This is a genomic window from Bacillus sp. XF8, from assembly GCF_017498755.1.
In the GTDB taxonomy this organism is placed as follows: Bacteria; Bacillota; Bacilli; order Bacillales; family Bacillaceae_G; genus Bacillus_A; species Bacillus_A bingmayongensis.
The window spans coordinates 1-86,066 of sequence record NZ_JAGDQK010000037.1 but is presented as its reverse complement, the minus strand read 5'-3'; the positions used below and the strand labels follow the sequence as shown (position 1 = coordinate 86,066).

71 protein-coding genes, 1 rRNA gene, 2 pseudogenes, 3 riboswitches and 1 other annotated feature are annotated in these 86,066 nt (G+C 36.0%); of the genes and pseudogenes, 56 read left to right on the top strand and 18 right to left on the bottom strand.

Going from position 1 to position 86,066, the window contains the following annotated elements:
- The first annotated feature begins 96 nt into the window (after window positions 1-96).
- Window positions 97-212 (top strand): 5S ribosomal RNA (gene rrf, locus J4P91_RS21595).
- A 43-nt stretch (window positions 213-255) separates the two neighbouring features.
- On the opposite strand, the gene J4P91_RS21590 is transcribed toward rrf, so the two are convergent.
- Window positions 256-534, bottom strand: a complete 279-nt coding sequence (locus tag J4P91_RS21590) for a hypothetical protein (RefSeq protein WP_207995776.1) — start codon at window positions 532-534, stop codon at window positions 256-258.
- 350 nt (window positions 535-884) lie between these two features.
- A riboswitch (purine riboswitch) is annotated at window positions 885-986 on the top strand.
- A 109-nt stretch (window positions 987-1,095) separates the two neighbouring features.
- Between J4P91_RS21590 and purE the strand changes: the two genes are divergently transcribed.
- From purE to purD, 12 genes are all read left to right on the top strand, one after another.
- Window positions 1,096-1,581, top strand: a complete 486-nt coding sequence (purE, locus tag J4P91_RS21585; RefSeq protein ID WP_207995775.1) for a 5-(carboxyamino)imidazole ribonucleotide mutase — start codon at window positions 1,096-1,098, stop codon at window positions 1,579-1,581.
- Window positions 1,578-2,729, top strand: a complete 1,152-nt coding sequence (gene purK / locus J4P91_RS21580) for a 5-(carboxyamino)imidazole ribonucleotide synthase (protein ID WP_207995774.1) — start codon at window positions 1,578-1,580, stop codon at window positions 2,727-2,729. The genes purE and purK overlap by 4 nt, the downstream gene beginning before the upstream one ends.
- Complete coding sequence (purB, locus tag J4P91_RS21575; RefSeq protein WP_017154223.1) at window positions 2,726-4,027, top strand: adenylosuccinate lyase; 1,302 nt, start codon at window positions 2,726-2,728, stop codon at window positions 4,025-4,027. The genes purK and purB overlap by 4 nt, the downstream gene beginning before the upstream one ends.
- Before the next feature lie 94 nt (window positions 4,028-4,121).
- The gene (gene purC / locus J4P91_RS21570) at window positions 4,122-4,841 is read left to right on the top strand and encodes a phosphoribosylaminoimidazolesuccinocarboxamide synthase (protein WP_017154222.1); all 720 of its coding nucleotides are present in this window, start codon (window positions 4,122-4,124) and stop codon (window positions 4,839-4,841) included.
- Entirely contained in the window at window positions 4,834-5,088 is a 255-nt protein-coding gene (purS, locus tag J4P91_RS21565; protein ID WP_000278826.1) for a phosphoribosylformylglycinamidine synthase subunit PurS, read from the top strand. The genes purC and purS overlap by 8 nt, the downstream gene beginning before the upstream one ends.
- Window positions 5,085-5,768: a phosphoribosylformylglycinamidine synthase subunit PurQ gene (gene purQ / locus J4P91_RS21560; protein WP_207995773.1), complete on the top strand. Its 684-nt coding sequence runs from the start codon at window positions 5,085-5,087 to the stop codon at window positions 5,766-5,768. The genes purS and purQ overlap by 4 nt, the downstream gene beginning before the upstream one ends.
- Entirely contained in the window at window positions 5,752-7,971 is a 2,220-nt protein-coding gene (purL, locus tag J4P91_RS21555; protein WP_207995772.1) for a phosphoribosylformylglycinamidine synthase II, read from the top strand. Before purQ ends, purL begins: the two co-directional genes overlap by 17 nt.
- Complete coding sequence (purF, locus tag J4P91_RS21550) at window positions 7,956-9,371, top strand: amidophosphoribosyltransferase (protein ID WP_018766468.1); 1,416 nt, start codon at window positions 7,956-7,958, stop codon at window positions 9,369-9,371. The genes purL and purF overlap by 16 nt, the downstream gene beginning before the upstream one ends.
- A 116-nt stretch (window positions 9,372-9,487) precedes the next feature.
- Window positions 9,488-10,528 carry a phosphoribosylformylglycinamidine cyclo-ligase gene (gene purM / locus J4P91_RS21545; protein WP_207995771.1) on the top strand — a complete coding sequence of 347 codons (1,041 nt, stop codon included), beginning with the start codon at window positions 9,488-9,490 and terminating at the stop codon, window positions 10,526-10,528.
- Window positions 10,525-11,112: a phosphoribosylglycinamide formyltransferase gene (purN, locus tag J4P91_RS21540; protein WP_017154217.1), complete on the top strand. Its 588-nt coding sequence runs from the start codon at window positions 10,525-10,527 to the stop codon at window positions 11,110-11,112. Before purM ends, purN begins: the two co-directional genes overlap by 4 nt.
- A gap of 24 nt (window positions 11,113-11,136) precedes the next feature.
- Window positions 11,137-12,672, top strand: a complete 1,536-nt coding sequence (purH, locus tag J4P91_RS21535) for a bifunctional phosphoribosylaminoimidazolecarboxamide formyltransferase/IMP cyclohydrolase (protein WP_017154216.1) — start codon at window positions 11,137-11,139, stop codon at window positions 12,670-12,672.
- 430 nt (window positions 12,673-13,102) lie between these two features.
- Window positions 13,103-14,368, top strand: coding sequence for a phosphoribosylamine--glycine ligase (gene purD, locus J4P91_RS21530; RefSeq protein WP_207995770.1), 1,266 nt, complete (start codon window positions 13,103-13,105; stop codon window positions 14,366-14,368).
- A 595-nt stretch (window positions 14,369-14,963) separates the two neighbouring features.
- Here purD and J4P91_RS21525 read toward each other — a convergent pair.
- Window positions 14,964-16,172: a YbfB/YjiJ family MFS transporter gene (locus J4P91_RS21525; RefSeq protein ID WP_017154214.1), complete on the bottom strand. Its 1,209-nt coding sequence runs from the start codon at window positions 16,170-16,172 to the stop codon at window positions 14,964-14,966.
- Window positions 16,173-16,294: 122 nt separating this feature from the next.
- Between J4P91_RS21525 and J4P91_RS21520 the strand changes: the two genes are divergently transcribed.
- Window positions 16,295-17,179, top strand: a complete 885-nt coding sequence (locus J4P91_RS21520) for a LysR family transcriptional regulator (protein WP_207995769.1) — start codon at window positions 16,295-16,297, stop codon at window positions 17,177-17,179.
- 43 nt (window positions 17,180-17,222) lie between these two features.
- Here J4P91_RS21520 and J4P91_RS21515 read toward each other — a convergent pair whose 3' ends face one another.
- Together J4P91_RS21515 and J4P91_RS21510 are read right to left on the bottom strand one after the other, a co-directional pair.
- Window positions 17,223-17,387, bottom strand: coding sequence for a type II toxin-antitoxin system antitoxin (locus J4P91_RS21515; protein ID WP_207995768.1), 165 nt, complete (start codon window positions 17,385-17,387; stop codon window positions 17,223-17,225).
- A 14-nt stretch (window positions 17,388-17,401) separates the two neighbouring features.
- Entirely contained in the window at window positions 17,402-18,247 is an 846-nt protein-coding gene (locus J4P91_RS21510) for an SPFH domain-containing protein (RefSeq protein WP_017154211.1), read from the bottom strand.
- Window positions 18,248-18,563: 316 nt separating this feature from the next.
- Here J4P91_RS21510 and J4P91_RS29045 point away from each other — a divergent pair.
- Window positions 18,564-18,707: pseudogene (locus J4P91_RS29045) on the top strand (DUF6241 domain-containing protein); the annotation flags it as partial.
- A gap of 155 nt (window positions 18,708-18,862) precedes the next feature.
- On the opposite strand, the gene J4P91_RS21505 reads toward J4P91_RS29045, so the two are convergent.
- A complete protein-coding gene (locus tag J4P91_RS21505; protein ID WP_207995778.1) occupies window positions 18,863-19,243 on the bottom strand; it encodes a YgaP family membrane protein in 381 nt (126 codons plus the stop codon).
- A gap of 356 nt (window positions 19,244-19,599) precedes the next feature.
- Here J4P91_RS21505 and pcrB point away from each other — a divergent pair, with 356 nt between their 5' ends.
- From pcrB to pruA, 6 genes are all read left to right on the top strand, one after another.
- Window positions 19,600-20,289, top strand: coding sequence for a heptaprenylglyceryl phosphate synthase (gene pcrB, locus J4P91_RS21500; RefSeq protein WP_207995767.1), 690 nt, complete (start codon window positions 19,600-19,602; stop codon window positions 20,287-20,289).
- Between the two features lie 12 nt (window positions 20,290-20,301).
- The gene (pcrA, locus tag J4P91_RS21495) at window positions 20,302-22,536 is read left to right on the top strand and encodes a DNA helicase PcrA (protein WP_081584790.1); all 2,235 of its coding nucleotides are present in this window, start codon (window positions 20,302-20,304) and stop codon (window positions 22,534-22,536) included.
- Between the two features lie 14 nt (window positions 22,537-22,550).
- Window positions 22,551-24,560 carry an NAD-dependent DNA ligase LigA gene (gene ligA, locus J4P91_RS21490; RefSeq protein ID WP_207995766.1) on the top strand — a complete coding sequence of 670 codons (2,010 nt, stop codon included), beginning with the start codon at window positions 22,551-22,553 and terminating at the stop codon, window positions 24,558-24,560.
- Between the two features lie 16 nt (window positions 24,561-24,576).
- Window positions 24,577-25,770 carry a CamS family sex pheromone protein gene (locus J4P91_RS21485; RefSeq protein WP_017154206.1) on the top strand — a complete coding sequence of 398 codons (1,194 nt, stop codon included), beginning with the start codon at window positions 24,577-24,579 and terminating at the stop codon, window positions 25,768-25,770.
- A 96-nt stretch (window positions 25,771-25,866) separates the two neighbouring features.
- Window positions 25,867-26,637: a TSUP family transporter gene (locus tag J4P91_RS21480; RefSeq protein WP_017154205.1), complete on the top strand. Its 771-nt coding sequence runs from the start codon at window positions 25,867-25,869 to the stop codon at window positions 26,635-26,637.
- A gap of 157 nt (window positions 26,638-26,794) precedes the next feature.
- Window positions 26,795-28,342, top strand: a complete 1,548-nt coding sequence (pruA, locus tag J4P91_RS21475; RefSeq protein WP_207995765.1) for an L-glutamate gamma-semialdehyde dehydrogenase — start codon at window positions 26,795-26,797, stop codon at window positions 28,340-28,342.
- A 462-nt stretch (window positions 28,343-28,804) separates the two neighbouring features.
- Here the strand turns inward: pruA and J4P91_RS21470 are convergent, their stop codons facing one another.
- Complete coding sequence (locus J4P91_RS21470) at window positions 28,805-29,362, bottom strand: cysteine hydrolase family protein (RefSeq protein ID WP_207995764.1); 558 nt, start codon at window positions 29,360-29,362, stop codon at window positions 28,805-28,807.
- A gap of 260 nt (window positions 29,363-29,622) precedes the next feature.
- Window positions 29,623-29,728, top strand: a riboswitch (SAM riboswitch).
- A 120-nt stretch (window positions 29,729-29,848) separates the two neighbouring features.
- On the opposite strand from J4P91_RS21470, the gene J4P91_RS21465 reads away from it, so the two are divergent.
- Genes J4P91_RS21465 through J4P91_RS21455 form a run of 3 tightly spaced genes read left to right on the top strand, consistent with a single transcriptional unit; the run spans window position 29,849 to window position 32,383 of the window.
- Entirely contained in the window at window positions 29,849-30,868 is a 1,020-nt protein-coding gene (locus J4P91_RS21465) for a methionine ABC transporter ATP-binding protein (protein ID WP_207995763.1), read from the top strand.
- Window positions 30,858-31,523: a methionine ABC transporter permease gene (locus J4P91_RS21460; protein WP_017154200.1), complete on the top strand. Its 666-nt coding sequence runs from the start codon at window positions 30,858-30,860 to the stop codon at window positions 31,521-31,523. The genes J4P91_RS21465 and J4P91_RS21460 overlap by 11 nt, the downstream gene beginning before the upstream one ends.
- A gap of 20 nt (window positions 31,524-31,543) precedes the next feature.
- Window positions 31,544-32,383, top strand: a complete 840-nt coding sequence (locus J4P91_RS21455) for a MetQ/NlpA family ABC transporter substrate-binding protein (RefSeq protein WP_207995762.1) — start codon at window positions 31,544-31,546, stop codon at window positions 32,381-32,383.
- Between the two features lie 177 nt (window positions 32,384-32,560).
- On the opposite strand, the gene J4P91_RS21450 is transcribed toward J4P91_RS21455, so the two are convergent.
- The 6 genes from J4P91_RS21450 to J4P91_RS21425 all read right to left on the bottom strand — a co-directional run bounded on the left by J4P91_RS21450 (window position 32,561) and on the right by J4P91_RS21425 (window position 37,552).
- Window positions 32,561-33,046, bottom strand: a complete 486-nt coding sequence (locus J4P91_RS21450) for an HXXEE domain-containing protein (RefSeq protein WP_081584786.1) — start codon at window positions 33,044-33,046, stop codon at window positions 32,561-32,563.
- A 57-nt stretch (window positions 33,047-33,103) separates the two neighbouring features.
- Window positions 33,104-33,298 carry a DUF3926 domain-containing protein gene (locus tag J4P91_RS21445; RefSeq protein WP_017154198.1) on the bottom strand — a complete coding sequence of 65 codons (195 nt, stop codon included), beginning with the start codon at window positions 33,296-33,298 and terminating at the stop codon, window positions 33,104-33,106.
- Entirely contained in the window at window positions 33,291-34,469 is a 1,179-nt protein-coding gene (locus tag J4P91_RS21440; protein ID WP_207995761.1) for an ArsA family ATPase, read from the bottom strand. Before J4P91_RS21440 ends, J4P91_RS21445 begins: the two co-directional genes overlap by 8 nt.
- Window positions 34,470-34,547: 78 nt before the next feature.
- The gene (locus J4P91_RS21435; protein ID WP_017154196.1) at window positions 34,548-35,030 is read right to left on the bottom strand and encodes a MarR family winged helix-turn-helix transcriptional regulator; all 483 of its coding nucleotides are present in this window, start codon (window positions 35,028-35,030) and stop codon (window positions 34,548-34,550) included.
- Between the two features lie 336 nt (window positions 35,031-35,366).
- A complete protein-coding gene (locus J4P91_RS21430; RefSeq protein ID WP_207995760.1) occupies window positions 35,367-36,869 on the bottom strand; it encodes a sensor histidine kinase in 1,503 nt (500 codons plus the stop codon).
- Entirely contained in the window at window positions 36,866-37,552 is a 687-nt protein-coding gene (locus J4P91_RS21425; RefSeq protein ID WP_017154194.1) for a response regulator transcription factor, read from the bottom strand. Before J4P91_RS21425 ends, J4P91_RS21430 begins: the two co-directional genes overlap by 4 nt.
- Before the next feature lie 241 nt (window positions 37,553-37,793).
- On the opposite strand from J4P91_RS21425, the gene J4P91_RS21420 reads away from it, so the two are divergent.
- The 13 genes from J4P91_RS21420 (at window position 37,794) to J4P91_RS21360 (ending at window position 53,621) form a co-directional block, all read left to right on the top strand.
- The gene (locus tag J4P91_RS21420; protein ID WP_207995759.1) at window positions 37,794-40,088 is read left to right on the top strand and encodes a glycosyltransferase family 39 protein; all 2,295 of its coding nucleotides are present in this window, start codon (window positions 37,794-37,796) and stop codon (window positions 40,086-40,088) included.
- 15 nt (window positions 40,089-40,103) lie between these two features.
- Window positions 40,104-41,084: a glycosyltransferase family 2 protein gene (locus J4P91_RS21415; protein ID WP_207995758.1), complete on the top strand. Its 981-nt coding sequence runs from the start codon at window positions 40,104-40,106 to the stop codon at window positions 41,082-41,084.
- Window positions 41,077-41,493, top strand: a complete 417-nt coding sequence (locus tag J4P91_RS21410; protein WP_207995757.1) for a GtrA family protein — start codon at window positions 41,077-41,079, stop codon at window positions 41,491-41,493. The genes J4P91_RS21415 and J4P91_RS21410 overlap by 8 nt, the downstream gene beginning before the upstream one ends.
- 213 nt (window positions 41,494-41,706) lie before the next feature.
- A complete protein-coding gene (locus J4P91_RS21405) occupies window positions 41,707-42,564 on the top strand; it encodes a peptidylprolyl isomerase (protein WP_207995756.1) in 858 nt (285 codons plus the stop codon).
- Window positions 42,565-42,980: 416 nt separating this feature from the next.
- A complete protein-coding gene (locus J4P91_RS21400) occupies window positions 42,981-43,217 on the top strand; it encodes a YiaA/YiaB family inner membrane protein (RefSeq protein WP_017154188.1) in 237 nt (78 codons plus the stop codon).
- Window positions 43,218-43,358: 141 nt separating this feature from the next.
- Window positions 43,359-43,649 carry an Asp-tRNA(Asn)/Glu-tRNA(Gln) amidotransferase subunit GatC gene (gene gatC, locus J4P91_RS21395; protein ID WP_017154187.1) on the top strand — a complete coding sequence of 97 codons (291 nt, stop codon included), beginning with the start codon at window positions 43,359-43,361 and terminating at the stop codon, window positions 43,647-43,649.
- Between the two features lie 15 nt (window positions 43,650-43,664).
- The gene (gatA, locus tag J4P91_RS21390; protein ID WP_017154186.1) at window positions 43,665-45,122 is read left to right on the top strand and encodes an Asp-tRNA(Asn)/Glu-tRNA(Gln) amidotransferase subunit GatA; all 1,458 of its coding nucleotides are present in this window, start codon (window positions 43,665-43,667) and stop codon (window positions 45,120-45,122) included.
- A 14-nt stretch (window positions 45,123-45,136) separates the two neighbouring features.
- Window positions 45,137-46,567, top strand: coding sequence for an Asp-tRNA(Asn)/Glu-tRNA(Gln) amidotransferase subunit GatB (gene gatB, locus J4P91_RS21385; RefSeq protein WP_017154185.1), 1,431 nt, complete (start codon window positions 45,137-45,139; stop codon window positions 46,565-46,567).
- Between the two features lie 486 nt (window positions 46,568-47,053).
- Window positions 47,054-47,959, top strand: coding sequence for a diacylglycerol kinase (locus J4P91_RS21380; protein WP_207995755.1), 906 nt, complete (start codon window positions 47,054-47,056; stop codon window positions 47,957-47,959).
- Between the two features lie 127 nt (window positions 47,960-48,086).
- Window positions 48,087-48,833, top strand: a complete 747-nt coding sequence (locus J4P91_RS21375; RefSeq protein WP_207995754.1) for an HAD family hydrolase — start codon at window positions 48,087-48,089, stop codon at window positions 48,831-48,833.
- Between the two features lie 158 nt (window positions 48,834-48,991).
- A complete protein-coding gene (gene gabT / locus J4P91_RS21370; RefSeq protein ID WP_207995753.1) occupies window positions 48,992-50,353 on the top strand; it encodes a 4-aminobutyrate--2-oxoglutarate transaminase in 1,362 nt (453 codons plus the stop codon).
- A 332-nt stretch (window positions 50,354-50,685) separates the two neighbouring features.
- Window positions 50,686-52,059, top strand: a complete 1,374-nt coding sequence (locus J4P91_RS21365; RefSeq protein WP_017154181.1) for a sigma-54 interaction domain-containing protein — start codon at window positions 50,686-50,688, stop codon at window positions 52,057-52,059.
- 110 nt (window positions 52,060-52,169) lie between these two features.
- Window positions 52,170-53,621, top strand: a complete 1,452-nt coding sequence (locus J4P91_RS21360) for an NAD-dependent succinate-semialdehyde dehydrogenase (protein ID WP_207995752.1) — start codon at window positions 52,170-52,172, stop codon at window positions 53,619-53,621.
- A gap of 334 nt (window positions 53,622-53,955) precedes the next feature.
- Here the strand turns inward: J4P91_RS21360 and J4P91_RS21355 are convergent, their stop codons facing one another.
- The 3 genes and pseudogenes from J4P91_RS21355 to J4P91_RS21345 all read right to left on the bottom strand — a co-directional run bounded on the left by J4P91_RS21355 (window position 53,956) and on the right by J4P91_RS21345 (window position 57,744).
- Complete coding sequence (locus J4P91_RS21355) at window positions 53,956-55,185, bottom strand: aminopeptidase (protein ID WP_207995751.1); 1,230 nt, start codon at window positions 55,183-55,185, stop codon at window positions 53,956-53,958.
- Window positions 55,186-55,419: 234 nt separating this feature from the next.
- Window positions 55,420-56,232 (bottom strand): annotated as a pseudogene (locus J4P91_RS21350) (polysaccharide deacetylase family protein); the annotation flags it as partial.
- Window positions 56,233-56,547: 315 nt separating this feature from the next.
- Window positions 56,548-57,744: a NupC/NupG family nucleoside CNT transporter gene (locus J4P91_RS21345; protein WP_207995750.1), complete on the bottom strand. Its 1,197-nt coding sequence runs from the start codon at window positions 57,742-57,744 to the stop codon at window positions 56,548-56,550.
- A gap of 206 nt (window positions 57,745-57,950) precedes the next feature.
- Window positions 57,951-58,052: riboswitch (purine riboswitch) on the bottom strand.
- Between the two features lie 100 nt (window positions 58,053-58,152).
- Between J4P91_RS21345 and rlmD the strand changes: the two genes are divergently transcribed.
- The 5 genes from rlmD (at window position 58,153) to J4P91_RS21320 (ending at window position 63,793) form a co-directional block, all read left to right on the top strand.
- A complete protein-coding gene (gene rlmD, locus J4P91_RS21340) occupies window positions 58,153-59,550 on the top strand; it encodes a 23S rRNA (uracil(1939)-C(5))-methyltransferase RlmD (protein WP_374192062.1) in 1,398 nt (465 codons plus the stop codon).
- A 253-nt stretch (window positions 59,551-59,803) separates the two neighbouring features.
- Window positions 59,804-60,793, top strand: coding sequence for a tRNA dihydrouridine synthase (locus J4P91_RS21335; protein ID WP_207995748.1), 990 nt, complete (start codon window positions 59,804-59,806; stop codon window positions 60,791-60,793).
- 496 nt (window positions 60,794-61,289) lie between these two features.
- Window positions 61,290-62,138 (top strand): pyridoxamine kinase, encoded by an 849-nt coding sequence (locus J4P91_RS21330; protein WP_207995747.1) that lies wholly within the window; start codon window positions 61,290-61,292, stop codon window positions 62,136-62,138.
- A 210-nt stretch (window positions 62,139-62,348) separates the two neighbouring features.
- Complete coding sequence (locus tag J4P91_RS21325) at window positions 62,349-62,882, top strand: YehS family protein (protein ID WP_207995746.1); 534 nt, start codon at window positions 62,349-62,351, stop codon at window positions 62,880-62,882.
- Between the two features lie 203 nt (window positions 62,883-63,085).
- A complete protein-coding gene (locus J4P91_RS21320) occupies window positions 63,086-63,793 on the top strand; it encodes a M48 family metallopeptidase (protein ID WP_207995745.1) in 708 nt (235 codons plus the stop codon).
- A gap of 89 nt (window positions 63,794-63,882) precedes the next feature.
- On the opposite strand, the gene J4P91_RS21315 is transcribed toward J4P91_RS21320, so the two are convergent.
- Together J4P91_RS21315 and J4P91_RS21310 are read right to left on the bottom strand one after the other, a co-directional pair.
- On the bottom strand, window positions 63,883-64,578 hold the full coding sequence (locus J4P91_RS21315; protein ID WP_207995744.1) for a GNAT family N-acetyltransferase: 696 nt from the start codon (window positions 64,576-64,578) through the stop codon (window positions 63,883-63,885).
- A 14-nt stretch (window positions 64,579-64,592) separates the two neighbouring features.
- A complete protein-coding gene (locus J4P91_RS21310; protein ID WP_207995743.1) occupies window positions 64,593-65,702 on the bottom strand; it encodes a mandelate racemase/muconate lactonizing enzyme family protein in 1,110 nt (369 codons plus the stop codon).
- A 241-nt stretch (window positions 65,703-65,943) separates the two neighbouring features.
- On the opposite strand from J4P91_RS21310, the gene J4P91_RS21305 reads away from it, so the two are divergent.
- The 7 genes from J4P91_RS21305 to colA all read left to right on the top strand — a co-directional run bounded on the left by J4P91_RS21305 (window position 65,944) and on the right by colA (window position 77,346).
- Complete coding sequence (locus J4P91_RS21305) at window positions 65,944-67,050, top strand: M20 peptidase aminoacylase family protein (RefSeq protein ID WP_207995742.1); 1,107 nt, start codon at window positions 65,944-65,946, stop codon at window positions 67,048-67,050.
- A gap of 99 nt (window positions 67,051-67,149) precedes the next feature.
- Window positions 67,150-67,758: a class I SAM-dependent methyltransferase gene (locus tag J4P91_RS21300; RefSeq protein ID WP_207995741.1), complete on the top strand. Its 609-nt coding sequence runs from the start codon at window positions 67,150-67,152 to the stop codon at window positions 67,756-67,758.
- Between the two features lie 882 nt (window positions 67,759-68,640).
- On the top strand, window positions 68,641-69,960 hold the full coding sequence (gene hblC / locus J4P91_RS21295; RefSeq protein ID WP_207995740.1) for a hemolysin BL lytic component L2: 1,320 nt from the start codon (window positions 68,641-68,643) through the stop codon (window positions 69,958-69,960).
- A gap of 62 nt (window positions 69,961-70,022) precedes the next feature.
- The gene (hblD, locus tag J4P91_RS21290) at window positions 70,023-71,243 is read left to right on the top strand and encodes a hemolysin BL lytic component L1 (protein WP_207995739.1); all 1,221 of its coding nucleotides are present in this window, start codon (window positions 70,023-70,025) and stop codon (window positions 71,241-71,243) included.
- A 36-nt stretch (window positions 71,244-71,279) separates the two neighbouring features.
- Window positions 71,280-72,407 carry a hemolysin BL binding component B gene (hblA, locus tag J4P91_RS21285; RefSeq protein ID WP_207995738.1) on the top strand — a complete coding sequence of 376 codons (1,128 nt, stop codon included), beginning with the start codon at window positions 71,280-71,282 and terminating at the stop codon, window positions 72,405-72,407.
- 375 nt (window positions 72,408-72,782) lie between these two features.
- The gene (locus J4P91_RS21280) at window positions 72,783-73,910 is read left to right on the top strand and encodes a ClyA family alpha-helical pore-forming toxin (RefSeq protein WP_207995737.1); all 1,128 of its coding nucleotides are present in this window, start codon (window positions 72,783-72,785) and stop codon (window positions 73,908-73,910) included.
- A gap of 799 nt (window positions 73,911-74,709) precedes the next feature.
- Window positions 74,710-77,346 (top strand): collagenase ColA, encoded by a 2,637-nt coding sequence (gene colA, locus J4P91_RS21275; RefSeq protein ID WP_207995736.1) that lies wholly within the window; start codon window positions 74,710-74,712, stop codon window positions 77,344-77,346.
- A gap of 549 nt (window positions 77,347-77,895) precedes the next feature.
- Here the strand turns inward: colA and J4P91_RS21270 are convergent.
- Window positions 77,896-78,432, bottom strand: a complete 537-nt coding sequence (locus J4P91_RS21270) for a CGNR zinc finger domain-containing protein (protein WP_207995735.1) — start codon at window positions 78,430-78,432, stop codon at window positions 77,896-77,898.
- Window positions 78,433-78,782: 350 nt separating this feature from the next.
- Here J4P91_RS21270 and J4P91_RS21265 point away from each other — a divergent pair, with 350 nt between their 5' ends.
- The 7 genes from J4P91_RS21265 (at window position 78,783) to J4P91_RS21235 (ending at window position 85,825) form a co-directional block, all read left to right on the top strand.
- Complete coding sequence (locus J4P91_RS21265; protein WP_207995734.1) at window positions 78,783-80,168, top strand: preATP grasp domain-containing protein; 1,386 nt, start codon at window positions 78,783-78,785, stop codon at window positions 80,166-80,168.
- Window positions 80,169-80,213: 45 nt separating this feature from the next.
- Window positions 80,214-80,519 (top strand): hypothetical protein, encoded by a 306-nt coding sequence (locus tag J4P91_RS21260; RefSeq protein ID WP_207995733.1) that lies wholly within the window; start codon window positions 80,214-80,216, stop codon window positions 80,517-80,519.
- Between the two features lie 21 nt (window positions 80,520-80,540).
- Window positions 80,541-81,917, top strand: coding sequence for an aspartate aminotransferase family protein (locus tag J4P91_RS21255; RefSeq protein WP_207995732.1), 1,377 nt, complete (start codon window positions 80,541-80,543; stop codon window positions 81,915-81,917).
- Window positions 81,898-83,070 carry an acyl-CoA dehydrogenase family protein gene (locus J4P91_RS21250; RefSeq protein ID WP_207995729.1) on the top strand — a complete coding sequence of 391 codons (1,173 nt, stop codon included), beginning with the start codon at window positions 81,898-81,900 and terminating at the stop codon, window positions 83,068-83,070. Before J4P91_RS21255 ends, J4P91_RS21250 begins: the two co-directional genes overlap by 20 nt.
- Window positions 83,054-83,452, top strand: coding sequence for a thioesterase family protein (locus J4P91_RS21245; RefSeq protein ID WP_207995727.1), 399 nt, complete (start codon window positions 83,054-83,056; stop codon window positions 83,450-83,452). Before J4P91_RS21250 ends, J4P91_RS21245 begins: the two co-directional genes overlap by 17 nt.
- Window positions 83,453-84,649 carry an MFS transporter gene (locus J4P91_RS21240; protein WP_207995726.1) on the top strand — a complete coding sequence of 399 codons (1,197 nt, stop codon included), beginning with the start codon at window positions 83,453-83,455 and terminating at the stop codon, window positions 84,647-84,649.
- A 145-nt stretch (window positions 84,650-84,794) separates the two neighbouring features.
- Window positions 84,795-85,030, top strand: a binding site (T-box leader).
- Window positions 85,031-85,555: 525 nt separating this feature from the next.
- The gene (locus tag J4P91_RS21235) at window positions 85,556-85,825 is read left to right on the top strand and encodes a hypothetical protein (protein ID WP_207995777.1); all 270 of its coding nucleotides are present in this window, start codon (window positions 85,556-85,558) and stop codon (window positions 85,823-85,825) included.
- The last annotated feature ends 241 nt before the right edge of the window (window positions 85,826-86,066 follow it).

The window sequence follows — 86,066 nt, the reverse complement described above, 5'->3', positions numbered from 1 at the left end:
TGACATGTGGAGCTGACGAATACTAATAGATCGAGGACTTAACCATATAATATGTAGCAAATGTTATCTAGTTTTGAAGGAATATACCTTCATCAGTTTGGTGATGATGGCAGAGAGGTCACACCCGTTCCCATACCGAACACGGAAGTTAAGCTCTCTAGCGCCGATGGTAGTTGGGACCTTGTCCCTGTGAGAGTAGGACGTCGCCAAGCAAAAACCTAAGTCGTTTCGACTTAGGTTTTTTTGTGTGCATTTTTATTTTCCAAATGTAATAATCCATAAATTTAGAGATGCTAAAAGTGAGAAACAAATAAAGAAGAGACTATGTAAAACAATAGCAATTTGTTTTGGCTTTCCAGCTTTTCCGAACAAACCTAAAATAATTCCAATAATCGGACTGATTATTTCTACAAGAAGTATAGATTTGAAGTAATGAACATAGAAAAAGTGAGAAGTTATAAAGGAAGACTGAATAATTACAGCTGTTACTGCAATCAAAAAGAATAAATATGACAATATAATAAGTTTCTGCATAATCAATCCACCTATAAAATTATAGTAATAGTATTATGATTTTTACTTGAATATGCAAAAAATGGAATTGTTTTAACCTTAATTTGATTACTACTTCTTCTAATAAGGTTATAAATAATATAAATCTGAAGATGAAATTCGATTGGTGATGGAAGTTTCACTGTAGATTACACGACTAGATCTTCATATGATTGTATCTTATACTCCTACCCTAATTCCCTTTCCTACTTGCATATATTTTCACTTCTTCTTTTGAATATAACTAAAACACGAACGTTATCAATAACTAATAAAAAAACATTCGATTATTTGTTGACATGACTTATGAAATGTTGTTAATATAGCCATAGAAACAATATTATATCGCACCTCATATAATCGCGGGGATATGGCCTGCAAGTCTCTACCTAACGACCGTTATTCGTTAGACTATGAGGGAAAGTCACTCGGTATTTTCTATTCACAAGGGATACGTATGCCTGAGTAGAGCGCTTTCTCTCATAGTAAAAGAGAAAATGTTCTATTTCAGGCTTTTTTTATTTGAATCGGGGGGATTCTAATATGAAATCACTAGTTGGAATCATAATGGGAAGCACGTCAGACTGGGAAACAATGAAATATGCTTGTGACATTTTAGATGAATTACACATTCCGTATGAGAAGAAAGTTGTATCCGCTCATCGGACTCCAGATTATATGTTTGAATATGCAGAAACAGCTCGTGAACGTGGATTAAAAGTTATTATTGCTGGAGCCGGAGGAGCCGCTCATTTACCAGGGATGGTTGCAGCGAAGACGAATCTTCCTGTAATCGGTGTTCCTGTTCAATCAAAAGCGTTAAATGGGTTAGATTCGTTACTGTCTATCGTTCAAATGCCCGGAGGAGTTCCAGTTGCAACTGTTGCAATTGGTAAGGCCGGTTCAACAAACGCAGGACTACTTGCAGCACAAATACTTGGATCATTTCATGATGACATACATGATGCATTAGAACTGAGACGAGAAGCAATTGAGAAAAATGTGCGTGAAGGTAGTGAGTTGATATGACAAGAATCATTTTACCAGGAAAAACAATTGGAATTATTGGTGGTGGGCAGCTTGGAAGAATGATGGCGCTAGCAGCGAAAGAAATGGGTTATAAAATTGCTGTTTTAGATCCTGTAAAACATTCACCATGTGCACAAGTTGCTGATATTGAAATTGTTGCATCTTATGATGATTTGAAAGCAATTCAGCATTTAGCCGAAATAAGCGATGTTATCACATATGAATTTGAAAATATTGATTATAGATGTTTACAATGGCTTGAAAAACATGCGTATTTACCACAAGGCAGCCAGTTGTTAAATAAAACGCAAAATCGTTTTACAGAAAAGAATGCAATCGTAAAGGCTGGATTACCAGTAGCGCCATATAGACTTATACAGAAGCAAGAAGAGCTTTTAGAAGCAATTACGGAACTTTCCTTTCCTTGTGTGTTAAAAACAACAACAGGAGGATATGACGGTAAAGGGCAAGTTGTTTTAAAAAGTGAAGCGGATGTTGCAAGAGCAATGGAACTTGTAAATCAAGCTGAATGTATTCTTGAAAAATGGGTGCCATTTGAAAAAGAAATATCAGTTATTGTAACTCGTAGCGTAAGTGGTGAAACGAAGGTATTTCCAGTAGCTGAAAATATTCACGTTAATAACATCTTACATGAATCTATCGTACCAGCTCGCATCACAGAAGCACTTTCACAAAAAGGAATTGAATATGCACAGGTGCTGGCGGATGAACTTCAGCTTGTGGGAACACTAGCGGTAGAGATGTTTGCTACGGCAGATGGTGGGATTTATATTAATGAATTGGCACCAAGACCTCACAATTCAGGGCATTATACAATTGATGCATGTGAAACGAGTCAATTTGGGCAACATATTCGAGCAATCTGTAATTTACCTCTAGGAGAAACAAATTTGTTAAAACCAGTTGTCATGGTTAACATTTTAGGCGAACATATAGAAGGGGTCCTAGGACAAGTGAATAGATTAACCGGGTGCTATTTACACTTGTATGGAAAAGAAGAAGCAAAAGCGCAGCGTAAAATGGGGCATGTAAATATTTTGAACGAAAGTATTGAAGTTGCTTTAAAGAAAGCGCAAAGCTTGCATATTTGGGACCATCAAGAACAACTTTTGGAGGGAAAAAGATGATTAGTCGTTATACACGCCCTGAGATGGGTGCGATTTGGACGGAAGAGAACAAATTTAAAGCATGGTTAGAAGTTGAGATTTTAGCTTGTGAGGCATGGGCTGAACTTGGTGATATTCCAAAAGAAGATGTAAAAAAACTTCGTGAGAATGCATCATTCGATATTGATCGTATTTATGAGATTGAAAAAGAAACACGCCATGATGTAGTTGCTTTCACTCGTGCAGTATCAGAAACACCAGCGTTAGGTGAAGAACGTAAATGGGTTCACTACGGTTTAACATCTACAGACGTAGTCGATACAGCGTTATCTTACATCTTAAAACAAGCAAATGAAATTCTATTAAAAGACTTAGAAAACTTCATTACTATTTTAGCTAACAAAGCAAAAGAACATAAATACACAGTTATGATGGGAAGAACACACGGTGTTCATGCAGAACCAACTACATTTGGTTTAAAACTGGGTCTTTGGTATGAAGAAATGAAACGTAACTTAGAGCGTTTCAAACAAGCAGCTGATACAGTTCGCGTTGGTAAATTGTCTGGTGCAGTTGGTACATACGCGAACATTAATCCATTCGTAGAAAAATATGTTTGTGAAAACTTAGGATTAGAAGCAGCACCAATTTCAACACAAACGTTGCAACGCGATCGTCATGCACATTACATGTCAACACTTGCATTAATCGCAACATCTGTCGAGAAGATGGCAGTTGAAATTCGTGGTTTACAAAAGAGTGAAACTCGTGAAGTAGAAGAGTTCTTTGCGAAAGGTCAAAAAGGTTCTTCTGCAATGCCACATAAGCGTAATCCAATTGGATCTGAAAATATGACTGGTATGGCACGCTTAATTCGTGGTTACATGCTAACTGCTTACGAAAACGTTCCATTATGGCATGAACGTGATATTTCTCACTCTTCTGCAGAACGCGTTATCTTACCAGATGCAACAATCGCATTAAACTACATGTTAAATCGTTTTGGTAATATCGTGAAAAACTTAACGGTATTCCCAGAGAACATGAAACGCAATATGCAAAGAACATACGGCTTAATTTATTCTCAACGCGTAATGCTTACGCTAATCGACAAAGGTATGGTACGTGAAGAAGCTTATGATATCGTACAGCCTAAGGCGATGGAAGCTTGGGAGACACAAGTACAATTTAAAGAGCTTGTAGAAGCAGATGAGCGTATTACAAGCAAATTAACACAAGAAGAAATCAACGAATGCTTCAACTATGAGCATCACTTACAACACGTTGATACAATCTTTGAACGTCTTGGATTAAACTAAGCTGAAAATTTTATATGGCACAGAATAGAGTCATTCTGTGCCATTCTTTATAAATATACTATTCATATTTTTCAAACTACAGGGGGCTTGCGAAATGCAAAAGCTAGAATTGCTGTATGAAGGTAAGGCAAAAAGAATTTATCGTACAGAAGCAGCAGATATGGTTTGGGTAGAGTACAAAGATAGTGCTACTGCTTTCAATGGGGAGAAAAAAGCGACAATTACAGGAAAAGGTCGTCTGAACAATGAGATTACAACTCTTTTATTCAGAAAGTTACAAGAAGTGGGAATCAAAACACATTTTGTTGAAAAGTTGTCAGACACAGAACAACTTGTGAAAAAGGTAAGCATTATTCCATTAGAGGTTGTCACAAGAAACGTAATTGCAGGAAGTCTTTCAAAACGATTAGGAATGGAAGAAGGAACTGCACTTGCATCACCAATCGTAGAACTTTACTACAAAGATGATGATTTAGGAGATCCGCTTGTAACAGAAGATCATATTCGTGTGTTAAACGTTGCAACGCCAGAGCAAGTAAGTACATTACGAGAAAAAGCTCTACAAATCAATCAAGTATTGATTGAGCACTTCGCAAGCTGTCGTGTAAGATTAGTAGATTTTAAATTAGAGTTTGGGCTAACAGAAGAAGGCGAAATCGTATTAGCGGATGAGATTTCACCAGATACTTGCCGTTTATGGGATGAAGAGAGCAATGAGAAATTTGATAAAGATGTATTCCGCCGTGATCTTGGTAATTTAACAGAGGCATATGAAGAAATTTTAAAACGTTTAGGGGGAGCTTCACATGTATAAAGTTAAGGTATATGTAACATTAAGAGAGAGCGTATTAGATCCACAAGGAACAGCAGTGAAAGGTGCTCTGCATAGTCTTTCCTTTACAGAAGTACAGGATGTTCGTATCGGTAAATATATGGAGTTAACAATTGATAAATCAGTAACTGATCTGGATAGCAAGGTAAAAGAAATGTGTGAAAAACTATTAGCAAACGTTGTAATGGAAGATTTCCGTTATGAAGTTGAGGAGGTTGTCGCACAGTGAAATTTGCCGTAATCGTTTTTCCAGGTTCGAACTGTGATGTTGATATGTTTCATGCAATTAAAGATGAGCTTGGCGAAGAGGTAGACTACGTTTGGCATGATGCAGAGAATTTAGATGAATATGATGCGATTCTTTTACCAGGAGGATTCTCTTACGGCGATTATCTTCGCTGCGGTGCCATTTCTCGCTTCGCAAATGCAATGAAGGCTGTGCAAAAAGCAGCTGAGCAAGGAAAACCAATTTTAGGCGTATGTAATGGATTCCAAATTTTAGTTGAATCAGGATTGTTACCAGGTGCATTAATGCGAAATAAAAACTTAAAGTTTATGTGCCGTACTGTTCAGTTACGTGTTGAAAATAACGAAACGATGTTTACATCGCAATATGAAAAAGATGCAGTAATAAATATTCCAATCGCACATGGTGAAGGGAATTACTACTGCGATGAAGCAACTCTTAAAGAATTAGAAGAAAACAATCAAATTGCCTTCCGCTACGTAGAAAATCCAAACGGAAGTGTTTCAGATATTGCTGGTATTGTAAATGAAAAAGGAAATGTACTTGGCATGATGCCACATCCAGAGCGTGCTGTGAGTGAACTTCTTGGCGGCGCTGAAGGTTTAAAAGTCTTTCAATCTATTTTGAAACATTGGAGGGAAACATATGTCGTTAATGCTTGAACCAAATCCAACACAAATTAAAGAAGAACGTATATATGCGGAAATGGGGCTAACAGACGAAGAGTTTGCCATGGTTGAAAAGATTTTAGGACGTTTGCCGAACTACACAGAAACAGGACTATTTTCTGTTATGTGGTCAGAGCATTGTAGTTATAAAAACTCAAAACCAGTTCTTCGTAAGTTCCCAACAACAGGAGAACGCGTACTACAAGGACCTGGTGAAGGTGCAGGAATTGTAGATATTGGTGATAATCAAGCTGTTGTATTTAAAATGGAAAGTCATAACCACCCTTCAGCAATTGAGCCATATCAAGGTGCGGCAACGGGTGTTGGCGGTATTATTCGCGATGTATTCTCTATGGGAGCACGTCCAGTTGCTCTATTAAACTCTCTTCGCTTCGGTGAATTACAATCACCACGCGTGAAATACTTATTTGAAGAAGTAGTTGCAGGGATTGCAGGATACGGTAACTGCATCGGTATTCCAACTGTGGGCGGAGAAGTACAATTTGATCCATGTTATGAAGGAAACCCACTTGTAAATGCAATGTGCGTTGGTCTAATTAATCACGAAGATATTAAAAAAGGGCAAGCGCACGGTGCTGGTAATACAGTAATGTATGTAGGGGCTTCAACAGGACGCGATGGTATTCACGGTGCAACTTTCGCATCGGAAGAACTATCTGAGAGTTCGGAAGCAAAACGTCCAGCAGTACAAGTAGGCGATCCATTTATGGAGAAGCTTCTTATCGAAGCATGCTTAGAGCTTATTCAATCTGATGCTCTTGTTGGAATTCAAGATATGGGAGCTGCGGGCTTAACATCATCTTCTGCGGAAATGGCAAGTAAAGCAGGAATGGGTATTGAAATGTATTTAGATGATGTACCACAGCGTGAAACAGGTATGACACCATATGAAATGATGCTATCTGAATCACAAGAACGTATGTTAATTGTTGTGAAAAAAGGTAGAGAGCAAGAAATTGTAGATTTATTTGAAAAGTACGGCTTAGCAGCAGTTACGATGGGGAAAGTAACTGAAGATAAAATGCTTCGATTATTCCATAAAGGTGAAATGGTAGCAGAAGTGCCAGCGGATGCATTAGCAGAAGAAGCACCAATTTATCATAAGCCTTCAAAAGAGGCAGCTTATTTTAAAGAGTTCCAAGAAATGAAGATGGAAACACCGAAAGTAGATAATTATAAAGAAACGTTACTAGCTCTATTACAACAACCAACGATTGCAAGTAAAGAGTGGGTATATGATCAATATGATTATCAAGTACGTACAAGTACAGTTGTTACACCAGGATCAGACGCGGCAGTTGTACGTGTGCGTGGCACAGAAAAAGCATTAGCAATGACAACAGATTGTAACTCTCGCTACATTTACTTAGATCCTGAAATGGGCGGTAAAATTGCAGTAGCAGAAGCAGCTCGTAACATTGTATGCTCTGGTGGAGAGCCACTTGCAATCACAGATTGCTTGAACTTCGGTAACCCGGAAAAACCAGAGATTTTCTGGCAAATTGAGAAATCAGTAGATGGTATGAGTGAAGCTTGTCGTACACTACAGACTCCAGTTATTGGTGGAAACGTATCGATGTACAACGAACGTAGTGGTGAAGCTGTATATCCAACACCAACTGTTGGTATGGTCGGTCTTGTTCATGACTTAAAACATGTAACAACACAAGAGTTTAAACAAGCCGGAGATCTAGTTTATGTAATTGGCGAAACAAAAGCTGAATTTGGTGGAAGTGAACTGCAGAAGATGGTATACGGCAAAATCTTCGGTCAATCACCAAGTATCGATTTAGAAGTAGAATCAAAACGTCAAAAACAATTACTAGAAGCAATTCAAGCGGGACTTGTTCAATCTGCACATGACGTTGCAGAAGGTGGTTTAGCGGTTGCTATTGCTGAAAGTGCAATTGGAGCTAAAGGCCTAGGTGCTACTGTGAAATTAGATGGAGAAGCAACGGCGGCATTATTCGCAGAATCACAATCTCGTTTTGTTGTAACGGTAAAACGTGAACAGCAAGAAGCGTTTGAGAAAGTAGTAGGAGCAATTCAAGTTGGGGAAGTCACAAATACAAATGAAGTAACAATTTATAATGAAGAAAATGAAGTATTACTTACAGCAAATGTTGACGAAATGAGAAGGGTTTGGAAAGGGGCAATCCCATGCTTGCTGAAATAAAGGGGTTAAATGAAGAATGTGGCGTTTTCGGAATTTGGGGGCATGAAAATGCAGCACAAGTTACGTACTACGGATTGCATAGTTTACAGCATCGTGGGCAAGAAGGCGCAGGCATTGTCGTAAATAACGGGGAGAAAATTGTTGGCCATAAGGGGTTAGGTTTAGTATCAGAAGTGTTTTCAAGAGGTGAGCTAGAAGGCTTAAACGGAAAATCAGCAATTGGTCACGTACGCTATGCAACAGCTGGCGGAAGTGAAGTGGCAAATGTTCAACCACTACTATTCCGTTTTTCTGATCATAGTATGGCATTAGCTCATAACGGGAATTTAATTAACGCAAAAATGCTTCGCCGTGAATTAGAAGCGGAAGGAAGTATTTTCCAAACGAGTTCGGATACAGAAGTACTACTTCATTTAATTAAACGTAATACAAAAGGTTCACTAATTGAGAGTGTGAAAGATGCATTAAACAAAGTAAAAGGTGCATTTGCTTACCTATTATTAACAGGTAACGAAATGATTGTTGCGCTAGATCCGAATGGATTCCGCCCACTTTCAATCGGGAAAATGGGAGATGCATACGTTGTCGCATCTGAAACATGTGCTTTTGATGTAGTTGGTGCAACATACATTCGTGATGTAGAACCTGGAGAACTTCTTATCATTAATGATGAAGGGATTCAAGTAGATCGTTTTACAAACGAAGTAGATCATGCAATTTGCAGTATGGAATACATTTACTTTGCACGTCCAGATTCCAATATTGCTGGCATCAATGTTCATGCAGCACGTAAAAACATGGGGAAACGTTTAGCGATGGAAGCTCCTATTGAAGCAGATGTTGTAACAGGTGTTCCAGACTCTAGTATTTCCGCAGCAATTGGTTATGCAGAAGCAACTGGAATTCCATATGAATTAGGATTAATTAAAAATCGTTATGTCGGACGTACTTTTATTCAACCTTCTCAAGAATTGCGTGAGCAAGGGGTAAAAATGAAGCTTTCAGCAGTACGAGGAGTAGTCGAAGGAAAACGTGTTGTTATGATTGATGATTCAATTGTACGAGGAACAACAAGTAAACGAATTGTTCGTATGCTCCGTGAAGCAGGGGCGACAGAAGTGCATGTGAGAATTGCTTCTCCACCACTTAAGTATCCTTGTTTCTATGGAATTGATATTCAAACAAGAAAAGAATTAATCGCAGCAAACAACTCTGTAGAAGAAATACGTCAAATCATCGGTGCAGATTCTTTAACATTTTTAAGTGAAGATGGCCTAGTAGATGCAATTGGACGCCCATATGAAGGGAAATACGGCGGCTTATGTATGGCTTACTTTAATGGAGATTATCCAACAGCTCTTTATGATTATGAGCAAGAGCTTTTAGAAAGTATGAAGTAAAAAAGCGAGAAGCTTCTACTTCATTTTAAGTAGAAGCTAGCTTTTTCCTAAAACATACTCTATAGAGAGAGTGCCCGCTCGGGTGGGAGAAATTAAAAGACGAGGTGTAAAAAACGATGGCGAATGCATATAAGCAAGCAGGAGTAGATATTGAAGCTGGATATGAAGCGGTATCTCGTATGAAAAAACACGTACAAACAACAATGAGAAAAGAAGTGCTAGGCGGTCTAGGCGGTTTTGGGGGCATGTTCGATCTATCAAAATTTGCATTAGAAGAACCCGTATTAGTATCTGGAACAGACGGCGTGGGTACAAAATTGATGCTCGCTTTCATGATGGATAAACATGACACGATTGGTATTGATGCAGTGGCAATGTGTGTAAATGATATTGTTGTCCAAGGGGCAGAACCGCTTTTCTTCCTTGATTACATTGCTTGTGGTAAAGCAGAACCTAGTAAAATTGAAAACATCGTCAAAGGTATATCAGAAGGTTGTCGCCAAGCGGGGTGTGCACTAATTGGCGGAGAGACAGCTGAGATGCCAGGTATGTATTCCACTGAAGAGTATGACTTAGCTGGTTTTACTGTTGGAATTGTTGATAAAAAGAAAATTGTAACAGGTCAGTCTATTGAAGCTGGTCATGTATTAATTGGTTTAGCATCTAGTGGTATTCATAGTAACGGATATTCTTTAGTACGAAAAGTGTTGTTAGAAGACGGACAGCTATCTTTAGATCGTATACATGGTCGCTTAGAACTACCTCTTGGTGAAGAACTATTAAAACCAACAAAAATTTATGTCAAACCTATTTTAGAACTATTGAAAAAGTATGAAGTGTATGGCATGGCACATATTACAGGTGGCGGCTTTATTGAAAATATTCCACGTATGTTGCCGGAAGGAATTGGTGCAGAAATTGAACTAGGTTCTTGGCAAATTCAACCGATTTTTAGCTTACTTCAAGAGGTTGGAAAACTAGAAGAAAAAGAAATGTTCAATATTTTTAACATGGGTATTGGTATGGTAGTTGCAGTAAAAGAAGAAGATGCAAAAGCTGTTATCGAGCTTCTTTCAGAACAAGGAGAAAAAGCGCATATTATTGGACGTACTGTAAAAGGAGCAGGTGTTACTTTTAATGGAGGCACAGAACTATGAGCAGATTGGCAGTCTTTGCCTCTGGAAGCGGGTCTAACTTCCAAGCACTAATTAATGCAGTGGAAGAAAAAAGATTACATGCTGAAATTAGTTTGCTAGTAAGCGATCAACCTGAAGCACGTGTGCTCGGACGGGCGCATTATCATCATGTTCCATGCTTTGCTTTTTCAGCGAAAGAATATGAATCAAAAGAAGCATTTGAAAATGAGATATTAAAAAAACTGCGAGAATACGAGATTGATTGTGTTATTTTAGCAGGATATATGCGTTTGATTGGTCCTACATTACTGGAAGCATATGGCGGTAAAATCATAAATATTCATCCGTCATTATTACCGAGTTTTCCAGGGAAAGACGCTGTCGGTCAAGCATTAGAAGCGGGTGTGAAAGTAACTGGTGTGACCATTCATTATGTGGATGCAGGGATGGATACAGGACCAATTATCGCACAAGAAGCAGTAACAGTTTCTGAAACGGATACGAGAGAAAGTTTACAAAAGAAAATTCAGCAAGTTGAACATAGATTGTACGTAGATACGGTGAACAAAGTTGTTCAAGCTAAGAAAGAGCCAACTGTTAAATAACATTCAACTAGGGGTGAAGGATAAATGAAAAAGCGTGCATTAGTAAGTGTTTCAAATAAAACAGGCGTTGTAGAATTTGTCAAAGGATTACTTGATCAAGGGATTGAAGTTATTTCAACAGGTGGAACGAAGAAATTATTAGAGGAAAATGGTTTACAAGTAATCGGTATTTCTGAAGTAACAGGTTTCCCAGAAATTATGGATGGTCGTGTGAAAACATTACATCCAAATATTCATGGTGGTTTACTTGCAGTACGTGATAATGAAACGCATGTAGCGCAGATGAATGAATTAGGTATTCAGCCAATCGATTTTGTTGTTGTAAATCTATATCCATTTAAAGAAACAATTGCTAAGCCTGATGTAACGTTTGCTGATGCAATTGAAAATATTGATATCGGTGGTCCAACAATGATTCGTTCAGCTGCGAAAAATCATAAATTTGTATCAGTTATCGTAGATCCAACAGATTATGATGTTGTATTAGCTGAGCTAAAAGAAAACGGTGAAGTTACAGACGAAACAAAACGTAAATTAGCAGCAAAAGTATTCCGTCATACAGCGGCGTATGATGCATTAATTTCAAACTATTTAACAGAACAAATGGGAGAAGAAAGCCCAGAAACATTAACAGTAACATTTGAGAAAAAACAAGACTTACGTTACGGCGAAAACCCACATCAAAAAGCAACATTCTATAAAGCGCCATTTGCAGCAACTTCTTCTGTTGCATATGCAGAGCAGTTACACGGAAAAGAGTTATCTTATAACAACATCAATGACGCAGATGCGGCGCTTAGCATCGTGAAAGAATTTACAGAGCCAGCAGTGGTAGCAGTAAAACATATGAATCCATGCGGAGTTGGTGTTGGTACGGATATTCATGAAGCATATACACGTGCTTATGAAGCGGATCCAGTATCAATCTTTGGCGGCATTATTGCAGCCAATCGTGAAATTGATAAAGCTACAGCAGAAAAATTGCATGAGATTTTCTTAGAAATTATTATTGCTCCTTCTTTCTCACAGGAAGCTTTAGAAGTGTTGCAAAGTAAGAAAAACTTACGTCTGTTAACTGTTGATATTGCTAAAGTTGCAACAGCTAGTAAGAAATTAACTTCTATTCAAGGTGGTTTACTTGTACAAGAAGAGGATACATTAGCGTTAGAAGACGCAACAATCACAATTCCAACGAAACGCGAACCAACAGAGCAAGAATGGAATGATTTAAAATTAGCTTGGAAAGTTGTAAAACACGTAAAATCAAATGCAATTGTTTTAGCCAAAGATAACATGACAATCGGCGTTGGCGCTGGACAAATGAACCGTGTTGGCTCTGCGAAAATTGCAATTACACAAGCTGGTGAGAAAGCACAAGGCAGTGCACTTGCATCTGATGCATATTTCCCAATGCCAGATACAGTAGAAGAAGCTGCTAAAGCAGGTATTACAGCAATCATTCAACCAGGCGGATCTATCCGTGATGAAGATTCTATTAAAAAAGCAGATGAGTATGGCATTGCTATGGTGTTCACTGGCGTACGTCATTTCAAACATTAATAGAGGAGGTTTAAAAAGTCCGGTCAAGATAACCTTCGCATTTCTTCGTTGCTTTGCCAGTCCGGTACTCATGTAGTACAAGCTACACTCCGTATCCTCCTGGCTACAGCGCCTTGAACTGCTCGGTTCTCTTGATCCTCCTTTTTAAACTCTTATTGTTGAGGTTTAAAAAGTCCAGTCAAGATAACCTTCGCATTTCTTCGTTGCTTTGCCAGTCCGGTACTCATGTAGTACAAGCTACACTCCGTATCCTCCTGGCTACAGCGCCTTGAACTGCTCGGTTCTCTTGGTCCTCCTTTTTAAACTTATATTGTTAGAGGAAGTTCAAAAAGTCCGGTCAAGATAATCTTCTTTTTGAACATGAACGAATAGAAACAAACTAGGGGCATTGCTCCTAGTTTGTACTTATTTGAATAATGGAGGATGAGATATGAATGTTTTAGTAATCGGCCGCGGTGGGCGCGAGCATGCTTTAGCTTGGAAGTTTGCACAGTCTGAGCAAGTGGAAAAGGTATATGTAGCACCGGGAAATGAAGGTATGAGAGATGTGGCAACACCAGTTGCTATTGACGAAAATGATTTTGACGCACTTGTTTTGTTTGCGAAAGAGAACGATATAGGTTTAACATTCGTTGGTCCAGAAATTCCGCTTATGAATGGAATTGTTGATCGTTTTGAAGCAGAGGGACTTCGCGTTTTTGGTCCGAATAAAGCAGCTGCTGTGATTGAAGGAAGTAAAGCTTTTACAAAAGAATTGATGGAAAAGTACGACATTCCAACGGCAGCATATGAAACGTTCACGAACTATGAGGAAGCAGTAGCGTATATTCAAAAAGTTGGTGCACCAATTGTTATTAAAGCGGACGGTTTAGCGGCTGGAAAAGGTGTAACAGTAGCAATGACGTTAGAAGAGGCATTGCAAGCTGTAAAGGAAATGCTACAAGATGTAAAGTTTGGGGAAGCAAGTAAAAAGGTTGTTATTGAAGAGTTTTTAGATGGACAAGAATTTTCTTTAATGGCATTTGTAAATGGAACAACTGTATATCCAATGGTAATTGCACAAGATCATAAACGTGCTTTTGATGGTGATAAAGGACCGAATACAGGAGGAATGGGGGCATATTCTCCAGTACCACAAATTCCAGAATCAGCGGTTGAAGTAGCGATTGAAACTGTTTTACATCCAACCGCTCAGGCGATGATCAAAGAAGGACGTTCATTTACAGGCATTTTATATGCAGGTCTTATTTTAACAAGTGAAGGACCGAAAGTAATTGAATTTAATGCGCGTTTTGGTGATCCAGAAACAGAAGTTGTATTACCTCGTTTAGAGAGTGATTTAGTCGACGTATGTAATGATGTATTAGATGGGAAAGAGCTAACTCTTAAATGGTCCGAAGAAGCGGTTATTGGTGTAGTACTTGCTTCAAAAGGATATCCAGAAGCATATGAAAAAGGTGCTGTGATTCGTGGATTAGATACATTAGAAGGTGTAATTGTCTTTCACGCAGGTACAGCCATGAAACATGGAGATTTTGTAACGAACGGTGGTCGCGTACTATTTGTTGCTTGTAAAGCAAAAGACTTACAAGAAGCGAAGGATAAAGTATATAAAGAGATAGAAAAAATTGAGAGCGATGGTTTATTTTATCGAAGTGATATAGGATACCGCGCAATTGAAAAAGTAGATTGCTAGAAGCTAACATGTTTTATGTTAGCTTTTTTTGTCTTATTTCGTTTTTTTATAACATATATCCATTTTGATTTTTCGACATATAAGTTGCTACTATACCATGAGCGGATGCTCTCTCCCTTCTAAAAAGAAAAGGTTTATGCTGCTTTTTGATTTGGATTTATATAGTTCTGTTTAACAATAACGTTGATAATCTAGTAAGTTTCTTACTACGAACTAATTAAGCCGACGAAATACGGATCTAAAGCGAAAGTAAACTTTACTTTAGATTCGTATTTTATATAATTCTGCAAAATTAGTAAGCAACCCCATTCATATACTTAATCGATTTGAATATTACTTTTACTTGTCCGGTGTTTATTAAAGGAAGCATTATTTGCAAATTCAAAATCAATAGAGAAAATGTCTAGCAATAAATAATTGCGATGCATAAAATAGCAAAATATATTAAGATTAGTAGCACAGACCAAAGATACAGTCTGTGCTACTATTTTTTATAGTAGAATTGAAGAAAAGGTTAATCTATTTCAGAAATTATATAAGACAAGAATAATAGCATTTTTATTTAGATGGAGTTAAATCAGAAGTTTCTAGTTCCTCAAAGTTTTTCTTTCACTTTTTTGTTAGCAGTGAATGGATGAACATTTTCCTTCTTTATGGTTAGTTCACCAATTAATAACAATAAAATTGAAATAATTAATGTAAGCGCAGCACCAATGAGTGGAAAAGAAAAGCTTTGAGTTTGTTTTGCGATAATGCCTGTAAAGATTGGGCCAATAATTTGGCCGATACCATAAATACCGGTGGTGTAACCGATAATTTTATTGCTTTCATTTGGTTTGATTCTTTTTGCCTCTGTAGTCGTTAAAATAGTGATTCCTACAAAGGTAGCTCCGAGAAGAAAGGCGCTTAAAAATGCTCCAATAACGTTTGGGATTAGGAGTGGAGAAAGTACGCTTATAATTTGCAAAAGGTAGGCAGAAATGAGGGCGCGTGTTGTCCCGTACCTTTGAGCAATGTTTGACCAAATATAGCTAGACGGAATAACGGCGATACCAACAATAATCCAGCTACAAGAGGCATAAAAGGATGAGAGGGTAATCCTCTCTACAATGGTGACAAGAAAGGTTCCGGTAATGATATATCCAAATCCTTCAAACCCATAAGCTAAAATGAGCCAAAATAAATAGTTTTTTCTATGAGTGGTATCTATTGCAGTAACTTTTGATTTTTGCGCAATATGTCTAGTATCCTCTCTTAACCATTTCCATACAAAAATAGTTAAACTAAAGCTAATAAGACCTAATCCAATCCAAGCCCCCTTCCAATACCAAAGTGAGTTGAATAGAGGGGCAAATAATCCAGCAAAAATAATTCCAATTCCAACACCACTATAAATCATCCCGCTTAGTACAAGCTTATTCCGATGAAATAAATAATCTAAAACAATACTGGAAGCAAGAACGAATACGATAGCACTTGTAAAACCTCCAATAAACCGAAGAGGAAACCAAAAGAAAACTTGAGAGGTAAAGCCCATACAAAGGGTCGAAAGGACATTAAGGAGTAAACAATAATGTAACACTTTTTCACGATTTTTTAACGTAATGAATCCAATAAAGAAGGCGCCAAGTAAATAGCCGAGATAGTTACTAGAGGCTAAATATCCAGCGAGGTCTTCCTCTACATGAGCTTGCTTTTCCATAAAAGAAATAATGGGCGTGTAGGCGAAGCGACTAATTCCCATGACAGCGACTAAAGAAAATATGCCAGATAGAATCATTTTCCATGTTTTTGTTTCGTTCATATAATCCACCCTTCTTGAAACAGCTTCTAATACATATGATAGGAGAATATGTACAGCGCGTAAAATGCTGTTTTTTTATATGTAATATCAAAAATAATGATATGAATGAAAGGACGAGAAAAATGAATTTACAAGATTTTGTAGCTTTTTATATGGTAGCGCAAGAGAAAAGTATTTCAAAAGCAGCAGTTCGTCTTAATTTTGTCCAATCGAATATAACAGCAAAAATAAAAAGATTAGAAGCGGAGTATGAGACACAGTTATTTTATCGGCACCGCAATGGGGTCACACTAACGCCAACAGGGGAAACATTATTGAGATATACTGAAAAAATGATTCAATTATTGAATGAGTCAAAAAGAGAAATTACCTATAAAAATGTACCAGAGGGGATTTTGAAAATTGGAGCGATGGAAACGGCAGCTGCAGTTAGGTTGCCAAGTATTCTTTCTAATTATCATACAAAATATCCAGAAGTTGAGATTGGGCTTCAAACGAACAGAACGGAAGAATTAACGAAAAAAATACTTTTACAGGAGCTAGAGGGAGCATTTGTAGCGAATACCATTGAAGATTCAGCGTTAGAAAAGATAGAAGTATTTCAAGAGGAAATGATGTTACTGTCAAAGAGAAGGCTTTTAATGAATCATAAATATATGGAAGAGCAGTCGTTTATCGTTTTCCAATCTGGTTGTTTTTATAGAAAGGTATTGGAAGAATGGTTATTGTCGGAAGGGATTGTTCCAAGGAAAGTAATGGAGTTAAATTCTTTGGATGGTATTATTGGCTGTGTAAAGGCTGGGCTTGGGGTATCCATGCTTCCATGGGAGGTAGCAGAGCAGTTCGATTCTCATCAAGAGCTCGTTCGTACACCGTTATTAAATGAAAATAGATTTATTCCAACGTACTTTATTTATCGGAAAGATAGTGTGAAAACAGCAGCATTATGTAAGTTTATTGATGAATTAATTTACACGAGGAAAAGTGAGAAACGAAAATATTCATAAGTAATGGAAAAAGACCGCTAAAATCTCAGCGGTCTTTTGAAATTTAGGAATCTTTCTCTTTTTTGAGCCTTCCTTTTTGCTTAGCTATTTCCCGAAGTAAATACTCGATGTGAGCGTTAACGCTACGAAATTCATCATTTGCCCATTTTTCGATGACTGCGTGTAATTCAGGATCAATACGTAATGGAAAACTTTTCTTTTTAGCCATAATACCTACAACCTTTAATATAGACTTCCTGTATTAATAACCGGTTGTGCTCCTTTGTCTGAAACGATGGCAACTAATAAGTTGTTAACCATGTTTGCTTTACGCTCGTCATCTAAATCAAGTATGCCTTCTTCATCTAATTTTTGAATTGAATCTTTAGCCATTTGAACAGCGCCTTCAACAATCTCTTTGCGCGCAGCTAATACTGCTTTTGCTTGTTGACGTTGAAGCATTGCATGAGCAATTTCTGTTGCGTAAGCTAAATGCGTTAGGCGAGTTTCTAATACTTCTACACCAGCAATTTCTAAACGTGCTTCTAATTCGCGTTTTAATTCTTCAGAGATTTCTTCGGAATTTCCGCGTAGTGTTATACAATTTTCATCTTGGAAATTATCATACGGATATTTCGTTGCGACGTGGCGAATTGCTGTTTCGCTTTGAATTTCTACGAATTCATCGTAATGTTCAACGCCGAAAATTGCTTTTGCAGAATCAACGACTTTATAAACAACGACAGCTGCAATTTCAATCGGGTTCCCATCGACATCATTTACCTTTAGTTTTTTACTATTAAAGTTTTCAACGCGAAGGGAAACAGTTTGACGAAATGCGAATGGAATTGTTAAAAATAATCCATTTTGACGGATTGTTCCTAAATAGTTACCAAAAAACGTAATCACTTTTGCTTGATTCGGTTGGACAATTCCAATGCCGGTGGCAAGAATCGCAGCTAAAACTAGACAAAGTGCAGCTACTACAAATATTTCTTGTACGAGGCAAAATACACCGATACCAGCTAAGACTAAAAGACCAATAATACCTAGAAAACCATTTACGTAAAATACTTGTTTTTCTCTCATACTAATCGCCTCCTTCTGATATAAAAATGATATCACTTTTATATCATTAAATGCAAGGGAGGAAAACCTAATTTTCTGAAAAAAAATAAAAGTATTCTTAAGAAGAGTGGGAGGAATTGGTTTTTTAGGTGTGCGGCTAGATACATTTCAAATTAATATATAGCTACAGTTACTTATAAGAATTCATCTTGTTTGAGAAACAACAGGTTTCTTCATTTGAGGGCACCGAATTGCTCTCTCATCTTGAAAATGCGATTTATCCTACTATTTAAGGACAGTAAGCTGCTTAACTCAAGAGTCAGAGAGAAACGAGGAAAATGGATGGGAGAAAGGTGATTTTTCTCAAGCAGTTGAGGATCATAATTTTCTTTGGGAAATACAAGGTGGTAACACTGGTAAAGCCTACAAATTAACAGATCTAGAGCAAGAGAAAGAATTTATTCAAACGCAAGGGAAATAAAGGGTGAAAAATGCACTCTTTTTTTATGCGAATCTTTAAGAAAAAACAAAACAAAAGGGAACGTTAGTTCTGTTTTGTGGTAAAATAAAGAAGACTTAGCCGCCCACTGCAGCAGCTAAGTCCCTTTGAGAGCATCTTGCATCTTGACAAATGATTCAAAGCGGTTTCGTCAGGATTGCTTCTTCAATCGCTGACTCAATCTCTTTGTCAGAAGCATCGTAACTTCCTTTTGACTTTTGGAGGTCAGGACTGGAAGTGTGACTTGCTTCTTCTTGTTTAGCATGTCCTTTTTTATTTAAATCCATGCTAGGTATTTTAAAGGCACTCATGTTTATATATTTTCCAAATTTACATGCTTCAGTAATAGGACAGAAACGCAAGATTCCCTCTGCAATTCTCATTGCACCAAGCCATAGCAAAACCTTTGACCAAGTACACCATGGTTTACGTGTGAGTTTAGCTGTGCTACAACTTAGTACGACCAAACCGAGTGTAATTCGAATTAGAGCATTCATTATGCCGATGTTTTGCTTCATCAAAGAAAACACTCCTTCTTCATCAGCTTAGAAATAGAAGATACTATTTCAATTGTTATTATTCCGCGTAAGTTTGACGATATGTAATCCAACATTTGACGGTGAAAAAGATGTTGGATTGTAAGTGTGTATAGGTGTCTTTTTTTGTTATAATGTAAGAATGCATAAAAGGAAGTTCAAAAAGTCCGGTCAAGATAGCTGTCGCATTTCTTCGTTGCATCGCCAGTCCGGTACTCATGTAGTGTCAGCTACACTCCGTATTCTCCTGGCTGCTGCGCCTCGAACTGCTCGGCTCTCTTGATCCTCCTTTTTGAACAAGCACATAAAGGTGATTAGATAAGAGAAAGGGTGTTTTCATGTACGATATTTCCGGATGGAAACATGTATTTAAGCTTGATCCTAATAAAGAATTAAGTAATGAACATTTAGAAATGATTTGTGAATCTGGAACGGATGCAGTAATTGTAGGCGGAAGTGATGGAGTAACGATAGATAATGTATTACATATGCTAGTAAGCATTCGTAGATATGCAGTTCCTTGTGTATTAGAGGTTTCTGACATTGAAGCACTTACACCAGGATTTGATTTTTATTACATTCCAAGTGTTTTAAATAGCCGAAAAGTAGAATGGGTAACGGGGATTCACCATGAGGCATTGAAAGAATTTGGGGATATTATGAACTGGGATGAAATTTTCATGGAAGGATATTGTGTTTTAAATTCAGAAGCGAAGGTAGCTCAGCTTACAGAAGCGAAATGTGATTTAACAGAAGATGATGTAATTGCATATGCACGTATGGCAGACAAGCTTCTGAACTTGCCAATTTTCTATTTAGAATATAGTGGTACTTACGGAGATATTGAACTTGTTAAAAATGTAAAAGCAGAATTACAACAAGCACAGCTATATTACGGCGGCGGAATTTCAAGTGCGAAAGAGGCAAAAGAAATGGCGCAGTACGCTGATACAGTCGTTGTAGGAAATGTAATTTATGATGATATAAAAGCAGCGTTACAAACAGTAAAAGCTGTAAAAGGAGAGTAGGTGAAGGCACATATGAGTATAACTGATAAATTATTAAATGGTTTAAACCCAGAGCAGCAAAAGGCAGTGCAAACAACAAACGGACCACTTCTATTAATGGCGGGGGCAGGTAGTGGTAAGACGCGTGTGCTAACACATCGCATCGCATATTTACTTGGTGAAAAAGGTGTAGCACCGTGGAATGTATTAGCAATTACTTTTACAAATAAAGCAGCTCGTGAAATGCGTGAGCGTATCGATACGCTTGTTGGTCCGGAAGCAGAGGATATTTGGATTTCTACGTTCCACTCGATGTGTGTACGTATTTTACGACGTGATATCGACCGTATTGGGATTAATCGAAACTTTACGATTTTAGATGCAAGTGATCAACTTACTGTCGTTAAAAAAATCATGAAAGAGCGAAATATTGATCCGAAAAAATTTGATCCACGTTCTATTTTAGGTGGCATCAGTAATGCGAAAAATGAATTGTTATCAGCTGACAAATATGCAAAGCAAATTTCAATTGCTGATCCATTTGAGAAATTAACAAGTGATGTATATACAGAGTATCAAAAGCGTCTTCTGAAAAATAACTCATTAGACTTTGATGATTTAATTATGACCACGATTCAATTATTTGATCGTATTCCAGAAGTATTGGAATTCTATCAGCGTAAATTCCAGTATATTCATGTTGATGAGTATCAAGATACGAACAGAGCGCAATACATTCTTGTGAATAAATTAGCTGCTCGCTTTAAAAACCTTTGCGTTGTTGGTGATTCTGACCAATCAATTTATCGTTGGCGCGGGGCAGATATTTCTAACATTTTGTCATTTGAAAAAGACTATGAGAATGCACAGGTTATCTTGTTAGAACAAAATTACCGTTCATCACAAAATATTTTAAATGCAGCTAACGCTGTAATTGAAAATAATTCAAATCGTAAACCAAAAAAATTATGGACGGATAATCAAATTGGAAGTAAGATTTCGTATTACCGTGCTGCAACGGAGAAGGATGAAGCATATTTTGTTGCGAAAAAAATTCGCGACGAAATTCAAATGGGGAATCGAAAATATACAGACTTTGCGGTTCTGTATCGTACTAACGCGCAGTCTCGTATGGTCGAGGAGATTTTCTTAAAATCCAACATTCCATATAAAATTGTCGGCGGCATTAAGTTCTATGATCGTAAAGAGATTAAAGATATTTTGGCTTACTTACGTTTAATTGCAAATCCAGATGATGAGATTAGCTTCGCACGTATTATTAACATGCCGAAACGAGGGATCGGTGCCACGTCTATCGATAAAATCATTAACTACGGTGTGCAAAATGGTATTTCATTAACAGCTGTAATGGATGAGATTGAGCATGTTGGGGTAAGTGCAAAAATTACAAAAGCAGTAAAAGAATTTGCAAGTCAATTACACAACTGGGTAAACATGCAAGAATACCTATCTGTTACGGAATTGGTAGAAGAAGTTATTGAGAAAACAGGTTATCGCGATATGTTAAAGAATGAACGTTCTTTAGAAGCGGAAGGTCGTCTTGAAAACTTAGATGAGTTCTTATCTGTTACGCAAACATTTGAATCACAAAGTGAAGATAAGAGTCTTGTTGCTTTCTTAACAGATTTAGCGCTTGTTGCGGATATTGATCGTGTGGACGAAGATCCAACTGCGGGTGAGGAAGTTATTTTAATGACGATGCACTCGGCAAAAGGACTGGAATTCCCAGTTGTCTTTATTATTGGTTTAGAGGAAGGTGTCTTCCCGCATACTCGTTCTCTTATGGAAGAGGATGAAATGCAAGAAGAACGTCGCTTAGCCTATGTAGGTATCACTCGTGCGGAAGAAGAGTTATATTTATCGAATGCCCAAATGCGTACTCTATTTGGTAGAACAAATATGAATGCAGCATCTCGATTTATTTCAGAAATTCCGACGGAGTTACTAGAATCATTAAATGAAACAGCGCCAAAGCGTGAAACGTTTAGTGCAAAAGGAAGAACGGCTGGTGCGACGACAATGACAACACGTTCTCGCTCTGCATTTGTACGTCCAACTGTAAAAACGACAGGAGGAGAGCAAATTGGCTGGGCTGTAGGTGATAAAGCATCCCATCAAAAATGGGGAGTTGGTACAGTTGTAAGTGTGAAAGGTGAAGGTGATGCAAAAGAATTAGATATTGCATTCCCAAGCCCGATTGGTATTAAACGTTTATTAGCAAAATTTGCACCTGTAACGAAACAATAGAAAGGAGTAAGGATATGTCAAAAGAAGAGGCGAAGCAGCGTATAGAAGAACTTCGTGATATGTTGAATGCATTTAACTATCAATATCACGTATTAGACAATCCTTCTGTTTCTGATGCGGAATATGATCGCGATATGCAGGAGCTTATAAAATTAGAAGCAGAGAACCCAGAATTTGTAACAGAAGACTCTCCCACCGTTCGAGTTGGGGGAGCAGTGCTTGATATATTTGAAAAAGTAACGCACAAATCACCGATGTTAAGTTTAGGTAATGCCTTTAATGAAGGTGATTTACGTGATTTTGATCGCAGGGTGCGTCAAGGAATTGATGGTTCAAATGTAAGATATATATGTGAACTAAAAATTGACGGTCTTGCGGTTTCCCTTCATTATGAAAAAGGACGCTTCATTCAAGGGGCAACACGTGGTGATGGCGTAACTGGTGAAGATATTACGCAAAATTTAAAAACAATTAAAGCGATTCCTCTTCGTTTGAAAGAAGAAGTAACATTGGAAGCGCGCGGCGAGGCATATATGCCAAAGCGTTCATTTGTAAAATTAAATGAAGAGAAAGAACAAAATGGTGAAGCTGTTTTTGCTAATCCTCGTAATGCAGCAGCAGGATCACTTCGTCAGCTTGATCCAAAAGTTGCCGCAAAGCGTAATTTGTCAATGTTTGTGTATGGCCTTGCTGATGTGCAAGAAAAGATGATTGCATCCCATGGTGAGTCACTAGACTTCTTAGGCGAGCTTGGATTTAAAACGAACCCAAACCGCCGCACTTGTGAAACAATTGAAGACGTAATCGCTTATGTAGAAGAATGGCAGGAAAAGCGTCCAAATCTTGATTATGAAATCGATGGGATTGTAATTAAAGTAGATGATGTAGCCTTGCAAGAAAGTTTAGGAACAACAGCAAAGAGTCCACGCTGGGCAATTGCCTATAAGTTTCCGGCAGAAGAAGTTGTAACGAGATTAACAGGTATTGAACTGAGCGTGGGACGTACAGGTGTTGTGACACCGACTGCAGAACTAGAGCCAGTTCGAGTGGCAGGAACAATTGTCCGCCGTGCATCTCTACATAACGAGGATTTAATTCGTGAAAAAGATATTCGAATTGGCGACTACGTTGTTGTGAAAAAAGCTGGAGACATTATTCCAGAAGTAGTTAACGTTATTATCGATAAACGTACTGGTGAAGAAGAAGAGTATCGTATGCCAACCCATTGTCCGGCTTGTGACAGTGAACTTGTTCGTTTAGAAGAAGAGGTAGCTCTTCGTTGTATTAATCCAGCATGCCCAGCGCAAATTCGTGAAGGGCTGATTCATTTCGTCTCAAGAAATGCAATGAACATTGATGGACTCGGAGAGCGTGTTATTACACAACTCTTTGAAGCGGATTATATTCGGACATTTGCCGATTTATATCCATTAACGAAGGAACAATTGTTACAATTAGAGCGTTTTGGTGAGAAATCAGCCTCTAAATTAGTACAAGCAATTGAAACTTCTAAGGAAAATTCGTTAGAGCGTCTATTATTTGGACTGGGTATTCGTCATGTCGGTGCAAAAGCTGCTCGCACGTTAGCTGAGCATTTTGAAACGATGGACCACCTTGTAAAAGCAACAGAAGAAGAGTTAAAAAAGATTAATGAAATTGGCGAGAAAATGGCCCAATCGATCGTAACGTACTTTGATAATGACGACGTGTTAGAATTATTACAACAATTTAAACAGTACGGCGTTAACATGACTTACAAAGGCATAAAGCGTGCTGATTTACAAAATATTGCGTCTTACTTTGCTGGAAAAACAATCGTCTTAACAGGAAAACTAGAAGTTATGGGGCGTAGCGAAGCGAAGAAAAAGATTGAAGAGCTAGGTGGAAAAGTAACAGGTAGTGTAAGTAAGAGTACTGATTTAGTCGTTGCCGGTGAAGCGGCAGGATCAAAATTAGCACAAGCGAAGAAACATAATATTGAGGTTTGGAATGAAGAGAGGTTCTTACAAGAGCTGAATAAGTAAGAGGTGCAAACTTACCATGAAAAAAATAGCATTAGCGGTATTAAGCCTAGGTCTACTTGTAAGTGGATGTAGCACGAGTATAAAAAAAGAAGAAAAAGTTGTTGAGAAATCGGGCAACTCAAAAGAACAAGCGATTGTTCCGAAATATTCTATTTCTGATGAGTATTACAAAACAACGGTGCCATTTGAATCAGGTTCTGCACGTGGTTTAGCTGTACAACAGTTAAATAGCCGTCTGGATATAGATGAATTTGAAACAGGATTAATGCGCATTGCAAAAGAATCATTTAGTACGAAAGATTATTTGTTTCAAGGTGGTAAATATTTAGACAAAGACACAGCTCAAATGCTTGTAAAGAGAAAGCGCACAGATGCTGAGCAAAAAGAGTTAGAGGAGAAGCTTGGCAAAAAAGAAGCTGATAAAATTCCTAACATCGGATTGAATCCACCATTAGAAGGAGGATCAGAATCATTAGAGGTTCGAAACAAGAAAAGTAAAATCTATCTTTCTAATATTTTAGAGCATGATTATTATGCGCGCAAAGGTGATCAAGTTGAATTGGGTGGAGTTGTTGTTGGTCTAGCGATGAATTCAGTTCATTATTTTAATGAAGAACATGGGTATCCGCGTGAAGCTGATATTTCAGAAGACGACATGTTAAAAGAAGGTAAACGCATGGCGCAAGAGATTTTAACATTGATGCAACAGAAAAATCCTGACTTGAAAAATGTCCCAATTACGTTTGCAATTTATCGTCAAGGAGCAAAATCGGCACTCGTACCAGGGAAATTCGTATCGTACGTTCAAGTAGATAAAGGTAGCGATAAAATAGGGGATTGGAAAGCAATTAATGAAAAATATTACTTGTTTCCTTCTGAATCAGCAAAAACGGATGTGCGTGAAGATTACACAACTGTAGAAAACTTTAAAGCAAAATTGAGCGAGTATTTCAAAGGCGATTATACAGCTGTTGTAGGAACAGGATTCTATAAAGATGATCAATTAAAAGAAATGAAGGTTGAAATTCCTGTCCAATTTAATGGAAAAGCAGAAGTAATTGGATTCACGCAATACGTGGCGGGACTTGTTATGCAATACTTCCCGAACTATGTTAAAGTACAGGTGACAATTAAATCTGTTGAACGCCCAGAAGCGATTATTATTCGTGATGCGAAGCAGGATGAACCATTTGTGAAAATTTTAGATTAAGAATAAGAGCTGTTCCTATATGGAACGGCTTTTTTTATTCCGAAATTTTGTTATAATTTCTAATGTTGTGAACAAAAAGGGGTAAGGAGAAAAGACATGGATGAGTTAAGCTTACAGATTATCGTATTACTCGTTGCTTTTGGATTTTTGGCTTCATTTATTGATTCTGTTGTTGGAGGAGGGGGGCTCATTTCACTTCCGGCACTTATGTTTGTAGGATTGCCGCCAGCTTCGGCAATTGCAACAAATAAGTTAGCTTCGACGATGGGGTCGTTAACAAGTACAATTTATTTCATTCGTTCCAAAAAAGTTGACTTTCGTATAGTAGGAAAGTTAATCCCATTAACTATTATTGGAGCTATTGCAGGGGCTTTAGTTGTAAAATTTATTCCACCAGATATTTTACGTCCACTCGTACTGGTTATGTTGGTATTTATTGCAATTTATATTATTGTAAAAAAAGATTGGGGAAGTGTTTCCACCTATAAAAAGATGACAAAAGGAAAAGCATTAATGTTTTACTTCGTTATTTTAATTGTAGGATTTTATGATGGATTTTTTGGACCGGGGACAGGATCTTTTTTAATTTTTGCATTTTTATTAATTGGTTTGGATTTTATTCGAGCAGCTGCATCTGGAAAAGTTTTGAATTTCGTTAGTAACATTGTATCTTTAATTACATTTTTATTTTTAGATATTATTCATTTTGAATACGGTATTATTATGGGGTTATCTATGATTTTAGGAGCATATTTAGGATCGAAGTTTGCTGTGCAAAAAGGTGTTGGATATGTTCGTACCTTATTTTTATTAGTAACAATTCTATTAATTGGAAAAAATATTATGGAATATGCTCATATTATTTAGCTTCATACGTATGTATGAAGCTTTTCTTTTTTTTATTATATTTTAAAAATTAATTAATTTTTAAAATATAAGTCTAGGAATATTTGAATAAATCTAAATTATCGTGTAGAATAATGTTGTAAAATGTAAACGTTTTTCTAAGGGGAGGCTAAAAGGAATGGTAGTAGCATACAAACATGAGCCATTTACAGATTTTTCAGTAGAGGCTAACAAGTTAGCGTTTGAAGAAGGTTTAAAGACAGTAGAATCTTATCTTGGACAAGACTATCCATTAATTATCGGGGGAGAAAAGATCACTACAGACGAGAAAATCGTTTCTGTAAACCCTGCGAATAAAGAAGAAGTTGTGGGCAGTGTTTCAAAAGCAAGCCGTGAATTAGCTGAAAAAGCAATGCAAGTGGCGGATGAAACATTCCAAACTTGGAGAAAGTCAAAACCAGAAATGCGTGCAGACATTTTATTCCGCGCTGCCGCAATCGTTCGTCGTAGAAAACATGAGTTTTCTGCTATTCTTGTAAAAGAAGCAGGTAAACCATGGAATGAGGCTGATGCTGATACAGCAGAAGCAATCGATTTTATGGAATATTATGGTCGTCAAATGTTGAAGTTAAAAGACGGTATTCCAGTAGAAAGCCGTCCAATTGAATATAATCGTTTCTCTTACATTCCATTAGGAGTAGGTGTTATCATTTCTCCTTGGAATTTCCCATTCGCAATTATGGCAGGTATGACAACAGCTGCATTAGTTTCTGGTAACACAGTATTACTAAAACCAGCTAGTACAACACCTGTAGTAGCAGCGAAATTTATGGAAGTGTTAGAAGAAGCAGGCTTACCGGCAGGTGTTGTAAACTTCATCCCTGGTAGCGGATCTGAAGTTGGTGACTACTTAGTAGACCACCCTCGTACACGTTTCATTAGTTTCACTGGATCACGCGATGTAGGTATTCGTATTTACGAACGCGCAGCAAAAGTAAATCCAGGTCAAATTTGGTTAAAACGCGTTATCGCTGAAATGGGCGGTAAAGATACAATCGTTGTTGATAAAGAAGCAGATCTTGAATTAGCAGCAAAATCTATCGTTGCATCAGCATTCGGATTCTCAGGACAAAAATGTTCTGCTTGCTCTCGTGCAGTAATCCACGAAGATGTATACGATCACGTATTAAATCGTGCTGTTGAATTAACAAAAGAATTAACTGTAGGTAACCCAGCTGAAAAAGGAATGAACATGGGACCAGTTAATGACCAAGCTGCATTTGATAAAGTAATGAGCTATGTTGCAATCGGTAAAGAAGAGGGTAAAGTAGTAGCAGGTGGCGAAGGTGACGACTCTAAAGGCTGGTTCATCCAACCAACAATCGTTGCTGACGTTGCAGAAGATGCTCGCCTAATGAAAGAAGAAATCTTCGGGCCAGTAGTAGCATTCTGTAAAGCAAAAGACTTTGATCATGCACTTGCAATTGCAAACAACACAGAATACGGTTTAACAGGAGCAGTTGTTTCTAATAACCGTGAACATATCGAAAAAGCGCGTGAAGATTTCCACGTTGGTAACTTATACTTTAACCGTGGATGTACTGGTGCAATCGTAGGTTACCAACCATTCGGTGGCTTTAACATGTCTGGTACGGACTCTAAAGCGGGTGGACCTGACTATTTAGCACTTCACATGCAAGCAAAAACTACTTCTGAAACTCTGTAAGAAATAGATGAAAAAGCCTTCCTCTAATAGGGAAGGTTTTTTTATGTAAGAAAGATGTTGATTGGAAAATTGTTATTTTCTTTAAAATATGAAAAGAAACAAAACCATTAGAAAATTTAATTCATTCGTCATATTTTTCTGTATTAATTTTTTGAATTTCCTGTATAATACAATTTGAAAGAAAATCTATGGTTAGACAAAAGGACGCTACTTTCGGTTTTGCTCACTGAAAGTGGTGTTTTTTTATTTTAGTAACGTAACTTGTAACAAATTATGATGGAATGAAGTGTAGAAAATTAAGAAAAAACAGACGTCTATCGAATGATACGGAATAATAAAAGTTGGTACAGAGGAAAATAAGGTGAAAGTAAAAACAAGTTCGGGAGACTTCAAGTTATGGTAACCTGTGAATAACAGTATAAAAAATCATGTCTCCGTCTGTGAGAGACATGATTTTTTATTTCAGATCGAGTTTCTAAAACTTAAAAACTCTTCTGTACTCATGACATCTGCATATACGTCATTCAAACTTGCTAAAATTGTATTGTGAATATAAACAGCAGGAATAGTAGCATTTTTAAATAGGAGATCTTTTGTAGCACATGCATCGTGCACAATCGTACATTGAAGGCCTAAATCAAAAGCAGCTCTTGCTGTAGCATCAATACACATATGTGTCATCATTCCGCATATAATGACATGTTGAATTTCTAAGCGTTGCAATTGCTCTAGAAGGCTAGTTTCTCGAAAACTATTTGGATAGTGTTTGAGGATAACCGTTTCATCTTTTAATGGACGAACATTTTCATGGATGTGAACGCCTTCTGTGTTAGGGAGAAAAAAAGTAGCATTTTCTTTAGTAGATACATGTTGGATATGAAAAATAGGTTGATTCACTTCTCGAAAATGCTGAAGTAGTTGACTTGCATACTCGCTAGCTTCTACTGCGTTACGTAATTCCATCCTTCCATTTGGGAAATAATCATTTTGAATGTCAACGAGTAACAGGGCTGTTTTCATATCATCTATCGTCCTCCGTTTTTATTTCGTATTCATGTAATGTTATTCAATTAGTAGAGGATATTTTCCTTTCTGAAAGAGTGCGTGAAGAAGAATTTTACATAAGGTTAAAATTCATTCCTTTGTAATGAAAAAGTGTTCTGATTTTATTTGAAAATTTCAATAGAAAAATAATTAATATATTTTAGAATGTTTGTGTTGACTCTTACTTTTCAGAGTTTTATAATAAGAATTAATTAAATGACAATTAAATCGATACACTCTTATCCAGAGAGGTGGAGGGACTGGCCCTATGATACCTCAGCAACGGGTTTTTTTAATACCGTGCTAATTCCAGCAAGCTCTAATAGGCTTGGAAGATGAGAAGATGTGAATGAGTATATAAGTGCTCTTCTTCTTATTTTTATTATGGATAAGAAGAAGGGCGCTTTTTATTTTACCTCAAGGCTCTGCTTCAAGTTGTTACAGCATATAGGAGGGAAGAAAATGATTTCTTTTGAAAATGTAAGTAAAGTATATGAATCAGGTGGTCAAACAGTTCGCGCTGTTGAAGATGTAACCTTATCAGTTAAAAAAGGTGAGATATTTGGCATTATTGGTTTTAGTGGTGCTGGAAAAAGTACACTGTTACGTTTAGTGAATATGTTAGAACGACCGACAGCGGGAACGATTTCAATAGATGATAAAGATATTACTTCCTTATCAACGAAAGAGTTACGAAAGCTAAGACAAAGAATCGGAATGATTTTTCAAAGTTTTAATTTATTTAATTCGAGAACAGTGTTTGGGAATATTGCTTATCCATTGAAATTAGCGAAATTACCAAAGAATGAGATAAAAGAAAGAGTAAATGAGCTGCTGAAGTTTGTTGGATTAGAAGATAAAGCAAACTACTATCCAGAACAACTATCGGGTGGTCAGAAACAACGCGTAGGGATTGCGAGAGCACTTGCGACATCACCGGATATTCTCATTTGTGATGAAGCAACATCTGCATTGGATCCTGAAACAACAACAGAAATTTTAAACCTATTAAAGAAAGTAAACAGGGAATACAATTTAACAATTCTTCTGATTACACATGAAATGCAAGTTGTGAAAGAAATTTGTCACCGCGTAGCTGTTATGGAAAAAGGAAAAGTAATTGAAGAAGGAACGCTATTTGATGTTTTTACGAAGCCAAAAACAAAGACGACTCAAAATTTTGTTCGCTCTGTTGTTAACGACCACTTACCGGAAAGTGTACTTACGAAAATTCAAAATGGCGGACAGATTTACCGCTTAACATTTACAGGTGAAGAGACGGGGCAGCCATTATTATCGTATATTGCTAAAAACTATAATGTGGATATAAATGTACTCTATGGAAATATTATTGAACTGCAAGGCGTTTTATTTGGAAATCTTCTCGTAGAACTGCAAGGTGAACAGAAAGAAATTCAAAAAGCGCTGCAACATATAAGATTGCAGGTTGAGCTGAGGGAGGTTGAAGGTTATGCGAGTTGATTGGAGTGTATTTTGGCCACGCATTTTAGATGCAACAGGAGATACCCTCTTGATGGTAATTGTAACCCTTATATTTGCCACAATACTTGGTATACCCCTAGGTTTACTTTTATATGTGACAAGAAAAGGGAATTTCTTAGAAAACAAACTGGTTTTTTCTATTCTTAATATTTTCATTAATACGATTCGCCCGATCCCATTTATTATCTTTTTAGTAGCTTTAAGTCCTTTAACGCGTACTGTTATCGGAACAACAATCGGAACGGCAGCAGCAATCTTTCCAATGACGCTGGTTGCTTCAATTGGAATTGCAAGAATGGTAGAAACAAATCTTGTTTCTGTTCCAAAAGGAGTGATTGAAGCAGCGCAAGCGATGGGAGCATCACCACTAAGAATTGTTTTTGAAATTCTTGTTCCAGAAGCGTTAGCACCATTAATTTTAGGCGTTACGTTTATGACGGTTGGCTTAATCGAATTTTCAGCAGTTGCTGGTCTTGTCGGCGGCGGAGGTCTTGGTGATTTAGCAATGACATATGGTTATCAACGCTTTGATACATCGGTTATGTTCGTGACAGTTGTATTACTTATTATTCTTGTACAAATTGCACAAAACTTAGGAAACTATTTCGCTAAAGTATTCTTACATAGATCATAAAGGGAAGAGAGGGAAAGAAAATGAAAAAGATATTAGCATTTGCATTATCAGCGTTGGTTAGCGTATCGGTATTAAGCGGCTGTGGAGCTGATGCAAAAGAAAAAGTAGTTCGCGTCGGTGTAACAGGAACGGATGGAGACGCTTGGACTATTCTTCAGAAGAAAGCTGAAAAAGAAGGAATTAAAGTTAAACTTGTAGAGTTTTCGGATTATACAACACCAAATAAAGCATTAGCTGATGGGGATATCGAATTGAACTCATTCCAACATATTGCTTTTTTAGAGCAGTTTAAAAAGGAACATAAGTTAGATATTACAGCTGTTGGTACAACACAAATTGCACCAATGGGATTATTCTCTGAAAAATATAAAAAACCAAATGAGATTCCAGATGGTTCAGAAATTGCAATTCCCAATGATCCAACAAACCAAGCGCGTGCATTAAAACTCCTTGATGCAGCTGGATTATTGAAATTGAAAAAAGACTTTGGTCTATTTGGTGATCCAAGTGGTATTGCTGAAAATCCAAAAAAATTAAAAATTACTCCGGTAATTGCACAGCAAACACCACGTGTATTAAAAGACGTAGCAGCTTCTGTTATTAATAATGGTGTTGCAGGTCAAGCTGGTTTAAACCCAGCGAAGGATCCTATTTTCTTAGAGGATCCAAAAAATGAAAATGCGAAGCCTTATATTAATATCTTTGCGGCTCGTACGAAAGATAGAAATGATCCAACAATCAGAAAAGTGATTGAATTGTACCATTCAAAAGAAGTAGTAGAAGCAGTTAAGAAAGAAACAAAAGATGGTGCGATTTCAGTAGACCTTTCACTTGAAGAGTTAGAGAAAATCGTAAAATAATATCGGGTTTAACGAACTAACAGTAGGAACCCCTCCGCTGTTAGCTCGTTCAACATATAATCATACCTAACAGACGATACCCTAATTTTGTACCTTCCAATTCTGTATAATATAAAATCCAATGTCTGTTAGGTAGAGTGAAAGGGCCAGGAGTTTTCCTGGTCTTTTTTTATTGGATTAAGTAAAGAAACTAGCTGAAAATAAGGTAATCCAGATTATAACAGGACAGGAGAGTAAACTGCAAACAAGTGTAAGGACTAGTTTCTTTTTTTGAACTCTTATTCTTATTAAGGAAAATAAGTAGAATGAAAATAGTACAATCACAAATGCTGATATCGTCCCAGGATTGTAAGAGCGATAAACGAAAAATAAAATCGTATGTTGAACCGCATTAAAGAAAATAGCACCTTGTATGAAAAGAATCCAGTAAATAGACGATATAATTTGGATTTGATATAGGACAATAAAGAGTAGAACAAGGATTGATAATATACAAATGGCTATCATAAATTGCTGATGACTTATGAAGTTGATAGAGAATTGATCAGTGAGATACTGAGGCATACGAATAGATTCTTCAAAATTATGAATGAAAAATAATAAAGGGATAAACCAAATTATACGATTAGTAGAAGGAATTTTAATACTGGGTGTTTTCATCAAATACATCACCCCCGCATAAAGGAATGGAAAGCCCCTAAGAAGAGGCCTTCTCCGTTATTATTCAATCGTAATACTTTGTAAGTTGCTTTTCGTATTTTGTGTTTTTTCTTGCTTATAAGAAGAAAGCTCCTCTTGTAATATATTTAGCATCTTGTTAGCAGATTGTTGAACTGGGGGTGGTAGTTCGCCTAGGATATACATTCCAACCTCTAATTTCTTACGAATGATGTGTCGTAGTAATTCCTCACGCATGAACCACACCTCCAAAATGAATGTTTAGTACATCCCCTTCAAATTTCGCTCCTTGAATGGATAAATGTGTTAACGTTTTAGGTAACGTAATGTTACGTTTAACAGAACCGGCGCGAATGATGAGTTCATCACCTTTTTGATTTAACGATAATTCACTTTTATCAGAGAATGGAATAGAGAGGACAAAAATATATTCATCGCCATCTTTTTTTACATATTGTGTACGCCCGTTGAATTTTACGGCAGTTGGTTCTACATCACCTTTGAATAAAGCATCTGCTACGCGCTCTAGCATAGGTAAGCCAACTACTTCTTGTTCAAACATTGGGGTTTCATAAATAGGAAGTGGTTGGAAGCTATTTTGAATTAATATTTTATATTTCTTTTGAGCATCTTTCCACGCTTGGAAGTAGGAGTCGGTAACAGTATCAGGGATGACTCGGTTAATCATGATCGCATCCACGTTGTAATCATATAAATTCAAATAGGTAAAACTACGCTGAGCTTCTTTAATAACCATTTTTTCTGGATTTACAACAACGCGAATACTTGTCACTTCCCGGTTAGATAAAATATCACGCATTTCTCCTAGCTGTTCAAGCGTATTCGTTAATTCATCCATAATATCATCAGTAGGAAGAGGGACTCCCAGAAGTGGTTGTGCAACAGGACGGACAACTTTTAAAACTTTTCTTTTAATCGGAAAGAGTTTTTCCATCCACCAGCCGAGCATATCAGGAAAGCTTAACATGGCAAGAGTTTCTCCAGTTGGTGCACAGTCAATAATGATGACATCATATGTTTTTTGTTTATAGTAATCGAGTACACGGAGTAAGCTAATTAAGTCTTCCATGCCAGGAAACATCGTTAATTCTTCCGTTGTAATATCATCAGCAGCTTTTGATGTGAACAGCAACGTAATATATTTTTGTAATTTTCCCCAGCCCTTTTCCATTTCATAAATTGTATTGATTTCTTGCGCCCATAAATTTTCACGAATTTCTTGTGGATCAGAAGATAATTTTATGCCAAATGAATCTCCTAAACTATGAGCAGGATCTGTGCTCATGACTAATGTTTTTAAGCCTTTTTTTGCACTTTGAAGTGCAGTTGCTGCTGAAATACTAGTTTTCCCTACGCCGCCTTTACCTGTATACAAAAGAATTCTCATATTTATATCCCCTTTGTTTCGGTAGTCGAATATTACGAATGTCGAAATATATTTCTGAATAAAAACCCATAAAGGGCTTTATTCAATCGGAATGTTTTTTATCTTAGGTGAAGGAAGTTTTTCTTCTGTTTTTTGTTGTGACGTAGCGATGTGGTTCATAATCTTTTGGAAGATTTGTAGTAAGAATGCTTTCTCTTCCTCTGATAAAGCTTCCGTCACAATGCTAAAGTAGTGAGCCGCATTTTGTTTCACTTCTTGGGTGAGCTGTATGCCAGTTTCTGTTAAGCGAATTAATACAATACGTCGATCACTTTCATTACGATAGCGCTCAATATATCCTTTTTTGACAAGACGATTAACAACACCCGTCGTTGTGCTCATTGGAATATCAAGAAGTTCGGTGATTTTCGTCATCGTAATATCTGTATTTCGCTCCATCCATAACAAACAGAAGACTTCCGTTTTAGAAAGTGATAAATCAAGGCTTACCCATTCTTCTGGATAGAAAAGCTTCTTGGCGTTATCTAGCAGTAAGTCTAAAAAATGTTCATATTGCAACAATTATTTCCACTCCCGTATATTTCGAGGTTCGTAATATTTATTTTTATTTTATGCTGAGTTGAAATAAATGTCAAATATTTATTTCGATTTTTCTGTCTGTTTGTATAAAGAATTTTATATGCTAAAGCAATACAAAAGAAAGGGATATTCTGCATGACATTTCATAATAAGTTGTTCAATTCAATGGAAAGTTCTTAATTAATAGAAGTACAAGTAATATGAAGAATTTATTCTTCATAAGAGTCAAGATAAGTTTAAGAAAAAGGAGAGAGCCGTGGTGCTCTCCTTTTTCTAATAACAGACTGAAATATAACATTCAAAGAGGAGGATGATATATTATGTTAGCGGGAGATAAACAAAAAATGTAGTTCCTTCTCCAACTTTACTCTTTACAGATACCGTTCCGCCATGTGCATGAGCAATGGCTTGGGTAATAGAGAGACCTAGACCGGCTCCACCATGCTGCCTTGTTCTAGAACTATGTATTCGATAAAAACGATCGAATACATAGGGAAGATTTTCTGATTCTATGCCCGAACCATTGTCCTGTACTGATATTTCCACTTGATTGTACAAGACCATTAAAGAAATTGTTATTTTTCCTCTAACAGGGTCAGTATATTGAACTGCATTGTGAAATAAGTTTAAAATCACTTGCTTAATCTTATCGGCATCATAATTCCCTTTTATGCCTTCTGTTAGATCGTATGATATCTGTCGGTTTCCTCCCAAAACGCTTAATTGCGGCTCCATCTGCCGAATAAGTTTAGTAATATTGGTTTCCGATAAATGTAGTCCAGGCTCACGGTCCATCTTTGCAAGAAATAATAAATCTTCTACTAGCTTGATGATGCGCTTTGATTCACCATGCATACTATTTAAAGCATTATAAAGCTGCTCAGGGCGATCTGCTGCACCTCGTAATAACACTTCTAAGAAACCATGAATTGACGTAAGCGGTGTTCTTAGTTCGTGAGAAGCATCGGCGATAAAACGCCTCATTTGTTCTTTTGTTTCCCTTTCATACTCAAAGGATGCCTCCAATCGTTCTAACATGCCGTTATATGTTTCTGATAAACGATCAATTTCCTCTTGCCCTTGATGTGTGGGCAGGCGCTCGGCTAAATTACCCGCATTTGTATTTTTCACTGCGTTTACAATGTTAGAAAGAGGGACAAGTGTTTTTTTCAGAACCGGTAAATATAGTGCTAAACCGGCAATTAGAGCAAGTCCGGACAGAACAATGAAGGTAAGTAGTTGCTGAAATAGAACATCACGTAAAGGAGCAGTATCTGTTCCGATTTGAAGAATATAATTAGGAGCTTGATCTAAATTACCATCCGAACCATCAGGAATGCCTCGAATTGGTCTAAATACTATTAATTGTTCTATTCCTTCCTTATTACGTACTACTCTATATTCGATTTTTTTATGACTCGAGAACTGTTCTAATATTTTTGTATAATCTTTGTTTGACAGCTTTGGAGAGGACATTCCAGTACTCTCTGCGAGATCTTCATAACGACCGTCTTTTCCGATAACTGCAAGTGAAATATCTTGTGAAAACAGGAATTTTGGTCGGTTAGGTTCAGGATGGTTTTCTACTTTATTTTGTGAATCAAAGGGAAGTAAATCTATTTCTGGCGGTAAAGACATCATCTTTGCTCGTAATGTTTCAGCCTCGTTGTTATATAGAAAGTCTTTCATCACCCAATATTGCAAAAGACCAATACTCAAAAGAATAAGAGATAAAATAAATAATGTTCTCGTTAGGAGTTGACGGCGCAGAGAGCGAGGCAAAAGCACCTTTTTTATAAAAGAAGTAATACGTCTAATCATGGTAAATCCACACGGTAACCCGCTCCCCTAATCGTACGAATGAGTTGGTGTTCCTTATCGTTTAATTTTTCCCTGAGTGAGCGAATATACACCTCTACAATATTTTCATCTCCTTGAAAATCATAGCCCCATACCTTATCGAGTATCATGCCCTTACTTAATACAATTCCATGGTTGATTACAATATATTTAAGCAGTTCATATTCCGTTGGAGAAAGTTCCAAAACTTTACCGTTAAATAGTAATTCTTTTCTACGATCATCTACTTTAAATGGACCGTAAATTACCTCTCCGAACAGATTCGGAAATTGATTGCGAAGACGAGCGTGTATACGAGCAAGTAACTCATCGAAACTGAACGGTTTTATGACATAGTCATCTGCTCCTAACGTCAGTCCCTTCACCCGATCATCCACTTCGTCTTTTGCAGTAAGCATGATCACAGAAGTGTGAGAACCACTTTTTTTAATCATACGGCACACTTCAAACCCGTCGATGCCAGGCATCATTACATCTAAGATTGCTACATGTGGCTGGAATTCTTGTGCCAAGTTAATAGCACTTATTCCATCAGCAGCTTTTTTTACCTCATATCCTTCGTTCATCAATCCTATCTCTAAAAATTGTAAAATGTGTGGCTCGTCATCCACTAACAATATTTTAATTCCTTTAAGAGAATTCACCTTTTTAATACCTCCTGTGCTGTAATTATTACTATTATCTACGATTATGCTGAAAATTTGCTGAAAGCAGCCAGAACTAGTGGTGAAATTTTTTCATTTCTTCTTATTTAATCCTTAATGTAAAGGTATTTTACGTATTCAGGAAACTTTCAGCTTATATTCAAGTTCATTTCAGCTTGAAGGATGATAATACAGTCATGGCCTAGTTCAAAATATAAAGTGATTAAGGAGTTGTAATATCATGTTTTCACGGTTAAAAAACCGATTAGATGTGCCTTTAATATTAATAGTCTTATTGGCAGCTTTTTTAAATGGATATAACATTTGGACCGATCAGTATGCAAATACTTATTACACCACTACAGTAGCAAGCATGTTGCAAAACTTCCATAATTTCTTTTTCGGTTCTCTCGATTCAGCAGGATCTGTAACAGTGGATAAACCACCTGTTACATTTTGGATACAAACAATAAGTGCTTATATCTTTGGTTTGCACGGTTGGAGTGTGATTCTTCCGCAGGCATTGGCTGGGGTGGGATCAGTACTGCTCATTTATTTTTTAGTAAAACCATCTTTCGGCTTAGCAGCTGCAAGACTTGGGGCTTTAGCTTTTGCATGTACGCCAATTGCAGCGGCAGTGAGCCGAACAAACAATATTGATAGTATGCTCGTATTTACCCTTTTGCTAGCTACTTGGTTATTATTTAGAAGCGTGAAGCGTAGTAGTGTTTGGAGTCTCTTTGGTGCCTTTGCAGTAATAGGTTTGGCCTTCAATATGAAGATGCTACAGGCTTATATGGTACTTCCGGCTTTTTATGTCTTCTATGTTTGGGCTGCCAAAGTAAACTGGAAGAAAAAGATTGGTTTACTCTCTGGGGCAACAGCTATCATGCTTACTATTTCTCTTTCATGGGCAGTTATTGTGGATGCTATTCCTGAAGATAAACGCCCATATGTTGGTAGTAGTGAGACGAACTCGGTTCTAGAATTAGCGTTTGGTTACAATGGACTTTCTCGTCTCACAGGAAATCAAGGAGGCGGCGGGGGAGCACCCGGTGCGAACGATCAACAGCACCAACCTCAAGATAACAATGGGGGAATGCCGAACGGTGGTATTGAAAATGGAGTTGACTCGGCAAATAGTGATGATAGTAACCAAGGAGCTCCTAATGTAAATAATCAATATCAACCGCCTCAGGATAACAATGAGACGAAGACGAACGACGAAACCGAAAACGGAGTTAATTCAACAAACGGCAATGATGATAGCCAAGGAGCTCAAATAGGTAAAGGAGACGGCCAGCCTGGAGGTAATAATGGTGGTCCGGGTGGCGGAGCAGGCGGTAATTTTGGAACTGGCGAGAAAGGTCTACTCCGTTTGTTCCAGTCTGAATTGTCTGGGCAGGCTAGTTGGCTACTTCCATTTGTTGCTATCGCTAGTGTCAGCTTATTGGCTGGTTTACGAAGAAACAATATAACGCCCAAGCATAAAGAAATAGTCTTCTGGCTCGTATGGTTAATCCCGGCAATGGCATTCTTCAGTATTGCAGGTTTCTTCCATCATTATTATCTGATTATGCTCGCAGCTCCTATTGCAGCTCTGTTTGGATCCGGTTGGACACAGCTTTTTGAAGATTACAAAAGCAATGCTGGTTGGAAATCTTGGTTATTGCCGGCTGCAGTTGTAGGAACGGCGGGATTCCAATGGTACATTATCCATCCTTATGATGATGTAATTGGGACTGGTTGGTCTATTGGTATAACGTCTGCAGGAATAATCTTTGCTCTGGTACTTGTTCTGTTTAAGTATAGAAAGGTAAAGTTACCTCTTGCAGTAAGCATTGCAGGATTACTTATACTGCTGATTGGACCATTGTATTGGGCTACTACACCGATTACGTATGGTGGAAACAGTATGCTGCCACAGGCGGGACCGAGCTCGGCTGATGGTAAAGGTAACATGGGTGGTTTCGCAGGAGGAGCGATGCCTACAATGAATGGACAAGGAGGTCCTGACGGCGGTGAAATTCCGACCGAACGAGATCGTGAAGATAAATCTAATACTTCATCAGAAGATGATATGAAAGGGCCAATGACTAGTGGACAACCTTCGGGAATGCCAAGAAACAAGCAAGGAGGAATGGATAGCGAGAGTTTAGATAGTAAAACTTTGTCATACTTAAAGAAAAACAATACTGGTGAACAATATTTGTTTGCTACAACAAGCTATCAAACTGCAGCTCCTTACATTATAGATAAGGGAGAATCCGTGATAACAATGGGCGGATTTTCTGGTTCTGATCCGGTTTATACGGTTGAGGATTTAGAAAAATTGGTATCAAGTGGGAACGTAAAATACTTCCTCATTTCAGGTGAAGGGATGCGAGGCGGAAGTTCTGAAGTGACACAGTGGATTCAGGAAAATGGTGAGGAAATCCCATCTGAAGAATGGCAGACAACGCAAAACAGTGACAAGGAAAGCGTTAATATGGGTGGTCCTGGACGCTCAAATACTTTGTATAAAGTAACGTTGTAAAGGAGTGAAGCAAGAATGAGAAACGATATATGTTATTCGATTATAATTCCCATGTATAACGAAGAAGCTGTTATTGAAGAAACCTACCGGAGACTGAAAAAGGTCATGAAGGATACGAATGATACGTATGAATTACTGTTCATTAATGACGGAAGCCAAGACAAATGTGCTGATATTATAAAAGACTTTGCCAGATGCGATAAAGCAGTGAAGCTCATTGATTTTTCCCGGAACTTTGGTCATCAGATTGCCATCACAGCTGGCATGGATTATGCAAAAGGGAATGCGGTTATTATCATTGACGCTGATTTACAGGACCCACCTGAATTGATTCTGCAAATGATTGAAAAATGGAAAGAAGGCTACGAAGTAGTCTATGCAAAACGAATAAAGCGTAAGGGAGAAACATGGTTTAAAAAGTGGTCAGCAAGCATGTTTTACCGTGTGCTTCGCGCTTCTACAGATATCGATATACCGGTGGATACGGGAGATTTTCGTCTTATGGACCAAAAGGTATGTAAAGAAATGAAACGGATAACCGAGAATAATAGATTTGTCCGAGGATTAGTCAGTTGGGTTGGATTCCGTCAAACATCTGTTGAATATGTTCGAGATGAAAGGCTGGCAGGTGAAACCAAATATCCTCTCAAGCGAATGATAAAGCTATGCTTGGATGGGATTCTTTCTTTCTCTTATAAGCCCTTGAAGTTGGCGATTTATTCCGGGCTACTTCTATCTGGATCGGGTTTCCTATACTTTATGTATGTTCTGTATCTCACTCTTTTTACTGAAGCAACTATGAAAGGTTGGCCTTCCATGATTAGTATTATGCTAATCTTTAACGGCTTTATGCTATTTATGCTAGGGATTATCGGTGAATATATTGGGCGGATCTATGATGAAACAAAAGGAAGACCCTTATATATCATACGGGAATTCTATGGGGAACAGACAAAGGAAAAGTCAACAACGAATCATGAGGTAGTTTATGAATAAAAGTTGGATACAAGCTTTGAAATTCTTAGCAGTGGGTTCGCTTAATACTGGTATCGATATAATGATTTTTACATTGCTGGTCATGGTGGGGGTACCGCTTTTCCCGGCCCAGTGGATATCCTATAGTTGCGGCATAGTAAACAGCTACTTGCTTAACAGACAGTGGACGTTCCAACAAAAAGGAAGAAAACAAGTTGTAAAAGAACCATTGAAATTTACATGCGTTAATCTTTTGAGTCTTGTTGTAGTATCTCTAATACTAAGTGGTATGCATGACACTTTAGAGCAGTCTTTGGCTGTTTCTAAAGTGACTGCAACGTTGATTGGTAGTTTAATAAATTTTATAGGAAGCCGATATTGGGTGTTCCGTGTTTCTTGCAATAAAGGAGTGGGCCCAAATGAAAATTAAAAAAACAGTAATTTTGACAGCTGGGCTAGGTATCTGTTTTGTTGCTAGCAACAAAAGCGTAGTCAAAAGGGATACTGATAAATAAATTTACCATTCAATTTTTAAATAGCTATTAAAGTTTTTCTAGTTCAAATGAAAGAGAGTATACGTAAAAAACAAACACATTCCATTAGGAAATTTCACATATATTACTATAGAACGGAGATCAAAAAAATGAAAAAAACAATCGCAGCTTTATCTTTCAGTCTAGCGCTTACTATTGGGTTGGTGGGGTGCTCATCCTCTGGCAGTGAAGTAATTGTAAAAACGGATGCCGGAAATATTACAAAAGATGACTTATATGAGGTGCTAAAAACATCGAGCGGAGCAACAGTGCTAGAAAGTTTAATTGAAGAAAAATTATTGAGTACAAAATATAAAATTTCCAATGAAGAATTAAATAAAGCGTTCAATGAAATAAAATCTCAGTATGGGTCAGATGATGAATTTGAATTAGCATTGACTAGTAATGGATATGCCGATGCAGCTTCTTTTAAAGAACAATTGGAGATAAGCTTGCTTCAAGAAAAGGCTGCTACGGAAGGAATCAAGACGTCTGAGAAAAAGCTAAAAGCTTATTATAATGAAAATAAGACGAACTATGAATATGTGACAGCATCTCATATTTTGGTTAGTACGGAAGAAGAAGCAACTGAAATCAAACAACAGCTGGATGATGGAGCGGATTTTTCTAAGCTGGCAAAGGAGAAATCTACAGATACAACTTCTGGTGAAAAAGGCGGTTCTCTTGGTGAGTTTACGCGTAAGGAAATGGTTACGGAATTCGCAGATTCTGCATTTAAGCAAGAAGTCGGTACAATCAGTGATCCGGTGAAAACGGATTATGGTTACCATATTATTAAGGTTACTAAGCATGAACAAAAGAAATATAACGATATTAAAGAACAAGTGAAGAAGGACTATTTAAGTGCTAATGCTAAATCGATTGATGATGTAATCGAAAAACTGAAAAAAAGTAAAAATGTAGAAATAATGGATAAGGATTTAAAGAAACAACTATCCGCGGATTAACCATAATTGGAATATCGAGAATTTCGGTTATTTTAGTCATCGTAATATCTGCTTGTTGTTCTATCTATAACAGACAGAATACTTCTGTTTTAGAAAGTGATAAATAAGGTACACATTCATCTTGATAGAAAATTTATTAGGTGTTATCTAGCAGTGAGTCTAACAATTATTCATATTCCAACAATTGCTTCCACTGACAAATATTTCAGTATTCGTAATATCCGTTCTCATTCCTTGATTAGTTGAAATAAATGTAAAATGATTATTTTTTGTTTTTTCAGATTAGAACGAAAAATAAACTTTATAATAGAAAATGTGTGTGATAGAGTAATAGATACAGAAGTATATTTTACATAAAAATCCATAATGGTAATATACTTATCTATAATGGATATACAGCTACAAGGGGGAGAACAATGAGGAGAAGAAATACCCAAGCGTTCACATTTTTAGCATGGACTTCATTTGTTTGTGCGCTTTCTGGTATGTTAATTGGTATTTATACATTAGATGAAACACTAAGTGTAAAAGGATACTATTTAATAGGTACATTATTTTTAACGATGTCATGTTTTGTGCTTCAAAAAACAATCCGTGATAATGAAGAAGATAACGAGCGTTTTCCGAAAAAAGAACCGTTAGATAAAGATTAAATTGAGAGGAAAGGCAAAAGCCTTTCTTTTTTTATGTAAAAATGCTGTAAGTGCCGTGTGTTGACTTGCTTGAAGTACTGAAAATTTGGTATCATCAATAGTATTGTAGATTGAACGATATATTATGGAGGTGGCCTAGCCGTGTCAAGAATTTCCGTGGAGAATGTAAAGCATGTAGCGCATTTAGCACGTCTTGCAATTACAGATCAAGAAGCAGAAAAATTCCAAAAACAACTCGATGCAATTGTTACATTTGCAGAGCAGTTAAATGAATTAGATACAACAAATGTAAAACCAACAACTCACGTACTAGATATGAAAAATATTATGCGTGAAGATGTACCAGAAAAAGGTTTACCAGTTGAAGAAGTATTAAAAAATGCACCGGATCACAAAGATAATCAAATCCGTGTTCCAGCAGTATTAGAATAGAGGAGGGGAATTTCGATGTCATTATTTGATCATTCTGTATTAGAGTTACATAAGAAATTAAACAGCAAAGAAATTTCCGTTACGGATTTAGTAGAAGAGTCTTACAAACGTATTGCGGATGTTGAAGATAACGTAAAAGCATTTCTTACATTAGATGAAGAAAATGCACGTGCGAAAGCGAAAGAATTAGATGCGAAGATTGGTGCTGAAGATAACGGTTTACTATTCGGTATGCCAATCGGTGTGAAAGATAACATTGTAACAAATGGTCTGCGTACAACTTGTGCGAGCAAAATATTAGCAAATTTTGATCCAATTTATGATGCAACAGTTGTGCAAAAGCTAAAAGCTGCTGACACAATTACAATCGGTAAATTAAACATGGACGAGTTTGCAATGGGGTCTTCAAATGAGAACTCTGGTTTCTATGCTACGAAAAACCCTTGGAATTTAGACTATGTTCCGGGCGGATCTAGTGGTGGCTCTGCAGCAGCAGTAGCGGCAGGAGAAGTATTATTCTCTTTAGGTTCTGATACAGGTGGTTCTATCCGTCAGCCAGCTGCATATTGCGGCGTTGTTGGTTTAAAACCAACATATGGACGTGTATCTCGCTTTGGTTTAGTTGCATTTGCATCTTCTCTTGACCAAATCGGACCGATTACACGTACAGTAGAAGACAATGCATACTTATTACAAGCTATTTCAGGTGTTGATCGTATGGATACAACTTCTGCAAACGTTGAAGTTGGTAACTACTTAGCTGGTTTAACAGGCGACGTAAAAGGTTTACGCATCGCTGTACCAAAAGAATACTTAGGCGAAGGTGTTGGCGAAGAAGCTCGTGAGTCAGTACTAGCTGCTTTAAAAGTGTTAGAAGGTATGGGAGCGACTTGGGAAGAAGTATCTCTTCCGCACTCTAAATACGCGCTAGCAACGTACTACTTAATATCTTCTTCTGAAGCGTCTGCTAACCTTTCACGCTTTGATGGTGTACGCTATGGCGTTCGTTCTGATAATGTGAATAACTTAATGGACCTTTACAAAAATACGCGTAGCGAAGGCTTTGGTGACGAAGTAAAACGCCGTATTATGCTTGGTACATTTGCACTTAGCTCTGGTTACTATGATGCATATTACAAAAAAGCACAACAAGTACGTACATTAATTAAAAATGACTTTGAAAATGTATTTGCTAACTATGATGTTATTATTGGACCAACTACGCCAACTCCAGCGTTTAAAGTGGGCGAAAAAATTGATGATCCAATGACAATGTACGCAAATGATATTTTAACAATTCCAGTAAACTTAGCGGGTGTTCCAGCAATTTCTGTCCCATGTGGATTCGGTGCGAACAACATGCCGCTTGGTTTACAAATTATCGGTAAGCATTTTGATGAAGCGACGATTTACCGCGTTGCACATGCATTTGAGCAAGCAACAGATTATCATACAAAAAAAGCAAGTCTGTAAGGAGGCGAGCATAGATGAATTTTGAAACAATTATTGGTTTAGAGGTTCACGTTGAGTTAAAAACAAATTCGAAAATTTTCTCTGCGAGTCCAACAGAATTCGGAGCGGCTCCAAATACACAAACAAGTGTAATTGACTTAGGATATCCTGGGGTGCTTCCAACTCTAAATAAAGAAGCAGTTAACTTTGCAATGAAAGCTGCAATGGCATTAAACTGTGAAATCGCAACAGAAACAAAGTTTGACCGTAAAAACTATTTCTATCCAGATAACCCGAAAGCTTACCAAATTTCTCAGTTTGATAAACCAATTGGGGAAAATGGTTGGATTGAAATTGAAGTAGGCGGTAAAAAGAAACGTATCGGTATTACACGTCTTCATTTAGAAGAAGATGCAGGTAAATCAACGCATACAGGTGAAGGCTACTCATTAGTAGACTACAACCGTCAAGGTATGCCGTTAATCGAGATCGTATCTGAGCCAGATATGCGTACGCCAGAAGAAGCATATGCATACTTAGAAAAATTAAAATCAATCATTCAATATACAGGCGTATCTGATTGTAAGATGGAAGAAGGTTCTCTTCGCTGTGATGCAAACATTTCTCTTCGTCCAGTTGGACAAGAGAAGTTTGGTACAAAAGCAGAGCTGAAAAACTTAAACTCTTTCGCTTACGTACAAAAAGGTCTTGAGCATGAGCAAGTACGTCAAGAAAAAGAATTATTATCTGGTGGTATTATCCAACAAGAAACACGTCGTTATGATGAAGCAACGAAGAAAACAATCTTAATGCGTGTGAAAGAAGGATCTGACGATTACCGTTACTTCCCAGAGCCAGACTTAGTTGAACTTTATATTGACGATGCGTGGAAAGAGCGTGTTCGTGCTTCTATTCCTGAACTTCCAGATGCTCGTAAAGTACGCTATGTTGAAGAGCTTGGCTTACCAGCTTACGATGCACACGTATTAACGTTAACAAAAGAAATGTCTGATTTCTTTGAAGCAACGGTTGCAGACGGTGCAGATGCAAAATTAACATCAAACTGGTTAATGGGTGAAGTACTTGCATACTTAAATAAGCAACAAAAAGAATTAAAAGACGTAGCATTAACGCCAGCTGGACTATCTAAAATGGTTCAATTAATTGAAAAGGGTACAATTTCGTCTAAAATTGCGAAAAAAGTATTTAATGAGTTAATTGAAAAAGGTGGAGACCCAGAAGAAATCGTTAAAGCAAAAGGTCTTGTTCAAATTTCTGACGAAGGCACACTTCGTAAGATTGTAACAGAAATTCTTGATAATAATGAACAATCTATTGAAGACTTCAAAAACGGTAAAGACCGTGCAATTGGCTTCTTAGTTGGTCAAATTATGAAAGCAACAAAAGGACAAGCGAATCCACCGCTTGTTAACAAGATCTTGTTAGAAGAAATCAATAAACGATAAGCTAAAACAAGTATTAAAGATTAAGCAGAGAAAGCACCCATATTTGGGTGTTTTTTCTGAGTTAATCAAACGTTTGTTTAAATTAACAAATTATTTAAACAAACGTTTGATTAACTGACAAAAGTGAGAAAATGTTTGTATAGCAACTATGGTATGATAGTTGCAAAAAGGTGGGAATAATGATAAATCTAGACATAGAGAGTTTTTCATCTCGTGAAATAATAAATACTTATTATTCGTTATATTTATTTTTTGTGAAACAATGAGAAGTAATAAAGAGTGGAAAGATATATTTCTTGGTCAAATAAAGCAAAACCTTTGTTAGTGAACATTTTACTAATAGAGGGCTACACGAATCAGTTTCTTACTGCCTGTTTGAGCGGGATAAAAGAAGGATAGGAAGATGAGAGGAGGTAGGCATAGGAACGCTGAATAAGGGTTCGGTATATTCTTTTTCTATGAATGAGAAATTTCCTGTGCTAATGAATGATGAAGCGAGCAAGAATAATTTATAACCCTACTTCTGGTCGTGAGTTATTTAAAAAGAGTTTACCAGAAGTATTACAAAAATTAGAACAAGCTGGATATGAAACATCTTGTCATGCAACAACGGGTCCTGGAGATGCGACTGTGGCAGCGAGGCAAGCGGCAGATCGTAAGTTTGATGTCGTTATTGCAGCAGGTGGTGACGGGACGTTAAATGAAGTAGTAAATGGTTTAGTAGGGAATGAACATCGTCCAAAATTCGGTATCATTCCAGTTGGGACGACGAATGATTTTGCACGTGCAATTGGTGTGCCGCGTTCTATTGAAGAGGCGGCGGATATTATTTGTGAAGGTAAGACTGTCCCGTTAGACCTTGGCAGAGCGAACGATACATATTTTATTAACATTGCTGGCGGCGGACGTATTACAGAATTAACATATGAAGTGCCAAGTAAGTTAAAAACAGTTTTAGGACAACTTGCCTATTATTTAAAAGGTATTGAAATGCTCCCATCATTACATCCAACATATGTTGAAATTGAGTATGATGGAAAGCTCCTGCAAGAAGAAATTACGATGTTTTTAATTACGAATACGCGCTCAGTCGGTGGTTTTGAAAAGGTTGCACCATATGCATCTATTAACGATGGCTTATTTGACTTATTAGTGCTGAAGAAGGGCTCTATTGCTGATTTGATTAAAGCGGCAACACAAGCACAACGCGGTGAGCATATTAATAATCCAAAAGTTTTATATACACAAGCGAATCGTATTAAGGTTCATTCACCGGATAAATTAATGATTAACTTAGATGGTGAATACGGTGGAGACGCACCGATGGAATTTGAAAATATATATCATTGTCTGGAACTTTTTGTTCCGGAACATAAAGAGGATGCCCTATAAAGGCATCTTTTTTTGAATTGTAAATTGGAAGTTAGTTTGATTTTTATGGTATTTTTACAATTTTTTCATTTTACATCCACATTTTCTTGCTACACTGAATGGGAGAAGAACCGAAAGGTAGGATGGTATGAAGAAGGTAAAAGCGATTTTATTTGATAAAGATGGAACATTAATGGACTTTCATTCAATTTGGATAAAAGTAGCGGAAGAGCTTGTAACTGAACTGATAGAACTATACCATTTACCTCAATCGTTACAACTAACTCTTTTGAAAGAAATTGGTGTGGAAGGGGCGTTTGTTCATCCGCGTAGTGCATTAGCGGCTGGAACAAGTCTTGATGTGGCAAATGCCCTTTGTAAGTACATCCCGTCTGTAAAAGAGTGTGAGATGCATCATTGGGTAAGTGAAAAATTATTTACTCTCATGTACGAGCATCGTTCCTATATGAGGATGACAGCGGATTTACCAAGGGTTTTACAAACATTGAAAGATAAAGGGTTCATTTTAGGGGTTGTGACAGCTGATGATTTTGCGCCGACAGAATTATTTTTAAAGCAGTATCAATTGGAATCTTTCTTTGATTGTATTGTAGCTTCAGATACATTTCCAGCACAAAAACCAGATAAACAAATTGTAGAAGCATTTTGTGAGAAGTTTAGCTTGGATTCATCTGAAGTAGCGGTAGTTGGTGATACACCGACCGATTTACATTTAGCGAAAAATAGCGGGGCTTGTTATGCAATTGGAGTACTTTCTGGGACGAGCGATCTTCAAACATTAGCACCACTTGCAGATATTGTATTAGATTCTGTCGGTAATTTCATTTCTGATTCTGGAGAACTTATTTGGGAACGAGAAAAGTCTAATCTATAAATAAAATAAGTCTATATTGACTTGTATTAAGTCAATATAGACTTATTTTTTATGTCGAAATCCTGAGAAAACTAGAAAATTGTTGTATTCATTAAGTTGGCATGTATTTTGCAATATAGAAAAAGAAAATCATAGCATAGAAAAGGATGGGAGAAACGATGAATACAAAATTCGCTAAAGTAAATGAACAAATTCCAGGACCAAAGGCAGCTTCTTTATTAGAGCGCCGTCAAAATATCGTACCAAGAGGTGTGAGTAATGGAATTTCAACATTCGTACAGTCAGCCAATGGTGCGCTTGTGACAGATGTAGATGGAAATCAATTTATCGATTTTGCCGGAGCAATCGGAACGATTAACGTAGGACATTGCCACCCTGCTGTGAAAGAAGCACTTCATAAACAAGTAGACCAATATATTCATACTGGTTTTAATGTCATGATGTATGAGCCATATATTGAATTAGCAGAGAAGCTTGCTGCATTAGCTCCTGGAAACTTTGAGAAACAAGTACTATTTTTAAATAGTGGTGCTGAAGCAGTTGAAAATGCTGTGAAAATTGCTCGTAAATATACGAAAAGACCTGGCATTATTGCGTTTTCAAAAGGATTTCATGGTCGTACATTGATGACAATGACGATGACAAGTAAAGTAAAGCCTTATAAATTCGGATTCGGCCCATTTGCACCAGAAGTATATAAAGCACCATTCCCATATGAATATCGTCGTCCAGAAGGTTTAACAGACGAACAATACGATAACTTTATTATTGAAGAATTTAAGAACTTTTTAATATCAGAAGTTGCACCAGAAAGCATAGCAGCTGTTGTGATGGAACCAGTCCAAGGCGAAGGTGGTTTTATCGTTCCAAGTAAGAAGTTTGTACAAGAAGTACGTCATCTTTGCTCTGAACATGGCATTTTATTTGTAGCTGATGAAATTCAAACAGGTTTTAGCCGTACAGGAAAATACTTTGCAATTGATCACTATGATGTCGTTCCAGATTTAATTACTGTTTCGAAATCATTAGGGGCAGGAGTACCAATTAGTGGCGTTATTGGCCGAAAAGAAGTTATGAATGAATCAGCACCAGGGGAACTTGGTGGAACATATGCTGGAAGTCCATTAGGATGCGCGGCGGCATTAGCTGTTTTGGATATTATAGAGAAAGAAAAATTAAATGATCGAGCTTTTCATGTAGGGAAAGTTGTAATGGATCGATTTGAAGAAATGAAGAAAAAATATAACTGTATTGGTGATGTGCGTGGTTTAGGAGCGATGTGTGCATTCGAACTTGTTAAAGATCGTACAACGAAAGAAGCAGATAAAGCATTAACAGCAAGTTTATGTGCTGAAGCGAATAAACGAGGACTGCTCTTATTATCAGCTGGAACGTATGGGAATGTAGTTCGTGTGTTAATGCCACTGGTCATTACAGATGAACAACTAGAAGAGGGGCTTACAATTATTGAAGATTCCTTGCAAGTTTGTTATGAGCAAGCAGATATCGCTCGTGTGTAAATAATAGAATACAAATTGAAAAAACGACATAAAACCTTTCCTTTTAGGTGGGAGAGAGCATCCGTCCATGCATAGAAGCGATCAGACCCTCTTTTTGCCCCATGCAAAGTTAAAAGAAAGAGAGAAAACGAGTGTAGGTCACCTTTTGTTCTTCTTAGCAGCGACTTATATGTTGAAAAAATAAAATGTATTTATATATAACATATTTGCAATCATTCTAGTTTACTCTATATAAAATACAGAAGATTCCCTTAAATGCAGGTTTCACTTTATAATGAAATGTAAGCGGTAATAAAGTGAAGCAATGGACTTGAATTTGAGGAGTGGCTGGAATGGTTGCAGAAAAGGAACGAGCATTTATGGATTTAAAAGATGTGTTTGAATATGCATTTGATGAAATTTTTGTTACGGATGAGGAAGGGACTGTCGTCCGTGTAAATAGTACATGTGAAAGACACTATCAATTATCTGCTGAAGAGTTAGTGGGAAAGCATGTAAAAGAGCTGCAAAAAGAAGGGATTTTTTATCCATCTGCAACATTAGAAGTAATTGAGAAGAAAAAGCCAATTGAACTTGTTCAGACAACAAAGTCGGGAGAATATTTGCATGTCCGTACAAGACCTGTATTTGATGAACAAGGAAATTTGCGAAGGGTGATTAGTTATTCTCGTGACCTCACTGAACTCTATCAATTACGCAAAAAGGTAGAGGAGATGGATAATCAGTTAAAGACATATAAAAAAGAGTTAAGAGAAACGTATGAACATGAAGGGCTTATTTTTAAAAGTATAGCTATGCAAAAAATAGTCACAACAATCAAAAAAGTTTCTGTGGTAGATAGTACAGTCCTTATTTTAGGTGAGACCGGCGTAGGGAAAAGTAGATTAGTACGTCATTTGCATGAAGTGAGTCATCGTAAAAATGAAATGTTTTATGAAATTAATTGTGCGGCATTACCGACAAATTTAATCGAATCAGAACTGTTTGGTTATTCAGGTGGTTCATTTACGGGAGCAAACCGTGAAGGAAAAAAAGGAATTTTAGAGTTAGCTCATAAAGGGACCCTTTTTTTAGACGAGATTGGTGAAATGCCGCTTGAAATTCAGGCGAAACTGCTGCAAGTATTACAGGAAAAAACATTCCGCCCAGTAGGAGGTAGGGAACTAAAAAAAGTAGATGTTCGGATTGTCGCAGCTACGAATAGAGATCTAGCTGAAATGGTAAAACAAGGTACTTTCCGAAAAGATTTATACTATCGTTTGAATGTAATTCCTATTCAAATTCCGCCGCTGCGCGAGAGAACGGAAGATATTTTACCGTTAGTTTATCATTACTTACAACATTTTAACGAAAAGTATGGACGTGATGTAAATTTGGCTCCTAGTACTTTACAAATGTTTGTAGGGTACCCTTGGGAAGGGAATAATAGAGAAATAGAAAATGTGATTGAACGTATTGTGATTACTGCAGATGATCTTGTGACAATAGAAGATTTGCCACTATCGATGCAGAAATCAACAGTTGAGCAATCCGGTCAAAGCCTCTATAAAATGCTGGAAGAAGTAGAACGGAATATTATCCTTAAAGCGTATAAAACATATGGATCAAGTTACAAAGTAGCAGAGTTTTTGAAAATAAGCCAGTCTGCAGCGACTAGGAAAATTAAGAAGTTTATAGGGGAGGAATTTGGCCATATGAGTGGTTAATGGTACTAGGGTGGGTGATTTTTGGAGGATATTTTTTGTTAGAATGCTTTTCGGTAAGTATGAAGGAAATACCTTAGAAAATGAAGAGAATATAAAGGAGGAAGAAAACATTGGATAAGAAAGCGACGTATGTAAATTTAGATCAAAAAGCAATGTATATAAATGGGGAATGGATTAAGCTACAGGAACAAATTGAGATTAATAATCCGGCGACGCAGGAAGTATTTGCAACTGTTCCGAAGGGCGGAGTCACTGAGGCAAAGCAAGCTGTAGATGCTGCACATGAAGCTTTTAAATCTTGGTCAAAATTAACTGCAGCTGACCGTGCGCAAAAATTAAAGAAGTGGTTTACGTTAATTGATGAAAACAAAGAAGAAATTGCGGCGATTATGACAAAAGAACAAGGAAAGCCGTTTGTAGAAGCACTTGGGGAAGTGAACTATGCAAATAGTTTTGTAGAGTGGTATGCGGAAGAAGGAAAGCGAGTATATGGTGAAATGATTCCAGCTTCTCATCCGAATAAACGCATTTTAGTAACGAAGCAGCCTGTTGGCGTTATTGCAGCGATTACACCGTGGAATTTTCCAGCTGCAATGATTACAAGGAAAGTAGCACCAGCACTTGCAGCAGGCTGTACAGCGGTTGTAAAACCTGCAAGCCAAACACCGTTAACGGCATTAAAATTAGCTGAATTAGCACATGAAGCAGATATTCCAAAAGGTGTTTTAAATATTGTAACAGGTAGTGCAAAGGCAATTGCTGATACTTGGATGGAGGATGGGCGCGTAAGAAAGGTTTCATTTACAGGATCAACTGAAATCGGAAAAGAATTAATGTGCGGTGCAGCGAAAACAATGAAAAAAGTGTCACTTGAACTAGGTGGGCATGCCCCATTTATTGTAATGAATGATGCAGATTTAGATAAAGCTGTAGAAGCGGTAATTGGTTCGAAGTTCCGTAACGCTGGTCAAACATGTATATGTACAAACCGTGTATTTGTACAAGAAGCGGTATATGGAGAATTTGCAGAAAAGTTCCAAAAATCGGTAGGTCAGCTTAAGGTAGGGGATGGATTTGGAGAAGGTACGACTGTAGGACCGCTTATTGATGCAAGTGCTGTAGAAAAAGTACAAGAGCATATCGCAGATGCAATCAAAAAAGGCGGCGAAATTCTTTATGGTGGCCAAACAATTGCAGAGTTAAATGGTCACTTTATTGAACCAACTGTAATTGGAGGAGCAAACGATACAATGTTATGTATGAATGAAGAAACATTTGGTCCGGTTGCACCTGTTGCAAAATTTGAAACGGTTGAAGAAGTAATTGAACGCGCAAATAATACACCGTACGGTTTAGCGGCATATGTATTTACAAAAGACATTAGTCAAGCATTCCAGATTAGTGAATCATTAGAATATGGAATTATTGGTTTGAATGATGGACTTCCATCAGTTGCACAAGCACCGTTTGGTGGATTTAAGGAAAGTGGTATTGGTCGTGAAGGTGGTCATTTTGGAATTGAGGAATATTTAGAAATTAAATATATCTCGTTAGGATTATAATAAAGTAAAAAAGGTTGTTTTCTGAAAATGAAAACAGCCTTTTTATTATGTGAGAATACATTAATATAAAAAGAATAAGTTTACATGAGTGCTTTCAATAGATCTGTTACTAATGGAATTACTTTACCAACGAATGTTAAAATTGCAATTGCTGTCGTCATGAAAACTCCTCCTTTTGTTTTGAATATTATAATAATAAAACTTTATACATTGATTATATTAAGACGACGTACTATTCGCAATGCTTTTTAGTATGCAATATTGCATGTGTTTAAAAATGAAAAGAGCTGTTTTTTCTAGAAAAACAGCTCTTTTCATTAAGTAATTTGTATTCTTAGAATGCCCAGTTACCTTTACGGAAGATAGGTTCACGTTTTCCATCAGCTGTAATACCATCGATATCAAGTTCAGCTGATCCAATCATAAAGTCTTCGTGTGTAATACTAGAGTTTGCTCCATTTTCAGCAAGCTCTTCTTTTGTCATTGTTTTACCACCAACTAAGTTAAATGCATAAGCATTTCCAATTGCTAAATGGCAGGATGCATTTTCATCAAATAGCGTATTATAGAATAAAATATTTGTATTAGAAATTGGTGAATCATGAGGTACTAATGCAACCTCTCCTAAGAAATGAGAGCCTTCATCTGTCTCAACTAAATGTTTTAAAGCTTCTTCGCCAACATCAGCTTTATAGTCTACAATACGTCCGTTTTCGAATGTAAGTGTAAAGTTATCGATAATGTTACCTGCAAATACTAATGGTTTTGTACTTGATACTTGTCCGTTTACACCTGTTTTTAATGGCATCGTAAACACTTCTTCTGTTGGAATGTTAGCCATAAATGGTACATTTTTTTCATTTAGGCTACCAGCTCCAGCCCATACGTGTTTTTCTGGAAGTTCAATTGTTAAATCTGTTCCAGGACCTGTATAATGAAGAGCTTTATAATGTTTTTCATTTAAGTAATCTACTTTTTTATGTAATGTTTCATCATGTTCTTTCCATGCTTCCACAGGATTTTCTAGATTTGCACGAGTTGCTTGGAAAATTGCATCCCATAGCTTTTCTTCTTGTTTTTCTGATGCAACATCAGGGAATACTTTTGCTGCCCATTCTTTCGTAGGAACAGAGATAACGCACCAGCTTACTTTATCAGCTTGTACATAATCACGGTATACTTTCATTGCTTCTCCAGCAACCTTATGAGCACTTGCAATTCGTTTTGCATCTACACCTTTTAATAGGTCTGGATTTTCTGCATAGATAGACATAAATGCAGCGCCTTCTTTTGCTAATTCCTCACGTGCATGCGCCTTCCAAGCAGGGAATTCTGAGAATGCTTCTTCAGGAGCTAAGTCAAATTTTAAACGTGTTAACACTTCATCGTTCCAATCTACATATACATGTTTTGCGCCTGATTTATATGCCTTTTCTGTAACAAGACGGACAAATGGAGCTGCCTCAAGTGGTGCATTAATCGATAATGTCTGTCCGGGCTGAATATTAACACCGACATTTACTGCAAGAGCAGCATACTTTTCTAATGTTTGTTCAAATGACATATGACAATCTCCTTTATTCGAAAGATTTCTTATATACATAATACAAGAAAATTTAAAAAATATAAATAGAGCTCAGCTGAGATTGAGTTCTATTTTTTTATTCGGCACTTTTTTTACAAATTATAATATTTATATAAGGGAGTCTACATGCTCCAGATTATAATTTAAGCTAATTTTAAAGTAGTATAGATGGAGGAAAAGGCCACTTTTTCATAAAAACAGCCTAAAAATCTATTAATATTTTTCTTCTACAAGTGATGTAAACTGCGCCATTGTTGTATTAGGACCAACAAAATGACGTTTAATTAAGTATTGTTTGTTCGGTGTGCCTTTTGTAATGTGGGTTCCATGATCTGTAGTTACTACAAATTCATAATGTTTCTTTGTTTCTTCCACAGCTGGATTATTATAAGAACCTACTGGATAGGCAAGTGCGATGAGCTTTTTGCCTGTAAGATTTTCAATTTTTTCTTTAGATGCACGTAATTCTTCATCATAATTGCTTGTATAAGCCATCATTGCATGATTAGCGGTATGCGATTGAATAGAAAAAATACCTGAATCAAGCATTTGTTTTACCTCATCGGTTGTGAGACGATTTGGTTTATCGATACCATTTGAGATTAGGAATTCTGTTACCGCTGGCTGAAATTTATCATCTTTTAATTTTTGTAAAATATGAAGAGCATTCATATTATTTTTTCGACCATCATCCATTGTTACAAAGACTGGTTTATTGACACGATTTACATCACCCCAACGTTCAAACGTTAACATTGTATAACCGTTATCTTTGAAATATTGCATATGTTTTTCAAATTGCTCTGGTAGTACATATAAGCCTAAGTCACCATCACTTGGTCCAGGGTATTTTTCAATAGCATGGTACATAAGGAAAGGTACATACTGCTGGAATGTAATCGTAGATTTCACTAGAGGAACTTCTGTGTTGTCTTCTTTTAATCCCACTGTTTCAATTTGAAATTCTCCACGTTTTAAATGAAATGGGAGAGCAAAATCACGGGCTTTGTCTTGTGTAAAATTTTGAAAATGAAAATAATGGTAGTTATATAGTCCTTTATAAAAAAGACACCTCCAAAAATAGTTATTTTCGGAGGTGTCTTTAAAAACGCTTTTCTACTTTTGGGGGCTTAATGTTGGATATTTCTTTCACTGTAAACAGAAAAAATACATCTTCTTGCCAATACTAGTATATATTTATTTCTTCATATACAAAAGAGAAATCATGTTGAAGAGTGTATGCAATATTGCATATGATTACATTGTTAAATTAGTTATTCTTAATCATAAAAAAACCACCCTAACATCCACAACTAAAAGGGAAGAGAGGGTGATTTTTTATTAAATAAATAATCCAGCAATCGTAGCCGATAAAATAGAAGCAAGTGTTGATGCAAATAGCATTTTCCAACCAAATTTAGATACGACGCTTCCTTGTTTTTCAGAAAGGGCACGAACTGTACCAACGATCGCACCGATTTGGCTAATACTTGCGAAGCTAATTAAGAATACAGTAACGATTCCAACTGTACGTGGAGATAACGTTTTGGCAACTTCTTTTAAATCAAGAATAGCTACGAATTCATTTAAGACAATTTTTGTTCCCATGATTCCACCAGCTGGGATAATATCGTGGACTGGAATACCCATTAGGAATGCAAATGGAGCAAGAATATAACCGAAGATTTGTTGCAATGTAACAGCATATCCCATTGCACCTGAAGCTGCACTAATTACGTAGTTTACAACTTCCATAACACCAATAAAGGCAATCATTAAAGCGGCAACGATACCAGCTACTTTCAAACCATCTAATGCACCGTTAATCATCGCACCGATGAGGCTGTCACCGAATAGACTTCTATCAAATTTCTGAGCTGTTTCTTCTTCTTTTTTTGTATCAACTGGTGTTAATAATGAACACACAATTAAGCTAGAGAATAAGTTCAGTGGGAGTGCTGCTAGTACATATTTCGCATCTAACATCATAACGTATGATGCTGTAACAGAAGCTGAAACTGAGCTCATTGCTGAACAGCAAATGATAAACATACGGTTTTTATTAAAATGTTTTAGGTCATTTTTAATTACGATTAATGCCTCACTTGAACCGAAGAATACAGAGTTTACTGCATGGAATGATTCAACGCGTGGTAAACCGGTAATTTTTGAAATTGCACCGCCGACAACGCGAACGATGAATGGTAAAACGCCTAAATAGCTAAAAATAGAAAGTAGTGTTGAGAAAAAGACGATAATTAATAGTACGTTGAAGAAAAAGACAAAGTCTCTTTGGACTCCGTCAAATAGGAAGTCAACACCTGTTGTACCAAGTTTAATCAGCTTGTTGAAGACTTTACTAATAAAAATGATGATCTCTTGACCAATTTTTGTGCCAAACATAAACCAACCAATTAAAATTTGGAAACCCATCATAATAGCAATTGCACGGAAGTTGATTTTACTTTTGTTGTTTGACAAAGCAAAACATAAACCTAAAACGACAAGAATGCCAATAACGCTCATTACATATTGCATGTAGTTGCCCCTTTCAGAAGTTCGTATAAAGTTTTTGCATAAAACACTCGTTATATAACTAATAAATAAAATAGGAGAGGTTTTATGTCATACGTAAGATGTCTGACCTTTTAGAAAAGTAAAAAATAAAAAAGACCCATATGGATTCACTTTCATCTATGAGAGAAAGCTAATCAATATGAGTCTTTATATACATAAACAAGCTAATATTCATTAGTTTTCCCCATAGTCCAGCAATTTTCGGTTGCCGGGTAGAAACTCTCGATCCATATTATCAAGTATATATGAGGTAACATCGTCCGTATTAAATTAGTAGTAGCGTAACATTAATAGAGAAGCACCGTCAATAGCTTTTTTTCTTCCAATAGAAAAAGACCATATAAGTATGATAAAATGTAACGCAGTGTTATGAAAAAGAGAGGTCGGAAAATGGTTAATAAAATGACGCCACCAGTTGAAAAAAACGAGTTTATAGATGTAGTATTTGAAGATTTAACACATGATGGTGCCGGTGTTGCGAAAGTAAAAGGATATCCTATTTTCGTGAAAAACGGATTACCAGGTGAAGAAGCACAAATTAAAATTATTAAAGTAAAGAAGAACTTCGCATTTGGTCGTTTAATGAAGCTTTATACAGAAAGCCCGTATCGTAAAGATGCAGAATGCCCAGTTTATAACCAATGCGGCGGTTGTCAGCTTCAGCACTTAACATATGAAGGGCAACTAAAGGCGAAAGAAAAACAAGTGCGTGATGTAATGCAGCGTATCGGTGGACTCAATGACGTACCAGTTCATCCTGTTCTCGGTATGGAGAATCCTTGGGTTTATCGAAACAAAGCACAAGTACCAATTGGAGAACGTGAAGGCGGACTTGTAGCTGGTTTCTATCGTCAAGGAACGCATGACATCATTAATATGGAAACATGCTTAATTCAAGCAGAAGAAAACGATACATTAATTCAAGAAGTAAAACGTATTTGTGAAAAACACGGCATCAAAGCTTACAACGAAGAACGTCATAAAGGAACACTTCGCCACGTAATGGCTCGTTACGGACAAGTAACAGGGGAAATTATGCTTGTCTTCATTACACGTACGGCAGAACTTCTAAACAAAAAGGCAATCATTGAAGAAATCACAGCGAAGTTCCCAAATGTAAAATCAATTGTCCAAAACGTAAATACGAAACGTACAAATGTTATTTTCGGAGACAAAACAACAGTCCTATACGGATCAGAATATATTTATGACTTTATCGGTGACATTAAATTTGCCATCTCAGCACGTTCTTTCTATCAAGTAAACCCAGAACAAACGAAAGTGCTGTATGATAAAGCATTAGAATACGCAAAACTAGATGGAAATGAAACAGTAATCGATGCATACTGCGGAATCGGATCAATCTCGCTGTTCTTAGCGCAAAAAGCGAAAAAAGTATACGGCGTTGAAATCGTCCCAGAAGCAATCGAAGACGCAAATCGAAACGCAGAACTCAACAACATGACAAACGCTGAATTTGCAGTAGGAGAAGCTGAAGTAGTCATTCCAAACTGGTACAAAGAAGGCGTAATCGCCGACACAATCGTTGTAGACCCGCCGCGTAAAGGGTGTGACGAAGCATTACTAAACACAATCATCGACATGAAGCCACAGCGCGTCGTATATGTATCATGTAATCCAGCAACACTAGCACGTGACTTAAAAGTATTAGAAGAAGGCGGATATAAGACGCAAGAGGTTCAGCCTGTTGATATGTTCCCGCATACTACTCATGTGGAGTGTGTGGCTTGGCTTAAGTTGGTATAATAGAAAAGCAGTTGATATAGAAAAAATCTATACCATCTGCTTTTTGGTTTATAAAAATACCATTCAGGACCGATTTTAGTTAAAATAAACATTGCCGATTTTCACAATAGTTTTTCACAAATTATAAATGTCCTTGTGTTTGATAATAAGTTATTAAGCATGATATAAGTGTAAAAGAAGTGGAACATTTGGCTTTATATTTTTTGACCGAGAGTTTGAAGTTGTATCCACAGTGAGAGGATTTGAGTTTAAAATGATAGATAATTTTTGGCGTGATTTACCACGACCATTTTTTGTACTTGCACCAATGGAAGATGTGACAGATGTTGTTTTTCGTCACGTAGTAAGTGAAGCCGGTCGACCGGATGTGTTTTTCACAGAGTTTACAAACTCGGATAGCTATTGTCATCCAGAGGGTATGAAAAGTGTGCGTGGCCGTTTGATTTTTACAGAAGATGAACAGCCAATGGTGGCACATATTTGGGGGGATAATCCTGAATATTTCCGTCAAATGAGTATTGGCATGGCAGAGCTAGGATTTAAAGGAATCGATATTAATATGGGCTGCCCTGTACCGAATGTGGCATCGAGAGGGAAAGGTAGTGGCCTTATTCTGCGTCCAGACGTTGCGGCAGAACTTATTCAAGCAGCAAAAGCGGGCGGACTGCCTGTCAGCGTGAAAACACGACTTGGCTATAAGGATGTAAATGAGTGGGAGGAGTGGCTAACGCATATTTTAAAACAGGATATTGCGAACCTTTCTATTCATTTACGTACAAGAGAGGAAATGAGCCAAGTAGATGCACATTGGGAGCTAATTCCGGAAATCAAAAAATTACGTGACCGTATCGCACCAAATACGCTACTAACAATCAATGGAGACATTCCTGATCGTCAAACTGGGCTGCAGCTTGCTGAAAAATACGGTATTGATGGCGTTATGATCGGGCGAGGTATTTTTAAAAATCCGTTTGCTTTTGAAAAAGAGCCGAGAGAGCATAGCAGTAAAGAACACCTTGATCTTTTAAGACTGCAGCTTGATCTTCAAGATCAATATGCGGAAGTACTGCCACGTTCAATCACAGGGCTTCATCGCTTTTTCAAAATTTATGTCAAAGGATTTCATGGAGCTGCTGAATTAAGAAATCAATTGATGAGCACGAAATCAACAGATGAAGTGCGTGCATTGCTTGATAAATTTGAAAAGAGTATTGATGGGGTAGGGGACAGTGAAATGATGTAACTCTCAAAAAGTTAGAGGGAAAATGAATCGCATCAATTCATGTGTATTTATTTTATTTAGTTTCGAGTTCCTTTGCAGATGGAAATTTTTGTTTTGTTAAGGTCTGTTTTCTGAAAGAAAAATGTTTTAAGAATGTAAGAAACCCACCAGCACCCTTGTGTTGCCACATACACTCTGCACATGTGGAGTGTGTGGCGGTACTTATTTTAAAATAAAGCAGCCAGCTCTCTGATAAGGGGGCGCTGCTTTTTTAAGTTTTTTGAAAAGGATTAACGAAACTATATTGAATCCGAATATTTCCAACGATATCATAAGAGATGCTTTCTACTAATGAATGTAGAATTGAAGGCGTAAGTTTTTTAGTGTTAGAAAGCCATTTAATTTAGTTGAAAGGTAACTGGTGTAGTTTTCCTCGGGATTATCGGGAATTTTTCCTATTTTTTATTTGTGATAATATGAATAAAGCTTAAGTGGGATAGATCTTATGGAGGTTATTATGAAAAAAGTCGCTGTAATACAGGATTTATCATCTTTTGGAAAATGTTCATTAACAGCTGTGATTCCGGTTCTTTCGGTAATGGGGGTGCAGGCATGTCCTTTACCAACTGCTATATTGTCTGCACAAACGGGTTATCCAAGTTTTTTTTGTGAAGATTTTACATCTAAAATGCAATATTTCGAAGAGGAATGGAGTAAGCTTCATGTAACCTTTGATGGAATCTATACCGGATTTGTAACTGGCCGAGAGCAAATTGATAATATTTTTCGTTTTTTAGATAAATTTCATACAAAAGAAACCATCTTGCTTGTGGATCCTGTGATGGGGGATATAGGTGAGGCCTATAAACTTTTTACAGAAGAATTGCTAGTGCGAATGAGAGAACTTGTGAAATGTGCAGATGTGATTACACCAAATGTAACGGAGTGCTGTCTATTAACCGGATTATCCTATGAAAAACTATATAGCTATTTAAATGAAAGTGATTTTATCGAAGTATTAGAAGAAGCTGGAAAGACATTGCAGCAAGAAACTGATGCTAAGGTGATCATAACTGGCGTGAATCCACCGTCAGCAGATCCAGATAAGCAGTTTATCGGGAATATGTATTTGGACGGGAATAAAACTTTTTATGGCACAATTCCGTATAATGGTAAAAGTTATTCTGGTACGGGTGATTTATTTGCTTCTGTCATAATGGGAAGCATGATGCGAGGAGAGAGTCTAGAAAAATCTGTGCAGCTTGCAGAGGCATTTCTAACAGCAGCTATTCATGATACCTCTTTGGAGCAAATTTCTGAAGTAGAAGGAGTTAACTTCGAAAAATATTTGAGAATGTTATTATAAAGTAAAACTTTATTCGGGATAAAAAGTCTAAAAACACGGCTTTAAAATGTTAAAGTATTAATTTAGCAGACATTAGTTTAAAAGTGACAGGGATATAATCTTAAGGGTGATTCTTGATAATATGATTATATTTAACACGAGAGTTTATAGTATGTTAGAGAATACACTTTAACTGCTGGATAAACAATCAATATTTTAGGAGGAATAACAATGGCTATGAGCAACAACGATATATTAAAGAGAGTAAGATATGCTATGGATATAAAAGATACAGATATGGTAGAGATATTTAAACTTGGTGGCATTGAAGTAACGAAAGAAGAAGTAGTTGAGATGCTTACAAAATTAAAGAAAAGTCCCCAGGATGAAGCTGACAATGACGGAGATGTAGTTGAAAATGATTACGTAATAACATGCGATAATATGATGTTAGAGTCATTTTTGAATGGCTTTATTACTTTTAAAAGAGGAAAACAAGATCCGAAACCAGGGCAATCGGCGGGACAAGCGGTACCTTTACAGAGTAATGAAAGTGCCAATAACCTTCTTTTAAAGAAATTGAAAATAGCACTATCATTAACGAGTGAGGATGTGCTTGATATATTAGACGGAGTAGGAGTTAAGGTAACCAAAGGAGAATTAGGCGCTCTATTAAGAAAAAAAGGCCATAAAAATTATAAAGAGTGCGGCGATAGATACGCAAGGAATTTCTTAAAGGGATTAGCTGTAAAATATAGAGGATAAGGAATTTTATCTTAAAGCAACAAGCATTGTAACTAATTAGCGTTACATGTATGTGCGTGGTGAATGCATATATGTATTCATGTTAAGAAAGTAAACGATACAATAGATGGAGTAGGAGGTTTGTATCCTACTCTTATTTTTTTAATCATTTGTAGTATAATGCATTATGAAAAATAACATGAACGAATACTCTAGGTGATGAAATGATACATACATATTTAGGTGAAACGATTCATTTTCATATAAATTACAAGAAGAAAAAATCTGTACGTATTTATATAGATTCTTATGGAAATGTTGAAGTACAAGCTCCTAAAGGTACGCCAGTTGAATACGTCCTCCAATTGTTAGAGGAGAAATGGGATTGGATTCAGAAAACACGTAAGGAAATGAAGGAGAGAATGCTTGGGCCGCAGGATAAGGCTTATAATCAAGGCGAGAGCTTTCTATATTTAGGGAACACATATCCGATACAAATCTCTCAAGATGCAAGTGTTGGGCAAGATAATGCAGTGTTTGAAGGAGATAAGCTGCATATATATGTGAAAGAGCTTGAAGATGAGAAGATAAAACAAGCTTTAAAAAGGTTTTATTATAAGCAGTGTAAAGCGTTGGTAGAGAAGAGTATCAAATCTTATCAAAGTAACTTTAAAACAAAACCGCGTTCCATTCGTATTTCAGATAGTAACCGTACATGGGGAACTTGTGATTCAAATCTACAATTAACATTTAATTGGAAGCTGGCAATGGCACCACAGAGGGTGATTGACTATGTAGTCGTTCACGAAATGTGCCATATGATCCATCTAAATCATGATCGCTCTTTTTGGCGTCTTGTTGGGAAGATAATGCCTGATTATAAGGAAATGGAAAACTGGTTAGCGTTATCAAGTTGGAAGATGACTGTTTAGTAGCGGTTACTATTACTCTGGACATGTAGAGTATGTGGCTTAAAATAAAGTAGAACCCTAATTTATCAGGGTTCTTTTTTGTATATGGGTTATTGTCCAAACTTCACAATAAAATTCTCATCTATTTTCTCCATTTCATATCCACGATACCCCTCTGTAAGTAACGCCTGCTGTTCACTAGTATTACTCATCGGAACGCTTTTAACATCCGTCCAATCTCTTTCTTTATCTTTACGCAACTCCTTCACAAAAACATATCGCATACTACCACCATACTTCTTCTTCAACGCAGCAATCTCCATCCCTTGCGCAAATTTATCTTTTAAACTAGGAATGTTAAACGGGGCAACTGTACAACAAACATAATCGTATTTACTGTCTGATTGTATTAATTGCTCCATAATCACTTTCGCCAATATTTTTTGCATTCCGTTCCCGCGGCACTTTGGATGAACATTTGAGATTTCTTGATAAATAACACGGTCTAAGTCATTCTCAGTTAAACCAATATCAAACCCTAAATGTTCGTCATCGACAGGCGGAACTAAGAGTGCACGAAATGCAATCAGTTCCTGCTCTATAAATGCACCAATCATCATGCCATTACCTTTTAATATATACTGATATTCTTCTAACGTAAGAGGTTGCAAGCTATCCTTATTTTCTAATGCTTCAATTACAATATTCTGTAATGATAGGATTTGCTCGATGTAATCGAAAGATAATGGTGCGACTTTGAATATTTGCTCGTTTTGTTTTAATGTTCCTTCATAAAGAATGTTCATGCGGTGGCCCTCCTTTAGCGAACAACGTCTTGAAAAACGGTTAATTCATTTAGTATATCTTCATTAACATCAACGCCTAATCCTGGCTTTTCTGTTAGGCGAATAAAAGGTACATCATAGGAAAGGTTACCGACATCTTTTGTGAATTTTAATGGTCCTGTTAGTTCAACGCTTGTAATGATTTTTTTCGAAAAAGCAACATGGAAGCCTGCAGAAGAAGCAATGGATGATTCGACCATGGAACCAATTTGGCATTCAATTCCGGCCATTTCGGCTTGATGAGCTAATTTGACAGCAGGGTATATTCCGCCGCATTTCATTAACTTAATGTTCACTTTATCAGATGCCTGCATTTGAATAATTTGGCGCATTTCACGTGAGCCTTTTAATCCTTCGTCAATCATAAGAGAAAGGTCTGTTTTGGAGCGAATAAAGGCCATTGCATCAATATCGTCAGCTATAACAGGTTGTTCAATCCAGTCAATGTTCAAATGTCCGAGTGAGCGTAATGCAGTTAGCGTATTAGCACTATTTTTCCAGCCTTGATTTACATCCACGCGAATTGCGATATCATTCCCTACTCGTTCACGCACAGCTTCAATTCTCTCAACATCTTTTTTGACATCTGTTCCAACCTTCATTTTAAAGGATCGATACCCTTTATTTATCATGGAAGCAGCTTCTTCTGCCATATCCTCTGGAGAAGCGATGCTTAAAACATGAGTAATGGGAAACTCTTCATGATAGCGACCACCAATTAATTGATAAACAGGTTGATTTACCTTTTTACCCATTACATCAAAGCAAGCAATATCAATTGCAGCTTTTGCGGTAGGAACTCCATAGATAGTTTGATTCATTATGTCATGTACTTTTTCGATATTCATTGGATTTACACCGATTAGGGCCGGAGCTAACGTATGTTTTAAAACATGGAAAGTACTTTCCCATGATTCGCCTGTCACGTGATCATCAGCGACGCCTTCACCGTAACCAATAATACCCTCATCTGTTTCGATTTTTACAATAATGGAAGGCATATCATGATAAGAGCCATAGCTAATAATAAATGGATTGCGAAGTGGTAAACGAATTGCATAAAGATGAATAGCTGTAATTTTCATTGTATAATCCACGTCCTTTGTATCATAGATTTAAAGTTACATATATTCATAAGGAGTTAAAGCTAGTAATGAGTGATTTTAAAAAAGAATTTTCAGAATTCTAATGTTGATTACCTTATTATATTTCAAAAAAAATGCAGGGACAATGTCTTGACATTTATGTGAATATTCAATATGTTTTTCGAAATAGGATTTTTATAAATGAGAAAACTGCTTCGAATTTAGGAAGGAGAAAGGGAAATTGAAAACAATAGAGCTTCAAGATCGTTTAAACGGAATTTTTCAGTATTTACATGAGAACCCTGAAGTAAGTTGGAAAGAATATAATACAACGGCTTATATTACTAAATTTCTAGAAAAAGAAGAAGTTTCATATAAAGTATTTGATGATTGTCCTGGAATAATAGCTGAAATGGGAAAGGGAAAACCGGTTATCGCGATTCGTGCGGACATGGATGCATTATGGCAAGAAGTAGATGGGGAGTACAAAGCGAATCATTCTTGTGGTCATGATGCTCATATGACGATTGCGATGGGACTTATTTTACAGCTGAAAAATACGAATTGGGAAAGAGGAACTGTCCGATTTATTTTCCAGCCTGCAGAAGAAAAAGGAAATGGTGCTCTAAAGATGGTGGAGAAAGGTGCTGTAGATGACGCTGATTTTTTATTTGGTGTTCATTTACGCCCAATTGAAGAATTACCTTTAAAACAAGCTGCGCCATCAATTAGACACGGGGCAGCAGGGTTTTTAAAAGCTAATATACATGGGGATGACGCGCATGGGGCACGTCCACATCAAGGTGTGAATGCCATTGATGTCATCTCTATGATTAATATCGGATTAAAAAACATTTGGTTCTCACCACAAAAATCATACTCTGTCAAAATGACGAAATGCCAAGCTGGTGGAGACAATTTAAATATCATTCCAGGGAATGGACAATTCGGTTTAGACGTGAGAGCTGAGAGTAATGCATTGCTAGAAGAGTTAATGAAAAAGATAGAACATGTCATTCAATCAGCTGAATCAATGGGAACGAAAATTTCTTACGAATGGGTTGATATTGCACCTGGGGCAGAGGTATCGGAAGAAGCAGAACAACTCATGCGTAAAGGGATTCTTGAAATATATGGAGAGGAAGGCTGTACACCGCCACTTTTGACTACAGGAAGTGATGATTTTCATTACTATACGGTCAAAAGACCGCACTTAAAAGCTGTTATGTTAGGATTAGGAGCAAATTTAAAGCCTGGGTTACACCATCCTTATATGAAGTTTGATCACGCTTGTATAATGGATGGGGTAGAAATAATGAAGCAAACTGTGTTGAAAGCTTTAAAATAATATTGGTTTAAAGTAAAAGCCTGATTTTATCAGGCTTTTTTTGTGGGATTTTCTAGTAGTGTATAATAAAAAGTATCATTTCTTAGTAGGAGAAAATCAATGAACGAACAATATTATGATGCAGTGCTGAACATAAAAACAGTAGGAGACCAAAAAGGATTCAACAAGTCGTTACACTATCATCGTTATGAACCAACCCCATATAGCGCATTAGAAACATTATTCAATCAATATGAATTAAAAGGTAGTGACCGAGTTGTTGACTTTGGATGCGGAAAAGGACGGCTGAATTTCTATATTCATCATGCATGTGGTGCTTCAGCCGTTGGAATAGAAATGAATGAGACGTTTTACGAAGAAGCGATGGAAAATCGTGAACGTTATGCGAGAAAATCGAGAAACAGTAAAGATAAAATTCAATTTCAATGTTGCTTAGCACAAGAGTATGAGATTGACCCGCGTGATAATCGGTTTTATTTCTTTAACCCGTTTTCAGTTCAGGTGTTTATGAATGTGGTAAATAATATATTGCTTTCAGTGGAAGAAGTAGAAAGAGTTATTGAACTTATTTTGTATTATCCTTCGGAGGATTATATCTTTTTCTTAGAGAATCAAACGGCATTTGAGTTGAAGGAGGAAGTCAGGTTACCTGGGGCTTATGAGAGGAATGGGAATGAGAGATTTTTGGTTTATGGGTTTGGAGGATAGAAAAAATAAGGACTTGCAGCATAAGATACGATTCCGTTAGGCTTTATTTCGTATGCCAATTTTTAAATAGTTTACACTAATCCCCTATAAAAAAGGGGGAATTCTTCTGAAACTTTCCTGGCGCAACCTTAGCTTGATAGCGATGGGGTACCGCCACACATCCATCAACTTAAGGATTTAGACCATGCTAGCTATTTATAAGAGCACACCTTATTTAAGTCTTTATTCGGATATGTAATTTTGCATATCTAAATAAGGGCGATTGCTATGCAGAGTGTGATTAAATTATATTAAGCAATAATTAAATATTGCTTTTAGATTAAAATAGTTATTTTTTAATTGGATATATCAAGTTGTAACTATTATAATTACTCAAATGATATTAAAGAATAATTTTATAAGTATAATATTTTCAATCACATTAATACGTAATAATTAAATTACTGAATACATTCGACAAAATTCTACTATTTACGCATTGAAAGTTTAATGTTTTAATAAAGGCATAATTGGTATGACCAATAAAGGGAGGAGAAGATTGTACTAATAAAAGTATAATAAATCTACAAGTAACATTATGTCGAAAAAAAATTTCTTAATACTCAGTTAATTCCAAGTAGTAATAATCTAGTATCAAAAAAGCATCGCATTCACAAAAAATGGAATGCTAAGTCTCTACAAAGCAAAAATGATCTTATTTTATTTCGAGGGAAAAGTAAGGTCCTTACATTCTATGAGAAGTAAATAATAACGAAAGTTTAACACCCTATCCGAAAGAATTCTCCTTCCTCAAGGGTAGTGTGCAAGAAAAGAACCTAGCGTTAGGGTATTCAAGATGTATGAATAAGATTGTAAACAGACAATAGTGAAGAGGTGTACGGAATGAAAAATAAAATAATTACAGGATTTTTAATAACATCAATTGTAACTGGAGCGACTATTCCTATCAATACTCTCGCAACACCAATCGTTCAAGCAGAAGCTCAACAGGAAAACACGGATATTTCTTCATCATTACGAAAATTAGGTGCACAATCGAAATTAATCCAAACATATATAGATCAAGCTTTAATGAGCCCGAATGTACAACTAGAGGAAGTTCCAGCTTTAAATACAAACCAATTCCTAATCAAGCAAGATATGAAAGAATGGTCATCGGAACTTTATCCAAATTTAATTCTATTAAATTCAAAAAGTAAAGGATTTGTAACTAAATTTAATAGCTATTATCCAACATTAAAAGCGTTTGTAGACAATAAAGAAGATAAAGAGGGGTTTTTGGATAGACTAGAAGTTCTGCAAGAAATGGCTATGACGAACCAAGAAAACGTACAACGTCAGATTAATGAATTAACAGATCTTAAATTACAGCTTGATAAAAAACTTAAAGATCTCGATACTGATGTGACAAAAGCGCAGGGTGTGCTGAGTTCAGATGGAACAGGGAAAATTGACCAACTAAAAAATGAATTACTAAATACACAAAAATCAATTCAAAATGATTTACAACAAATAGCATTATTACCAGGAGCTTTAAATGAACAAGGGTTTGTTATATTCAAAGAGGTCTATAATCTTTCAAAAGATATCATTGAACCTGCTGCTCAAACAGCGTTGGCGGCAGTTAACAAAGGAAAGGAAATTAACAACTCTATTTTAGAAGCAGAGAAAAAAGCAGAGCAAGAAGCGAAAGAACAGGGTAAATCCGCTCTAGAGATTGAATCTGCTAAAAAAGCAGCTCGTGAAGCAATTGAGAAAAGCAGACAAGGTGAAATAGCTGCTGCTGCTGCTGCACAAACGAAGGAGTATGACCTTACGAAAGTTATTGATTCTGAAAAAATTAAAAAAGCATATAGTGCCTTCGCTGAAGTAAATAAACTAACAGCAGAGCAACGAGCACATTTAGCCGATTTAGAGATACAAAACCAAAAATTTTATGATTTAACAAAGAACCTAAAAATAGCAGATTTACAAAAATCAATGCTTCTTATTATGCAAAATGATTTGCACACGTTTGCAAATCAAGTGGACGTAGAACTTGACCTAATGAAACGTTATAAAGAAGATTTGGATCTAATCAAAAATAGTATTACAAATTTATCTACTAATGTTGATACTACTAACGACCAGTCTAAAAAGGATACATTAAGACGATTAAAAAATGTAATAAGTCAACTTGAAGAACAAGTTAATAAATTTTAATGTTAAGAATTCAGAAAGTTAAGATTATAATACTCTATCAAAAAATAGGGAGGAGAATTAATATGAAGAAATTCCCATTCAAAGTGTTGACTTTGGCCACTCTGGCAACGGTTTTAACTGCTACTACCGGCAACACTATTCATGCATTTGCACAAGAACAGACCGCTCAAGAACAGAAAATAGGGAATTATGCATTAGGGCCCGAAGGACTGAAGAAAGCATTGGCTGAAACAGGATCTCATATTCTTGTAATGGATTTGTACGCAAAAACAATGATTAAACAACCGAATGTAAATTTATCTAATATTGATTTAGGTTCGGAAGGGGGAGAATTAATTAAAAATATTCACCTTAATCAGGAACTGTCTCGAATCAATGCGAATTATTGGTTAGATACAGCGAAACCCCAGATTCAAAAAACAGCTCGTAATATTGTAAATTACGATGAACAATTTAAAAATTATTACGATACATTAGTAGACACTGTACAAAAGAAAGATAAGGCAGGTCTAAAAGAGGGCGTACATGATTTAATCAGTACAATTGATACAAATTCAAAAGAAGTTACAGAAGTGATTAAGATGTTAGAAGCTTTCAAAACAAAACTGTATACAAATACTACAGATTTTAAAAACAATGTTGGTGGCCCAGATGGAAAGGGTGGATTAACGGCAATATTAGCGGGAAAACAAGCACTGATTCCACAACTTCAAGCTGAAATTGAGAAGCTACATTCTACTCAGAAAGAACATTTTGACAATGTATTAGCATGGTCAATTGGTGGTGGACTAGGAGCAGCCATTTTAGTTATTGGAGCTATTGCAGGAGCGGTAGTAATTGTTGTGACTGGCGGTACGGCAACACCGGCTGTTATTGGTGGCCTTTCGGCGCTCGGTGCAGCTGGTATCGGTTTAGGAACAGCAGCTGGTGTCACGGCGTCTAATCATATGAATTCCTATAACGAAATTTCTAAGAAAATCGGAGAATTAAGTACGAAAGCCGATCTTGCTAACCAAGCAGTTATTTCGCTTACTAGTGCGAAAGACACTTTGACATATCTGTATCAGACAGTGGATCAAGCGATAATGTCTCTAACGAATATTCAACAACAATGGAATAAAATGGGTGCAAATTATAAGGATTTATATGATAATATCGACCAAATGCAAGACCATAAACTTTCTTTAATACCTGATGATTTAAAGGCTGCTAAACAAAGTTGGAATGATATTCATAAGGATGCAGAATTCATTTCGAAAGACATCGCTTTTAAACAAGAATAGAACTTAAAATCAAAGCCTATATAGGAGGAATATGAAATGATGAAAAAAATCCCATACAAACTACTCGCTGCATCGGCATTTTTAACCTTGACAACAACTTCTGTAGTCTCACCAGTAACAGCTTTTGCAAGTGGAATTGAACAAACTAACAATGGAGAGACGTCTCTTGCGGCAAATGAAGCGAAGATGAAAGAAACCTTGCAAAAGGCTGGGTTATTTGCAAAATCTATGAATGCCTATTCTTATATGTTAATTAAGAATCCAGATGTGAACTTTGAAGGAATTACCATTAATGGGTATCCAGATTTACCTGGTAAAATTGTACAAGATCAAAAGAATGCAAGAGCGCATGCTGTTACATGGGATACGCAAATAAAAAAACAGCTTTTAGATACATTAACAGGCATTATTGAATACGATACAACATTTGACAATTATTATGAAACAATAGTAGAGGCGATTAATATAGGAGATGGAGATACTTTAAAAGAAGGAATCACAGATTTACGAGGTGAAATTCAAAAAAACCAACAGTATGCACAACAATTAATACGAGAATTAACTAAATTAAGAGACGCTATTGGACAAGATGTTAGAGCATTTGGAAGCAATAAAGATCTCTTGCAGTCGATTCTAAAAAACCAAGGTGCTGATGTTGAAGCCGATGAAAAGCGTTTAAAGGAAGTTTTAGACTCAGTAAACTATTATAAAAAATTAGAATCTGATGGATTCAATGTAATGAAGGGTGCCATTTTGGGCCTACCGATAATTGGCGGTATAATAGTGGGTGTGGCAAGAGATAATTTAGGTCAGTTAGAGCCTTTATTAGCACAATTACGTCAGACTGTAGATTATAAAGTAACATTAAATCGTGTAGTTGGAGTTGCTTACAATAATATTAGTGAGATGCATAAGGCACTTGATGATGCTATTAATGCTCTTACTTATATGTCCACGCAATGGCACGATTTAGATTCTCAATATTCGGGAGTACTGGGACATATTGAGAATGCATCTCAAAAAGCTGATCAAAATAAATTTAAATTCTTAAAACCTAACTTGAATGCAGCTAAAGACAGTTGGAAAACATTAAGAACAGATGCGGTCACATTAAAAGAAGGAATAAAAGAATTAAAAGTGGAACCTGTTACTGAGCAAAAATAGGGGAATATTGGTTCTGTGGCAAAGTTGCCTAAAACATAGCGAATCTAGGATTGTATTGTTAAATATTTATACCACAATTAATAATTCTTTATACACCGAACAGGCGGAGTCTCATTAAAGACTACGCCTTTCACTTTTATGTTTATTGGGTTAAACCCTCTAACAAATATTCAACAACAATGGAATAAAATAGGTGCGAATTATAAAGATTTATATAATAATATCGACCAAATACAAGAACGTAAACTTTCTTTAATACCTGATAATTTAAAGGCTGCTAAACAAAATTGGAATGATATTCATAGAGACGTAGAGGTATCACTTTTTAAGAAATAAATGAACTTACAATCAAAACCTATATAAGGGGAATATGAAATGATGAAAAAAAACTTTTACAAACTACTCGCTGTATCAACGCTTTTAACTATGATAACGACTTATGCAGTCACACCAGTAGCAGCTTTTGCAAGTGAAATTCAACAAACTAACAATGGAGATACATCCCTTTCAGCAAATGAAGAAAAGATGAAAAAAGCTTTGCAAGATGCAGGGGTATTTGCAAAATCTATGAATGACTATTCCTATTTGTTAATTAATAATCCAGATGTGAATTTTGAAGGAATTACTATAAATGGGTATTCAAATTTACCTGGTAAAATTATACAAGATCAAAAGAATGCAAGAGCACATGCTGTTACATGGGATAAACAAGTAAAAAAACAGCTTTTAAATACATTGACAGATATTATTGAATACGATACAACATTTGAAAATTATTATGAAATATTAGTAGAGGCAATTAATACAGGGAATGGAGATACTTTAAAAAAGGGGATTACAGATTTACGAGGTGAAATTCAACAAAACGAAGAGTATGCGCAACAATTAATACGAGAATTAACTAAGTTAAAAGACGATATTGGACAAGATGTTAGAGCATTCGGAAGCAATAAAGATCTCTTGCAGTCGATTTTAAAAAACCAAGGTGCTAATGTTGAAGCCGATCAAAAGCGTCTAAATGAAGTTTTAGCGGAAATAAACTATCAAAAAGGCATAGAATCTAAAGGATTGACAATGGTAAAAATCCCCTTTCTTCCCACAGTGATTGCTGGTGGTATAATGATAGGTGATGCAAGAAGTAAGTTATCAAGTTTAGAACCGTTATTAGCACAATTACGCCAGACTGTAGATTATAAAATAACATTAAATCGTGTAATTGGAGTTGCGTTTAGTAATATTGACCAGATGCATAGTGTGATTGATAATGCTATTAAGAATCTTACTTATATGTCCGACCAATGGCATGATTTAGATTCTCAGTATTCGGGAGTACTGGGCCATATTGAGAATGCATCTCAAAAAGCTGATCAAAATAAATTTAAATTCTTACTACCTAATTTAAATACAGCTAAAGACAGTTGGAAAACATTAAGAACAGATGCTTTCACATTAAAAGAAGGAATAAAAGAATTAACAATGCAACCCGTCACTTCACAAAAATAAAGAATATCGGTTCTTTTTTAAGCTTTTGGACAAACACGGCAAACTTAAGTTTTTGCTATGTTAAACAATTTTGTGATCTTGTGATACATGGGGTTGTGTAGTAATGGAACAGAAACAGCAATAATACTCCAAACCCCTTATATATTATATTTTTCTTCAATTTTTATCAATGGACGTTACGTTTTTTACTTTATCTGGTAGGAGGCACGTCACCCATCCATCGACTTAAGCATTTAACTATTTTTGAAGTTAAAAGCACGTTACTATTCTCTTATGTTAATGAGAAAGGGTGACGTGCTTTTTATGAATATGCACCAAAACAAGTGTTCTCTTTATTTGCCAAAGAGCTATATCGATATATGTCTCCCGCTACGCCTAATCAATTAGCCATAGAAGCAGGCGGAATGAAACGAAAATGTAAGTGCCACGGGCACCATACATGCCCATCAACTTAAGACGAAAACAAAATAGACTTTGTACCAAACTGTTGTCATAAAGGGGATAGTGTCAAATAATTTATAAATATCTAAATTACTTGTGAATATATTTTTATACAGTATTAATGAAGGATAGTATTCTATTCATTAGATACAAAATTGGTACAGTTTTTGCTTGTATTTAATTAAAGGAAGGGGAGAAGAGTTCAAGAAAAGAGTATGATAGATTATTTATGGTAAAAAATTACTTGTTATTATATCACTAATTTTACTAGTATCATTGGAGAAGGCGCTTAATAAAGATAGATCAAACAACCCGATCACTTTTCTGAATTTTCTGTTTATAAAAAGGGGGAAACAGTATGGCTAAATACTCTAAATTTTGTAAACTGATGCTTGGTGTTGGACTTGTTACTATATCATGTAATGGGTTACAAATTCAAGCAGAGACAAAAGAGAAAACTACGAAGAATGTATTACAAATGGAGCCAGTAGGATTAAAGAAATCTGTTGATGAGTTAGCACATTCTTCGAACGTACAAGAAAATGCAACTTTTACAAAACGATTAAAGTTAGCGGATTTATCACAGCGTCCACCGATGCCGAAAGAGAACGCTAAACAACTGGCTGAAGAAAGAAAATATTCAATGGCTGAATTAAATCAATTAAGCAACAAACAATTAACTGATTTTCTTGTTACAATTAAATGGTATCAAATTTCAGATTTATTTCAGTTTAATAGTGATAGTCTCAAGTTCTATCAAGATGATAGCCGGGTGCAAGCTATTATTGATAAACTGGCAGAACAAGGGCAAGCTTATACGAAAGATGATTCAAAAGGAGTTGAGACATTAGTAGAAGTTCTACGCTCCGGATTTTATTTAGGTTTTTATAACCAGGAATTAAGCAAACTAAACGAGCGCAGCTATCATGATAAATGTTTACCAGCTTTAAAAACAATCGCAAAGAATCCGAATTTTAAACTTGGTACGACAGAACAAAACAAAGTTATTTCATCGTATGGAATGTTGATTGGAAACGCATCAGCTGATGTTGAAGTACTTTTATATGCGGGTGAAATCTTCAAACAGTATAACGATAATCTTGCAACTTTCATTGAAGACTATACAAAAGGCGATGCTATATATAATTTAGTGAAAGGAATTGATTATGAGGTTCAGTCGTATATGTATACTACGGGTAAAGAACCAAAAGATACGATGTGGTATAGGAACATTGATAGCTTTATTAATGAAATAAATCGTTTTGCACTCATTGGTACGGTAACAGACAAAAATGGATGGTTAATTAATAATGGAATTTACTATGCTAGCCGTTTTGGCAAGCTTCATAGTACACCAACAAAAGGACAGCAAGTTGTTACAGAAGCGATGCGGATTTATCCATACTTGGGACAGCAATATTTTGTTGCGGCAGAACAAATTGTTACAAATTATGGTGGAGTAGATGCGAATGGAAAAACAGTAAATTTAGATCAAATTAGAGAGGATGGTAAGAACAAATATTTGCCAAAAACGTACACATTTGATGATGGGACAATTGTTTTTAAAGCGGGAGATAAAGTTACCGAAGAAAGAATTAAACGTTTATATTGGGCGGCAAAAGAAGTGCGATCTCAATTCTATCGTACAGTTGGTAGTGATAAGGCGCTTGAAAGTGGGCATGCTGATGACGTGATAACAATGGTCATTTACAATAGTCCGGATGAATATCAATTGAATCGTCAATTGTACGGATATGAAACGAATAATGGTGGAATTTATATTGAAGGAATCGGAACTTTCTTTACTTATGAACGTACACCACAGCAAAGTATATACAGTTTAGAAGAGTTATTCCGTCATGAATTTACACACTATTTACAGGGAAGATATGAAGTTCCAGGATTATGGGGACAAGGAGAATTATATCAAAATGAACGTTTGACTTGGTTTGAAGAAGGAAATGCGGAATTCTTTGCAGGTTCAACTCGTGTAGATAGCGTAGTACCGCGAAAAAGTATAATTGGTGGATTATCCAGTGATCATGCTAAGCGGTACACAGCAGAGCAAACATTAAATGCAAAGTATGGAACGTGGGATTTTTATAACTATTCGTTTGCATTGCAATCTTATATGTATAATAACCGCCCTGATATGTTCGATAAAGTGCATGATTTAATTCGTGCAAATGATGTACCAGGTTATGATGCGTACCGCTCTACATTAAGTAAGGATGATAAATTAAATGAAGACTACCAATCTTATATGCAAATGCTTATTGACAATCGTGAGAAGTATACAATTCCGCAAGTATCAGATGATTATTTAGCACAGCACGCTCCAAAGCCGCTTTCAGATGTTACAGTAGATATCACCAATGAAGCGAGGTTAAAAGATGTGAAGGTAACAAAAAATAAATCACAATTCTTTAATACATTTACACTACAAGGAACATATACAGGAAGTGTGTCAAAAGGAGAAAATGAGGACCGGAAAGCGATGAACCAAGCAACGAATGATATGTTGAAACATCTTTCAGAAAAAGAATGGAGTGGATACAAAACATTAACTGCTTATTTCGTGAATTACCGTGTCAATGCGGCTGGACAATTTGAATATGATGTTGTATTTAGTGGAGTAAATACTGAAGAAGATACTAGTGTAGAAAAAGAACCGAATGATTCCTTCAATACAGCTAATCCGCTATCTCTGAACACCTTATTGCGAGGTAGCCTAAGTGATCAAGATCAAGTTGATCGATTTGTAATTGATGTAAAAGACCCGAAAGATTTACAAATTACTGTCACGAATGAACAGAACCTTGGGCTGAACTGGGTGTTGCATCATGAGTCAGACCTTAACAACTATGTTGCGTATGCAACAAAACATGAAGGAAATAAATTATTTGGAAATTATTATGCACAGCCAGGAAAATATTATTTAGTTGTATATAAATACAGCGGTGGAACAGGAAATTATACAGCAGAAGTAAAATAAACGAAAGGGTATTAAATATAGCATTAAAGATTTAATGCTATTGATAACGAGATTGAACGACATTTTTTGGTAACGGTGAGACGTTAATAATCATTTAATTTCTAAAATTTTATCATAATTTTCAAAAAGCAATCATTTAGTAGCGTTATTACAACGTTTTTAGACTCTGATGGAAAATTTTGTTTGCAAAGATCATGTGTTAAAAGTCATCGAAAAACTGAATGTGCCGCATGTTTGTGAAACAGACAAAAAGATAAAATGTAAGTACTGTGACCATGAGTCCCAGTACGAGTTGTACATTTTTGATTATATGCAAAATACAAGAAAATAAGATACGAAAAATAAATACTGATTTTTCTGATAATTTTACAATATAATCTTGTTTATATTGTAAAACAAAAGTAGAATAACCCGTTATCTATCATCAATAATGGGTTATTCTACTTTTTCATTATAATAAAAATAAATTAGTTATTACCATCTCATATATTATTAATAAAACAAAAAATTAGATTAATATAAATATTTCTCAATATGTCTTAATATTTCTCAATTAATTTTATGCTTTCTTCGATGGCGTTGTACTTTCGCTATAGTACCACATGATCTTCCCTTTGACTTAGAAGCGTACATTCCACACCAACGTTTAGTCCCATTTCGAGAATTATCATAAAAAACCCATTTACAATCTGGACATGCTTTAAGGCGTTTCCACTGTTTTAAAGCGATATTATTAACGATAATTATCAAAATCTCACTAAAAAAATTATGTTTCTCAATAGAATCATATTGAATATTATCAACATCTAAAATAGATAATTTTAGGGGGTAACTTGTTAACCACTTTGTTAAATTATCAACAGTATTTGTTTCCACACATACACGAATATCTTTACGGAACTGATGAATCTCCTTCAGTTCACCTGAAAAATTAACATTACTAAAATGATTAAAAATAAAATTTTTCACATCCTCTACAGAAATTAAATGTTCAGTTGGTTTACGTGTATCATTTGGGATTTCCCAAGTATTTAAGAAACTACGGACAATCTCTAATTCCCCCGGTGCTAATTGATTATTAACCAATCTCACTCACCTCGTAATAATTGATATTGACTTTATTATACAATCATTGGTAACATAATAAAAGAAATGTTAACCATTAAAGGTTTATAGTGGTTAACGACTGATTGTTAAACTTTAAAGGTGGCGATATTATGTGTTATCACGTTCTTGAGTTAACAAAAAACATGCTAACTAATAACCCAAATAATCACTTTTTGAAAATTGTATTATATATAACTTTACAAAAGTGAAAATTCTAAAAATTTAATCTTGACAAAATATTAATATAAATTTAAGTTTATGTATGTGAAACTAACAATCCATCTATAAGGATAAAGGGTTTTACTTAAAACTATACTGGAGGTTACATGATGGAACTAAGTGTTGCTGAAAATTTAAAAGAAAAATCTCAAATTGTTAGTAAATTACCTAAACTAATTATTGGTAACGTAGGTGCTGAATCATTAGTAGGTGAACCTGATAAGCTATCTGAAAAATCAGGTTCGATGTGGTCTTCTTTTTCTTATCGTTTGGCTTGGTTATTAGAGAAAGGGGATATTTTATTACTACCTAAACAAATTTCTGATGAATTTTTAACTTATATACTATCTATCAAAGGATTACAAAAAGAAGATGTGCATGTCATAGTACCAGAAAATGTTCATCATAAAGAATTATTAACTTACGAGACTTTAAATAGTCATATATTAAAAGCACAACTAACAACACTTATGTCAGGGAAAACATGGGACGTAATCCCATATTTCTTTGATAGAGCTGTAGCACAATTGGTAAAGAATTTACCTGTTAAAATCCAACCTCATATTCTAGATTATTTCCGTCAAGGTGGATCTGAAGTGTTAAATAGTAAAATTGAATATCGAAGAATTGCGGGTGCTTACAATATTCCTGTTCCAGAAGGGTTAAATTGTTATACACCAAGCGAATTATATCAAGCTCTGAAAGAACTAATAGTTATAACCGGATCAGTTATTATAAAACAGGATACAAATGCCAGTGGACAAGGGAATATCGTAATTACATACGATCAGAGAACGGAATCTCCTGGTGCATATAAAACTTTATGTATTGAACAGGAGAATGAGCTAGAGGGTATTTATCTGAAAATTTGGAATGATTTAACTGGCGAACTTAATACAAAGTTAGTAGTGGAGGCTTATTATGAAACGATCTCTGTATTTTATGCAGAGTTAGAAGTTAAAGAGGGCGTTCTGAGACCCTACCTACTAAACTTTGGAGACATGAGAATGGAGCCAGTATGGAACGGATTTGAAATTCCAACTGTTTCATTAAAGCCATATGCTATAGGTGAATTTATTTCTAATTGTACAAAACTTACTGAAATTGTTATGCAAAGAGGGTATGTAGGATTAATAAATATTGACGGTATTTTGACCAGCGATGGAAAAGTTATGATTTCTGAGATTAATGGAAGAACAGGTGGATCAACACACGTACATGTTGTTGCTGAGAATTTTTATGGTGAAAATTATGGAGACAACTACACAATATTAACTCAAAACAAAGTAAATATTGGAAACAAGAGCTTCGGTGAACTGTTAAATGAGCTCAAAATCAATAATTTATTAGCTTCCAAAAATCAAGAGGGTGTAGTGTTGTTAAATGATGAAAATCAAAGTAAATCAATTGAGTATATGGTTGTAGGAGAAACTAGAGAGAGAGCTTATGAATTAGAAAATAATTTTAGAGAGTTCCTAAATCAATTTATAAAGTAAAAAGTAAAGAATTTATCATTGTTACTTACTGTAGGGGGTTTGAATGTGGTTGCAATTGTTAAAGTTGATATAGAAGAACAGCTAATTAATATTTTACAAAATGAAAGCGGTTGCTTTTGTGTAATTAAATATAGTAGTAATGACTATATTGCTGTTTTAGAAAAAGAAAACATCAAAATTCATGCAATTAATTCTATAGAATTAGATAATGTAACTATTCCAATAGTTCAAGTAGAAAAAGGTAAATATCCCCCTTTTAAAGAGCGCATATTGGTTTCGAATAAAGATGCAAGTGATGAATTATTAGCATTAGCAGCATTAGCAGACCTTTATTTAGGAATAAATCGATAATACAGGAGTGAATATTTTCTAATGAGTATATCTAGTATTTCAACGTCATCCGTCTTAAAACCAATTATGCACAAATCATATCCAGTTGTGGAATATGGCGAAGGAATTTATATATATGATAAAAATAACAAAAAATATATGGATGGTTGTTCAGGAGCTATAGTTGCTAATATTGGCCATGGTATTAAAGAAATAGCTGAAATAGGGTATAAGCAACTTTCTAAAATTGCATTTACTTATAGAACTCAGTTCACTAATCAACCTTTAGAAGATTTAGGGAAAAGAATTACAAATCTATCTCCCAATCTTAGTCATATTTTCTTTTCTAATAGTGGCTCTGAAGCAACTGAAACCGCTTTACGTCTAGCGATACAATATTGGCAAGAGCTAGGAAAGAAAGATAAAAATATAATACTATCAAGAAAAATTAGTTATCACGGCGTAACACTAGGTGCTCTTTCTATGTCAGGTAGTGATCGAAGGATTAGATTTGAAGAAATCTTAACATATAATCCAACTATCCCAACTCCATATTGTTACAGATGTCCATTCTCTAAAGATCCCAAAACTTGTAATCTAGAATGTGCAAGAGCTGTAGAAACTGTAATTAATAAAATTGGTAGTCATAAAATTGCAGGAGTTATTATGGAACCTGTTGTAGGAGCTTCAGGTGGAGCTATTACACCTTCAGACGGTTACTTTGAGATTGTTAGAGAAATTTGTAATAAACATGATATTCTCTTAATTTGCGATGAAGTAATGACAGGTTTAGGAAGAACTGGAGAATGGTTTGGGATTAATAATTGGGACGTTGAACCGGACATCATAGCTTTAGGAAAAGGAATGAGCGCTGGCTATACACCAATTTCAGGTGTACTGTTTAATCAAAAAATTTATGATGCAATTAATGAAGGTTCAGGAGTAGCCGTATACGGACATACTTATAGTGGAAATCCAGGATCAGCAGCTATTTCATTAGGTGTTTTAGATTATATAGAATCTAATGACCTTATAACAAAGGTTAAAAATAAGGAAGAAATTTTCCGTAAGAAATTAAACGAATTAAAAAATAAATTTGAATGTATTGGGGATGTCAGAGGGAAAGGACTATTGTGGGGAGTAGAATTAGTTTCAAATAGAGAGAAACGAACCCCTTTTTCGAGAAGTCTTAATATTGCGGATATTATAGTGGATATTGCTTTAGAAAATGGATTATTAATTTATCCCGTGAAAAATATGATTAATTATTCAGAAGGAGATGCTTTTTTAGTTGCTCCACCATTTACCATATCAAAAGAGGAAATCGATGAATTATTTAATATATTAACAAAATCAATGACAATGTTAGAAAAATACTTAGTAGAAGAGGGGATAAATAATGGAAATGAATTGGAATGAAAAACAATTAAAATATATTGAGGAGTTCAAAAAATTAGGCCACTTAATATCTGAAAAAACGGAAGAGAATTATTGGAATCATCAATTCGACTTCGAAAGTTGGAAAAAAGTCTCGGATGCCAATCTATGGCGTATCCCAGTACCAATAGAATATGGCGGCTTAGGTCAGAGTTGGTGGGAATTTGCTGCAGCTTTAGAAGGGTTATCTAAGACTGCAAAAGATTTTGGGTTTCTTCTCTCAACAATTGCTCACATTGGATGTATAAGAGTTTTATTAAATTATGGATCGGAAGAGCAAAAGAAATTATTTTTACCGAAACTAATGAACTATTCTGTAGGTGCAACTGCAATTACTGAACAAACTGGAGGCTCAGATGTAGCCAGAATTAAGACATCTGCAGAAAAATATGATAACTTCTATCTCTTAAATGGTAGAAAAGCTCATATTACAAATGCACCTGTAGCTGACATTATGGTTATTGTTGGGCGTATTCCAAAACTCGGAGAAAAAGATATTACATTGTTTATTGTTGAGAGAGAATATGAAGGTTTAAGTTTTGAACCAGCAGAAGATATGTTAGGGAATCATACAAGTCCAACAGGCGATATTATCTTATCAAATGTTAAGGTTGAAGGAAAAAATATCCTTGGAGATAAAGGTGATGGTCTAAATACACTCTATAACATGATCTCACTAGATAGATTATTATATGGATTAATTTCCGCTGGTTACTCAGAGCATATTTTAGAAGAATGTATGAATTATGCTAAAGAACGTACTGCTTTTAAATCACCAATTATTGATAAGCAATATATTCAAAGGTTACTTGTTGAAATAAAAGTTAATATGGAATCAAGTCGTTGGACTTCGTATGGCGCACTTCAAAAACTAATTAATGATGATCCCGAAGCATCTATGATGTGTTCTCTTGCAAAATTAGTGGGTAGTGAAGGCTTATACAAAAATACTGAGAATGCTATTCGATTACATGGACATAAAGGATATATGAAAGGCGAAATATCCCGTAAATTCTGTGATGCATTCGGCACTGTAATAGCTGGTGGTACAAGTGATATTCAAAGGATTAACATTTTCCAACAATTAAATAAACTTTCTAAAGAGGAGGACATGGAATATGAACTTTCAAATTGATTCTATGGGTAAATATGAATATATAGTTAAGGAAAAGGATTTAGCAAACAATTGGGAAAATGATGTAGAAGTACTAGCAACACCTGTTTTACTTTGGTTAGCAGAAGTATCATGTATGGACGCTATTAAAGATCAAATTGAGGAAAATTATATGTCCCTAGGACTGGGGCATTATGAGATGAAGCATTTAGCTCCATCCCTACTTAACGAAAAAATAACAATTAATTCTAAATTAATCGAGGTTAATAAAAATAAACTTTTATTCGAAGTAGAAGCATTTGATGAAAGTTCTAAAATATTAAGTGGTCTTCATGAAAGAGCTGTTGTTAAAAGAGAGAAATTTCTACGAAATTTAGATGAAAAAAGGAAGGTGGTAAAATAAATGAATAATGAAAAAATTCCTGTTTCCATCAAGGTATTACTGACAGCTGTGTTATTTATGAATACAGGAAGTTTTATGATTATGCCCTTTTTAGCACTATATTTAACAAATGATCTCCACTTTACTTCTTGGGAAGTGGGGACTATTTTAACTACAATTCTCGTTTCACAGCGTGGACTACCGGTATTGACAGGTTTTATGGGTGATCGCGTAAGTCATACGATAAATGTAATTGTAGGAGTACTAATAAGAGCATTAGGGTTTGGGGCGTTTATTTTCGCTAATAGTTTCTGGTCTGTAACCATTGCAGCATTTTTGATTGGATTTGGAGGAGCATTGTTTGATCCTTCTGTTACTTCTTTTTTTACATCACAAAGAGAAGAGGTTCGAAAAAAAACATTTACTTACTTTAACCAAATGCTTAATGCAGGAGTAATTATCGGTCCATTAGTTGGAGCAGTATTAGTTAAGTTTAACCCAGTTTATCCATTTACTATTGCAGGTATTGCTATGTTAGTTTTATCTTTTGTTCTTTATATATATCGTAGTAAATATCCTAGAACTATTAAGGATACTCAAAAAATATTATCAAGTTTGAAAGCTGGCGTCTCCAATAAATTATTTGTACTATTTATTTGTATAATGCCTTTATTTTGGATTATGTTTGCTCAATTGAACATTTCATTTCCAATTAAAGCATATGATCTCTCTGGAAATAAACAATTGGTAAGTTCTATCTTTATAATCAATGGGGTTTCAGGATTACTCTTAATGTTCTTTTTAAGAAAATTATTTATTAATCAAGACCCTATGATTATGGTGAAATTGGGCGTTTTAATCATGGGAGCAGCAATCGGAATGATTCCTCTTGTTCCATCTATTTATTGGATGCTATTTTGTGTTTTTCTTTACACTTTAGGAGAAACACTGACACTGCCAGGGGCTGAAATGACAGTGGCACAATTTAGTGCTAACAAACCTGCTGGGTTGTTTTTTGGAATGTTTCAAGCTTGTTGGGCCTTTGGTGGATCCTTAGGAAATTATCTTGGAGCCTGGTTAAATAAATTTAATCATATTTATTGGAGCTGGTTTATATATCTAGCAATAGGAATTGTGGCTTCTGTTTTGTTTAATATGATACATCAAAGTATGAAGCAAAAACCAGTAATTTTAGAAAAACAAAATATCAGTTCATAAACTGAATTAAGACTTCCTTATATCAATAAGGAAAGAAACTGTTTTGTAGGTTCTGTGGCAAAGTTAATGAATAATAGATTTTCTAAAGATTGAAATTTCACAAAAAATATGTAAAATATTAGTAAACCATATAAATTCAAAAAAGTGAACAGCGATGACAAAGAAGAGTACATATTGGGAACACTCCAGAGAGCTGATGGTTGGTGAAAATCAATGTGTGAAGAATATGGAATGGGCTTTGGAGCTTCAAACCGAAACAGAAGGAGTAGGCTTTGACAGATGTTCCTCCGTTACAAAAGAACCGTATTAAAAATGATACGAACAAGTGAGTTGTAAACAGCAACTAATGAAGGTGGCACCACGGGGTTTCTCGTCATTTTTTGGATGGGAAGCCCTTTTTGTATTTTCTTATTTATCATGGAGGGATTAAGATGAATAAACCCGTTACATTAACAATGGTAGGTAAGAATAGAGATTGAAGTATAGAATCTGTTTGGCTTCGTTACTATAAGAGACAAAAAACTTTCATTATGATGGTATTTTAAAGTTTTAACTTGATACGATGACTTGCCACCACATAAAGTAAAAAAGAGATAAGAACACTTTTATTAAGTGCATTATCTCTTTTCGAATATACATTTCTTAGCCTATGCAAAGTTACCACATATTTCAATGGGACTTACAGATCGCTCTTCAAAAAAAATTATAACTTGCATTTGATGAAAAATATACAATTTAAAACCCTTTCAAAATTACATGGTCAGAATGTCAGGCTTACATATAACGGAAAATAAAAAGTATTTTTAGCGTTTTATGAGTAAATAATATTTCAAAGATACATATTGAAGGATAGATAAAAATATTGTTATGTAATAAATATATTTTATTTAAATTAAAAAAGAGGATATTATGATAAAAAATAGAGTAGGTACAATTATATCGATTTTAATACCAGTTTTATTGATTTTATTTATTGTTAATGTTACAAACACAGTTATTATAACTGTTTTTTTTGGAGTCTCTATTTTTTTACCTATATTGCTTTGTCCAATTGGATTAATCTTAGCTGTTTTGTCCTATAAAGTAGATAAAAATACTGGAGCGAAAATTGGGATAATATTAAATGTGGTAGCATTTTTGATTCCTTTTATTTTGATGATAAGAGGAGTCATGTAGCTGACATTTTAATTATATTTTCGGTTCTGGTGCAAATATATAAAGAATAACACGGAGAATAGTAGATTCCCAATGGAATCGTATTTTATGCTATAATCCCAAACACTTGGTGGATGAACTTTTTTGATTTTGGACAGACTGGTTGGTCTTACCCCCGTCAAGTAGACAGCTGTAAAAAAAGACTATGCAGCCATCGAGATTCGATATTCAATCGGAGCTCGATGGTTAAGCCTTTTTTGGA

What these genes read in the sequence shown, in the direction of transcription:
- J4P91_RS21400 (WP_017154188.1), top strand. Translation starts at nt 42,981, where the DNA reads ATGAGGAGAAGAAATACCCAAGCGTTCACATTTTTAGCATGGACTTCA.
- J4P91_RS21470 (WP_207995764.1), bottom strand. Translation starts at nt 29,362, where the DNA reads ATGAAAACAGCCCTGTTACTCGTTGACATTCAAAATGATTATTTCCCA.
- J4P91_RS21335 (WP_207995748.1), top strand. Translation starts at nt 59,804, where the DNA reads ATGATAGATAATTTTTGGCGTGATTTACCACGACCATTTTTTGTACTT.
- J4P91_RS21485 (WP_017154206.1), top strand. Translation starts at nt 24,577, where the DNA reads ATGAAAAAAATAGCATTAGCGGTATTAAGCCTAGGTCTACTTGTAAGT.
- J4P91_RS21245 (WP_207995727.1), top strand. Translation starts at nt 83,054, where the DNA reads ATGAACTTTCAAATTGATTCTATGGGTAAATATGAATATATAGTTAAG.
- J4P91_RS21280 (WP_207995737.1), top strand. Translation starts at nt 72,783, where the DNA reads ATGATGAAAAAAAACTTTTACAAACTACTCGCTGTATCAACGCTTTTA.
- hblA (WP_207995738.1), top strand. Translation starts at nt 71,280, where the DNA reads ATGATGAAAAAAATCCCATACAAACTACTCGCTGCATCGGCATTTTTA.
- gatA (WP_017154186.1), top strand. Translation starts at nt 43,665, where the DNA reads ATGTCATTATTTGATCATTCTGTATTAGAGTTACATAAGAAATTAAAC.
- J4P91_RS21250 (WP_207995729.1), top strand. Translation starts at nt 81,898, where the DNA reads ATGGAAATGAATTGGAATGAAAAACAATTAAAATATATTGAGGAGTTC.
- J4P91_RS21240 (WP_207995726.1), top strand. Translation starts at nt 83,453, where the DNA reads ATGAATAATGAAAAAATTCCTGTTTCCATCAAGGTATTACTGACAGCT.
- J4P91_RS21405 (WP_207995756.1), top strand. Translation starts at nt 41,707, where the DNA reads ATGAAAAAAACAATCGCAGCTTTATCTTTCAGTCTAGCGCTTACTATT.
- J4P91_RS21265 (WP_207995734.1), top strand. Translation starts at nt 78,783, where the DNA reads ATGGAACTAAGTGTTGCTGAAAATTTAAAAGAAAAATCTCAAATTGTT.
- J4P91_RS21505 (WP_207995778.1), bottom strand. Translation starts at nt 19,243, where the DNA reads ATGAAGCAAAACATCGGCATAATGAATGCTCTAATTCGAATTACACTC.
- J4P91_RS21515 (WP_207995768.1), bottom strand. Translation starts at nt 17,387, where the DNA reads ATGGCTAAAAAGAAAAGTTTTCCATTACGTATTGATCCTGAATTACAC.
- J4P91_RS21330 (WP_207995747.1), top strand. Translation starts at nt 61,290, where the DNA reads ATGAAAAAAGTCGCTGTAATACAGGATTTATCATCTTTTGGAAAATGT.
- J4P91_RS21300 (WP_207995741.1), top strand. Translation starts at nt 67,150, where the DNA reads ATGAACGAACAATATTATGATGCAGTGCTGAACATAAAAACAGTAGGA.
- J4P91_RS21445 (WP_017154198.1), bottom strand. Translation starts at nt 33,298, where the DNA reads ATGCGTGAGGAATTACTACGACACATCATTCGTAAGAAATTAGAGGTT.
- J4P91_RS21520 (WP_207995769.1), top strand. Translation starts at nt 16,295, where the DNA reads ATGAATTTACAAGATTTTGTAGCTTTTTATATGGTAGCGCAAGAGAAA.
- hblC (WP_207995740.1), top strand. Translation starts at nt 68,641, where the DNA reads ATGAAAAATAAAATAATTACAGGATTTTTAATAACATCAATTGTAACT.
- J4P91_RS21525 (WP_017154214.1), bottom strand. Translation starts at nt 16,172, where the DNA reads ATGAACGAAACAAAAACATGGAAAATGATTCTATCTGGCATATTTTCT.
- J4P91_RS21420 (WP_207995759.1), top strand. Translation starts at nt 37,794, where the DNA reads ATGTTTTCACGGTTAAAAAACCGATTAGATGTGCCTTTAATATTAATA.
- J4P91_RS21430 (WP_207995760.1), bottom strand. Translation starts at nt 36,869, where the DNA reads ATGATTAGACGTATTACTTCTTTTATAAAAAAGGTGCTTTTGCCTCGC.
- J4P91_RS21415 (WP_207995758.1), top strand. Translation starts at nt 40,104, where the DNA reads ATGAGAAACGATATATGTTATTCGATTATAATTCCCATGTATAACGAA.
- purS (WP_000278826.1), top strand. Translation starts at nt 4,834, where the DNA reads ATGTATAAAGTTAAGGTATATGTAACATTAAGAGAGAGCGTATTAGAT.
- purK (WP_207995774.1), top strand. Translation starts at nt 1,578, where the DNA reads ATGACAAGAATCATTTTACCAGGAAAAACAATTGGAATTATTGGTGGT.
- hblD (WP_207995739.1), top strand. Translation starts at nt 70,023, where the DNA reads ATGAAGAAATTCCCATTCAAAGTGTTGACTTTGGCCACTCTGGCAACG.
- gabT (WP_207995753.1), top strand. Translation starts at nt 48,992, where the DNA reads ATGAATACAAAATTCGCTAAAGTAAATGAACAAATTCCAGGACCAAAG.
- J4P91_RS21410 (WP_207995757.1), top strand. Translation starts at nt 41,077, where the DNA reads ATGAATAAAAGTTGGATACAAGCTTTGAAATTCTTAGCAGTGGGTTCG.
- J4P91_RS21345 (WP_207995750.1), bottom strand. Translation starts at nt 57,744, where the DNA reads ATGCAATATGTAATGAGCGTTATTGGCATTCTTGTCGTTTTAGGTTTA.
- purC (WP_017154222.1), top strand. Translation starts at nt 4,122, where the DNA reads ATGCAAAAGCTAGAATTGCTGTATGAAGGTAAGGCAAAAAGAATTTAT.
- pcrA (WP_081584790.1), top strand. Translation starts at nt 20,302, where the DNA reads ATGAGTATAACTGATAAATTATTAAATGGTTTAAACCCAGAGCAGCAA.
- J4P91_RS21460 (WP_017154200.1), top strand. Translation starts at nt 30,858, where the DNA reads ATGCGAGTTGATTGGAGTGTATTTTGGCCACGCATTTTAGATGCAACA.
- rlmD (WP_374192062.1), top strand. Translation starts at nt 58,153, where the DNA reads ATGAAAAAGAGAGGTCGGAAAATGGTTAATAAAATGACGCCACCAGTT.
- J4P91_RS21440 (WP_207995761.1), bottom strand. Translation starts at nt 34,469, where the DNA reads ATGAGAATTCTTTTGTATACAGGTAAAGGCGGCGTAGGGAAAACTAGT.
- purL (WP_207995772.1), top strand. Translation starts at nt 5,752, where the DNA reads ATGTCGTTAATGCTTGAACCAAATCCAACACAAATTAAAGAAGAACGT.
- ligA (WP_207995766.1), top strand. Translation starts at nt 22,551, where the DNA reads ATGTCAAAAGAAGAGGCGAAGCAGCGTATAGAAGAACTTCGTGATATG.
- J4P91_RS21510 (WP_017154211.1), bottom strand. Translation starts at nt 18,247, where the DNA reads ATGAGAGAAAAACAAGTATTTTACGTAAATGGTTTTCTAGGTATTATT.
- pcrB (WP_207995767.1), top strand. Translation starts at nt 19,600, where the DNA reads ATGTACGATATTTCCGGATGGAAACATGTATTTAAGCTTGATCCTAAT.
- J4P91_RS21375 (WP_207995754.1), top strand. Translation starts at nt 48,087, where the DNA reads ATGAAGAAGGTAAAAGCGATTTTATTTGATAAAGATGGAACATTAATG.
- J4P91_RS21325 (WP_207995746.1), top strand. Translation starts at nt 62,349, where the DNA reads ATGGCTATGAGCAACAACGATATATTAAAGAGAGTAAGATATGCTATG.
- J4P91_RS21320 (WP_207995745.1), top strand. Translation starts at nt 63,086, where the DNA reads ATGATACATACATATTTAGGTGAAACGATTCATTTTCATATAAATTAC.
- purE (WP_207995775.1), top strand. Translation starts at nt 1,096, where the DNA reads ATGAAATCACTAGTTGGAATCATAATGGGAAGCACGTCAGACTGGGAA.
- J4P91_RS21365 (WP_017154181.1), top strand. Translation starts at nt 50,686, where the DNA reads ATGGTTGCAGAAAAGGAACGAGCATTTATGGATTTAAAAGATGTGTTT.
- J4P91_RS21315 (WP_207995744.1), bottom strand. Translation starts at nt 64,578, where the DNA reads ATGAACATTCTTTATGAAGGAACATTAAAACAAAACGAGCAAATATTC.
- purH (WP_017154216.1), top strand. Translation starts at nt 11,137, where the DNA reads ATGAAAAAGCGTGCATTAGTAAGTGTTTCAAATAAAACAGGCGTTGTA.
- purB (WP_017154223.1), top strand. Translation starts at nt 2,726, where the DNA reads ATGATTAGTCGTTATACACGCCCTGAGATGGGTGCGATTTGGACGGAA.
- purN (WP_017154217.1), top strand. Translation starts at nt 10,525, where the DNA reads ATGAGCAGATTGGCAGTCTTTGCCTCTGGAAGCGGGTCTAACTTCCAA.
- purD (WP_207995770.1), top strand. Translation starts at nt 13,103, where the DNA reads ATGAATGTTTTAGTAATCGGCCGCGGTGGGCGCGAGCATGCTTTAGCT.
- colA (WP_207995736.1), top strand. Translation starts at nt 74,710, where the DNA reads ATGGCTAAATACTCTAAATTTTGTAAACTGATGCTTGGTGTTGGACTT.
- purF (WP_018766468.1), top strand. Translation starts at nt 7,956, where the DNA reads ATGCTTGCTGAAATAAAGGGGTTAAATGAAGAATGTGGCGTTTTCGGA.
- pruA (WP_207995765.1), top strand. Translation starts at nt 26,795, where the DNA reads ATGGTAGTAGCATACAAACATGAGCCATTTACAGATTTTTCAGTAGAG.
- J4P91_RS21380 (WP_207995755.1), top strand. Translation starts at nt 47,054, where the DNA reads ATGATGAAGCGAGCAAGAATAATTTATAACCCTACTTCTGGTCGTGAG.
- J4P91_RS21480 (WP_017154205.1), top strand. Translation starts at nt 25,867, where the DNA reads ATGGATGAGTTAAGCTTACAGATTATCGTATTACTCGTTGCTTTTGGA.
- J4P91_RS21355 (WP_207995751.1), bottom strand. Translation starts at nt 55,185, where the DNA reads ATGTCATTTGAACAAACATTAGAAAAGTATGCTGCTCTTGCAGTAAAT.
- J4P91_RS21590 (WP_207995776.1), bottom strand. Translation starts at nt 534, where the DNA reads ATGCAGAAACTTATTATATTGTCATATTTATTCTTTTTGATTGCAGTA.
- J4P91_RS21465 (WP_207995763.1), top strand. Translation starts at nt 29,849, where the DNA reads ATGATTTCTTTTGAAAATGTAAGTAAAGTATATGAATCAGGTGGTCAA.
- J4P91_RS21255 (WP_207995732.1), top strand. Translation starts at nt 80,541, where the DNA reads ATGAGTATATCTAGTATTTCAACGTCATCCGTCTTAAAACCAATTATG.
- purM (WP_207995771.1), top strand. Translation starts at nt 9,488, where the DNA reads ATGGCGAATGCATATAAGCAAGCAGGAGTAGATATTGAAGCTGGATAT.
- J4P91_RS21310 (WP_207995743.1), bottom strand. Translation starts at nt 65,702, where the DNA reads ATGAAAATTACAGCTATTCATCTTTATGCAATTCGTTTACCACTTCGC.
- gatB (WP_017154185.1), top strand. Translation starts at nt 45,137, where the DNA reads ATGAATTTTGAAACAATTATTGGTTTAGAGGTTCACGTTGAGTTAAAA.
- J4P91_RS21455 (WP_207995762.1), top strand. Translation starts at nt 31,544, where the DNA reads ATGAAAAAGATATTAGCATTTGCATTATCAGCGTTGGTTAGCGTATCG.